The organism is Sorangium aterium (assembly GCF_028368935.1).
GTDB classification, from domain to species: domain Bacteria; phylum Myxococcota_A; class Polyangia; order Polyangiales; family Polyangiaceae; genus Sorangium; species Sorangium atrum.
Window position 1 is genome coordinate 1 of sequence record NZ_JAQNDK010000001.1, and the last position, 115,343, is coordinate 115,343.

The window sequence follows — 115,343 nt, forward strand, 5'->3', positions numbered from 1 at the left end:
GCTCTTGCGGATCTGACGGGCCGGCAGGGAGATGAACTTGTCCTGAGGCACAACGGAGTTATCCCCTCGCACGAGCGCCGCGAGCACGCGCACCGACTCCTTGCCATACATGTACGGATTCTGCACCACGGTGCCGACCACCTCGCCGTCCTGGATCGCGCGCAGCGTCGCGTCCTGCTCGTCGAAGCCGACGACCTTGATCGAGCTCATCTTCCCCGCCTGCTTGACCGCCTCGAGCAGGGCCGGCGTGTGGTACGCGTTCAGGCCGATCAGGCCCACGAGGTCCGGGTGCGCCGACATCATGTCTTCGGCGTTGCTCTTCGCCTTGGCGGCGTCGATCTGGTCGGTCAGGGTCGCGACGATTGTGTATTTCGCCCCCTTGATCTCCTGGTTGAGCGGGTCGCTCCCGGCGCTGCTGTCCGGGCGATCGAGCAGCTCGTCGAGCACTCCTTGGCGGCGCTTGCGGGCGTTGTCCCCCTCGAGCCGCCCGACCAGGATGGCCACCTTGCCGCCGGCGGGGATCGCCTCCTTCACGAGCTGCCCCGCCATCCGGCCAGCGACGTAGTTGTCGATGCCGATGTACACGATGCGCTCGCTCTTCGGAGCATCCGAGTCCTGCGTGATGAGCTTTGTCTTCGCGGCCGCCTTGTTGAGCAGCGGGACCTGGTTCTCCGCGTCGATCGGGCTGATCGCGATGCCGTCGACGCCGCGGATCAGGAGATCCTCGACCCGATGCATCTGGTCGTTCACGTCGCTCGGCATCACGACGCTCACCTCGGCGTCGTACTCCTTCGCGCCGTCGATGACGCCCTTCTCGGCGATGGTCCAGAAGGGGGCGACGCCGTTCGTGATGTAGGCGAGCTTCGGCTTGCCCCCAGCCGCCGACGCGTCCGCCGCCGGCGCGCCGCCGTTGTCGCAGCCCAGGGCCGCGAGCCCCGCCGCCACGCAGACCCCGACGATGAACCGACCGATTCTGTTCGACATGCGCTCTCCCCTCCACCCGACAAGAGCCGCCTCGCGCGGCGGATCTGGGCGCCTCGTGCCGACGCACGGCGCACGACGGAGCAGGCACCCCCAGCCAACTGGCCAGCTCATGATGCGCGATCCGCTCCAGACGTGTCTACACGATTCGACGCGGACATTCCTACCGCGCCTGCCGCGCCCCTAGCGCCGCGTGCTCGGCGCGCTCATGCCGCCCGATCGGCCGACGGCGTAGGCGATCCCGCTCTGCAGCGTCCCGCGGATCACGATGCGCGACATGTCGATGTCGAGCCGGAGGAGCGCCTGCGCGACCTCGCCGCGGATGCCCGTCAGCACCGCCTGGACCCCGAGCAGCCGGAGGGCGTTCGCGGCGTTGAGCAGGGCGTTCGCGACGCGTTGATCGACCCCCTTGATCCCCGTGACGTCGATGATGACGGTGCGGGTGCCGCTCCTCGTCGCGCCGTCGAGCAAGGTCGTGAGCACGTCGTGCGCGCGCTCCTCGTCCAGCGTGCCGATGAGCGGCATGACCATGACGTCGCTCGTGATCGGTACGAGCGGGGTCGACAGCTCGGAGATCTTCGCCCGCTGGAACCGGATCACCTCCTCTTGGAGCTCGGCCCGGGCCGCCTCGGCGCGCTCGCGCTCGCCGAGCTCGTGCAACAGGCGCAGGTTGGCGTCCCGTAGCTCGGCGCTCTGCGCGGAGAGGCGCACGTTGGCCAGAGAGAGCTCCTCCGTCCGCTCCTTCACCTCCTGCTCCAGCCGCTCGTTGGCCTCCCGGAGCTCGGCGCTCACGGCCGTGAGGTCCGCGTAGAGCAGCGCGTTCTCGACCGCCACGGCCGCCTGCGAGGACAGGAGCCGCAAGAGCTCGATGCGATCGGCGGTGAACGCGTGCTCCGCGAGGTGGTTCTCCAGGTACAGGACCCCGCTCAGCCGGCCCTGGTGCAGGAGCGGCAAGCCCAAAATCGATTTCGGCCGGCGCGCGCTCACGTGCGGATCGCCGGCGAGGCGCGGGTCGTCCTCCGCGCGGCCGATCACGAGCGCCTCGCGCGAGCGCGTCACGTAATGCACGACCGAGCGGGCCAGATCGAGCCGCGCCTCCAGGGGCATCGAGAGGCCAAGGCTCACCGTATCGGGGCCGACCGCGATCATCGCCTCGACCGTCAGCACCTCGCCGCGCGCGAGGATGAGGAACCCCCGGCTCGCCCCGGCGCTCTTGATCACGCTGCGCAAGACCTGCTCGATCACCTTGTCGAGCACGATCGCGCTCGAGATGGCCTGCGCGGTGCTGAGGACCGTGGCGAGATCGAAGCTCTCCCCCGCGACGAGGCCCTGGAGCGCGGTGCCGGTCGGCGAGAGCGGCAGAGGCTGGCCCAGGGCCGAGGGGTCGGCCGGCGCGAGCTCCTCGCGCAGCGCCTTGGCCTTCTCGGTCGCCCCCCAGCGCTCGTACAGGTAAACCGCCCTTCGCAGGAAGATGTGCGCGAACTCGACCCTGCCCTGGGCGAGCCAGAACCTGCCATAAAGCTCGTTGCCGAGCGCCTGGTTGTTGATGTAGTCGGCCTGCCGCGCGGCCTCGATGCCCCGCTCGTAGAGGTCCATCGCCTCGGCCCTCCGCCCCTCGACGCGGGCCTGCTCGGCGAGCAGCAGCAGGTGCTTGTGGAGCACGTTGTCCGGCCCGGCGTCGGCCCAGCGCTTCATCCGCCCGAGGAGCCGCAGCAGGTGCTCCTCGTGCTCCCGCCGCTCCGCGCCCTCGGCGCTCTCCCACGCGGCGATCCGCATGAGGCCCGCGTAGAACGTCGCCTCGGGCACCTTGGCGTGCGTCGGCAAGGCGCCCTCGATCACGGCGAGCTTCGGCATCAGATCGGCAAAGCTCGCCCTGTCGCCGAACAGGTAGGCATTCCGGATCTTGGCGTAGTACAGCCACCCCATGTGGTAGGGCGAGCCGCCATGCTTCGCCGCGTAGGCCGCCTCGTCGAACCCGTCGTCGTCGAAGCTGAGCCGGCCCCTCGTCAGCCCTTGCAGGCACCGGAGGGGCTGGATCACGCCCGCGAGGAGGATATCGATGATGTCATGGCTGCGGGCGCGCCGCAGGAACGCGAGGTGCGTCTCGGTGAGCTGCGAGAGCTCCGCGAGGTTCATCCCGTAGGTGAGCCGGTCCGAGCCGCTCTGGCTGATCATGTACCCCATGGCCGTCCAGTCGCCGGCCTGGAGCCCGAGGTCGTAGACCCGGTCGTAATAGGGATCTGCCCTCCGCAGCGGCTGCGTCCAGCTGTGCACGTCCGCGGAGAAGATGTGGTAGGTCTTCGCCCGGAGCACGAGGTTGTCGAGCTGGTCTGCGAGCTCGACGGCCATCTTGCCGAACCGATAGGCCGTCTCGTACTCGCCGAGCAGCGGGCCGACCACCATGCCGTACGCGACGTATCCGAACGCGGACATATCGCTGTTTCCGTGCTGCAGCGAGAGCGTCACCATCTTCACGATGGCGAGGTTCGCGAGCGTCTGGTCGCTCGAGTTGTAGGCCCCGAAGAACAGGTTCACGAGCAGCTCGAGCGTCACGGGGTGCTCGGGGTTCGTCGTCCTCGGGGCGTGGGCGAGCTCCTCGATGCTGCGCGCGCCGAGGAGGACGGGCACCGCCTCGAGCTCCCGCTCGAGGAGCGCGGCGACCTCCTCCCGGGCCTCGGGGATCGGACAGCCGAGGAGCCGGAGGCCGGCCTTCTGGACGAGGGTCGCCTCGTGATTGCGCCACTGGAGCAGGTACTGGTTCGCCTGCACGAGGAGGACGGAGACCTTGTCCATGGCCGTCCGGGCGCGCGCGAGCGCCGCGGCGCAGAGCCGCTCGGCCTCCTCGAAGGCGCCGCACAGCGACTCGACCTCGGCGCGCTCCCTGTGGAGCGCGAGGGCGAGCTCGTGATGGTCGTCGAAGCCGCCGTGGGGCAGAAACCCCATGCCCGCGCGGAGATAGCCGGCCGCCGCCTCGTAGGCGGTGGCGGCCTTGGCCCTCCTGCCGGCGGCGAGGTTGAGCTCGGCGGCCGTGGCCTGCTCCGCGGGCGAGCTCACGATGGGCGCCGCGATGTTGAAGTGGTTGACGATGTCGAAGAGCGCCTCGTCCCGAGCCGCGCCCTCGCAGCTGGCGAGCATGAGCCGCCCGATGCGGAGGTGGACCTCCCGCTTGTGATCCTCGCTGATGAGCGAGTACGCCGCCTGCTGGACGCGATCGTGCAGGAAGCGGTAGTTGACGCGCCAGTCGACGCCGGTCTGCGCCTCGTCGTCGGTCGCGTGCGCGAGGCGGTAGTCGGTGTCCACGGGCGCGATCAGGCCCTCTTGCAGGATCTTCCACAGCGCGGCCACGGTCTCGTGCGCAGGCCGCTCGCTGATGACCGCGAGCGTGCGCAGGTCGAACTCGTGCCCGATGCAGGCCGCGAGGCGGAGGACGCGCACGAGCTCGGGCTCGAGCTCCCCGATCTTGCGCGCCATGAAGTCGACGACGTTGTCGGTGACCGTGCGCCGCCGGATGCCGTCGAGCTCCCATGTCCAGGCGCCCTTCTCGAAGCGGAGCAGGCCCTCCGTGTGGAGCGAGCCCAGGAACTGCCGCACGAAGAACGGGTTGCTCTGGGTCCGATCGAACACGACGCGGGCGAGCGGCTCGACGTCGGCGCGGGCCGCGGAGAGCGCGTCCGAGAGCAGCGCGATCACGTCGGCGAGGGCGAGCGGGCTCAGCTTGAGCTCACGGAGCGGCGCGCCTGCCTTCTCGATCTCGCCGAGCGCGACGCGGAGCGGGTGAGCCGCGTAGACCTCGTTGTCGCGGAAGGCGCCGAGGAGGAGCAGGTGGCCGCGCTCCGGATCGGCGGCCAGGACCTGGAGCAGCTTGAGCGAGGCCGGATCGGCCCATTGCAGATCGTCCAGGAAGAGGACGAGGGGGTGCTCGGCGGTCGCGAAGACGCGGACGAACGCCTTGAAGATCGCGTGAAAGCGGCCCTGCGCCTCCGCCGGCGGGAGCTGCTGGACCGGGGGCTGCTGGCCGACGATCCACTCGAGCTCCGGGATGAGGTCGACGAGGAGCTGGCCGCTGCTCCCGAGCGCGCGGCCGAGCGCCGTGCTCCAGCGCGCGAGCTGCTCCGGTCGCTCGGTGAGGATGTGCCGGAGGAGCTCCCGGAAGGCGCGCGCGAGCGAGGCGTACGGCGCCCCGCGGTTCAGCTGCTCGAACTTGCCCGCGGTGAAGTAGCCGCCTCGCTGGGCGATGGCCCTGTGCATCTCGTTCACAAGGGCCGACTTGCCCATGCCCGCGTACCCCGACACGAGCAGGAGCTCGCCCTCCCCGCCGGCGGCGCGCTCGAAGGCGGCGAGCAGCGCGCGCTCCTCCTCGGCGCGGCCGTAGAGCTTCTGCGGGATGCGCAGCGTATCCGGGATGTCGCGCAGGCCGAGCGCGAAGGGCGCCACGGCGCCGGACGTCGAGAGCTGGCGGAGGCACGCGTCGAGGTCGGCGAAGAGCCCGAAGGCGCTCTGGTACCGGTCCTCCGCGTTCTTCTCGAGGAGCTTCATCACGATCCGGGACACCGCGTCGGGCACGCCCGGGACCTGCTCGGGCGGCGGCACCGGCGTCCGCGCGATGTGGCCATGGATGAGATCCAGCGGGTCGCTGCCGGTGAACGGCAGGACGCCGGTGAGCATCTGATAGAGGGTCACGCCGAACGAGTAGAGGTCGGTGCGGCGGTCGATCACGCGGTTCATCCGGCCGGTCTGCTCCGGCGACATGTACGCGAGCGTCCCCTCGAGCGCCTCGGGGCTTATCGCCTGCTGCGTCTCGTGCGGGAGGAGCGTCGCGATGCCGAAGCCGACGAAGTGGACCTCGAGCGTGTCCGGGTCGACGAGGAGGTTGTGCGGCTTGATGTCCTTGTGAATCACCTTGCGGCGGTGGAACTCGTCGAGGACCCGGGCCGCAGAGCGGGCGATCGTCAACGCCGCCTTGAGCTCCAGCCGGCCGGCGCGCAGGAGGTCGTGGAGCGTCGTCCTGCTCGGCCTCTCGAGCACGAGCGCGAGGCCGTTCCTGTGCTTCTCGAGCCCGTAGGCCTTGACGACGCCCTCGACGTCGAGCGCGCAGAGCACGTTGTACTCGTGCCGGAGCGCCGCGAGCTCACGCGCGCTCGGGAACTCGCTCTTCAGGACCTTGAAGACAGCAGGCTTGCGCTCGTCACCCCAGGTCCCTTCGAACACCTCGATGCTCGAGTCGACATAGATCGGCTGGCTCACGAAACACGTCGCGGAGAGCATCTCACCTCGCCGGGGCGCCGGGCGGGCCCGCCGGCGCTGCTGCTCGCATCGAGCAGGCAGGACGGACGGTGTTCTCGCACAAGCGCACCATGGGCGGATTATGTCTAGATCGCTGCCCCCGAGTCACCACCGAAATCGGAACATTGATTCGTCCACGGTGATATTTTTCAGCATTTGTGCGCTAGATATCCAACTTGGACGGAGTCTGGCGTTCGCGCCCCGTCGCCGAGCGCGGCAGTGCGGCGCTGGCGCGGCGCTCCATGCGATGTGGGCTGGCCCTCGGAGGGCTGGACGGGGGATCGATCACGCGGCGCGCCGGGAGGGCGCGTCACGGGCGCAGGTCACTGCGGCACCTCGACGGTGGGACAGCCGAACTCGACACGGACGCTCTCCGCTCCCATGGACTTCACGTGCTCGCACGTGGCGCCCTTGATCACGAGGGTGGGCGGGGTGGTCGAATCGTCGTAATCCCAGCCGTCGTCGCCCGGCCTCGGCAGCACCTCGTCGTCGATGAAGACGTTCACCTTCGCGCGGTCCGGCGGCTCGGCCTCCAGCGAGAGCTCGCAGGTCCTCACGAGATCCCTCGTGATGCTGGTCAGCGTGTCGCCGAGGCTCGCCGCGTCCACCACCTCGAAATAACGGGGCGAGGTCTCCGACGTGGCCGTGTCGCCCTCGACGGCGAGCTGGTCCAGCACGGCGGCATAGGCCGTCGCGCCGGGGATGCCGACGACGAAGGTCTTGATACCGGCCGCGCGCAGCTCCTTCACCCGCTGCACCGTGCGCGCGTCGTCCAGGCACACGTCCGTCAGGCCCGCGACGCAGCAGTTCGGCACGCCCGAAGGGCAGTCCCCATCCATGTTCGTGGTGCAGGTCGCGGCCTCGCAGGTCATGGCCGGATCCTGGTTGCAGTTGGGACCGCCGTCGGTCGCCAGGAGGACGTACTTGTCACCTTCGAGGGCGCCGCCGGCTCCCACGGTGAGGTACCCGAGGGCGCGCGCGAGGGCGTCCGCGGTCGGCGTCGCGCCGCCGGGGTCGGTGGCATCCAGGAGGGTCTTGATGGCGGGGACCGATGTCTCGCCCGGCGCCACGGCCACGCTCAGGTCCTCGCCCGCCTCCATGCCGCAGTGGTCGTCGGAGGGAAAGAGCTGAAGCCCGACGGACATCCTGTCCTGGATCACGTCGAGCGCGGTGCCGAGGGCGCCCTTCATCATCGTCCAGCGGTCGCTCGCTTCCCACGCTTTGGTCATGCTGTCGGAGCGATCGAGCACGATCACGAGGTGAGCCTGCCGCGGCTGAGCTTCGACCTGCTGGCCGCCGCAGTCGCCGCCGCCCTCCCCCCCGCCCGAGCTGGCGCCCGGCCCGGACGCGATGAAGCCGCCTCCGAGGGAGGGCTCCCCGCCCGTTCCCCCGGAGTCCGTACCGCCGGAGCCGCCGTTTCCGGAGCCGCCGCCGCCCCCACCCGTTCCGCCATCCGATACCGAACATCCCGACGCGAGCGCCCAGCCCAGGCACCAGAGCGATGTCAGGAACAAGGAGCGGGCGTAGATCCCGCGGTTCTTGCCGGTCATATCCATTCTCCTCGACACGAGTGAATCGACGCGAGTCAACGCGCCCGCACGCGGCGTCAGCCCGGAGGAATGCGGCAGATGCCGTTGTAACACTGCACGGTTCCGGCGTTGCAGCAGTCGGACGTCGCGCCGCAGAGCTGCCCGTACTCGGCGCATCGCGGCGGGGTGCCGCCCGCCCCGTCCGAGCCACCGCCGCCGCCGGCGCCGCCGGCTCCGCCGGTCGCGCTCGAGCTCCCGGTCGCGCCCGAGCTCCCGGTCGCGCCTGACGGGGAGTCCGTCGTGCACGTGCCTGAAAGGGAGCCCGGCTCGTACTCGCACGTCGTTCCGACGCAGCAGTCGCCGTTGTTCGTGCAGGGTCCGCCCGCCGTGACACAGCGGGGCGTCGTCCCTCCGGGCGTGTCGTAACACTGGAGCTTGCCAGTTTCGCTATTCCGTACGCAGGGAGCGCCGTCGCAGCAGTCGTCGGCGGAGGCGCAGTCCTCGCCTGCCTGGCGGCAGGCCGTGAGCGCGTTGCACCGAGGCACGCCGAGGGCGTCGAGGCGGCAGTTGCTGGCGTGGCCCAGGTAGCTGCAGCAGTTGTTGGGAGCGCTGGTGGACGTATCCGAGCAATAGCTGTCCTTGAAGTGACAGACGCCGCCCTGGGGCGTGCAGCCGTTCGGGTTGCGGCAGCGGCCGATCTCCCCGTCCGGATCCCCCGACTTGTCGCAGACGACGTTGCCCGCGCCCGGCAGATCGGCCGTGGGATCGCCGCCGCAGCAGTCCTCGTTGCGCCGGCACAGGGCGCCGTTCACGCGGCAGCCGCTCGGCGGCTGGCAGACAGCGATCCCGGTGGGGCCGTACGGCGCGCAGACGCGGCTGCAGCAGAAGCCGCAGCTGTCGCAGACCGCGCCGTCGATGCCGCCGCTGCTGCAGCGGCTCGCCGTCGACGGCTCCGCGCCGCAGTAGCCCGCGGGGTCGGCTGTGTTCCGCTTCACGCACACGCCGGTACAGCAGTCGCTGTCGCCCTTGCAGACGTCGTTGCGCTGCACGCAGAACGAGGAGTAGAGGACACAGCGGTTGTCTCGCCCGCAGAGCTTGGAGCAACACTGGCTGTCCTCGGTGCACGGGTTGCCGCCCGTCTGGCATGCGGTGGCGCCGTTGACGTCGCTGCACGTCCCGCCGACGCACATGCCGCTGCAGCACGCGGCGCCGCCTGCCGTGCAGTCGGATCCATCGGGGAGGCAGGCGGTCGCGCTGCACCTGCCCGAAGCGCAGTTGAGGGTACAGCACTCCGAGGATTCCTCGCAAGCGGCGCCGGTCCCGAGGCAGACGCTGAGCGGCGAGGCGCAGGTGCTCGTCGCGCTGTCGCAGATGCCGGAACAGCAATCTCCGGAGCGCGCGCACGTGGCCCCGTAGGGCTCGCAGGTCGGCACCTCGACCCCCGTGTCAGGACCGCCCGCGCCGCCGACGCCATCCGTGCCGCCGGCGCCCGCGCCGCTGGCGAGCGCACCGCCCGCGCCGCCCGCACCGCCGGCGCCCGCACCACCGACGCCTGTGCCCGCGCCGCCTTCTCCAGAGCCGCCCGCCGCGCCGGCGCCGCCCGTTCCGCTCATCCCGCCGCCGCCAGCGTTGGCCCCTCCGGAGCCGCTGGCGGAGGAGCTGCCCTCGGCTGCGCTGCTGGAGGGCCCTGACGTGTTGGCGACGCCACCTTCGCCTCCCGAGCCCGTGCCTTCGGACGAGCCGCAGGCGCCGGAGAGCCATACGATGCCGACAGCCGCGAAGATTCGAGATACGCGCATACACTTTCCTCGCTTGATCGCTTGCCGCAACCGACGCAGTCGGAGGAGAGATACATTCGCGCAACTCCAGCTTGTCCGTATGGCTTTTGTTTCAGGGCGTGCGCCTCTCCCTCCATTTTTGTCGCAGGTGGTGAGCCTCGTGAGCCCTGCGCGCACAGGCGCGCGCAGGCGCGCGCAGGGCAGAGCTCGCGCTCGCCTGGCCGTGATGAGCTCTGCCCCGAACGGTCAGCTAGACAGCAATCCGCGCTTTGGTGAGGTTCGTCGCAAAGAGCCCTTCCACGAGGGAGCGACGCTGTGCAGGCCTCGAGAAGAAACCGTGCTCCGCGTCGTTCGGCTCGCTGCGGCGTACTTTCGTACGCCTCACTCGCCTGCCCAGCGGCTGAGCCCGTATCCCACGAATCTGCACCCCGCTCTACGCCGATGTCCTCGTCCCCTTCCAGAGCGCGCTCCAGAACCGCCCCGTCTTCACGGCGCCTTCCGGGGCGGACGCTCGGGCGCTCTCCGCGGCGGGCTTCTCCTTGTGGGCCTGGCCCTCGAGGAAGGTGATCAGCCGCTCTCGGAGGGGGTAGTACATCGGGTCCTCCAGCACCTCCTGACGGTCCCGCGGGTGCGGGAACGGGACCTCCAGGATCTCGCCGACCCGCGCCCCCGGGCCGTTCGTCATCATCGCGATGCGGTCCGACAGGAACAGGGCCTCGTCGACGTCGTGCGTGACCATCAGCGCGGTCTTGTGGTCCTCCGCCCACAGGTTCATGAGCACCTCCTGGAGCTCGAACCGGGTGAGCGAGTCGAGCATGCCGAAGGGCTCGTCGAGGAGGAGCATCTTGGGCGACAGGGCGAAGGCGCGCGCCAGCCCGACGCGCTGCTGCATCCCCGACGACAGCTCGCGCGGCTTCTTGTGCATGGACTCCTCGAGCCCCACGAGCTCGAGGTAGTGCGTCGCGATCTCGATGCAATCCTTCTTGCTCTTCTGCCGGTGAACCTGCTCGACCCCGAGCAGGACGTTCTCGAGCGCCGTCATCCAGTGAAGGAGGCAGGGCGACTGGAACACGACCCCGCGGTCCGGGCCCGGACCCTGGATCTGCCTGCCCGCGAGGACGATACCGCCGCTCGTGATCTCGGAGAGGCCCGCGACCATCGACAGCACGGTCGACTTCCCGCACCCGGAGTGGCCGATGAGGGACAGGAACTCTCCCTTCCTCAGGTTCAGGTCGAAGTTCCGGAGGACGACCGAGGGGCCCTTCGGCGTGGGAAAGGTCTTCGTGACATTCCAGATCTCGAGGTACTTCTTCATGCGACCGCCTCCGCGCTCCGCGCTGCATCGGGCGCGCTCTCGCCCGCCCTGGGCCCGGCGCCCGGGCCGAGCAGGTAGCCGATCACCGCGCCGCGGATCTCCTTGAAGCGCGGGTCGTGGTTGAGGGCCTTGCGATCCCGAGGGCGCTCGAGATCGACGGTGATCCCGGGCCCCAGCGTGGCGCGAGGGCCCTTGCTGAGCGGCAGGATCCGGTCGGCGAGGAGGATGCCCTCGTCGACGTCGTTGGTGATGAGGAGCACGGTCTTCCGGGTGGCGCGCCAGATCCGCGCGAGCTCGTCCTGGAGCGTCGCGCGCGTGAGGGCGTCCAGCGCGCCAAACGGCTCGTCCATCAGGAGGACCTCCGGATCCATGGCGAGCGCCCGCGCCACCGAGACCCGCTGGCGCATGCCGCCGGAGAGCTGCGCCGGCTTCTTCTCGCGGGCCTCGGTGAGCTTCACCATGGCGATGTAGCGCTCGGTATGTTCCCGCTTCTTCTCTGTGGACCACGCGCCGAAGATCTGGTCGACGGCCAGGTAGACGTTCTCGTAGACGGTGAGCCAGGGCAGGAGTGAATAGTTCTGGAAGATGACGCCGCGGTCGGGGCCCGGCCCCTCGATCGCCTTCCCGTTCAGCTTGACCTCCCCGGTGTCCGGCCTGAGGAGCCCGGCGATGAGGGACATGAGCGTCGTCTTGCCGGCGCCCGAATAGCCGACCACGGCGACGAACTCGCCCTTCTCGATCTCCAGGTGGATGTCCCTGAGCACCTCGGTGCGGGTGTCCCCGCCGCCATAGCTCTTCCCGACGTTGCAGAGCTCGACCAGCGGCATGGACGTCACGCTCCCGCCAGCTTGAGCCGGCGCTCGACGAGGCTCATCAGGGCGTCCAGGAGGAAGCCGACGACCCCGATGGTGATGATGCACAGGATGATGTGCTCGTAGATGAGGCTGTTGTACTCCTGCCAGAGGAAACCGCCGACCCCGGGCGAGCCGGTCAGCATCTCCACAGCCACGATGACCAGCCAGGCGATTCCGAGGCTGAGCCGGAAGCCCGTGAACATGTAGGGCAGCGCCGCGGGGAGCTGCACCTTGAACAGCGTCTTCATGCGCGACAGCCGGAGCACCCGGGCGACGTTCATGTAGTCCTGCGGGATCGATCGCACCCCGAGCGCGGTGTTCAGGACCGTCGGCCACATCGAGCACATCGCGATGGTGAAGACGCCGGCAGGATCGGGCTTCTGGAAGAGCACGAGGCCGAGCGGGAGCCACGCGAGCGGCGAGACCGGGCGGAGGATCTGGATGATGGGATCGAAGCTCGACCTGAACAGCCTCGACGCGCCAAGGAAGAACCCGATCGGCGTCCCGAGGAGGATCGCCAGCGTGTAGCCCTTGGCGACCCGCTGGAGCGAGTACCAGGTGAAGCGGAGGATGCCCTGATCGAGCTCTCCCCGCTTCTCGAACGGCTCGAAGATATAAGGCCTGCTCACCTCCCATGTCTTGAGCGGAGAGGGCAGCGTCTGGGTCCACAGGCTGCTCGCGGCGGCCCATAGCCCGATCACGCAGGCCACCCCGAAGAGGGGCAGGATCATGTGGTCGACTCGAATCCTCGGAGAGATCGCCTTCGCCTCGCTCATGCAACACTCCTCTTCCGCTTCCGCTTCCGCCGCCGCGCCTCCCGCCGGCGCGGCGATGGCGATGCGGGTTCATCCCTTCAGGGCATGGACCGGGAACGACGTCGCGTACTTCTCCGGGTCCTTCGGATCGAACGTCATGCCGTCGAACAGCGTCTCCGGCGCGTCGCTCCGGCCGCCGTGGGCGACCCCGAGCTCCTTCATCGCCTCCTCGTAGAGATCGGGGCGCATGACCTGCTTGACGACGCCCTCGTAGTCCGGCTTCCCCTCGACCATGCCCCACCGGCGGAACTGGCTGAGCCACCAGAGAGCGTACTTGGGCTGCGGGTAGTTGCAGCCCCGCTCGCTGAAGATCATGTAGTCCTTGTCCTCTCTCTTGCGCCCGTCGCCGTAGTCGTAGTGCCCCTGCAGCCGGCCGAGGATGAGCTCCGGCGGACAGTTGATGTACGTGGGCCTCGACACGATGTCCGCCTGCTCGGGGCGGTTGTCGAGCTTGTCCAGCCAGAGGCTCGCCTCGTGGAGCGCCTTGATCACCGCCTTCACCGTCTTCGGGTTCTTGTCGGCGAACTCCGCGGTGAACGCGCACACCTTCTCGGGGTGGTCCCTCCAGAGCTCCTGCGTTGTGACGGCCGTGTAGCCGATCTGGTCGGAGATCGCCCTGGCGCCCCACGGCTCGCCGACGCAGAAGCCGTCCATCTTGCCCACCTTCATGTTGGCGACCATCTGGGCGGGCGGGATGGTCACGAGCGCGACGTCCTTGTCCGGGTGGACGCCGCCCGCGCCGAGGTAATAGCGGGTCCACATGGCGTGCGTTCCAGGCGGGAACGTCATCGCGAAGGTCATGGGCGCCCCCTTCTCCTTCGCCTCCTCGATGAACGGCTTGAGCGCCTTGGGATCCCCGGCCACCTTGCCCCGGAGGTCGCTCTTCATCGTGATCGCCTGGCCGTTGCGGTTGAGCAGCCACGGGATGACCATGGGCTTCTTCGGCGATCCGAGGAGCCCCATCGTCGAGGCGAGCGGCATGCCGAAGAGCATGTGCGTCGCCTGGAGATCCCCGTTCGTGAGCGAGTCGCGGATCGCCGCCCAGCTCGCGCCCTTCACGATGGTCGCGTTGATGCCGTACTTCTTGAAGAACCCCTTCTCGTGGGCGATCACGAGAGGAGAGCAATCGGTCAGCGCGATGATGCCGAAGCGCAGATCGGACACCTCCGGCCTGGCGGCGTCCGGTACGAGAGGCGCGGCGTTCGCCTCGGGCTTCGCCGACGCTTCGGACCGCGATTCGCACGCGGGGAGGAGGGCGGCTCCCCCGAGCGCGAGCGCACCGCCGAGGAAACGTCGGCGGCCCGGGGGCGCGGCGCTCGGGGCCTCACGCGAAGATTGTCGTCTCTTCATTCCAAAGATCCTTTGCCTGGATGGCCTCAGCCAACCACGGGCCCATGATTTGCCAAGGACGATGCATGGGCCCGTGTTTCTATGAAGTTTCTGTAGGATATTTTCTTCATTCACTTCGCGTTGTTGCGTTCGTCGCGCTCGTCACGCTCGTCACGCTCGTCACGTTGGTTGCGTTCGTCACGTTGGTTGCGTTCGTCACGTCGCCTTCGTCTTCCGTTTCAATGCCTGCGGGGCAGCGGCGCGCCCGTGCGCGCGGTCGGGGAGCGTCGCGAACGGACCGGTTGCTTGCCAGGCCCGGGGTGAGGCTGTAGCGTCCGCGCGGCGCAGGAGGAGCGCCACGCCGCTCCGGCGGGTGCGACGCGGCAGGCAGCAGGTCATGGGAGCGAGGATGACGAGCGGGTCCGCGACGTGGGTGGGAGCGGCGGCATGCCTTCTGGCGTGCGGGTGTACGGCCCTCGCCGGGCTCGATAGGCCCTACCACCTGGAGGCGGACGGGGGCGCCGGTGGTGGAGGTGGGGGTGGCGGGGGCGCCGGCGGGCAAGACTGCGCCGAAGAGGCGAGCGCAGGGTGCGTCTATGACCGGTGCGGCGCCGTCCCCGAGAGCGCCCCGAGCGGCGTCTACGCGCTCGATCCCGACGGGCCCGGCCCACAGGAGCAGATCGAGGTCTACTGCGGTGAGCCGGTGGACGGCGATCGCTGGGCGCTCGTCTACAACAGCGTCGGATCAACGGACGGCGCGACGCTCCCGTTCTGGAAGATCCTGTACGCCGATCGGCTCGCCGCCAAGGGGACGCCGTCGCTCGACGACAACCATTACCAGCCGTCGCTGTACATCGCCGGCCGGGAATACCGCGACGAGATCGAGGACATCGCAGGGACCGTCGCCGAGGTGATGCGCGCGACCGCCGAGGGCATCGACACCGGGGATATGCACCTCCTCACGCCGATACGCGTCGGCGGCGATGATCACCTCTTTTCGTGGCAATTCGCCACCGGATGGTCGTCGCCGGATTTCGACTCAGACACCAAGGACGACGGCAATTGCGCGGGCGCCTATGCGGGCGTCACGCAGCACTACGGGCACTGCTTCGTCTACAACCTCGGCGCGGACGACGATGATCCGATCGAGGACGAGGGCTGGGGCCCGCACGTCAGCACGCCGGACGCGACGTCGTACGGGCTCTCCGACGACGGGAGCGGTTATACACGCGTGCAGCGGATCTCCCGCTGGACGCGCTGGTGATCGCGGCCCGCCGGTTCAGCGCGCCGACGGCGCTCGCGAGCGACATCCGCGTTGAGCACGATTCATGACGCGGCTTCGCCCTTGACGTTCAATCATGGATTCGGCGACCTTTGCGTGACCTACGCCACAGGAGCCTTCATGCGCCATCGCTTTCCCATCCTCGCGACGTTGACCGCTGTTTCCCTCCTGCTCGGCGGGAGCGCCCGCGCCGACGACGGGGAGGACGAGGTCACGCTCAAGAACGGCGGCACGATCCGGGGCACCGTCGTCTCCTCCGAACCCGGGGAGAGCGTGAAGATCATCGAGCTGGGCGCGAAGGAGGTGCGCGTCGTCCCGTGGGCCCAGGTGTCGGACGTGGAGCGCGGGAAGTTCGCGCCGAAGAGCGCCCCGCAGCCCGGGCCTGCGGGGCCGGGCTATGGCGCAGCACCACCCCCGAAGGCGATCCCGGCCCCCGAGCCTGCGCTCGGCGCGCCCGGCGTGGTGAGGCTGCATGTCGAGAGCCCGCAGCCCGTGCGGGTGGTCACGGAAGGCGCCACGACCTACGGCGCTGTTCGAGGCTACGGCTTCGCCATCCAGGAGATCCGGCACGTCTGCGCCTCGCCGTGCGACAAGGTGATCGACGGCAGCGACGGGCGCCGGTTCTCGCTCTCGCCGGAGGATGTGCCGCCGCCGGATCCGTTCACGTTCGCGCAGATGACGGGCGACGTCACCCTTCGCGTGGAGCCCGGCAGCTACGGGCGCCGCACCGCCGGGGCCTGGCTGAACGTGCTGGGCGCCACCGCCGTGGTCACGGGCGGCACCCTGATGCTCTTGAGCGGCCTGAGCTCGGGGGCCGACGACTCCTCGAGCGACGTGGGCGGGAGCTTCATGACCGCGGGCCTCGTCTCGCTCATCGGCGGCGGCGCGGCGCTCGTCGGCGGCATCGTGCTGGTCGCGACGTCGGGCACGTCGGTCACGGTCGAGCAGCGCGGTGAGAAGCCGGCTGGCAAGGCGGCGCAGGTCAAGCCGCGCTACTGGCTGGGCGAGTTCTGATGCGCCGGCGCGGACGCCACGGGCTCCTCGCGCTCTGGCTCGCCGCGGGCTGCAGCCACGGCGCGACGCCCGCCGGCCCGCCGCGCAGCCCCGGAGAGCCCGCGGCGTCGGCGCCACGGAGGGCGTTCACGCTCGGCGATCGCGCCATCGAGGAGGTCGTGCGCGCCGTGAGCGCCGCGCGGCAGCTGTCGCCGCAGAGGCCGGTCGCCGTCGAGCGGCTCGATCACGCGCGCTTCGTGGAGCGCCTGCTGGGCAGCCGAGACGAGGAGCCTTCATCGGAGGGGTCGCTCAGCTCGGAGGCCGCGTTCCTGCTCGGCTTCAACTTCCTGCCGCAGCCCGGGCAGCGCGGCGGGCTCTCCACCGTCGACGAGGTGCTGAAGGAGCAGGTCGTCGGTTTCTACAGCCGCGTGGCCGACAAGGTCTTCATCCCCGACGTGGCGCTCGCGTCCGAAGACGACCTGCTCGAGCAGCGCGCCGTGCTCGCGCACGAGGTGCAGCACGCGCTCCAGGCGCAGCATTTCCCCGACATGCCCGAGCCGAAGAGCTCGGACGAGGCCATCGCGCAGCTCGCGCTCATCGAGGGCGACGCCATGGTGGCGATGGGGGCATGGCTCGGCGCCGAGGCCGGCGCGCCGGTGGGGCGCACGCTGCGGCGGATCGTCGAGGTGACGAGGCGCATCCCGCTCGCGAGCGTCACGCGCGGCGAGGCGAGCACCAAGCTCGACAAGGCGCTCGATCTGACGAAGAAGCGCCTCGAGTTCCCGTACCGCGACGGGATGCTGCTGGTCACCGACGTGTACCGCGCCGGCGGCTTCCCGCTCGTCGACAGGATGTACACGCGCCTCCCGCGCAGCACCGAGCAGGTGCTGCACCCCGAGAAGTACCTGGCAGGCGAGCCCCCGCGGCCATTCGCCGATCCCCGGCCGCCGCCGGGCTACGCGCTGTCTGCCGCCGACACGCTCGGCGAGCTCGACACGCGCATCCTCCTCGAGCGCTGCGTCGCCGCGGAGGTCGCCGAGCGCGCGGCCGCCGGCTGGGCGGGCGATCGCTTCGGCGTGTTCGCCGGGCCGGATCGGCGCCTCGCGACGGCGTGGATCAGCGCGTGGGACACCGAGAAGGACGCGGAGGAGCTCGAGGCGGCGCTCGGCCAGAGCGCGGCCTGCTGGCACGAGAACGCGCTCGGGATCGAGCGAGGCGACTACACGATCGGCGCCAACATCGCCGTCCGCCGTCAGGGCAAGCTCGTCGCGTTCGTGCGCGGCCTCCCCGAGGGCGCCCAAGCTGCGCTCGCGCCGCATCTCTTCACGCTCGCCGGGCCGGAGCCGAAGCCGACGCCGCTCACCGATCGCCCGATCCCGCCGCGCGTCCGCCTCCCCGAGCCGACGCCGGGCCGACTCGAAGGCGACGTGTACCGCAACGGCTGGCTCGACGTCGTCGGCCGCGTGCCGCAGGGCATGCTCGGCCACGTGGGCGGCGACGTCGAGTTCGTGGTCGAGCGGCCCGACGCGCTCGTGCGCGGCGGCATGTCGGTGTCCACGCGCATCACCAGCGACGCCGAGAACGAGAAGACCTTCGGCGAAGTGCAGGCGTCGTTCGTCCGCGATGTCGCCGAGCTCTCGATGCGGGTCGAGGCGCTCGGCGGCGGCCCGGTGACGACGGCGCTCGGCGCGGGCGTCGAGCGGGCGTGGCGGGTCGCCGGCACATCGATGGAGCTCCGGCTCGTGCTCGTCCCGATCTGCGCCGGTACGGGGTCGATCGTGTTCGTTCAGGCGTACGGCGATCCCTATGCGCGCAGCGTGCTCGACGGATGGATGGACAGCTTCCGCTGGACCAACGGGCGCAACCTCACCGCGTGCGATTTTCTCGATCCGAAGTAGCCGCCGCGTGACCGCGGCCTCCGGGGGGCGGCGGGCTCGGCGACCTCACGCTGCCCGACGCCCGCCTGCCGCTCGGCCCCCTGCCCTCTCCGATCCGGGTGATGTTCGAGCCCCACGGTGGCAGACTCCGGCGACGCATGAGCGACCGTTCGACCCTCATCGAAGTGCCGCCTCGCTTTCGCGTGATCACCGATCCGCGTGACGCGGTTGTCGACGAGCGCACCATCGTCCTCGGCCCGAGCCACGCGTTCGGCGACGGCCGGCACGAGAGCACGCGGATGTGCCTCCAGGCGCTCGCGTCGTTCGCGCCACGCAGCGGCTTCCGCCTCTTCGACGTGGGGAGCGGGACGGGGATCCTCTCGATCGGCGCCGCGAAGCTCGGCGGCGAGGCGATCGGGGTCGACATCGACGCCGCCGCGAACGCGATCGCGGCGGACAACGCACGGCGGAGCGCGGTGGAAGCGCGCGTGAGCTTCTCGGCGACGTGGCCGGACGGGACCTTCGACATCGTCGTGGCCAACATCCTCCGCGACGTCCTCACGGCGCTCGCCCCTCGGATCGTGGCTCGCCTGGCTCCCCGCGGGACGTTGATCCTCTCGGGGCTCGTGTCCACCGACGTTCCGGAGATCGTGGCGCGTTATGCGCCGCTCCTCGCCGGGCGTCGACCGGAGATCTTCGAGCGGGGCGCGTGGCGCGCGCTCGTGTGGCTCGGGCGTTGACCCGGGGCGCGAGGGCGCGCGAACATCCGGCGATCCCTTGCCGCCCCTCCCTGCGACACGCCACCTCGCCGCGCTCCTCGCGCTCGCCGCGAGCGCCTGCTCCCGCGGGTCCACACCCGGCACGGACGCGGGGCCTGGCCCAGCCAGCGGCGCGAGCGCCTCGGCCAGCGGCGCGGGCGCTCCGGCCGCTCCCGAGCCACCGTCCACGGCCGCGCCGCTGCGCGCGCCGGTCCGCGAGGGCGGCGCCCTGTCCCGCGCGGCGCGCGAGGACGCGCTCTATGTGGCCGACGAGGACCACGGCGTGGTGCGCGTCGTGCCGCTGCCACTCGATCCTGCGCGGGCCGGCGCAGGCGTCCCCACACCAGGCAGGCCCGCGCAGGTGCTCGCGCTCGGCGGGCGCGGCGAGCACGAAGCGCGCGTCCTCGCCACCGTCCGCGACCCGGGGCTGCTGCTGATCTTCCGGCCGGATCCCGCGGCTGGTCTCGTGGAGGTGGGCCGCGTGCCGCTGCCCGCCGACGCGTGGGGCATCGCAGTCACGCCCGACGAGAAGACCGCGATCGTGACCTCGGCGTGGACCCACAAGGTCTCGGCCGTCGACCTCGAGACCAGGCAGACGCGGTGGACCGTCGACGTGGCGCGCGAGCCGCGGGGCGTGGCGGTGCTGCCCGACGGCAGCGCCGCGTACGTGAGCCACCTCGTCGGCGCCGACCTCACGAGGATCGACGATCTCGGCGGGGCGCCGAAGGTCCGGCGCGTCGCCCTGCCCGCCTCGCCGCTGCGCGCCCCGTCGGGCGAGCGCCTCGCCGCGTCGCTGGGGTATGCGCTCTCGCTCTCCGAGGACGGGCGGCGCCTGTTCGCGGCCCGGCACGCGCTCGGCGCCATGGGCCACGCCGCGTGGTTCGGCGCCGCGACGGTGGACGTGCTGATCACCGGCCGGGACGAGCCGCTCGCCCCGCCGCACCACGGCAACCTGCCGGTGCTCCGGTCGGCGTTCGCGGAGCAGGTGATCACCCCGGAGAGCGTCATCACCCTGCCGGGCGCGGGCGTCACGCCCGTCACGCAGCCGCGCGCCATGGCGTACCGCAAGCGCGCGCGCACGCTGCTCGTCGCGGGCGAGGGCGACGACCTCGTGCTCGAGGTGGACGCGACCGCGGTGGATCCGACGCTCGCGATCGTGAAGAGCTACCCGGTCGGCGGCCGCTACGATCCGCACCTCCGCGTGGCCGGCACGTGCGGCGCGCCGACCGGCCTCGCGCTCTCCGCGGACGAGGCGACCGCGTGGGTCTTCTGCCGCTCGACCGGCGACGTGGCGGCGATCCGGCTGCACGACGCGGCGGCGGGCCCGGACGCGGCGCCCGCTGGAGCGGCGGGCGCGGCGGAAGGCCCGTCGGCGCTCGTGCACCTCGCCGAGGATCCGCTCGGCCCGGAGGTCGCGAAGGGCCGCCGGCTCTTCTACAACGCGCTCGACGCCACGGTGAGCGGCAATCTCGGCTGCGCGGGGTGCCACCCCGACGGGCGCGACGACGGGTACGTCTGGCGCGAGGCCACCTTCAGCACGGCCGACGGCGAGCACGCGAACTTCGTCGGGCGGCCGGAGAACATCCCCGAGGTCGCGAAGAAGCGAGGGTTTCCGCGGCGCACCCCGATGCTCGCCGGCAACGTGGGCGCGGCCGGGCCGTACGGCTGGCACGGCGAGAACGAGGACCTCGTGAGCAGGCTCCAGACGGGCATGGGGCTGCACCGCTGGGGCGGGCTGCCGATCGACCACACGCCGGCCGGCCTCGCGGCACGGGCGACCTATCTCGCGATGTTCCTCCGCCGGGGCCTCGTGACGCCGCCGCGCGCCGAGGGGGCGCCGGACGAGCGCGTGCAGCGCGGCCGGGAGATCTTCCACAGCGACGAGGCGAAGTGCTCCCGCTGCCACGTGCCCTCGAGCGATTACACCGATCGCACGGCGTACCCGATGCCGAAGCGACCGCCGCCGCCGGGCTACGACGAGGATCCGCGCCCCGAGTACAAGACGCCGTCGCTGCGCTTCGTGGGAGGCCGCCCGCCCTACCTTCACGACGGGCGCGCCGGCACGCTGTCGGAGCTCATCGAGCAGAACGCCGACTGGATGGGCAAGACCAGCCACCTGTCGCCCGAGGACAGGGTGGCGCTCGTGGCGTTCCTGGAGACGTTATGAGGCCGCGCTCCGTGCTGCTCGCCTTGATGGGCGCTGGCGTGGCCTCCGTCCTGGCCGCCGCGTCCGGGGCGCCCGGCGCGCTGCCCGGCGGCGCCGCAAAGGCCGCGGCGCCTGCCACGCAGCCCGGCGGCACGTCCAGGGCCGCGGCGGGCGCCGCGACCGACGCCGGCGCGCCCACGGCCGCGGCAGGCGCCGCGAAGACCTCGGCGAGCGCCACGACCGACGCCGGCGCGAAGAACGCCACCGCGAGCGACGCCGGCGCGAAGAACGCCGCCGCGACCGATGCCGGCGCGATCGACGCCGGCGACGAGCTGCCCCTCGACGCCGCGCCCTTCCCGCCCGAGCCGTCCAAGCAGCCCACGGCCGCGGAGTGGAAGGCGGCGCCTCGCGTCCGCCTCTCCCGCGCCGGCCCCGCGGCCGCGGGCTGCCGCGCGTACAGGGCGAGGGAGTGGCTGCGCATCCGCTGCCCGGAGCTCACCGTCTCGGCCATCTCGCTGCTCGGCGGGAAGCCCGATGGCGTGGCCTTCTGGATCGATCCGCCCCGGGGCGGCAGCGAGCTCCCGCGCGGGGGCGAGGTGATGTTCCCCATCCGCCGCGGCGATCGGCGGGTGATCCAGATCCTGACCTTCGGTCCGGGCTACGACGGGCCGTTCACCTTGTTGCCGGCGATCGTCATCCAGGAGCAATGGCTGGAAGACGAGCCGGCGCCGACCGTGACCGCCTCCTGAGACACCATGCGATCCCACACCACGCTCCGCGCCATCTCCTCGCTGTTCCTCCTCGCCGCTGCGAGCGGCGTCCTCGTCGTCGCTTGCGGCGCCGCCCCCGCGGCTCCCGGCGGCCTGCCGGCCGGTCAGGCGCCCGCTGCGCAGCCCACGGCCGCGAGCCCCGCCTCGACAGGGGCGGCGCTCGCCCCGGCGGCCCCGCCCCCGTCCGAGCCGGCGGTGGCCTCGGCTCCGGCGAGCGCCGGGCAGCTCGGCGCCGAGCCGACCGCCGCGCCGGCGGGGGCGGCGAAGCCATCGGACGGCTGCCCCGACGGCATGGCCCGGGTCCCGGGCGGCAGCTTCGTGATGGGCCCGCTCAAGGTGAAGGCCACCGTGGGTGACCTCTGCGTCGACAGGACCGAGGTCACCGCCGAGGCCTTCGCGGCGTGCGTCAAGGATGGCAAGTGCACGGATACATTGGCGAATTGCGCCAAGGAGGCGTCGACCTACGGCGTGGCCGGCAAGGAGAAGCAGCCGATGGTCTGCGTCGACTTCTCGCAGGCCCAGGCCTACTGCGCGGCGCAGGGCAAGCGGTTGCCGCGCGACGACGAGTGGGAGTGGGCGGCCCGCGGCGGCGAGGAGGCGCGGCCGTATCCGTGGGGCGAGGAGGCCCCGAAGGATCAGCTCTGCTGGTCCGGCGGCGGCGCCGCGCGCAAGACCGCGTGCGACGTGGGGAGATTCCCGGCCGGCGCGAGCCCGCAGGGAATCCAGGACCTGGCGGGCAACGTCTTCGAGTGGACAACCAGCGCCAACGACGGTAGCGGCAAGATGCGCATCGCCCGCGGCGGCAGCTGGCGCGACGGCATCGCGCCGCTCGTCAGGACCGCGCGGCCGGGCGGCTTCGAGGCGACGTACCGCTGCGGGTTCCTCGGCATCCGCTGCGTCGTCGAGCCGGCGGCCCAGGCGACCAAGTAAGCCGCGCAGAGGCGTCAATAGCAGTCCGGCGTGGCGTCGCCACCGGGGCAAGCCCCGTCGACCTTCGGCTGAGTGACGCTGCACGCTGCGAGGCCCTCGAATACGTTGTTCGACGTCAGATCGGGGCCCGCTTGGTCCGAGTCCCACCCGCTCACGATGCCGCCTCCCGCCGATTCGACGAAGCTCGAGTTTTCGATGAAAGCGTCGTCGGGACGCCAGCCGGTGAGGATGAGCGCCGCGTCGTTGACGTTCGGGCCGCATCCAAAGCTCGCGATCTGCGAAGGAGCGCCCGCATACTCGATCCGCACGAAGTCGAACACGTTGCCGCCTGCCGGCGCGCCCCCCCAATCGACACCCACCCAATCACCGGCGGCCTTCGTGTCCTTCGCCGAGGTGAAGACGATGGGCTTGGCCGCCGTGCCCTGCGCGACGACGCGCACGGGGCCCGAGGCCGAGCCGAGCGCCAGACGGGAATCGCCTGGGAATGCCACGGTGACCCCCGCTTCGATCGTGAAATCGAGGGCGTTCGCGCCGTCGGGCTCGAGGTGGAAGTCGCCTGAGGAGACATAAGGCACGCCGCGATCCCGGAGCACGACGTCGGCGGGATACCGATCGGCCGCGTCGACAAGGACCGCGTCGCGCGCGTTGTTCACGTAGTCTCCGCGCGGGATCGAGCTCAGCGCAGCCGTCGTCACCGCCAGGGGGTAGAGGGTCTCTTCGCTGCCGACCGGCGTCACGGCGCCGGCACCCTCGATGACGAGACCATCCGAGGCCGCCGAGAATGCCGTGAAGTCCCCCAGATGGACGCCGATCCCGGCCGAGTCCGAGAGGGTGACGTCGACCAGGTGCACGCTGTCGTTCGCTGGCAGGCCGAGCGGGCCGATGGCGACGATGGCGCCGTTCATGGTCCCCGTATTGACGCTGCCGCCTCCGACAATGACGGTATTCTCGAGCTCGAGCGACCCCGTCACGTCGACCCAGAGGCTGCCGAAGTAGGAGCCCTCGCCCTCCGAGGTGAAGGTGGCGGGGCGAAGGGTGCCTGCGTCGACCTCTCCCGTGGCACGCAGCGCAGCGGGCTCGCCGGACGAATCGCCAATCTCGATGGTCTGGTCTTCACCGATCACGACGACCGCGCACGCTTCGACCGTCACCGTCGCTCCGCGGATGGCGATGCTCGAAGGAACGTGATGCGGGCTCCCTTCGGCCGTCCAGGTCTCGTCCGCTTCGATGAGGAACGTGTCGTGGACGGTGCCGGCTCCCGTCGGCTCCGGGCAAGGGGATCCCTGCGTGGAGGGGGAGCCGCCCGTTCCCGCAGAGCCATTCACCGTTCCGCTTGAGCTCGACGTTCCCCCCGCGCCACCCGTGGGCTCTTCGGGAGAGTCGCTCCCGTCGCAGCCGGAGGCGACCGCGCCAGCGGCGAGGGCGAGCGTGACGAAGACCGCGGCGTGTTTCCTGTGACCGAAGAAGCGCTGATGTCTTTTCATGGCGGCGTGGCTCAGCCGGTCGTCGGCGCGCCCGAACGGCTCGAGAATACGGCGCTGGTCGCGCCGGTCAAGCGCGATGACTCGCGAGAGCCATCGCGCGGGTCCCCACCTTGCACGCCTCGAGGATCGGGCCACATACCCCGGCAGACAAGCTCGGAAGCGAGAAGGCAAGCCCACCAAAGCTGTCTTGACAAACACAGCTGGCAACCCCACCGATAAGCCGGCAGTTCGCGGAGATCGTGTTACCGGTGCACACCTGGCGCGCCGAACAAAAATCGTCCCCCTCCTGCACCGTGGAGGGTAAACACGTCCCCGGATCGTGCACACCTGGCGACCGGTCGGGTTGCAACGGCGCTATCGGACCATCCGTCTCTATCGGACCATCCTCTATCGGACCGCCCGCCTGACCCTCCGTATCTATCGGGGGCGAGTCAGCCTCATCGCTCGACTCGCTCGTATCTGTCTCACCCTCCTGTGGAGGGGTGGGATTCGTCTCTTCCTCTGGAGCCGCATCTTCGCCGGACTCGTCATGCCCGCCCACGAGGTCGGCGGCCTCGGTCCCAGGCTGCCCACTACCGATGAAACAGCCGGCGCAAAGACTGAACGCGAGGATCCCAAGGCAGCAAAGAGGCAGGCGCATGGTGGGATCCAGAGAATCCAAGAGCGATCCGAGCGTCAAGCTCGTCGTAGCGGCCGTCTACCGTACAGCCACGCTACACACGTTGGTTAACATAGAACCCCCCTTCCACGATCGACCTTCCTTCTGAAAAAGTGGCGCCGTATCAAAATATTAGCCATGAATCGACGATGAGGCAGCCATGAGCTCAAGGGCTTGAGCGCTCTCTTTGCGCAGCTGGTCGGCTTCGGCTCGGCAGCGGCGGCGCTCGGCGTCGTCAGTGCAGGTCGTTTCGGCGCGGACGTCTCCCTTCGCCGCTCCCGGGCGACATGCCGCGCGTCGCGAGGCGTCGGGCCGCACCTCAACCGAGGTCGCCGGTGAAGCGGATCGGCACGCGGAACGCCGTGAACATGGCCTTCACGTGCCTGGGCGAGAAGAGAGCGCCGAGCGTCGTGTCCTCGACCCCGCGGCTCTTCACCAGCTCGTGGAGCTCGAGCAGCGAGTACGCGCAGAAGAGCTCGAGGCGCTTTCCGATGTGCTTCAGGATCCTGCCGCGATTCCTGGTATACGGCGCGTAGTCGCCCTTGTACCGGAGATCGAGCGCTTCGATGCGGTACCCGTACTGCACGTAGGAGCGCTCCCCGAGCGCGCGATTGCAAAGGAGCTCGGCTTCGACGTACGCGCCGGTGTCGCCCACCTCGACGCCGGGCCCATCCCCGAAGACCCAGAGCCCGTCGAAATGCGGCGCTTCAGCCTCTCGCGGCTCCTCGTGCGTCTTCGGGTGTCCGGGCGACACGGAAAAGCACGCTCGAAACTCGTCGCGGATCTCGGCGCTGCGTGCGAAGAGCGCCTCCATCTGCCGCTCGTTCGGGACCGAGAACAGCTTGGCCGGTTTTCCCATGAGCGGTGTTTATAACATCACGGCCGCCCCGACCGTCAACCGGGGCGATGACCGGGACGCTCGCCGAGCGTCGCACTCTCCAGGGAGCCGCTCTCGTCGAACGCCCCAGCAATTTCGGGCTCGCGGAGGTCGGGGACCTCGCGCGCCCAATCCGTGAGCGCGGCTCGCGCCACGTGGCTCATGAAGGGCGCTTCCGTCGAGGGTCAGGCCGCTCGCGAGCGCGACCGCTGGCGTCGAGCCGTGATCGCGGCTGCGAAGAGCGCGAAGGCGACGGCCGCTTGAGCGGGCGCGCTCGTGCTGGACGCGGAGCGCGCGCCCGCGGCCTCGCAGGAGAAGCCGCCTTGTTCGCCAGGACCGGTGGGTGAGCCGCCGGAGCTCGCGTCCCCACATCCGCCGGTGTCGGAATTCTCCCCTCCCGGAGCCACCTCGGGGATGAATGCGAGAAACGTCGGCCCGTTCAGCCCGCCGCTGCCCGATGCGATGAACGTGTCGACGAAGGCGCCGGTCGCCAACTCGAAATAGCATCGGGCCACGCCAGGCCCCCTTGCGCGAACACACCGAGGAACGTCCCCGTCGCGTCGAACCGAAGGATGCTCGCCGTCGCGCGGTCAGCGATGTACAGGTTGCCGTCAGGACCGAAGCTCAACCCCACCGGCTCGGCGATCCCGCCCATCGCGTTCGAGACGACCACATCGAGGAAGGCGCCCGTCGTACCGTCGAACCGTTGAACGATGTCGGATCCATAACTCGCGACGTGGAGGCGCCCGTCGTCGTCGAAGGCCAGTCCCTCGGGACGGTTCATCCCGTTGCCGCTCGCGAACGTGCCGACGAACACCCCTGTTTCGTCGTAGCGCAGCACGGAGTGGGTCTCTTCGCTGCTGACCAGCAGATCGGCCGCCAGCGCGTGCCGTCCGGTCGTCGCCGTCACCAAGAGGAGCAAGGTCCCGAGGGTTCGACATCCAAACAAACGTCTACGAATAGTCATAATAGTCCTCCGTTCAAGGGGCGTCATGAGCGTCGAGGGGTCGCCATACCCTTGTTCCCACCGGGTAACGGGCGGCCTCCATGTTCGGGCCCGGCGCCCGCTCGCGTCGCCTCGTGAATGGATTACGCCGTGTGGCGGCCGATCTATCGAAGGTACAAAAAAAAAAGAGGCGGAGGTCGCCGACCTCCGCCTCCCTTCGCCGCAGGGTGCGCCGCAGCTTCACGACCTCACGGCTCCCGGGCCTGCCACCACGAACGCCTGCGCCAGGCCGGGGCCCTCGGCCCGGCCCGTCTCGCAGCCGGAGAGGACGACCTGCGCGGGGCTCCGGATCCGGGCCGAGGAGCCGGCCGCCGGCTGGGCGAGCTTCCGGGTGATCGTTCCCCGAAAAAATCCTCCGCGCTCGATAGATCGGTGTTCCTCGGAGCGTAGAGCAGGAGAGGCCGCGGATCGCGCGCGCCGACCCGCGGCTCGCCCCGCTCCCGCAGCAGGACCGGGACCTCGGCGTAACCCATTGAAGGGGCAGGACACGACCGGGCAGAGGGCCCGGCCGTGGAGGATGCCCGCCCACACTCTGAGAAGAAGGAACGACCATGCAACTCCAACTCGGCAAGCGCATGCCTATCAGCAGGAAGGACACGGAGATCGAGCCGGCCCGCGTGGGTAGAGCTCGGTTCTCCGACACGAGAGCTCGCGCGACGATCAATGTTCGGTCAGGGAGGAGCACGATGGCATCGAACCTGTTGCACCGGTACGCAGGGGCTGCAGCGACTTGTTGCATCCTACCGATGGCGAGCGGTTGTGTCGGCGAGAGCGAGGGCAACGAGCCACGCCAGGAGCCTGTGGCCGAAGTGGCCGAGGCGCTCACCATCACCGCCCCGGTCTACCAGAGCACGACGCAGGGCCTCCTTGCCGACACCAACGGGAAGAAGACCGTCGCGTCGTCGAGCGGCCTTCATACGGTCTGGGCCGACGGGGGCACGGTCTACTATTCGAGTTCCACGGATGGCATCACCTGGGCCTCCCCTTCGCCATCGACACTGCAGGTGCCTACAGGCCGGCCATCGCGGCCGCTTCGAACGGCACCATCGGGGTCCGGAACTCCACCACACAAATGCCAATGATCCTAACAACACTTGGCAGAGCGAGCAGATCGTACCGCGGGCCTCGGTCATCGACGTCGCAACGACGATGAAGGGCTGCGATCCGATCCTGCGAATCGTGTATTCTGATTTCTTGCTTGGACCCAACGGCGGCGTCTACGGTCCCACCTACTATCGTACGGGGATCTGGGCAGGCGCCGCGGCGGCCACTCCTACCTGGACGGATGCGGCTCCTGTCCTCCTCGACTCGAACGGCAGCTACGGGACGGCCTTGTTCTGGGAGAGACCCGTCTCCAAGTTCTCATTGCAGAAGCGTGTCTTCTACTCGCTCTTCGAGCGCGAGACGTATCCGGGCGGGAGCCCCAGCTACTCGCTCGTCGACGCGTACGATACGGTGCCGAACGTAAGTGGCCCGGCTTGCGTTGTCGGTAAAACGCTGTGAGGTGAGCGGGTGGGACCTGCCCTGGGTTGCAAGCCACGTTGACGCCGGCACGAGCGCATAGAGCACATCGACATCCTCATTGGTCAGGCCGATGCAGCCGTCGGTGGGCCCCCAAAGCTTCTGAAGACCGGTGGTGTTGGCGAAACGGATCCAGGCGCGCGCGAGGCCGGCGAGGCGGGGGTCGCTGCTGTGGATGCCGCGGCCGTCACCCGCGATCGTCGGCCGCCATGGAGCGCAGGACGCGCTCGGAGGCTTCGGCGTGCTTGAGCAGCAGCGCCGCAAAACCGCGCTGAAGCTCGATCTTGCGGCGCATCCACGCTTCGAAGGCGCCGCGGTCGAAGCGCGCGAGGTCGTGGGGCGCGGCGGGCAAATCGCCCGCAGCCCGCATCGTCTCCGCGGCGCGGCCCGCCGCCTCGCCGATCTCGCGATAGCCGGCGGCCACCCGGCGCATCGCGTCGTGTTCGAGGCGGGCCTCGGGCGTTGCGCTGCCCACCCAGCGCGCGTGGGCTTCCAGGTTGTCGGCCACGTGTCGGAACAGCTCCGCCAGCCGCTCGGGAACCACCGCGTCGTTCGCCAGATCTTGTCCACAGGGCTCGTCCATCGGTACCTCCTGCCCATGCGCCCCAACGCGCGAGGCGTCGGGTCGTGACCGCAGGCCACAGTCCAGGAGCGGGCGGCCGGGCGTGTGTTATCCATGGCGGCAGCAGTCTTGTCGTCCCCCGCGCCCGCCACGATGGCGGGTTGCCCGTCCCGGAGCCCTGCCGATGACCGACGTCCACCACGCCGAAGCCACCGCCTTCTTCGACGACTTCGTCGCCGCGTTCGCGCACTTCGACGGGCCGCTGATCGCCCGCCGCTACCACGTGCCGTACCTCGCGATGCACGCCGCCGGCCTGCACGACCTGCTGACGAGCGCGGAGGCCGTCGGAGCCTACTTCCAGCGCATCGTCGACCAGTACCGCGGCGACGGCTGCACGGCCTGCCGCCACCGCGGGCTCCAGGTGCTCACGATGGGGGGCGAGGCGCTGCTCGCCACCGTGTCGTGGGACCTGCTGGACGCGTCAGGCGGCGTGCTGTCGACCTGGCGCGAGAGCTACAACCTGCTGCGCACGCCGCAGGGGCTGCGCATCTTCGCGTCGACGGACCACTGATTGAGCAGCTCCGCCGTCGCGTGGCGGGGGTGGCATCCATTTGAAATTCAGACTCCTCGTAGCGGCCGCGCGCTCCCGGCGCGGAAGCGCAAGAAAGCGACCGCCTGAGCGCGAGCGGCCAACGAAGCCGAGCGCGCGACGGTCCTCGAGAGGATCGCCGGCGCCGGACCTCGGCCGATCAGATGCTGCACTCCACGAAGCCCTGCGTGTTCGTGGAGACGTTCATCTCCCACCTGGACTGGGCGGCGTCGTACTGGACGACCACGCCGGTGGAGACGCCGCCGCGGAGAATGCCGCCAATCCCCTTGAGCCAGCACGTCTTGCCGGTCACCGCGGGGCCGAGGTCCACCGACCCTGCCTGGATGCCGTGGTAAGCCTCGCCGAGGTAGTCCGTCACCTGTACGCAGCTCGCGTAGCCGGCGACCTTCCCCTGCCCGTGGAGGTACCAGGAGCCGCCGTCTTTCTCCACGCCGATGTAGTCCGACGCGCTGGCGAAATTGTCGCTGCCCTCGTAGTTGATGACCTGCGTCAGGAAGCAGCGTCGGTTGTTGCTGGTGGACGCGAGGTACACCCTGGGGTTGGTCGTGGTGTAGCTGTTGTTGGAGTAACCGACTTGCGTGATCATGGTGCCGGGGTTGGCGAGCCCGCCGTAGGCGCGAACCGACACCCCCGAGTCGGCGTGCGCGAACACGCGCGCCGTTCCGAGCCAGCTGTACATCGCCACGTTGCCACCGTCCCGGAGGTTGCCGGTCACGCCCATGATGTAGGCCGCGTTCCCGCTCCAGGTGCCGAGGTTCTGAAAGGCGTTGCCCGACGTCGCGGTGGCGCTGCTGTACCCGAACGCGGCAAACGTCTGCTCGGCGGTGCCGATCGCCTCGTCCTCGCCCCCGTCGACGTCGCCGTTGCCCTGATCCGGGCTCTCGACCCCGACGTTGCACCCCAGGAGGGCGACGACCGAAGCGACCGACAGCACGCGAAAACAAGCGCGAGCTAGTTGCATGTGCATAGGATGTTCCCCTTTTCGAACGCAGCGGGCCGAGGCGGCGCGCTGCAACGGCGATGCTACGCTGACCCGACCCGGTGACAACGGACACGCGGCTTACGGCTCGCGCGGGGCGGCGTTTTCGAAAAGAGCGTCGAGGGAGGCTGCGCGCGCCACAGGTTCGCGGCAAACGCGCTCGGTCGCGCAGCGCCCACCGACCCGAGGCGCCCCGACAGCCGGCGACTGGGCGGTAGAAGGCGCATTCGACGTCCTAGCCTCCCACTGCGACGACCCGTTGGCGTCGCGCTGGGCCGGATACTCCAATCAACTGCAACTGTGGTACCAGGCTGGACCATGTTCGAATTTTTGAAGCCGGCGCGCTTGGTCGACATCGTGGGCACGGAGTTCATCGTGGGCGTCGGGATCCACGCCTTGCGCGCGCGCGGTCCCGTGCGGGTGGTCGAAGCCGGTGGACGTTTCGACTTGCGGGTCGGCCCCGCGACGCTGGAGACGTTGGACGGCGCCGCGTGGTCGGCGTATCCGTTCGCGCTCACAGCAGGGCTTGGCGGGGACGCGCAGTTCGAGGGACGGACTTTTGCCGTCGAGCCGCGCGAATTCACCGTGCTCGAGTTCCCGGGTGAGGTTTGGTTTGGCTTGGAAGTGCGCTTGACGGAGCAGCGCACCACGAGCGGCCCCTGCCTCGTCAGTTCGCAGACCGTGAGCCTCGGCGTCACGCCAACGCGGCGCTTCGCCAGGCCACTGGAGAAAGCCCAATGGATCGCTGGATCCCCGTGGCGCGCGTCGACCGCGCCGGAGGTATGGCCACCCGAAGTCGTGCATCGCAGTCTGCTCCCCGAGCAGCACACCGCGGTGCACGTCGCGCCCGAGCTCTATGGCGTCTTGCGCGATCGCGAGGAAGGAGACTTGCGCTTCAGCTTTCCTCGCGAGAAATACGATGAAGCCCTCCGGATCTGGCGCAGCGCCGCCATCGCCGTCGAGGACACCGAGATGCGGCAGTCGACGAGCCCGTCGCTGCGCGACCTGACAGGCCCGCAGCTCTCCGCATCCTCGCTCTTGTTGCTACCGTGGCTCGGCCTCGAGCTCACGCGACGCGCCCGCGGAAATCCCATCGTGCAACTCTTCAACGATCAGCTGTGCTGTATCGACGACGAGGACCCGGACTGGCGCGAAGCTCTGGCAGCGGAGGGCACGCGCCTTTCAAGCAGCCCCGACGGTCTTGTTCAGAGCACGCCCTTGACCTTTCGCGACGGCGCGTGGGTGGCCGTTGAGTGATTGCTTTGGGCGCCCCGGCAAAACCCCGCGCCAGCGGCGCAGGGCGCTGCTCCCCGCCCGAGTGGCGTCGCCGTGTGTCGTGCGCCGATTGGTGATCGGCTGTCAACTCGGCGAGGGGTAGGCGCGGTGGGTGCGAGGCGGCGCGCTCAGAACATGGCGCGGGGGTTCGGCGCGTCGGCCGGGATGTCCTGGAGCACGTCCCAGTGCTCGCAGAAGCGCCCGTCGGCGACGCGGAAGATGTCGACCACCGCGACTCCGCGCGGCCGCCGCGGGTTCACGAGCTTGTAGTGCACCACGGCGTACTCGGCGTCGGCGATCATGCGCTGGATCTCGACCTGCGCGCCGTGAAGCGGCGTCTCGCCGTCGCGGAAATAGGCGATGAAGGCCTCGCAGCCGTTCGTCCCGGGCGCGGCGCGCGCGTCGGGGTTGTGGTCGACGAAGTCGGCGGTCAACAGCGCGCGGACGGCGTCCCAGTGCTTGCCGACCACGGCGTCGTACAGCTCGAGCAGCATCCGCTTGTTGCGTTCGGGGTTCATACGGAGGGGGCGTGCCTTTCTGCACCGGGGGGCATGGTCGCTCGCCGGTGCGTGCTCACCCTCGCAGCGGGGCGCGCGGCGGGCTTGAACCTGCGCGCCAATCGTCGGCCGCAGCGCGCGCACCGCGCCGTGGGCGCGTGCTAGCGCGTGCGCGCGACCGCGCGGTACGCGCTCGGCGGCATGCCCGACGCGGCGCGGAACTCGCGCGCCAGGTGGGCCGCGTCGCTGAACCCGTACGCGTGCGCGATCTCGGTGAGCGGCCGAAGCGAGCCGGCGATCGCGACGGTGGCGTCGCGCATGCGCACGCGGCGCGCGAGCGCCGAGGCAGTGGTGCCGTGTGCCGCGAGCCGGCGTTGCAGCGTGCGGACCGACTGGCGCGTGGCGTGCGCGAGGCCCTGCGACGTCCACGGCGCGTGCGGCTCGCGCACGATCGCCGCGAGCGTGGTGGCGACCGGGTCGTCCGCGGCGCTCGGCGGGTGCAACGTCTGGCGCGCGGACGGCGCCGGCGCGGTCCGGCGCGACCACGCGAGGCGGAGCGCGACCGGCGGCTCGGCTAGCGACGCGGGCCCGAGCCAATGGGCGTCGCAGGCGAGCTCGCGCCACGGTCCGCGCGCGGCGCGCGCCGCGACGACGAGCTCGCCGTGGCCCATCCGGCGGAGCAACGCGGCGAGCACCCCGGTGATCATCACGGTCTGGCTCGCGGGGGCGAGCGCGCCGGCGTACGGCTGCGCCGCGAGCTGCAGGGCGCCGGCGCCGTCGGGCGCGAACCGCGTCTGGTGGCGCACGCCCCACGCGCGCTCGAGCGCGCTCCAGCGATGCGCGAGCTGCGCCACGCTCGCGGCGCTCTCGAGCAGGTAGAGCGTCGGCGAGAAGGTCAGCGCGTCGAGCCCGTCGCCCAGCGCGAAGACGGCGCCGAGCCCACCGACGCGTGCGCGCTCCGCGACGAGCGCCCGCAGCGGCGCCGCGGGGCTGAGGGCCTGCAGGGCGGGGTCGGGCGCGCGCGCGACGTGCGCGCGGACGCGCTGCGCGAGGTGGAGCAGCTGCAGGCTGACGTTCTGCGACACGGCGTGTGGGCGCAGCGACAGGCGTGTGGCCGGCCGCGCGCGAGTGTGGCATCTGCGCGCGCGGGCCGCCACGGTCGTGCGCCCGCGAGGGCGAAGGGCGCGCGCGCTAACCTCTCCCTCCTGGGCGATCTCTCGCCGCCCGAGCGCGAGTTCGCCTTCGGCGCGCCCGCAGGCTGTGGAGTGAAGGCTGCCTCATCGTTGGTGCTAGCGAGGTCGACGACACGCACTACCCGCGGCATCGCCTGCGGGGCGCTGACGAGCCCCGAGAGGGTGCGAGCGGCGATCTGCGCGGTCGTGAGGTTGCCCGTCGCGTGGGCGGCGGTGATGGTCTGCGTCAGGGTCGCGACGAGCACCTGGCGCGGACCGCTCGCCGGGAGCGAAAGCTGCCTCGGTCACGGGAAGGTTCGCGGGCCGAACGACTGTGGAGGCGCGCCGGGCACGTCATGTCAGCGATCGCAACCTGCGCCGACCGGCTCGAAGGTGATGTGATCGAACATGGAGACGTAGTCGGGAGACGGCACGCCCGTGTAGGCGATCATGCCGACCTGAAGCGTCGCCGGCAGATCGGCGCGGGTGATGGGCGCGACCGACGTCGGCCACCCCGTGTCGCCGGGGTGGCGGTAGTAAATCGTGAATGTCGCGCCCGTCCGGCAGAGCCGCAGCTCGGCGTCGGCGGTGAAGGCCGTCTCGCCGTACGTGCTCCTGCTGTTGGTGGTGCTCTTGTGCTCGACGGCGAGCTGGTTCATCTCGGCGTAGCCGACCACGCCCAACACGTAGTTCTCGGAGCTCCCGCTCGGGTTCCGGCCCATGAGGCCGCCGACGTCGGCGAACTGGTTCGGCGTCTGGTCGCGGTTCGACGCCCGCCGGGCGTGGACGGTGGCGGTGACCTTGAAGTCGCCGGTCACGAGCTTGTAGACAAGCACGCCCTGGCTCGCCTGGTACCACAGCGCCCCGCGGTGCGGCGTGAGCGAGAGCGCGCCGCCGCTCACCACCACGTCCGCGAGGTCGGGCCGCAGCACGGTCCAGTCCGGCGAGAGCGCGCTGCCTTCGAACTCGTCGCCGACCGGGAACGCGCCGCCCGTGCCACCGGTCGGCGCCGCGCCCGCCGTGCCGGCGCCGCCAGCTCCCGCTGCGCCGCCCGCGCCGCCGTTCCCCGCCCCTCCGGCTGTCTCGCTGATGCCGCCCATCGCAGCCGTGCTGCCTTCGGTTTCAGATCCGCCGGCCGTCCCCGACGCGTCTGCCGCGGGCCCCCCGCCCGTCCCCGGCGCGCCTGCGGTCGCGGAGCCGCCGGTGGCGGACGCGCCTCCCGTCGCGCCCGATCCCGCCGCGCCGCCCGTGCCCGCTGCGTCCCCGCCTGCGCTGCAACCGGCGGCGGCAATGAGCGCCGCCGCCAGCGATCCGAGGAACTCGGCAAGTCGCCGTCCGACTGCGTTCATGGGCCTATCGTCTCCGACGTCTCGGAGAAGGACAACGGCGCCGCGCGCGGGCTTGCCCTCAGCGCGGGCAGCAGAGGGCCCGGTGGGACTTCCTTGAGCTACGGGCCCATGCTCCGGGAGGACTGGAAACAGGGGCGTGCTGGAGCGCACGCGCGGGATGCTCGCGCAGGTGGCAGCGGGCGAGCGATGAGGCTCCCTCTTCAACTCCTGCATTCGGTCGCCAGCGCTCCGCCGGCTGTCGTCGGCGTGCAGACCGAGCAATCGATCTCGCCGATGACGCAGCTACAGCTCGGATCGTTCGCGCACGCTGCAGGCAGCGCCATGCAGGCCAGGGCGCCGTCGCTCCCCTGCCGGCAATACTCGTCCGTCAGGCTGCAGTACCCGGTGCCGCAGGGGAACGCCGCACTCGGTGACGGAGAGATAGGCGCTCTCGCCCGCCGCGGCGGCGGCACAGGCGTTGTCGTAGGAGACGCCGTCGCATCCGCACACGGAGTCCGCGTCGGGGGGGCAGTCGGCGGGGACGGGCGTGCAATCGCCGATCGGGTAACAGTTGATCTTCAGGCAATACTCGTTCGCTGCGCACTCGGAGCTGCTGTGGCACTGGCCCGGGTCGAGGCAGCCGCCGCCGCAACCGTCGGTGCCGCCGGTGCCGCCAGTGCCGGTCGTGGAGCTCGAAGAGCCGCCCGTCCCCGCCGTGGTCGTGGAGGACGACGTATCGCCAGAGGTCTCGACGTCGCCGTCACACGCAATGAAGGCGCCGAGCATCGAGAGGGCGACGAAGCAGGTGGTCTTGTAGAGTGAGCTCATGTCGACCTCTCGAAGAAGTACGTGGTCGACGTCGGAGGCACAATCGAGATCGGCTCATGCACGATGTCGGCGATGCCCGAGGCGTCGGCCAGGCGCTCGGGCGGCGCGCCGGTCACGCGGACGTCGCCCGAGCCTGAGGCCTGATTGCGCAAACGCATTGTGCGTCGAGAAGCCAGCGCAGAATCTGCCCGGAGAGCGGCATTGCCTATCCGCACCAGAGTCCGTTCCGCTCTCTCGATCCGGTCGCGCAGCCAGCAGACCGCCGGGCTCGCGGGCGGCCGCTGCCCCGCCCGGCGCTCGCGCCTTGCCTTCCGGCCCGGCGCAGCGCACCTTCGCGCCCAGCGACCATGCCCAGCGACGATCCCTATGTGATGCCCTCCTACGTCAAGCTCCTCGTCGCCGACGCGGAGCGCTCCGCCTCGTTCTACGAGCTCCTCGGCTTCACCCGCGTCCACCAGGATCCGGTGTTCGTCCACCTGCGCTGGGCGCGCCACGCCGATCTCTTCCTCGTCGCGACGCCGCCGGGGGTCTCGCTCGCCGGGCAGCGCGGCCTGGGCGTCATCGTCTGCTTCAGCGCCGCCGGCGATCGCGGCATCGAGACCATCGCCGCGCGCGCCGCGGCGGCCGGCGCCGCCGTCGATGGGCCGCGCGACCAGCCGTGGCACACGCGGGAGGTCGTCGTCACCGACCCCGACGGCTACCGCGTCTGCTTCGTCGAGCCGAGCACGCCTCTGCAGGGCTGACGGCACGCGCGCAGAGACGAAGACGAACGACGTCAATCGACACGAGCCCGTCGCTCCATCTCCTTCACAGGGGTGGGCCCGGCGCCGGCGCCTCCCAGGGGCGGCGCCGGGCGTGCTCGTGTATCATCCCATCGGCATGTCGCCGGAGCCGTCGCAGCCCAGGCCCATCGGGCGATATCTGCTGTACAGCCCGATCGCGTCCGGCGGGATGGCGTCCGTGCACCTCGGCCGGCTCGTCGGCGACGCGGGCTTCTCGCGCACCGTGGCCATCAAGCGGCTGCACCCCGCGCTCGCCGAGGCGCCCGAGATCGCCGAGAGCCTGCGCGACGAGGCCCGCATCGTCGCGCGCATCCAGCACCCCAACGTCGTCGCCATGGTCGACCTCCTCCTCGCCGAGGACGAGGCGTTCCTGGTCATGGAGTACGTGCGGGGCGAGTCGCTCGCGCGGCTGCTCCGGGCGGCGCGCGCGCGCGGCGCGCCGGCGCCGGTCCCCATCGTCGCGAGCATCGCGTGCGGCGCGCTCCACGGCCTGCACGCGGCCCACGAGGCGTGCAGCGAGTCGGGCGATCCGCTGGGCATCGTGCACCGGGACGTCTCGCCCGAGAACGTGCTCGTCGGCGTCGACGGAACGGCGCGGCTGCTCGACTTCGGCATCGCCAAGGCGCGCGGGCGGCTCAGCACCACCCGCGGCGGGCAGATCAAGGGCAAGCTCGCGTACATGGCGCCCGAGCAGCTCCTCTGCGCCGACGTGACCCGACGGACCGACGTGTTCGCGGCGGGCGCGGTCCTCTGGGAGGCGCTCGCAGGCTGCCGGCTCTTCGACGGCGGCGACGAGGGCGCCCTCATCCGGGCCGTGCTCGAGAAGCCGATCCTGCCCCCGAGCTCGCTCGCGGCGCACGTGCCGCCTGCGCTCGACGCCATCGTCCTCCGTGCGCTCGAGCGGAACGCGGAGGGCCGCTACCCGACCGCCCGCGAGCTCGCGGTCGCCATCGAGGACGCCGTCCCGCTCGCGTCGCCGCGCGCCGTGGGCGAGTGGGTGGAGGAGCTCGCCGGCGACGCGCTCGCGCGGCGGGCGGCCCGCGTCGCCGCGATCGAGAGCGCGTCGGCGGCGATCCCGAGCGCCCCCGCGACGCCGAGCGCGGGCGCGGCCGCGCTCGGGGGGCCGAGCGAGCCCCGCGGCGGGAGCGGACTTGAGTCCATCTCGCAGCGCCATCCGGGGCGCGGACTGGCAGAGACCGCGCCCGCGATCCCGTCGAGGGCCCTCGATCAGGGGATGCTCGCAGCCGAGCCCCCGCCCGGGTCGGTGACGTCCAGCGTGGTCTCGCTGGGACTCCCCGCGACGGACGGCACGCGGCGCGACGGTCCGCCCCCCATGGCGAGGAAGCGCGCGCGTCCGCGGCTCGCGCTGCTCGGCGCGCTGGTCCTCGGCGGCGCGGCTGTGCTCGCGGCGCAGTCGTGGCGCCGCGCCCCTCCCGGCCCGGAGGACGCCGCGCGCGCGGTCCACGCGCCCGCGGCGCAGCCGGCCAGCGCCTCGGCGGCGAGCCCGACGAGCGCCGTCGCGGCGAGCCCGACGAGCGCCGTCGCAGCGAGCCCGACGAGCACCGCCGCGGCTGACCCGGCGAGCGCTGCCGCAGCTGACCCGGCGAGCGCCGCCGCGGCTGACCCGGCGAGCGCTGCCGCGGCTGACCCGGCGAACGCGGTCGCGCCGGCGCCCGCACAGCGCCCTGCGCGACCTGCCGCCGGCACGCGCGCGCCCATACCCGCGGCGCGCGCGACCCGCGCCGACGCCCAGCGCTGCTCCCCGCCCTATACCGTGGACAAGGCCGGCATACGCCGGCTCAAGCCCGAGTGCCTGTGAACCGATGAACCCTCCGTGTCCCGCCCGCGCCCGGCTCGCGCTCTCCTTCGCCACCGCCGCGGCGCTCTCGCTCACCGGCGCCCGCGCGGACGCCGCGCCGGACAAGCAGGCGTGCGCCGCCGCCTACGAGCGCGCGCAGGGCCTCCGCCGCGACGGCCGGCTGATCGAGGCGCGCGACGCGCTCGTCGCCTGCTCGCAGCCGACGTGCCCGGCGGCCGCCGTGGCCGACTGCGGGCCGTGGCTCGCCGAGGTCGAGCAGAGCCTGCCCTCCGTGGTCGTCGTCGCGAGGGACGCGCACGGGCGAGAGCGCCTCGACGTGCGCGTGCTCGTGGACGGGCGCCCCCTCGCCGCGGCGCTCGACGGCAAGGCGCTGCCGGTGGACCCGGGGCCGCACACCTTCCGCTTCGAGCCCGCGACGGGCCCTGCGGTCGAGGAGCGCGTGCTCATCCGCGAAGGCGAGAAGAACCGCCCGCTCACCGTGACCCTGGGCGCGGCTTCGGCCGGCGCGCCCGCCTCGCCTCGCCCGCTCGCCCCGCGCGCCGCCGCGCTGCCGGCGGAGCCCTCGGTCCCGGGGCTCGTGTGGGCCTCCGGCGCCGTCGGCGTCGCGGGGCTCGCCGTCTTCACCGTTGCCGGCGCCCTCTCGCTGAGCGCCGAGGCCGACCTGCGCGCCACGTGCGCCCCGCGCTGCACCGAGGCCGAGGTGCGCGCCATCCGGGTCCAGCACGCGGTCGCCGACATCGGCCTCGGGGTGGGCGTCGTCGCGCTGGGCGCCGCGACGTGGCTCTACATGACCCGGCCGGCCGCGGCGCAGCCCCCGAAGGCCGGCGCGGCGGCGCTCTGGCCGTTCGTCGCCGGCAACGCCGCGGGCGTCGCGGGGGCCTTCTGATGCGCGCGTCGGCCCGCGCCCGCGGCGGCGCCGCCGCCCTGGCGGCCGCCCTCCTCTCGGCGTGCTCGCTCGTGCGCCCGCTGCACGGCCTCACCTGCGAGCCCGGGGCCGGCAACGCCTCGTGCCTGTACGGCCAGCCCTGCGACGCCAGCGCCGACTGCACGACGGCCGCCTGCACCGAGGGCGTCTGCCAGTGCCCCGCCAGCATGGTGACGATCGAGAGCTCGTTCTGCATCGACCAGACCGAGGTGTCGAACGCCGCCTACCGCGCCTTCCTCGCCACGCAGCCGGACGTCGCGGCGCAGGAGCCGTTCTGCTCGTTCAACAGCACCTTCGATTTCGACGACACCGGGCCCGACGCGCCCCCCGTGTGCACGGCGCGCCGCAAGGAGGACGAGCACCCCGCCACCTGCATCGACTGGTGCGACGCCCGCGCCTTCTGCAAGAGCCAGGGCAAGCGCCTCTGCGGCGAGCGCCACGGCGGCCCGCTGCCGTTCCGCGGCGACGTGGCGCAGGGCGAGTGGTTCGACGCGTGCAGCAAGCGCGGCGCGCTCGCATACTCCACCGGTGAGTTCGACGCTCTCCAGTGCAACGGCGACGGCACCGAGACGGTGCCGGTCGGCGACGACACCAGCCTGGCGTGCGAGGGTGGCTATCTCGGCCTGCAGCACATGAGTGGAAACGTCCGCGAGTGGGAAGACGCGTGCTCCGACGACGTCGGCCCCGGCGACCTCTGCAGGACCCGAGGCGGGGCGTTCGACAGCGAGGGAACGCTCGAAGAGCTCCGGTGCGACGCGCGCGACGAGCGCGAGCGCGCCGACACCGATCACACGATCGGCTTCCGCTGCTGCAGCGGGTAGCGCCGCGACGGCGCCGACGGCCGCTCCCCCTCTCCCTTCGAGGCCGAGAGGAGCGCGCGAGCTCGTCGAAGGGCACCCCCGGACGCGGCCGGCCGCGGTCCAGGACGAACCTGCGCTCATCGTCGCTCGACTTCTGGCCGCCAGAGCACCACAGGAGCCCCCGGCTCCCAGCAGTTTCGTCCAGGAACGTGCGGTCACGACCGCGCAGGGTGACGAGCGCACCGGCCCGAGGGGGCGCGGACGCCGTTCGTGCTCGGCGAGGTCGACCATTCGATCGTCAATGGCAGGAGCGATGAGAGAGATATGAACCAGTATCAAAAGCTGTACACACCGCAGGACACCGGCAGCTCGATGAACTCGTGGGACGACCCGGCGTTCCGGAAGGCCATCGAGGCGACGGGGAGAAAGAACCTCCTGATGACGGGGCTCTGGACCGAGGTCTGCGTGACCTGGCCGACCATCGAGCTCCTGGGCGCCGGCTACAACGTCTATGTCGTCGAGGATTGCTGTGGTGCCACCTCTCCCGCGGCCCAGGAAGCGGCCTTGTCTCGCATGGTCCAGGCGGGCGCCGTGCGCCTCACGACGCTCCCCGCGCTGCTGGAGTGGCAGCGCGACTGGGCGCGTCGCGAGCACTACAACAACCTGATGGCCCTGCTCAAGCAGCACGCCGGCGCGTACGGCGTGGGCGTCGAGTACGCCTACACCATGGTCCACCACGCGCCCCAGTCCGCGGCGAAGCCGCAGATCGTGCCGAAGAAACCCGGCCACTAGGCGGCCCGCATATGAGCCAGACGATCCACGTCGCCATCACCCGGCGTGTCCAGAAGGAGCACGCCGAGGCGTTCGAGCGGGACCTGGCCGAGTTCGCGCGCCGGTCCCTGGACGAGCCCGGAGCGCTCGGGGTGCACCTCCTGCGCCCGGCTCCGGGCTCGGGCTCGATGGAGTACGGCATCCTTCGCAGCTTCGCCAGCGAGGCCGATCGAGAGGCGTTCTACAGGACAGACCTCTACAAGGACTGGCTCGCGAAGGTCGAGCCGATGGTGGAAGGAAAGCCCATCTACAGGGAGCTCGGCGGGCTCGAGGCCTGGTTCCCCCACCCGCGCGGGGCGAGCCCGCCACGCTGGAAGATGGCGCTGCTGACGTGGATCGCGGTCTGGCCGGTGAGCATGGCGGTGCCGGCCGCGCTCGTGCCCTTGCTCGGAGAGCGCCTCCCTCGCGCGCTCGCGGCGGCGGTCATCGCGGCCGGCATCGTCGTCACGCTGACATGGGCTGTGATGCCCCTCCTCGTGAAGCTGGCTGCGCCGTGGCTCAACCCGACGAACGGAGACCCATGAAACCTGCCGATCTCATCCTCTCCAACGGACGCATCACCACGCTCGATCCGCGGCGTCCCGAGGCGCGCGAGGTCGTCGTGGCCGGTGGGCGAATCGCCGGGGTCGACAACGCCTCGGAGTTCCACCGCGGGCCGGACACCAAGGTCGTCGACCTCGGCGGGCGCAGGGTCATCCCTGGCCTCAACGACTCGCACCTCCACGTCATCCGCGGCGGCCTGAACTACAACATGGAGCTGCGCTGGGAGGGCGTGCCCTCGCTGTCCATCGCCCTCCGGATGCTCCGCGAGCAGGCGGCGCGCACGCCGGCCCCGCAGTGGGTGCGCGTCGTCGGCGGATTCAGCGAGCTCCAGTTCGCCGAGCGCCGCCTGCCGACGCTGGACGAGATCAACGCCGCGGCGCCGGACACGCCGGTCTTCATCCTGCACCTCTACGGCCAGGCCTTGCTCAACCGCGCGGCCCTGCGGGCCTGCGGCTACACCCGGGAGACGCCCGACCCGCCCGGGGGCGAGATCGCCCGCGACAGGGCGGGCAACCCCACCGGCCTCCTGATCGCCCGGCCGAACGCGACCATCCTCTACGCGACGCTGGCCAAGGGGCCAAAGCTCCCGCCGGAGTACCAAGTCAACTCGACACGCCACTTCATGCGGGAGCTGAACCGCCTGGGCGTCACGAGCGTGTGCGACGCCGGCGGCGGCTTCCAGCGTTATCCCGAGGACTACGAGATCATCCAGCAGCTGCACGAGCGCGGCGAGATGACCTTGCGCATCGCCTACAACCTGTTCACGCAGAAGGCCGGCGCGGAGCTCGAGGACTTCATGCGTTGGTCCACGGTCGTCAAGCCGGGCGAGGGCGATGACCTCCTCCGCTGCAACGGCGCCGGGGAGATGCTCGTCTTCTCCGCGGCGGACTTCGAGGACTTCCTGGAGCCGCGCCCGGATCTCCCGGAGACGATGGAGGCCGAGCTCGAGCGCGTCGTGCGCTTCCTGGCCGAGAACCGCTGGCCCTTCCGGATCCATGCCACATACGACGAGTCCATCGCGCGTTTCCTGGACGTCTTCGAGAAGGTCGACCGGGACGCGCCGCTCGGAGGGCTGCGCTGGTTCTTCGATCACTGCGAGACGATCTCCGACCGCAACATGGAGCGCGTGAGGGCGCTCGGCGGCGGCATTGCCGTCCAGCACCGGATGGCGTTCCAGGGCGAGTATTTCGTGGAGCGGTACGGCGCGCGGGCGGCCGAGCGCACGCCGCCCATCCGGCGCATGCTGGAGCTCGGCATCCCGGTCGGCGCAGGGACCGACGCCACGCGCGTGGCGAGCTACAACCCGTTCGTCGCGCTGTGCTGGATGACCACGGGAAAGACGCTGGGAGGGCTCTCCCTCTATCCCGCAAAATCGCGGCTGACACGGGAAGAGGCGCTCCGGCTGTACACGCAAGGGAGCACGTGGATGTCGCGAGACGAGGGCACCCGCGGCACGATCGCGGTTGGCCAGCTCGCCGATCTGGCGGTCTTGAGCGACGACTACTTCCGTGTCCCTGACGAGGAGATCCAGTCGCTCGAGTCGGTGCTCACGATCCTCGGCGGCAAGCCGGTGTACGCCGCCGGCGACTTCAAGCCGCTCGATCCGGGCGACCTGCCCGTCATGCCCGACTGGTCGCCGCTCCACCATCACCCGGGCGCGTGGCGGCGCTCCTCGGCGGGCCAGGAGCCCGCGGGCCAGGCGCTCTCGCGGGCGCCCGCCCTCCAGCGCAGGGCGGAGCTCCCGCGATGGCTCTCGGAGCTGCGCGGCCTGCTCGACGACGGGTGCGAATGCTTCGCGTTCTGACGCCCGCGAGCGCGCCGGCTCCCGGGCGCGGCGCCCATGCGCGCTCCCCGACGCTCATCGCCTGATGTCGTACTTGTCCAGCTTGTAGAGCAGCGCGCGCCGCGAGATGCCGAGCCGCTTCGCCGCGCGCGTCTGGTTGTTCCCCTCGGCGGCGAGGGCGTCCTCGATGCTCCGCTTCTCCAGCTCGGCGAGGCGCGCCGGCATCGTCCCGCCGTCGGTGGACGGCGGCGGCGCCCCCGCGCTCGACGGGGGCGCGCCCGCGCTGGCGGGGGGCGCGGCGCCCTCGGCGCCCTCCACCACGGAGGCCGGCAGGTGCTCGACCTCGATGACGCCGCCCTCGGCCAGCACGACGGCGTGCTCCACCGCGTTGCGCAGCTCGCGCAGGTTGCCGGGCCACGCGTGCGCCTCGAGCGCCTGCATCGCCGCGGGCGCGAAGCGCGGCGCCCGCTCCCCCATGCGCGCGGCGACCTGCTGCGCGAAGCGGTGTACGAGCAGCGCGATCTCGGCGCGCCGCTCGCGCAGCGGCGGGACGCGGAGGACGAACGTGCTGATGCGGTAGTAGAGATCCTGCCGGAACCTCCCGGCCGCCACCTCGGCCTGGAGGTCCCGGTGCGTGGCGCACACGACGCGCACGTCGAGTTCGATCTCCTGCGTGCCGCCGATCCGGGCCACGCGCCGGCTCTCGAGCACGCGCAGCAGCTTGGCCTGCATGGCGAGGGGCATCTCGCCGATCTCGTCGAGCAGCAGCGTGCCGCCCTGCGCCGCCTCGAAGTAGCCGATCTTGCGGCGATCCGCCCCGGTGAAGGCGGCCTTCTCGTGCCCGAAGAGCTCGCTCTCGAGCAGCGCCTCGGGCAGCGCCGCGCAGCTGAGCCGCACGAACGGGCCGCCTGCGCGCGGGCTGGCGCGGTGGAGCTGCTCGGAGACGACCTCTTTCCCCGCGCCCGTCTCGCCGAGCACGAGCACCGTCGTCTGCGCGCGCGCGAGGCGCTGCACCACCTGGAAGACCTTCACCATCGCCTCGTCCGCGACGACGAAGCCGGCGCCGGGGCCGGAGGGCGGGCCCTCCAGCGCCTCCGGCGCGGCCCCCGGCGGCGCCGCCTCGACGGGCGCCGGCGCCGCGATCGCGACGACGATCTCGGCCGGGCCGATGCGGATCACGTCGCCGCCGGCGAGGGGCCGCACGGCGTCGCGCAAGACGGCGCCGTTCACCGAGGTACCGTTGCGGCTCCCGCAGTCGATGACCTCGATGGCGTCGCCGTGCCGCGCGACGATCGCGTGGTTGCGCGACACGCGGGGGTCGTCGACGTGGACCGCGGACTCCGGCGCGCGGCCGATCGCGACCACGTCGCCTTCGGTCAGGTCAATCACCCGCGCCGCGCCATCACCGGCGCGGATGATCAGGGAGGCCTGACCCTGCGGCGTCCGCTCGCCGGGCGCGCTCTCCGCGGCGTCGAGCTCTGTCGCGACCTCGGCCGCGGCGCGCGGCGGCTCCGCGCTCGGCGGAGAAGCTGCCTGTCGACGAGGGTCTTGCTCCGCCATGCCGTTCGAGGGTTGCGCAAGTGTACGACGCTTGCGCAACCCGCGGCAACGGCAGCGCGCACCGCCGCGCGGAAGACGCGGGGCGCGCGCTGGTCTCTGCCTTGCAATGCTTCTGCGGCGCGCACGGACCGGCGCCGCTGCGGCGCGCGGAGATGCTGCGGGAGCCGCCATCGCCCGGGCCATCGCGGGGACCGGAGCGTCTGGAGACGCGTCGCGCCGACGTGCGCCTGGCTTCACCTACGACCAACACGACAGGAGACGAGCATGACTTATCCCATCCGACCGGCGTCCTCTCTCGCGATCTGCGGCGCCCTGCGCCATGCCCTCGTGAGCCTGGTCGCGACGCTCGCCGCCGCAGGGTGCGGCGCGGATTCGGGCTCCGACGCGGAGATCGCCTCGGCGGCGAGCGGCGACGCGGTCACCGGCGCCCTCACGATGACCTGCTCCAAGCTGACGGTGAGCCGGGGGAGCATCGGCGCCGGGCAGACGGCCGCCGCGCTCGCGACGGCGGATCTCACGGGCCAGCAGGACGTGTGGAGCAAGTACGTCGAGTTCGCGCCCGGCACGAGCGCGACGTGCGAGTACGCGCTCCCCTCGGGCACCTCGGCGGCGCAGCTCGCGTCCCTCGCGCTGGGCGTGAATTATCGCGGCCCCGCGAGGACGGCCATGCGCTGGACCTTCGAGGCGTGGGACGCGGCCGCCCGCGCCTGGGTCCCGGTCGGCGACAACACGTTCGCGCGCGACTGGTCCTGGACGAGCGCGAGCCTGAGCCTGCCGGGGCCGCTCGGGCGATTCGTGGCGGGCGGTACCCTCAAGATCCGGTACGCGACGAGCAGCTCCGCCGACAGCTCGATGCTCGACAAGCTCGTCCTCACGGGCACGACCAGCGGCAGCTCCACCGGCACCGGCGGCTCCGGCGCCGGCGGCTCCACCGGCACCGGCGGCTCCGGCGCCGGCGGCTCCACCGGCACCGGCGGCTCCGGCGCCGGCGGCTCTACCGGCACCGGCGGCACCGGCGGCACCGGCGGCTCCGGCGCCGGCGGCTCCACCGGCACCGGCGGCTCCGGCACCGGCGGCTCCACCGGCACCGGTGGCTCCACCGGCGGCATCTGGGTCCCCGCGCCGGGGACGACGTGGCAATGGCAGCTCACGGGCACCATCGACACCAGCCTCGATGTCGCCATGTACGATATCGACCTCTTCGACGCCCCGCAGGCGAAGATCGACACACTGCGCGCGGCCGGAAAGAAGGTGATCTGCTACTTCAGCGCAGGGAGCAGCGAGGACTGGCGCGACGACGCGTCGAGCTTCCCCGCCGCAGGGCTCGGCAATCCGCTCGACGGCTGGCCGGGCGAGCGGTGGCTCGACACCCGCAACGCCGGCGTGCGCAACGTCATGAAGGCTAGGCTGGATCTGGCGGTGCAGAAGCGCTGCGACGGCGTGGAGCCCGACAACGTCGACGGCTACACCAACAGCCCCGGCTTCCCGCTGACGGCGGCGACGCAGCTCGATTACAACCGCTTCCTGGCCGCCGAGGCGCACGCGCGGGGGCTGTCCATCGGGCTGAAGAACGATCTCGATCAGGTGAAAGATCTGGTGGGGAGCTTCGATTGGGCCCTGAACGAGGAGTGCCACGAATACGGCGAGTGCGAGATGCTCACCCCGTTCATCCGCGCCGGCAAGGCGGTGTTCCACGCGGAGTACGTCGACGCCTCGAAGGCGAACGCCGTCTGCTCCGCCACGAAGCCGCTCGGGCTCTCGACCTTGATCAAGAAGCTCGACCTCGACGCCTGGCGCGTCGCCTGCCCCTGATCCACGCGCCAGCGCCCCGCCGGCGCAGGGGCGCTGGCCGCGCACCCGCGGTCAGCGCCCTCGCCCGGTCAGCCCTTCACTCCCCGCCACCTCGAGGAGCTGCGCTCCGGAGTAGCTCTGCTGTTCCGGCTGGTAGTACGGGTGGACCTCGGCGCCGCCGTCCTCCGCCCTGACAGGCATGGTCGCCTGCAACCGGTAAGCGAAGGCGACCGCGCGGCCCGCAGGGATCTCCTTCACATAGAGGATCAGCTGCTTGCCCGTGATCTCGAACTTCGAGAGCTGGCCCGCGGCGATGTACTCCTGGAGATCCGCGGTCAGGAGCTGGAAGCCGGGCGGCAGCCCGACGGTCACGAGGACCATGCTCTGCACCGAGTCCGTCTTGTTCTGGACGCTCAGCGACGCCGTCACGATGTCGTCCACGTACAGCTGGGTCTTGTCGTACGCCACGCTGACCGCGAGCGGGCCTCCCCCGTCGTTCGGGACCGCGGCCCACGGCAGGTTGTGGCGGCTCACCAGGTTGTAGCTGAGCTTCCCCTCCCCAGAGAACGAGAGCGCGACGTCGTGCGCGCCCGCGGTCGCGAGGTGCGTGAGGTCGACCGTCGTCATGACGTCGGCCTGGTCCTCGCGAAGGGAGACCGTGCCCGCCGCCGCGCCGTCGACCGCGACGGTCACCGTCCCCGTAGCGCCCTCCGTCCCCTTGCTCGCGGCGAGGAGCAGGGTGCGCAGGCTCCAGATCGTCGCCTGGGTGGAGCCGAAGTTGCCGTTCGGGTCCTTCGACTGGGTCAGGAACTTCACGCCGCCGTCGGCGCTCGGCCGGTGGGCGCCCGCGGAGAGCAGCGCGTGGGCCGCGAGCGCGGTGGTCGTGACCTTGGCGTCGTTCCCGGACTCGTAGAACGAGGTCTGCGTGCCGCCGTCATCCCAGTAAACCGCGTCTCCTTCCGCGGTCTTGCGCTCATCCAAGGCGTCGAGCACCTGGTCCGTCAGCGCCGCGGAGGGGTCGGCCACGGCGAGCGCGTTGGCCGCGATCGCCAGCGTGTACAGGTCGTCGGTCGCCGGCTTCAGCGAGCGGCCCAGGTAGGCGAGCCCCGTCCCGATCTCGGGCCCCGTGTACCCCGCGCTCGCGAGCGCCCAGAGCACGAAGGCGCTGTTGCGGAGCGTGCCCGTGTGGAAGCTGAAGAACTCGGTCTGGTCGCCTTCCCACGTGCCGTCCGCCTTCTGCTGCCCGGCGAGCCAGTTGACGGTCCGGGCGAGCATCGCCTCGTCCACGGTGTGGACCTTGATCATGTCGGCGAACTCCATGACGCCGAACGCGGTGACCGACAGGTACGGATGCCCGTCCTGCTCGCCGAACCACGAGAAGCCGCCGCCGGAGTGCTCGAACGTGAGCAATCGCTGGTACCCGGCCGAGATCAGCGACTCGGCCTTCATCTGGATCTCCGGGGTGATCTGGCCTGTCTGCTTCATGTACTGCGTGACGAGCACGTTGGGCCAGGTCGTCGAGGTGGTCTGCTCGAAGCAGCCGTTCGGGACCTGGAGCATGCTGTCCATGCCGCTCACGACCTGCGACAGGAACGCGGGGTAGATCTCGAGATAGAGCTGATTCGAGCCGGGAACCGCGTCCGCAGGGAACGACAGCGCGTGTTCGGCGCTGCCCGGCGCGAGCATGCCAGACTCGCTCTCTGCGAAGGGCTTCCCGTCCGGGACCACGCGCACGGTGCGGGCCACGGCGTCGGCGCCCGCGCTGCCCCGCGCGGTGACCGTGAGCGAGTTGACGCCCACCGTGTTCACCTTCACCGGGAACCGGACGCCGCGCACCTCGCCCGCCGCGAGGGACACCGTCGTCGACGTCGCGCCGAGCGGCGTATACCAGCTCCCCGGCTCGAGGCTGAGATCGACCGTCTGCGGCGTCTCCAGGTAGTTGTAGACGGCGATCGGGAACTCGACCTCATCGCCGCGCGTGAGCGTGGCCGGGAAGCTCACGTCGACGAAGAAGTCCTGGAACACCTTGAAGCCGCTCTGGATGCCGCCGAGCTTGCCGTCGGTCGAGTTCGCCAGCGCCGAGAGCCGCCACTCGGTGATGCTGTCCGCGAGCGGGATGCTCAGGGTGGCCGTGCCGTCGGGGCTCGTGATCACGCTCGGGTTGACGTAGAGGGTCTCCGGGAACTCGCGCCGGACGCGCGGCCCGCCGGCGCCGCCGGGCTCCTCGGTGGGATTCCCGGCCGAGCCGCCGCCCGCTCCGGTCCCCCCGCTGCTCGCGCTCGCGACGCCACCATTGGCCCAGCCGCCGTCCGCGCCGGGGACGCCCCCTTCTGCCCAGTCCTGCGTGGGCACCTGGACCCCGAGATCGCTGAACGCGAACGCGAACGTCGCGTCGTCCTGGCTCTGCGCCACCTCGTCGGGCCCCGACGATTGCAGCGTGAACCCGCTCCAGCTGGAGGCCACCCGGTACGCGTTGCCCCACACGTCGAAGGCGCGCAGGCGCTCGGCGACCCGGCTCCCCAGCAGCTCGACGTACGCGCCCCCGGTGCACTGGAACTGGGTGCCGTCGCAGCCGAGCGCCTTCAGCTCCTGCGCGGCGGCCGCGGTGGCCTCCGCGAGCCAGGGCTTCATCACGCCCTTCTGGCGCTCGTAGAACGGCGCGAGCTCCTCCGGCACCTTCGCCAGCACGGCGGGCCACGTGCGCGCCTGCAGGCCGGTGAGCGACGTGCCGGCGAGCGCGGCGAGCGAGGCCTGGGTCTTCACCTGCGCGGCCTCGGCCTTCTCGGGGTCCTCGCTCGCGGTCGCGTTGAACAACAGGTCCTGGAGGTTCGCGGCCGGGCCGTGGATCTCGTAGCTCGGCTTCGCGAACTCGTCCTCCAGCTCGAAGTAGGTGCGGAGCAGCCCGGGCTGGGCGTCGACGAGCGCGAAGACCGCCTGATCGACCACCTGGACGCCGAGCGCGGCGACCTTCGGGTTCCCCGCGTCGTCCTTGACCGACAGCCGCAGCGTCGCCGTCTCCCCCGGCGCATACAGGGGCTTGTCGGCCTCGACCTCGACGCTCAGCGCGGAGTCGCCGCGCGCGAACACGGTGCGGCCGGAGCGGACCAGATTGCCGTCGTCGTCGACCAGGTAGGCCTCGACCCGGTTGCTGCCGAGCAGGCCGGCGTCGACAGGCATGCTGAAATGGGCGCGCCCGCCATCGAGCTCGAGAGAGCGCATGTCGACGGCCTGGCCGTCGTTGAGCCAGTCGACGTAGACGCTGCCGGCCTCCTCGCTGGACTCGATGGTGACCTCGACCGTCTCGCCGGTCTCGTAGACGGCCCGGTCGGTGCGCACGAGGAGGTGCTCGCCGCCCGTCTGTGTGACGAACGAGAACTTCCGCGTGACCGCCCGCTCCCCCACCGTCGCCCGCACCTCGAACGCGCCGTCCGCCGTCGCGACCGGCGGGGTGAAGCTCACCACGGCCTGGCCGAAGGCGTCGGTGCGCGCGGTGAGCTGCGTGCCGTCCGGCGCCGTGATGACCGCCTCCGTGTCGGGGAGCGGCGCCCCGAGCGGGTCGGTGACGAAGAGAAGAAGGGTGTTGGGGATCCCCGGGACGAGCTCGCGCGCCTCGGGCACGAGCACGATCGAGGCCGCGTCGGCGGCGACCTTGACCGGGATCGCCTTCGTGACCTCCTGCCCCGCCGTGTCCGCGACGGTGACGGTGAGCGTCACGGCCGCGTCGCCCTGCTCCAGCGGCAGGCCCGCGAGGCTCCGCGGAAGCGTCAGGCTGAACCCGTAATGGCCCTCGGCGTCGAGCTCGCCCACGATGCGCTGGAACGTCGTCTGACCTACGTCCAGCGACGCCGCCTCGATGGTCACGCCGCCGCCGGCGACGTTCTTGCCGAAAAAATAGCGCGCGTCGATGGTGCCTGTCAGCGTGTCGCCCGCCGTGTACCACGGCCTGTCGGTCCTCACGGCGACCTCGAACTTGGGCAGCGCGTACTGCCCCACGGTCACGACCTTCTCCGTCGTGGTCTCCCCGCTCACGAGGCGCACCTTGAACTCGCCGGTGTTCACGATGGAGCCGATCCGGAACGTCGTCGCGGCGACGCCATAAGCGTCGGTCACGATGGGCTTCTTGAAGATCTTGTTGCCCTTGCCGTCCTCCACCTCGAACGTGATCGGCTCGCGGACGAGCGGCGCGTTGTTCCCCCGCTCGAGCGCGAGCGCGCGCAGGTGGATCGTCTGGCCGGGCTTGTAGAGCGGCTTGTCGGTGGTGAGGAGCAGCTTCGGGCCGGGGCCCTCGACGGTGACGCTCGCGGTGAGGGCCGCGTTGACGCCGAAGCCGAGCGCCTGCGCGGAGACGGGGTGCGCCCCGAGCGCGCCGGGCTCCACCTCGAACACCGCGGCGCCGAGCGCGTCCGTCGTCCCGCGGAGCGGCCGCGCCCCCTCGCCCACCGCGAGCTCGACATCCACCTTGGGCACCGGCTGGTGGGTGAAGGCGTCGGTCGCGCGCACGCGGTAGCTCGCGGTGCGGCCGCGCACCACGCGCGCCGGCCCCTCGAGCTGCACGTCGTAGGGCGGGATGACGCGGAGGAGGCTGCGCGTGACGAGCAGCCCCTCCTCCGACCCGTCGTCGACGCGGACGAGGTACCGCGCGAGGCCCGGCTGCGCGCTCACGGCCGGCGCCGGAAGGCGCGCCTCCGCGGTCGTCGCCGTCCCGCCCGCGATCTCCAGGTCGACATCGGTCGTGCCTTGTTCCTTGTCCGCGTCGAGATCGACGAGCGTGACGCGCAGGTGGCCGCTCGTCGCGCCGGCGGTCAGGTTGCGCACCGGGATCTGGAGGCGCAGATCGCTCCCGTCGATCACGCCCAGCAGCCTCGCTTCGTCGATCTCGAGCGTGCCGTTCCGGGGTTGATCGGGGCGACCGAGCGTCGTTGGCGGGGCCTCATCGGAGGAGCACCCCGCCGCGAACGCGCTCGCCAGCGCCAGCGCGGCGAGCAGGTGGGGAGAGCTCCAGCGTCGGCGGAGAGCATCGAAGCGTACGCGCATAAGTCCAAATCCTCCCGAGCGGCGCTGGCACATCCCCAGCGGCCGGCGCGTTGATTGCATACGACGTACCAAGATGTTTTACGGCCCACGAGCAGTAAATCCGCGGGAATAGACACAGACCGCGCGCGGGAGATGCGCCACGCTGTGCCAAGGTTCTGGCTCACCGGCGCCTCCCGGCGCGCCGGTGTCCGTTCACATTGGGAACTCGGGGAGATAGCCGAGGTTCTTGTCGGGGTGCGCCGCGCGTGCGGCGTCGATGCTCTCGGCGCAGCAGGTCCCCTCGCCGGTGAGGGCGCCGTCGATGGCGAACTCGACCCGGAGCGGCCCCGCGTCTCCGGGGCGGGAAGGGACGATGTACCCGTCGACGCGCCGGAGCGCGGGCACCTCTCCGGCGGTCACCCGGGACTGACCCGGCAGCACGATCATGTTCTTGCCCGGGTACGCGCTCCGCGCCTCCGCGATGGTATCGGCGCAGCAAAAGCCGCCGGCGGTGGCCACGCCATCGTTGGCGAAGTTGACGTGGAATCGCCCTCCGAGCGAGCCCTCCTGCAGGATGTAGCCGTCGATGCCGATCAGCGACGGGTGCGCCGCGCAGCGGTTCACCTCGCCGCCGCCCCCGCAGCGCGCCGGGAGGGCGCACCCGCTGCAGACGACCTGCCTGGCCTTGCCGCACCGATCGACGGCCTCGAAGCCGCCGCACTCCTGGCCGCGCGCGGTGCAGAGCTCGCCGTCGGTCTCCGGCGTACACACCGGCCCACCCCCGCCTTCGCCGCCGCTGCCGCCTTCGCCGCTGCCGCCGCCCTGGCCAACGCTACTGCCTTCGCCGCTGCTACCGCCTTCGCCGCTGCTGCCGCCTTCGCCGCTGCTGCCGCCTTCGCCGCTGCCGCCGCCTTGGCCGACGCTACCGCTTTCGCCGTTGCTCACGCCTTCACCGCCGCTCGCCCCGGCGCCATGACCGCTGCCGCTGCCGCTGCCGTCACCGCCGCTGCCGCCGTCGCCGCCGCTGCTGCTGCCACCTCCGAAGTCTCGTACTGTCGTCGAACAGCCCTGCGCCGCAGCCAACCACAGAACGGCTGGCCCCATCAGCATTGCGTATCGAGCTCGCATCATCCCCATGATCTCGAGCGATAACACCACTTCAGTCACGGCTCAACGCAAAGCCTATGGCGCCTCGCCGGCGCGCGAGATCGCAAACGACCGCGCCCCGGCGATACATCCGCGCAGGATCGCGGCAACACGGTTTCTCACAGCGTCACGGCATTTCGAGGTCATGGTATCGCGCTGTCACGGCATCACGAGGTCACGGCAATACGGCGTCGCGCGGCCGTCAGCCCTCTCGTGCGCGTCGACGACGCCGCTGCGACTCGACGACTCGATGAGCCGAGGATCGGCGACCACCTGCGTGCGATGGCGAGGCCGCGCGGCGCGCCCGGCCCATGGGATGGGGTCGACCGGTCACGAGGGTCCGCGCCGTGCTCCCCTGGACATCGGGATCCGACCGTCTCAGGTTCTCGCCCGAGCGCGAGGCGCTTCGCCGCCGAGGAGGGACCATGCAGTTCGACTTCGAGATGCCCGTGTTGGCCGACGGAGGCCTCGATGCGGGCGTGCTCGACCGCGTCCTGGTCGACCGGGAGCGGGGCGTGCTGACCCACGTGGTGCTCCGTTCTCCGCTGGCGAGCGAGGAGCTGCTGATCTCGATGGATCTCGTGCAGGGCACGGCGGACGGGCGCCTCCGCTTACGGCCCGGCCGTGACGAGCTCCTGGCGCTGCCTCGGTACTACGAAGGGCGGACGACGGCGCAGCCGCCGGGGCGCGTCGATACCTCGCTCGTGCCGCAGCCGCCCGAGCGGAGGCAGGAGCTGGAGGAGGCGCTCGGGGTCACGGACGATACGGTCGAGCTCGGCCCTGACACGCGGGTGATGACCGCCGACGAGGCCGAGGCGCAGCTCGTGGGCATCGGCGCGAACGATCCCGGCAATGACATCTCGCGGATCCGCGTGCGCGGCCCCGCGGGCGCCGAGGCCGACTTCCCCGCATCCTGGATCGACGTGATGCGCGAGGACGTGGTGGCGCTGAAGGTGACCCGGGACGATGTCTTGCGCTCTCGTCCGGCGCCCAGACGCCGGGACGGAAACGTCGCGAGCCTCGAGGGGCTCTCGGGCATGGGCGGACGCGACGGCGACACGCCCGAGGAGGTGTTCGGAGCGAATTTCGTCGATGAGCTGCGCGGCAAGGGCGGTATGGTCCTCCGCGTGCCCGGCGCCGGCAGCCCCGCCGAGACCGAGGGCAACCGCGTGGCGGCGCCCGCGGTGGACACGGGCCCGGAGCAGCGGTCCTCCTCGCGATGAGCTCGTGAGCCGGGCGCGGCGGCGCTCCGGAGGGCTGGAGTCTCCGCCCCCGGCCCGCTCCCCTCCTCCGCCCCTGCAGGAGCCATGGCTGGGATGGGGCACGTCGCGCGTCCAGCGCGGCGCGATACCGCCCTGCGGGGAACTCCATCCCACGAAGCGCCCGAGTCAACGACCGCGGATCGCGCCGGCGGGAATCGACGGGAATCGACGGAACCTGCGAGGGAATCGACGGAACCTGCGAGGGAATCGACGGAACCTGCGAGAAGGAACGTAAGAGTCGGCAGGGCTGGCAGCGCAGGCAGAGTCGAGAGTGTTGCCCCGCTGGAAACTTGACACCGATGCTCGCGCGTGCTCGTCTCCGCCCCAGGATGGACCCTCACCACATTCCGCCGAGCCCGGGCGCTCGCACGGCCAGCGTCCTCGATCCGACCGCGGTGGCGGAGACGTTCCGCAGCGGGATCCGGGCGGAGCTCGCGGCGCTGCCCGAGCCGCTGGTCCTGGTCGGTGTGCTCGCGGCGGATCACGGGCCGTCGTACACGTACGCGGAGTACACGCGCAAGGCGTGCGAGGACGTGGGGGTCCGCTTCGAGATCCGCCACGCGACGCGGCTCGACGCCGAGGAGGCCATCCGCGCGGCGAACGAGGACGCGCGCGTGCACGGGATGATGGTGTATTACCCGATCTTCGGCACGGAGCAGGACGTGTACTTGCGGGACAGCGTCGATCCCGCGAAGGACATCGAGGGGCTCCACACGTTCTGGGCACGTTGCCTGTACCAGAACCAGCGCTTCCTGGACGAGGCGAAGACCAGGAAGGCGATCCTGCCGTGCACGCCGCTGGCGATCCTCAAGCTGGTCGAGGCGGCCGGCTTCTTCGGCGAGGGGGAGCGGCCGCTCGAGGGCCGGCGCGTGTGCATCTTCAACCGGAGCGAGGTCGTCGGGAGGCCGCTCGCGAGCATGATGGCGCACGACGGAGCCCACGTGACGTCGTTCGACATCGACGGTCCGTTGCTCTTCGTGCCCAGCGCCTCGGGCGACTCGCACGAGGTGCGCGAGACGACGGTGGACCGGGCGACCGCGCTGCGGCAGGCGGACGTCGTTGTGACCGGCGTGCCCTCACGGAGCTTCCCGGTCGTGCAAGGCGCCGAGATCCGCGAGGGCGCCCTCTGCATCAACTTCTCCACCTTCAAGAACTTCAGCGACGATATCCAGAGCAAGGCGAGCGTGTTCGTGCCCCGCGTCGGCCCCATGACGGTGACGATGGCGATCCGAAACAGCCTGCGGCTCTACAAGAACACCCACCCGGGCGGGTGAGCTCGCTCGCGGCGGCGGGCGCGAGCGCACGGGCTCCTCGCTGCGCGGCGGCCGGTCACATGGGGTCGGTGGGAGTGAGCTCGCTCGCGGCGGCGGGCGCGAGCGCATGGGCTCCTCGCTGCGCGGCGGCCGGTCACATGTGATCGGTGGGATCGTCCCGAGGGATCCGGGGCCTCTGGGGCAGCGGCGCCCGTTTTCTGGCGGACGATGACGGCGCCAGCGGCGCGGGCGCGCTGGTCGGCGCCTCGGAGGCCGAAGGCGCGCCCGGGGCGGCCGGCGCGCTGTGGGAGGGCGGCGGCGCAGGCTCCGGTGACGCGGTCGACGGCGCAGCGGCGGGCAGCGCGGACGCGGAGGCAGGCGAGGCGGCCGGGTCGGGCGGCGACGTCGGTTCGCCGCCCGGCGCGGGGGCGCGAAGGACCGCGTAGATGACGAGCCCGAGGGCGAGCGCGCTCGCGCCCAGGGCCAGCGAGATCCAGGCGCGGCGGCTGTCGGCTTTCGTCGGGGCGAGGGTATTTCCAGCCGACGTCAACGTGCTGACGGCCCCCTGGAACGCCGGCGCAACGCCCTCCGAGGCGCCGCCGCGTGGAGAGCCGTGGAGGGGGGGGCCTGCTTGGTTCGGCAGCGTGGGCACGGACGCGCTGGAGGCGGCGCCCATCGTGCCGGGGCTCGGTCCCATCATTCCAGGGCTCGCCGCATCTGGACGCGCCCCTGTCGCATCTGGACGCGCCCCTATCGCATCTGGACGCGCCCCTATCGCATCTGGACGCACCCCTATCGCATCTGGGCTCGCGGCCATCGTGCCGCCACGGACGGCGAGCAGCGGAGACGGGCCCTCCGCAGGAACCGACGGCTGGAGACGTCGGGTCTCCGATCGCGCCGCGGAGGCCGCCGCGCCGAACGCCTCGGCGAGCTCGCTCGCGCCCTGAAACCGATGCGCCGGGTCGCGCGCGAGCGCCCGCGAAAAGAACCCATCCACATCGGGCCCGAGCTCCGGCACGACGCTGGATGCGAGGGGGGCGTCCTCCGTGCAGATCGCCACGAACACCTCGCCGATCTCCTCGCCCGGGAACGGAAGACCGCCAGTGAGGCAGCGATAGGCGATCACGCCGACGGACCAGAGATCGCTGCGCCAGTCGAGGGTCTTGCTGCGGCGCACCTGCTCGGGGCTCATGTAGTAGGGCGAGCCGACGAGCGTGCCTGTCTTCGTCTCGTTGCCGGCCAGCAGCGTGCCGTGGGCCTTGGCGATCCCGAAGTCGAGGACCTTCACGAGTTCGTCCTCGTCCTGCCGCGAGAGAAAGAGGTTCGCCGGCTTGAGGTCGCGGTGGACGATCCCCATCTCGTGCGCGCGACGCAGGGCCTTGCACACCTGCGTGACGATGCCGAGCGTGGCCGCCATGGAGAGGCGCCCCTCCCGCGAGAGCCGCGTCTCGAGATCCTCGCCGTCGAGGAGCTCCATCACGAGGAAAGGCGTGTCGCCCTCGACCCCATAATCGTGCACGTGGACGACGTTCGGTATCTTGAGCTGCGCCGCGGCCCTCGCCTCGCGCTCGAAGCGCGCCCGCGCGGTGGACGAGGCAGCGTACTCGGGCGCCATGAGCTTGACCGCGACCGTGGCGTCGAGCTGGAGGTGCCGGGCCACCCAGATGGCCCCCATCCCGCCCCGCGCGAGCGTGCGCTCGAGGCGGTATCTACCGGCGACGACGCTGCCTTCTGCGAGCGAATTCATGAGCCTCGGCCTCTCGCTGGGAACGCGCGCCCAGGGCTCAGGAATCGAGCAGCCGGGGCGCCTCGCGCCCAACGAAGCAAACGAACGGGCCCACCGCAACAGGATCCGACCCGGACCGCGCGCCGCGTCCTTGCGCCTCGACCGGATCGCCGAGCGCGCGGCCTATTTGCGCCTCGGCCGTGTCGCCGAGCTCGCGGCGTCGCGCGCGGCCTATTTGCGCCTCGGCCGTGTCGCCGAGCTCGCGGCGTCGCGCGGCGCCGTCGCGAGGGCGCCTCGCCCGGCGCCCTGCGGCGCGCGGAGGTCGCTCGCGCGCGCCCGCCGCGCGGGAGGGCTGCCGTGCGACGTCAGCGCCTCCAGGGCGGCGCGCAGCTCGGCGCGCACGTGCGGGCCGAGGAGCTTCTCCGCCATGGCGCTCAGGCGTCCTGCGAACGCGGCCATGATGCAGCCCGCGCGCTGGTCGTCGCGCTCCGGCGCGCCCGAGCGCCGGTAGTGCCGCGCGTAGTCGCCCGTGATCGCCCCGAGATCGCCGCCGACGTGGACCGCCTGCCTCATGAAGAGCCGCGCGGCGCGCTCGTTGGTGATCGACGGCATCTGCGCCAGGGTCATGGCCACCTCGGTCCTGCCCACGGCGAGCAGCATGGAGACCACCCGCTGGCGTGCGAGCTCGACGAGCCTCGGCGCGAGGGCGTGCTCATCGAAGACGTGGACGTTCGCCGGCACGAGCGCTCCGCCTTCCGTGCCGAGCTCGCTCAGGAACGCGTTCAGCACCGGCGAGCGCGTCGGCGCGGCGCGCACGTACTCCCGGGCGCCGCCCGCGTTCGACGGGCCGCCCGGCGGGTGCGGGCCGGCGGCGGGCTTCGCGCGCGGCCCGGGCTGCGCCGACCGCCCCCGCCGTGCCCGCTCGAAGTGCCGCTCCGCCCTCCCCGCGCGCTCGTTCTCCGCGGCAGCGCCCGTCGCGCCGAGCAGCGCGGCCAGCCCCGCCGCGTGGGCGGCGGTGACGTGCGGAGGTGGTTGCTTGCTGGACATTCGAGCAGACTCTCTCGCTTGGAGAGCTCATCGAGCGCTTATCACGCCGCACGAACGGTTGTACAGCGCTGAACGTCGGTTCCCGGGCGGGCGTACGCGGCCATGGGGTCGTGGCGCGGCAGCACGCCGCGCGAGGTCACGGGGTCATGGCGCGGCGCCCCCTTGCGCGCGGCGGGACGCTGCGAGTGCGAGCGTCCAACCGCGTGGGCGGGCGCCCCCTCCGACGGTCCCCGACGGTTGAAGATTGTTCAATGAAAACTTAGTCTTGCCGTCCTTCGGCTGGCAGAACTGCGCGGGAGCGCGGCGGAGGAGGCGTCCTGCAACGAGTGGGTTCCATGACCTCGACCTCGCACAAGTGGCAGTTCTGGATCGATCGCGGAGGCACGTTCACGGACGTCGTGGCCCGGCGGCCGGACGGCTCGCTCACCACGGCCAAGCTCCTGTCGGAGAACCCCGAGCAGTACGCCGACGCGGCGGTCGAGGGGATCCGCCGCCTGCTCGGCCTCGCGCCCGGTCAGGTCATCTCTCCCGCCGACGTCGAGTGCGTGAAGATGGGCACCACGGTCGCCACGAACGCGCTGCTCGAGCGCAAAGGGGACCGCACTGTGCTGGTCACGACGCGCGGCTTCCGCGACGCGCTGCGCATCGGGTACCAGAACCGCCCTCGCCTGTTCGATCGTCACATCGCGCTGCACGACCTGCTGTACGAGCGCGTGATCGAGGCCCGCGAGCGCGTCGGCGCGCGCGGCGAGGTGATCGAGCCGCTCGACGGCGAGGCGCTGCGCGGCCCGCTCTCGGAGGCGTTCGAGGCCGGCATCCGCGCCTGCGCGATCGTCTTCCTGCACGGCTACAGGTTCGCCGCGCACGAGCGGCGGGCGGCCGATATCGCGCGCGAGGTCGGCTTCACCCAGGTCTCCGCGTCGCACGAGGTGAGCCCGCTGATGAAGCTCGTCTCGCGCGGCGACACAACGGTGGTCGACGCGTACCTGTCGCCCATCCTGCGGCGCTACGTCGAGCAGGTGGCCAGCCAGATGCCCGGCGTGCCGCTCTACTTCATGCAGTCGAGCGGCGGTCTGACGCTGGCCGGCCGCTTCCAGGGCAAGGACGCGATCCTGAGCGGCCCGGCGGGCGGCATCGTCGGCATGGTGCGCACCGCGCTCGCTGGCGGGCACGAGAAGGTGATCGGCTTCGACATGGGCGGCACCTCGACCGACGTGTCGCACTACGCCGGTGAGCTCGAGCGCGCCTTCGAGACGCAGGTGGCCGGCGTCCGGATGCGCGCGCCGATGATGAGCATCCACACCGTGGCCGCGGGGGGTGGCTCGCTGCTCGGCTTCGACGGCGCGCGGCTGCGCGTGGGGCCGGAGTCGGCCGGCGCGAACCCGGGGCCGGCGTGCTACCGCCGCGGCGGGCGGCTGGCCGTCACCGACGCGAACGTGATGCTCGGCAAGATCCAGCCGGAGTTCTTCCCGCACGTGTTTGGCCCGGGCGCCGACGCGCCGCTCGACCGCGAGGTCGTCGAGCAGCGCTTCCGGGCCATGGCGGCCGACGTGCAGCGCGACACGTCGCGCCCGATCACGCCGGAGCAGCTGGCCGAAGGCTTCCTGCAGATCGCGGTCGCGAACATGGCCAACGCGGTGAAGAAGATCTCGGTGGCGCGCGGGCACGACGTCACCCAGTACACCCTGCAGTGCTTCGGCGGCGCCGGCGGCCAGCACGCGTGCGCGGTGGCCGACGCGCTCGGCGTGCGCCGCGTCTTCGTCCACCCGCTCGCGGGGGTCCTGTCCGCCTACGGCATGGGCCTCTCGGACCAGAGCGCGATCCGCGAGGCGGCCGTGGAGCGGCGCCTCGACGAGGCGGGGCTCTCCGCGGCGCGCGAGGCGCTCGCGCGCATCGGCCGCGACGCGGAGGCCGAGCTCGTGGGGCAAGGGTTCTCGCCGGAGCGGGTGCGGCTCGTCCGGCGCGTCCACGTGCGCTACGAGGGCACCGACACCGCGCTCATCGTGCCCGATGGCAGCGCGGAGGCGATCCGCGCCGCCTTCGACGCGGCCTACCGCAGGCGATTCGCCTTCCTGATGCCGGACAAGGCGCTCGTCCTGGAGAGCGTCTCCGTCGAGGCGATCGGGCCGGGCGAGGCCGCCGAGGAGCGGCCCGCGGAGGCGCGCCCGCACCGCCCCGAGGCCGACGCGCGGGCGCGGATGTACGCCGAGGGGGCGTTCCACGACGCGGCGCTGTACCGGCGCGAGCGGCTCGGGCGCGGCGCGGTGATCGACGGGCCGGCCATCGTCGCCGAGGCCAACGCGACGACCGTCGTCGAGCCGGGCTGGCGGGCCGAGATCACCGCGCTCGGCCACATGGTGCTCACCCGGGTGGCGCCGCGTCCCGAGCGGCGCGCGGTGGGCACCGAGGTCGACCCGGTGATGCTCGAGGTGTTCAACAACCTGTTCATGAACATCGCCGAGCAGATGGGCCTGCGGCTCCAGAACACCGCCCACTCGGTCAACATCAAGGAGCGGCTCGACTTCTCGTGCGCGCTGTTCGACGCGGAGGGCAGCCTGATCGCGAACGCGCCGCACATGCCGGTGCACCTCGGCTCGATGGGCGAGTCGATCAAGACCGTGATCGCGCGGAACCCAGGGATGAAGCCGGGGGACGTGGTCGCGCTCAACGATCCGTACCGCGGCGGCACCCACCTGCCGGACGTGACGGTGGTGACGCCGGTGTGGGACGAGGCGGGCGAGCGCGTGCTGTTCTACGTGGCGTCGCGCGGCCATCACGCGGACATCGGGGGCGTCACGCCGGGCTCGATGCCGCCGTTCTCCAGGACGATCGAGGAGGAGGGCGTCCTCCTCGACAACGTGAAGCTGGTCGAGGCCGGGCGGCTCCGCGAGGCGGAGATCCTGGCGCTGCTCGGCGGAGGGCCGTACCCGGCGCGCAACCCGCAGCAGAACGTGGCCGATCTGCGCGCGCAGATCGCGGCGAACGAGAAGGGCGCGCAGGAGCTCGCCGCGATGGTGGCGCAGTTCGGCCTCCCGACGGTGCAGGCGTACATGAAGCACGTGCAGGACAACGCCGAGGAGAGCGTGCGCCTCGCGATCGCGCGGCTCGACCCGGCGCTCCTCCACGACGGGCGCTTCTCGCTGCCGCTCGACAACGGCGCGACGATCGAGGTGGCCCTCCGGATCGATCGGGAGCGCCGCGCGGCGGTCGTGGACTTCACCGGCACGTCCGGGCAGATGGAGAACAACTTCAACGCGCCCCGCGCGGTGACGATGGCCGCGGTGCTCTACGTCTTCCGCACGCTCGTCGACGACGACATCCCGCTCAACGCGGGGTGCCTGAAGCCGATCGAGGTCGTCATCCCCGAGGGCTCGATGCTGAGCCCGCGCCCGCCGGCCGCGGTGGTGGCCGGCAACGTCGAGGTGTCGACCTGCGTCACGAACGCGCTGTACGGGGCCCTCGGCGTGCTCGCGAGCAGCCAGCCGACGATGAACAACTTCACGTTCGGCAACGAGCGGCTCCAGTACTACGAGACGATCTCGGGCGGCTCGGGGGCGGGCATCGAGATCGGCGGGAGCGGCGGCGGCGGCACGCGCGCCGATCGCGGCTTCGCGGGGACGAGCGTCGTGCAGACGCACATGACGAACTCGCGCCTGACGGATCCGGAGGTGCTGGAGCACCGATTCCCGGTGCGGCTGGATCGCTACGAGATCCGCGAGGGCTCCGGCGGGGCCGGGCGCTTTCCGGGCGGGAACGGCGGCACGCGCGCCGTGCGCTTCCTGGAGCCGATGACGGCGTCGATCCTGTCGAACGGGCGCTCGACGGCCGCGTTCGGCCTGGCGGGCGGGCGGGCGGGCGCGCCCGGGCGCAACCTGGTGGTGCGCGCGGACGGCTCGGTCGAGGTGCTGGGGCACATCGGATCGGTCGAGATGGGGAGCGGCGATGTGTTCGTGATCGAGACGCCGGGGGGCGGCGGGTACGGGACGCCGGAGGCCGGCTGAGGGGGCGCGTTCCCCCTGATGTCGCGGCGCCCTGCTCCCCTACCCGCTCGCCCGCTCACCCGCTCATCCAGCGGCGGGCGCCTTGGCGGCGGGTCCGGGCGATAGCTTGCACGTGGCCTCCCACAGCCCATTGAGGTACACGAGGCCCAGCGCGCGGTCGTACAGCCCATACCCCGGCTTGCCCGTCTCGCCCCAGATCATGCGGCCATGATCCGGGCGCACATAGCCGTCGAAGCCGACGTCATGGTAGGCCTTCACGATGGCGGCCATGTCGAGCGAGCCCTCGCAGGACAGGTGGGCAGATTCGAAGAAGGTGCCGTCCTCCTGGACCGCCACGTTGCGCAGATGCCCGAAGGGAATGCGGCCCATGCCGCCGAACTCGCGCACCAGCGATACGATGTTGTTGCACAGGTCGGCCCCGAGCGAGCCTGAGCACAGCGTGATGCCGTTGGCCGGAGAGTCGACGGTCTTCACGAGGCGCATCAGGTCGTCCCGGTTCTTGACGATGCGCGGCAGGCCGAAGATCGGCCGGGGCGGGTCGTCCGGGTGCATGGCCATGCGGACCCCGACCTCCTCGGCGACAGGGATGATGCGCCGGAGGAAGTGTTCGAGGTGCGCCCACAGCGCCTCTTCGCCGACGTTCCTGTACTCGTCGAGGACGGCGCGGAGCTGCTCCGGCCTGTAGCTCGAGTCCCAGCCGGGCAGCGAGATGCCTTGTTCCGGGTCGATCTCGGCCACCGCCGCGGCGTCGAAGGCCAGGGTCAGCGAGCCGTCGGGGAGCTCTCTGGCCATCTCGGTGCGGGTCCAGTCGAAGACCGGCATGAAGTTGTAGCAGATCACCTTCACGCCGGCGGCCGCGCAGTTGCGGATGTTCTGGCAGAAATTGTCGATCAGCCGCTCGCGGGTCGGCTTGCCGAGCTTGATGTCCTCGTGCACCGGCACGCTCTCGACCACCTCGAACCGGAGGCCGGCGCCCTCGATGCGCGCCCTGAGCGCCTGCAGCCGCTCGACCGGCCACACCTCGCCCACCGGCACATCGTAAATAGCCGAGACGATGCCGTAGATGCCCGGGATCTGACGGATGTACTCGAGCTTCACGGGGTCGTTCTCGCCGTACCAGCGAAAGGTCATCTTCATCGTTTCGGTCCTTCCAGCGTCACGGATCATCCCGCGCAGAGTTCAGCGTTCGAGGCGCCGCGCGGCCGGCTCAGCGCGGAGGGGCCCATCCGCCGAGCACGATCGCTGGATCGCGCATCATCGCCGCTTGCGCCGCGGAGATCTGCGTCGATCCGGCGATACGCCCGCTGGTGTCGATGAGGCGCCCTTCCGCGTCCCGGCTCTGGTACTCCCAGAAGCGGAGGGAGCGCGGCGCGGCCCCGCCGGTGATCGTCCACCCCGCCCGCGAGACGTGGCTGCCGAGCGTGCAGTTGATGTACGCGACGTGGCTCGCGGGATACTGGCTCACGTCGATCCTCGCCAGCGTGCTCCCCGTGATGCCCGCGTCGCTGGTGATGCGCGAGTCGACGAAGACATAGCCATCGCCAGCGTCGCCGTTGCGCGCCTGCACGACGTAGCCGGATCGACCGACGGTCTTGATCTCGCACCGGTTGAAATACGCCGCGCCCGTGCCCCACACGAAGTCGACGTTGCCGGCGATCGTACAGTTGTCCGCGTAGATACGCCCGGACCAGAGCAGCGTGTCCTGGAGGCTCAGGATGTCGGCGTCGCGCACGACGCACTTGTCGCAGTCCTGGATGCGCAGCGCCTCCGCCTGGGAGCCGCCCTGCGGCGTGAGGTTGTGGATGGTGAGGTTCTCGATGACGAGGCCGCTCACCTTGTCGGCGCCGACGAGCGCGCGCCCCCTGGTGCTCGGGTTCAGGTTGTTGTTGTTCGTGCCCGACAGGACCGTGCCTTTGCGGTCGGCCCCGCGCAGCGTGATGTTGTGTTTGTTTTCGAAGTAGACGACCCCGTGGTGGACGCCGCGCTGAACGGTGATGACGACGCTGTCCCGGTTGTTCGCCGGGATTGCGTCGAGCGCGCCTTGCACGGAGCAGAAGTCGCCGGAGCCGTCGAGCGCCACCTCGAGCGACGAGAGGCTCGATGGGCCTGCATCCGCCGTATCGAAGCGCCACGCCGTCGCGTCCGCGATCGCGAACGAGCCGCCCCCCGGCGGGACGATGGCGCCGGGATCGATCGTGACGTAATAGGACTCGCCGTAGTCGAGCGCGCGCGCCGGCAAGGACACGACGGCATCGTTGCCGTCCACGTACACCGGGCGAGGTACGTTGAATGTCCGGCCGCCGATCGTGGCGCTCACGGTCATCGAGGACATGTCGACCGTCGCGACCGCCGCGCCTGGCCGGGCGGCGTTGAACACGCGAACGGCGCCCGCGCGGCCCAGCGTCGGAGCGCCGGGGAACGTGATGCGGAGCGGCGGATCCGGGCACAGCCCCCGGGCGCCTGGCAAGGGGAACAGCGCGCTCACGCCGGCAGGGAGGTCGACCGGGCCTGCGCCGCCGTCACCCTGGCTCGCGCCGGTGCCCTCGCCGCCGCCGCCGGCCGCGCCGGCGCCGCCCGCTCCCGCGCCACCCACTCCCGCGCTGCTGGTCGACCCGCCGCCGCCCGATGCCGCGCTGCTGGTCGAGCTGCCTCCGGTCGATCCGCCGCTCGTCGAAGCGCCGGCCGTCGAAGCGCCGGCCGTCGAGGCGCCGCTGGACGCCTCGGCGCCTGCGTCGTCCGCTGTCCCAGCGTCCTCGCAGGCGATGGCACACAGACCGAGGAGCCCGAAGAGAAAAAGTCGAGAGCGGTTCATGGCGCCGGCGCAGGGTATCAAGGCGCCGCGCGGCCGGGCAATCTTCGCTCAGGGCACGGAACGTGCCCTGCTCTGTTCGCGGAGACTCCCCCTGCACCCAGCCCGGCCGCGTGGCACGACGGCCATCGTCGTTACGCGCAATGGCCCCTGTGGCGTTCGCCCCATCACCCCTCGAGGAGCTTCATGGCTGACTCCGTACCCACGACCGACCGTGCCCACGATGTCCTCCGTCAGGAGCCTCAGAGCCTCGACCCCATCTTCAGGCCGCGGAACGTCGCGGTCATCGGCGCGACCGAGAACAGCGGCGCCGTCGGCCGCACGCTCCTCTGGAACCTCATCAGCAACCCGTTCGGCGGCACCGTCTTTCCGGTCAACCCGAAGCGGCAGAGCGTCCTCGGCATCAAGGCCTATCCGAGCATCGCGGCCGTGCCGGCGAAGGTGGATCTCGCGGTGCTCGTCACCCCCGCCGCGAGCGTGCCGGGCCTCATCGGCGAGTGCGTGGACGCCGGCGTCCCCGGCGCGATCATCATCTCGGCCGGATTCAAGGAGATGGGGCCCCCGGGCATCCAGCTCGAGCAGCAGATCATGGAGCGCGCCCGCGGGAAGATGCGCATCATCGGCCCGAACTGCCTTGGCGTCATGAACCCGATCGGCGGGCTCAACGCGACGTTCGCGAAGGGGCAGGCGCGGCCGGGCAAGGTCGCGTTCGTCAGCCAGTCCGGCGCGCTCTGCACGGCGGTGCTCGACTGGAGCCTCAAGGAGCAGGTCGGCTTCAGCGCGTTCGTCAGCGTCGGCTCGATGCTCGACGTCGGCTGGGGCGACCTGATCGACCACCTCGGCAACGACCCCAAGACGAGCAGCATCCTCATCTACATGGAGTCGATCGGCGACCCGCGGGACGCGCGATCGTTCCTGTCGGCCGCCCGCGAGGTGGCGCTCACCAAGCCGATCATCGTGATCAAGCCAGGCCGCAGCGAGGCGGCGGCGAAGGCGGCCGCCTCGCACACCGGCTCGCTCACCGGCTCGGACGAGGTGCTCGACGCGGCGTTCCGGCGCGTGGGCGTGCTGCGCGTGAACGACATCGCGGACCTGTTCTCCATGGCCGAGACGCTGGCCAAGCAGCCCCGGCCGCGCGGCAACCGCCTGTGCATCGTCACCAACGCCGGCGGCCCGGGCGTGCTGGCGACGGACGCGCTCGTCGCGAACGGCGGCGAGCTTGCGCCGCTCTCGCCGGAGATCCTGGGCGAGCTGAGCAGCTTCCTCCCCCCCGCGTGGAGCCGCAACAACCCGGTCGACGTGCTCGGCGACGCCGGCGCCGACCGCTACGCGAAGGCCCTGGAGATCTGCGCCAAGGGCCCGAACAACGACGGCGTGCTCGTCATCCTCACGCCCCAGGACATGACCGAGCCGACCCAGACCGCCGAGGCGCTGCGCAAGCACGCGCACGTCGAGGGCAAGCCGGTCCTCGCCAGCTGGATGGGCGGCGTGGAGGTGGAGGCGGGCAAGGCGATCTTGAACCGCGCCGGGGTCCCGACGTTCGAGTACCCCGACACCGCAGCTCGCGCGTTCTGCTCCATGTTCCGCTACGCGTACGCCCTCCGGGCGCTGTACGAGACCCCGAGCACGGACGAGCGGGCGCTGAACGTCGATCGCGAGAGGGCCAGGGAGCTCATCGCCGGCGTCCGCGCGTCGGGCCGGACGCTCCTGGATGAGGTGGAGTCGAAGCAGCTCATGGCGGCGTACGGCCTCCCGACGGTGCCGACGGCCGTCGCGAGGAGCGCGGACGAGGCCGTGGCCACGGCCAGGGAGATGGGGTATCCGGCCGTCCTCAAGCTGTACAGCGCGACGATCACCCACAAGACCGACGTGGGCGGCGTGAAGCTCGACCTGCGCGACGACGACGCCGTGCGCAGGGCGTTCGAGGAGATCCAGGAGAGCGTCTCGCGGCGGGCCGGCGCGCAGCACTTCCAGGGCGTGACGGTCCAGCCGATGATCTCGCTGAAGGATGCTTACGAGATCATCCTCGGCAGCTCGGTCGATCCGCAGTTCGGCCCGGTGCTGCTGTTCGGGGCCGGCGGGCAGCTCGTCGAGATCTTCAAGGACCGCTCGCTCGGCCTGCCACCGCTCAACGCGACGCTTGCCCGGCGCATGATGGAGCAGACAAGGATCTACCGCGCGCTCAAGGGCGTGCGAGGCCGCAAGCCGGTGGACCTCACGGCGCTCGAGCACCTGCTCGTGAGGTTCTCGCAGCTCGTGATCGAGCAGCGATGGATAAGCGAGATCGACATCAACCCGCTCTCCGTGAGCTCGGAGGGCGCCATCGCCCTCGACGCCCGCGTCGTCCTGCACCCGCCGGACACGCCGGAGTCCGCGCTCCCCAGGTCGGCGATCCGCGAGTATCCCACGCAGTATGTGACGGAGCTCAAGAGCAAGGACGGGCAGGCGTTCACGATCCGGCCCATCCGCCCCGAGGACGAGCCGCAGATGGTCGAGTTCCACAAGAAGCTGTCCGAGCGGACCGTGCGGCTCCGGTATTTCTACCCGATGCAGCTCGATCTGCGCACCGCGCACGAGCGGCTGACGCGCGTCTGCTTCGCGGACTACGACCGCGAGATGGCGCTCGTCGTCGAGAAGCCGCCCGCGGGCGGCGCGCAGCGGCAGATCATCGGCGTCGGCCGGCTGAGCAAGCTGCCAGGCACGCGTGACGCGGAGTTCGCCCTGCTGATCAGCGATGAGCACCAGCGTCAGGGGCTCGGTTCCCGGCTGCTCGGCCTCCTCGTCCAGATCGGCCGCGACGAGGGGCTCTCCCGCATCAGCGCCGACATCCTGGCCGAGAACGTGGAGATGCAGCGCGTGGCGCAGAAGCTCGGCTTCCAGGTGACGCGCGAGATCGGGGACTCGACCGCGAGGGCGGAGCTGACGCTGTAGGCGCGCAGCCGCAGCCGACCTGGAACCGCGGGGGCGACGGACGCTCATCGGCGTCGCATCGAGAGCCCAGTTGTCGTGTGCGACAGCCGCGCTGCTGGAGCGCCCGTGGGAACGTGGGGGGCGACGCGGCCGGGCTCGCACGTGGCGCTTCCCGCCGCCTGCGAGACATGCGCATGCTCGGAGCGCAGCCATGGATACCCACCGTCTGAAGACCCTGTTCGAGCGGCTCAGGCAGCAGCACCCCGCGAACGCAGGCGAGATCGATGCGGTCGAGCGATGGCTCCACGACGCGCCGCTCATCCGTCGCTACCGTATCAACCCCCACGTGGTCGCGGCGGACACCGCGCTCGACGCGCACGCGGTCATCCGCGTCCTGCTGCACGGCACCCAGACTGGCCTCTTCGACATGCACTGGGACGTCCACTGCAGCCATTGCAACATGCTGGCCGAGGCCATCGACGACCTCGCCGCGGCGGCCGCCGTCTCGTTCTGCCCGATGTGCGAGTACTCCTTCGACGTCGACATGTCGGCGCGCGTCGAGGTGACGTTCTCGCTCGGCCGGTCCATTGAGGACCTCGGCTTCCCCCCCGTTTGCCCGCCGCCGTCGGCGCTCCATCCCCGCTATGGCATGACCGCCGCGCTCGGCGAGACCGCGGCGGCGACCGAGGTGCTCCCCCCGGGCCGCTACCGCTACTTCTGCCCCTTGACCCGCGCCAAGGGCATCCTTCGCGTCGAGGGTGAGCCCACGGACGAGGTGCAGGCCGTCGCGATCTCGCAGCTGGCGGGACCCCACTATGACGTGACGGAGCTCGCGGTGCGGCCCGGCCCGCTCAAGATCGCGCTCACCAACGTGGGCTGGCCGCAGTGCGGCTTCGTCGTTCATCACGATGTCCTGAAGGACGAGCTCGATCCGGCCAGCCTGCCGCGGCGGCTCAGCGGGCTCGAGCTGCTCCACGTGCCGGAGTACCGGCGCTACTTCGGCGGCATGGTGCTGTCGGCGCGGGAGCGGCTGACGGTCCGATCGGTCCTCGTCGTCTTCACCGATCTGTGCGGCTCCACGCGGCTGTACGAGCGGATCGGCGACGCCCCCGCGTACAACCTGGTGCGCGATCACTTCGACGTCGTGATTGGCGCGGTCGAAGCTCAGGGCGGCGCGGTGGTCAAGACCATCGGCGACGCGGTCATGGCCACTTTCCTGGACGAGCGGTCCGCGGTGACGGCGCTGAGCGCAGCCATGCGCGGCATGCTCGGCCACAACGCCGGCCGGCCCGAGGGCGAGCGCCTCGTGCTCCGGGCGGGCATGCACCGCGGCCCGGCGTTGCTCGTCAACCTGAACCAGCGCCTCGACTACTTCGGCCGCACCGTGAACACGGCGGCGCGCCTGCTCGGCGTCTCAACAGGCGGCGAGCTCACCGTCTCCGCGCCGCTCGCCGCCGATGCCGAGCTCGTCGGTCTGCTGACCGCCGAGGGCTGGACGCCGCCGCGCGCCTCGCACGTCGACCTGAAGGGGATCGAGGGGACCCGCACCGTGCACTCGGCGGGTTTTCCCGGCATGGCTGCGCGCTGACGGCGCGCGGGACGGCATCAGCGTGCGTCGCAAATTTCAGCATTCCGGGGCATGACGGATGCTGCGTGGCTTGATTCTCGCTCCCAATCCTCCATGGGAGATAATCAACATGATGCGATGTACACGTGAGGCAGCGCGGCGGCGACTGCCGGAGCGCTCGCCACTTCAGCGTCGACTGCAGACCTGCGATGTGGTGTTCCAGCAGCATCATGGGACGACGGAAGCCGGCGGCATCGTTGAGAAACGCGTGCATGGCGGGACCTTGGCGTTCAAATTCAGCCAGCTCGCGCCTGGCGTCGTCGAGCGACGGCAAAACTCCGGCCGGGAACGCATTGAAGGCATCCGCCCCGCTCCTCGCCGGCTCGCCTAGGCCGGAAGCGTCTCACGCGCCGGTCGACGTCGATGCGGTCGACCTGCCCGCGTTCGGCCTCGCCGACGATGTGCTGCCGTTCAGCGGCGACGCGCACGCGCACCGCAAGCACCAGCTGCTCTACGCGAGCGCGGGCGTCCTGCACCTCGAGGTCGGCAGCGCCCACTGGATCCTGCCGCCGCAGCGCGCGGCGTTCATCGCGGCCGACGTCATGCACCGCGCGCACGCCGCGGGGCCCGTCGCGCTGCGGACGGTGTACCTGTCGCCGCGGCTCACCCAGGTGCCGCTGCCTTCCGGCGACCCGCAAGGCGAGGAGCGCGTCGACTGCCGCGTCTTCGCGGTGACGCCGCTCGCGCGTGAGATGATCCTCCACGCGATGCGCTGGGGGCCAGACCACGGCGGGCGCGACGCGACCGCCTCGCTCTTCTTCAAGACGCTCGGGGCGCTCTGCCGGGAGTGGGTCGCCGAGCCGCTCCCCTTCAAGCTGCCTGTCGCGCGCTCGCCCGAGCTCGCTCGCGCGATGCGGTTCGCGCGCGAGCACCTCGGCGAGCACCCGACCCTCGACGACGCCGCTCGCGCGGCGCGCACCTCGACGCGCACGCTGTCGCGGCGCTTCGTCGAGGAGGCACAGACGACGTGGACCGAGTACCTGAGCACCGCCCGGATGCTGCGCGCGATGGAGCTGCTGGCCGGAGGCGGCGCCCGCGTCACCGACGTCGCGATCGCGGTCGGGTTCGACAGCCTGGGGGCGTTCACCCGCGCGTTCGCCGCCTTCACGGGCGAGCGGCCGAAGGATTACCGGGCCCGCGCGCAGGCGAACGAGGCGATCACGGGGTGAACCGGCGCGGCGCGCCCGGGCGAAGAGCGCGCCCAGGCAGCCGCGCCGAGGCCCTCACTTGCTCGCGATCGCGTTCGCGAGCCCGTAGACGCCGTACTCGATCATGTAGGCGAGATCGTAGTCAGGGAACTCGGCGCTCGCGAGGGCCGCAATCTTCTTGTGGTGGCTCGGCGCCTCGGCCCCCGAGAGCTCGCTCTTCTTCGCGCCGAGCGAGGCGACGTAGCGCTCCACGACGGACTCCATCGCGGTGAGGTACGCCTTCTGCTCGTCCACCGCGGCGCGCACCGGGGCGGTCTGCCCCCGACCGCCGTAAACGGTGAGCCCGTCGAACTCCAGCAGCTCGTCGAGCGCCGCGCGCCACGAGGCGAGGTCCGGCGACGGCTTGCCGTTGCGGATGCCGCCCTCGAGCCACGCATGCGCCTTGTGGTGCACGAGATCGCCGACGACGAGCGCCCTGGCCGAGGGGACGATCGCGACGGTCTGCGTCGTCGAGACGCCGGCGTGCTCGAGCTCGCGCAGCTCGACCGCGCCGGCCTGCAGCGGGAGCGAGTACGCCCCCTCGAACGTCACGTCGACGACGGCCTTCGGTGGGTACGTCTCCTCGGTGAACATGCCCGCGCCGACCATGTACGCCTTCTTGTAGGCGTGGACCTCGTCGATCGCGCCCGCGGTGGCGCGGCTCGCGACGACCTTCGCGCCGATCTTCTGGAACTCGGACGCGCCGTTGAACTTGTCCGGATTCGGGTGCGTCACCACGACGTACGTGATCGGGCTCTGCGTCTCGCTGCGAATCTGCGCGATGGCGCTTTTGGCGTACGCTCCCGTGAACTGGGCGTCGAACACGACGACCTCGCGCCCGGTGTCGTAGTAGTACGAGCGCGTATCGAACCCGGCGGCGTCGGACGTGAACGCGGCGAGCCGCGCGGCCGGCGCGCCGGTGGAGCCCTCTGCGGGCACGCTCGGGCCCGCGGCCTCCGAGGCGCAGGCGGCGAGGGCGGTGAACGAGGCGACAGCGGCGGCGCGGATGAGCTTCGACATGGGGGGATTCCTCTCTCGATGGCATCGCGGGGCGTCCTGCCCCGGAGACGGGGAGAAGATGCGGAGATCCGCACTGGCGCGCTTCCTCCCACAAGCCAATGTTTTGCTCGTACACGCCAGCGTCGCTCGGGCCGTCATCGTCACCCGGACACATCATCTGGGACGGCGACAATGCAGGGCACCGCGCTGCGACGCCGGTGTCACCGCTTCATGCCACGAACTCGCCTGTCGTCGGCGGTCGTGGTAGCGCTGCTCCTCATGGCGAAGGCCGCACGCGCGACGACGCAGCGCGGGACGCGCTCCCCGCAGGGGCGCCGTCGCGTTCGCGTCTACACGGCATGGCACCCGGTGCTCGTCGCACTCCTCGAGCACGTGCTGCCCGCGGGCTGGTATCAGTGCATCTCCGAGTTTCAGCTCGCGCGCGAGCCGCTCCGCGTCGACCTCGTCATCCTTCGGCGCCGGCGGCGCGGCGCCCCGCCCAGGCCGAGCCTGCTCACCAGCGTCGTGGGCGAGCTGGCAGAGCACACCCTCGTGCACTTCAAGGGGCCGACCGACGAGCTCGAACGCGACGACGCCCGCATGCTCCTCGCTTACGCGCTGCAGTACCTCGTCGTCGCAGAGATTGAGGATCCCGCCTCCGTCGCCCTCCGCGTGCTCGCGCCCCGCCTGACCCCGCGCTTCGTCGAGGCGCTGAGATCGCTCGGCTGCGCGCTCACGCCGACTGGGCCGGGCACGCACGAGGGTCGGCTCTGCGTCTTCCCCCTGCGGGTGGTGGAGACGGTGCCGGCGACGGCTCGCGAGGGCGACCATCTGCTGTACACTGTGACGCCTGGGATGGTCGCCGACCCCGGCGGGATCCCGGCGCTCTCCTCGGCGGAGATCGCGGTGTTCTGGGCGCTCCTGGAGCATGTCGAGCAGCTTCGACGTCCGCTCCCGGGGCAGAGGAAGCGGCACATGAAGGACGAAAAACGGGTGGTCGAGAGCTTCGAGAAGGTGCTCACGCGCCTCGTCGCGCGGGTGCCGCCCAAGCAGCGGCTCGCCGGGCTCGCCCCCGAGCAGCGACTTGAGGGGCTCGCCCCTGAGCAGCGGCTCGCCGGGCTCGCCCCTGAGCAGCGGCTCGCCGGGCTCGCCCCCGAGCAGCGGCTCGCCGGGCTCGCCCCCGAGCAGCGGCTCGCGGGTCTCGCCCCCGAGCAGCGGCTCGCCGGGCTCACCGAGGCGCAGGCGGTCCTCGCCCTGCCGGACGCGATGCTCCGCGCGTTGTCCGCGGAGTACATCGCGACGCTGCCTCGCGAGACGCAGGCGGCGATCCAAAAGCGCCTCGGGGCGGCCTCGCAGAGACGACCGGCGCGTCGGCGAAAGCCGCGCAGCCCTTCGAGATGACGCCTCGAAGCCCGAATCGGCGACGGCCGAGACGAGATTCGTTCTTCCCGACCGGGCTCCAAACGAGCCAATCCTGCTGACGGTTCGTGCAACCGCGCTTCGCGCGGTCGCCACCCGCCACCCGAGATGCCACGCCCGCCAGGAACTGCGAGGTGACGGCTCGACCCTCACTGCTCGAGGTAGAGGGCCACCTCCGCTGTCCGTCCCTTGGCGTGGGCGATCAGCGTGGCGAGTCCGTTGTCGAAGTCCTCGGGCGTCATGAGGTGCGTGTGCCCCTCGATTTCGCCCTCCGGCCCGACGACGTACGGCGCGATCAGGTCGTGCGCCGCCTTGAACCACGCCGCTGAAGCGGCCGCCTCGTACTCCTCGGTGGCGGCCTGCGCCACGTAGCCGCGGTAAACCTCGAGATAGACCGGATCGTCGAGCAGGTAGCGGACGAGCGGCCATTGCTCGGTCACCTCGGCCATCGAGAGGGGCAGCGCCGTCAGCCCGATGGTCACGCCCGCGTCGGCGTCCGAGAACGCGAAGGTGTGATCCCAGGGGATCCACGTGAACTGGCCGCCCTTGTTCGGGTCCGCGTAGAGATAGTAGTTGTGCGGCAGGCGGCCGTACACGTCCCAGTCCTCGATCACCGCGTTCAGCGCGAACCAGTGCAGGAAGCCGTCGACGTCGAGGCGCGCCTCGAGCCCCGCGCGCCAGGCGGCGGCGTCGGTCCGGTCGGCCTGCAGCGCGTCGAACAGCGCCCGCGCGTCCGAGAGATCGGTGTCGTCCTCGTTGTTCTCCTTGACGATGGTGTCGGGGTCCCACGTCGCCCACCGCGCGCCGGTGCCATCGGGCTTGTAGAGGTTGCCCTCGTGGCCGCCGAAATGGGTGTCGAGGAACGACTCGTCCGACGGGAGCTCGATGCCGGTGTACAGCCCGAAATAGACGGGCCCTTCCCCGTGATCGATGAAGACCCGGTAGAACGCGGTCGCGGGCGCAGGGATCCCCGCCTTGGCGAAGATGTCGGTGCCGATCTTCTCGCGCAGGAGCGAGGGATCCAGGTACCCGCTCGCGAACGACATCGAGTCGAACCCGTAGAAGCGCTGATTCTTGGTCTCGGGATACGCATCCTCGAATCGGTCGAAGTTGAGGCGCAGCGGCAGCTTCCAGTTGCCCGCGTTCCAGGGCAGGAGCAGGCTCGAGTTGCCCTTGAAGCGGATGCCGACGTGCTTCCACTGCCGATCCTCGGTGGCGACGTCGCACTCGACGTAGACAGGCGTGCGCGGGAGCAGCTCGACGCTGCTGACGAGCCCCGGATCGCCGCCACCAGGGCCGGGCGGCATGCAGGCCAGCTCGCCCTTGACGTCGGTGCACGTCCCCTCGGTCTCGGTCCCGAAGATGTCGATCGTACAGCCGGCGTCCGCCGCGAGCCCCTCGCACGCGTCGATCCAGTCCTGCGGCGGCGTAAAATCGTCGGGGTCCTGCGGGTTCGGCTGGCAGGTCAGGCCGCCGGGGAGCTCCGTGCACGTCCCCGCGGCGTCGGATCCGAAGAGCGAGATCGTGCAGGCGTCGCCGGCCACGAGACCATCGCAGGCCGTGACCCACTCCGGAGGCGGCGTGAATGGACCGCCCTGCGAGCCGAACTCGCCGGCCATGTCCGTCATGTCGTCGACCATCTGCTGCCACTGGTCGGGCGTGACGGTGATGTCGATACGGGGAACCCGGTCCTGCGGGAACGCGGCGGCGTAATCCGGCGGCTCCGTGGAGACGCCGCCCGCCTCGCCGCCTGCGCCGTCGCCGCCTGTGCCGTCGCCGCCCGCGCCCTGCCCTCCGGTGCTGCTGCTCGCGCCGGCGCCCGTCCCGGTCGCGCCGGGGTCGTCGGACGAGCCGCAGCCCACGAGAGGCGCGGCCGCCAACGTGGCGAAAGGCAACAGGCAACGAAGAATTTTCAAGGTCATCGATCGCTCCTCAGCTCGCGTTTCGGGGCAATCTTATGTCAACTATGCATCGATTGTGTGACGAAACCTCGCGCCAGAAGCGTGCGGCATGCCGTGATCAGCCAGATCGGCCCGAAGTGCAGGGCTGGGGTGCGGTGCAATTTTCCATATCAATCGCAACAAATTTTTCCATTGATGATGCAGTGGAGATTTCCACATGGAAGGAGGGCGGCGCAGGCGCGCCGCGCGCCCTCCCGCGGCGATCGTGCAGGCCCCTCCGCTCCCCGAAAAGAGCAAGGTAGGTCGACATCGACGCGGGAGGACGGCGAGAGCTAACGAGTCGACGCCGCGGGGGGACGAGGCCCATCAGGCCCCCCGCGGCGCGCGCTCACGGGAGCGCGCCGCACTTGCCGGGCGACGCGACCGAGACGCCCGCCGCGTTCGCGAAGCATGCATTGCTGTACGTCTTGCCGTCGCAGCCGCAAACGGGATTGTACTGGTGGGTGCACGCCTTCGGGATGGGCGCGCAGACGCCCGTCTGATCGCCCGCGCCGCACTGCGCCTTGATGTCGTAGTCACAGAAGAGGCCGCGCTCGCACGCGATCCCGGCGAGGCCGCCGCAGACGCCGCCCTGTGCCCCGCCGCCTCCCCTCACCTCACTGGACTCGGAGACGATCGATTCGGGCGCATCGTCGGCCACCTCCAGCTGACAGCCCGCGGCGAGCGGGGCCATGGCGAGCGCGAGCCAGACGACGGATGCAATGCGACTGTCCTTGAACCAAGCCTGAACGTTCATGATGTTTCCTCCAATGTCGCCTCGCCGCTCCCGGCAAAGCGATGTTCGTGCGCGAGCCCCTCCTCTGGAGAGAAAGGGCGCCTTGCGCCGAGCGCGAGCGCGGCGCGTCATCCATGTCATCCCGTGCCGATCGGTCGGCGAGCATGAGAGTCCGCTCGACGCGACCTACGTGCGATGAGACCTCGAACCGACGGTCGCAGCGCCGCGGGGGCACGGTCTCCTTGGACAGTCTCCCTGGCAGGAGTCAGGCCACACGTCGGGCGGGGCGGTTTCCACCGCGTGCACGTCCGGCTGCGGCGTCAGGGGCCGCGCGGATCGGGCCAAAGCTGCGCAACGTGAGCGAGGGCTTGCGCAACCTGCCCCCGCAGCGTGGCCTGCGCGGCCCTCTCACGATCACCGACGGCGAGGTGAGCCACGAGCCAATCCAGTGCTGACGGGGAGCGCGTCCATCGCCGATGCGACCGTCGCGCCGCCGTATGCCAGGCGACCGTGAGCCTCGCGCTCTCCCGGCGAGCGCTCGTCGCTCTGCGGGCCGGCCAGCGGCGCGCGCTCGCGTCGCCCCTCAGCCCAGGAGCCCCCGCTCGCCCAGCCACAGCGTCGCGCCGGCGCGGCTGTAGATGCCGAGCTTGTCATAGGCGTGGGCGATGTGATGCTGCACGGTCTTCTGGGAGATGTGAAGGACGACGGCGATCTCGCGGTTGGTCTTGCCGACCCCGACGAGCCGCAGCACCTCCAGCTCGCGCTCCGTGAGCGCCCTTCGTGACCGGACGGGCCGAGCGCACTCGCCGCTCGGAGGAGCGCTCGGAACGGGATCGGTCGCGAGCAGATAATTGTACGTCGTCCCGCGTCCCCCGGCGAGGCGATGGGTCCAGATCGGGTTGGCGCAATAGAGCTCCAGCATCTCCTTCGTGTACCCGATCACGAAATGCTCGAAATACGGGTGCCAGGCCGGGAGGTCGCGAACTCGAAATTCGACGCCGGCGTCCCGCAGCGCCGCTTCGGAGCGGCTGTCGGTCTCGGAAAAATAACGATGCCAGAGGGTCGGAATGGCCGTGACCAGCGAGGACATCTCCGGATCTCGGACGAAGCGCTTCAGCGGGCCATCGACGAGCGCCCAGCGCGCCGACTCGGCGCCGAGCTCGAAGAGGGCGTCCTTGCGGTCCGGATAGAATCTCCGAACGAGCTCGTCGTGGAACGTGAGGAACTCGGGCAGCGGAACCAGGCTGGTCGCCGTGATCGGCTGCCTGAACCACGGATGGCTCAGCGCCATGTCACGAAAGAGGCCGCGCCACGCTTCCGAGCCGAATCTCCGGCTCACCAAGGTTTTTCGCGTCAGGATTGTGGTTCCGCTGACCTTCATGGGAAGCTCGTTGGCGCCTCCCGCTGGACGACGAAGCCGCTCGGGAGGCAGGCTCCCAAAGTATCACTCGTCACGTCGAACGATCAAGGCGTCGGCCGCCAACGCGCGAGTTCGCGTGTCACGCCGCAGCTACGATCAAGCGGTATTTGCACACCAACAGCAGATTCTTCTGATGGCGCTGCAGGCTGACAGACCGCGCTGTGGATGCGCAGCGTCATTGCATCCCACAGCGGGTCGTATCTCGATGTCAGCGGAGTCGCTCGAACGTGGAGGCGGGTGTGAGCAGGACGGCGACGATCGGGGGACGCCGTGCAGCGGAGTGGAGGGGACGCGCCGCGTCGAGCACGCAGAGCGCGCGTCAGAAAGCGGTTACGGCAGGGTGTGCCGCTTCAGGACCGGCCAGCCGACCGCGGCGTTGCCGTAGTCGTGACCCCCTCCCTGCTTCGTGCAGAGGGCCACTTCGACGCCGCCCTCGCAGTTCGAGAAGGTCGAGCAGCCCTTGCTGTCTTCGGCCGATGGCGAGCCCGTGCACTTGTTGATCTGGCCCCACTTCTCGAGGGTCGATTTCGCCCCGAGGAACGTGATGGGCATGCCGCTCACCACCGCGGAGTATCCACCGGCGTAAGGCACGATCGGATCCCCGGTGCTGCGGAACGAGATCACGGTGATGGGGCGCGACGGCTTGCAGTCGCCGATGTTCTCCTGCAGGAGATCGAAGGCGGCGGGCGCCACGGCGGCGAACGTGTCGGCCGCGTGGCAAGCGAGGTAGTGGGACATCCCGCCTCCCATCGAGAAGCCGACCGCGTAGATGCGCTTGGGGTCGATGCAGGCGGTCTCCTGGATCTCGGCCACCATCGCCTTGACGAAGGCCACGTCGTCGGTGTTCTTCACGCAGCAGGGCCCCACGTTCCAGGCGCCGCCCGACGGGCCGGACAGCCCTGACGGGAAGGCCATGATCACCCCCTCCGGGTCGGTCTGCGCCGGATACGGCGAGCCCGATCGCTCCGACGGGCCAGAGCCGCCGAGGGGGTGGAGGTCCACCACGAGAGGCACCGGCTTGCTGCCGTCGTACGCGGCAGGGACATGCAAGACATAGCTGCGGTTCGAGGAGCCGATCGTGATCGTCTTGTTCGTGTCGCCGGCCCTCAGCGCGGGCGACGGGCAGGTGATGGCCTCGCCGCCACCCGCGCCGCTCGTGCTGGCGCCGCCACCCGCGCCGCTCGTGCTGGCGCCCCCACCTGCGCCGCTCGTGCTGGCGCCCCCACCAGCGCTGCTCGTGCTGGCGTCGCCGCCGGCGCCGCTCCCACCGGCGCCATCGCTGCCGGTGCTGGTGCTGCCGCTGGCCGAGCCCGTCGTGCTTCCCGACACGCTGCCCGAGGTGCTGCTCGTGCTGGCGCCCGCGGTGGGGCCGCCGCCGTCGCCGCCGGCGCTGGTGGTCCCGTCGCTATCGCCGCCGCAGCCCCAAAGGGAGATGCCGAGCGCTCCCAGTACCAGAATCAGCTTCGGTAAACTCGTTCGTCCGTACGTCATTGGTCAGCACCTCTGTCCGGTGGGTTCAAGACCGCCATCCGGTGCTCGGGTCACGTCCTCGAAAGCGTGGGACAGCGCCGCCCTCGTCGTCCCGGCTCGCCGTCCGTCGTCACATGACCCGATGCACGTGGCAGTCATATCCGAGGCCGTTGGCTTGCGGCATGGGCATACCGGCCTATGCCTCGACGCCGCCGCAGCCGCTCGCCGTCCCGGGAGCATCTCCAGGCGTTCCTGGAAGGCGCAGAGCGCGCTGGTCTTCCCGGAAGGGCGCCGGAGGCCCGGGCACGGTCGATGATACGGCGACGTGTTCCGTGGAGATCATGCCCACGGACAGGGGCTGTGCGCGGCGCCTCGCGACGCGCCGACAGCAGGCGGTGCTGGCGTTCATCGTGGCGTGCCTCGCCGCCGTGCTCCTCTCCCCGGTCCACCTGACGCGGCGTCACCCGGGCGCCCTCGTCGTGTCCATCGAGTTCGACGACACGCTGGCGGATCAGCTCTCCGCGCGCTCCATCCTCGCCGAGCACAGGATGCATGCCACGTTCTTCGTGAACAGCGGTGCGCTCGACCGCCCTGGCTACCTGACGGTCGCGCAGCTCCGCGCGCTCGCGTCCGACGGCCATGAGATCGGCGGCCACACCATCAATCACGTGCGGCTGCCCGGGCTCAAGGTCAGCGAGCAGCGCCGGCAGATTTGCGATGATCGCCGCGCCCTCCTCGCGCTGGGCTTCGCCGTGAGCGACTTCGCCTACCCCTGGGGCGCTCACGACAGCGTCAGCGTCGAGCTGGTGCGCTCCTGCGGTTACGACAGCGGAAGGCGCGCGGGCGGGCTCGCGTTCCCCTCGTGCATCGTGTGTCCACGGGCGGAGTCCATCCCTCCGCGCGACCCCACCGCCACCCGCGCGCCCGGCTCCCTCAGCCGCAGCCAGGGCGTCTCCACGATCCAGGCTATCATCCGCAGCGCGCAGCAGGACGGCGGATGGATACAGCTCATCTTTCACCATGTCTGTGACGCCTGCGGCAAGTACAGCATCTCCAGACAGGACTTCTCCACACTCCTGGACTGGCTCGCGGAGGAGCGCGACGCGGGCCGCCTCGTCGTCCTGACGGTGCGGCAGGTGATCCACGGCGAGGTGCCTCGCTAGGCTGCCTGTGGCGTGGACGAGGCGCCCCCGATGCGGATCAGTCGCGGAGCGGAGGAGCCGCGCTCGTCCCGCGAGGGGTCGCGTCCCCTCGGGCGGCGCCTCCGGCGCTGCTCATCGGCCGGCGGAAGAGCGTCGCGTCGTCGTGCGCGCGCAGGGCCAGGACGAGCTCGGCGTGCGCCCACCCGAGGGGCGCCGCCGAGCCGGTCGGCTGGCCGGCGCGGGGCCCGCGATCGAAGACCTGCTCCGGCAGCATCTGGGACGCGGTCGCGAAGCGCCCCATCGCGTCGAGGTAGGGGCGCATCCTCTTGCGCGCCGCCGCCGGCGAGCTGGGCTTCTCGAGCGCCCTCGCGAGCTCGTACTCGGCCCTCTCGCCCGTGAGAATCGGCCATAACATGCCTCCTGTCCGCTCACCGGAGAGCGGGTCGAAGCCATACCCGTCGCCGACATAGCGATAGAATCCCGGGCCGACCCCGGGGACCTCGACGCGCAGCGCGGCGTCGCAGGCCGCGAGCGAATCGGCGATGTTCGCCGCGAGCGCCGGGCGCACCCCGAGGACGACGAGCCTGAGGAAGCCGCAATCGACGATGTCGCGCTCCAGCCAGGAGCGCCCCCGCAAGACGTAGCGTCGCTCGTCGTTCGGGTCCCTCGGTGCGTCCGGGCTGCCGGTCCCGTCGACGCGCACGAAATACCGCCCGTTGGCGGTGCCCCCCTGGGTGGTGAACGTCCAGCCGTCGATCTGCCGGGCCCAGCGCTCGGCCGTCTCTCTGTACCGGGCCTCGCGCTCGGGATCACCCATCGCGCCAGCGATCTCCGCGGCATGGACGAGCGCTGTGCAGACGAAGGCCAGGGTCGACGGCGAGACGCCCGAAACCTCCTCCCATCGATCGAGCGGGGTCCAGGGGCCGAAGGCGACAAGGAAATCGGCGGCGCGGCGCGCGAGATCCCAGCACGCACCGGCCGCGACGAGCCGCTCCTCGACCACGTGATAACAGAGGTCGATCGGCTGCGCGACCTGATCGAGCTCCAGGCCTCGCCAGTACGGCTCTCCGTCGGACCAGGTGTTCTGGTAGAACGAACCCTCCTTCGAGACATGGAGAGAGCCGAAATCCCAGGTGCCGTCCGACGCGGAGAGCTGGATACCTTTCATGAACCGCATCGCGGCCACGGGCGAGCGCGTGTCGCCTGCGGCGAGCAGCGCGAGCGCGATCTGGCTGAGATCACGCGGCCACACGAGGTGGTAACCGCCCGTGATCGTGCTCGACGTCCTCGGCGAGATCGCGCTCGCCCGGTCGAGCCTGACGTCGCCCCAGGGCACGGACGGCGACGCGATGAAGGCCCCAGGGTGCGCCCTGTCCTCGAGGGACTTCATCACCGCCACCGAGCTCCGGTAGAGGCGCGCGAGGTCGGGCGAAGCGCTCCCGAGCGGGCGGAGGGACGCCTGATAGGCGCGCCACTGGGCGCGGTACCTGTCGAGGAGCGCGTCGGGGTCCTCGCCGAGCGACGCCTGGGCGGCGCGGTGGGCCTCGTCGATGTCGCGTCCGAAGCCGAGCGCCAACGTGAGCTCACAGACCCCGGGCGAGAGCGGGAGATCCAGCTCCCCGGTCAGCACGACGTCCCCGTCTTTCGCGTCGCGGTAGTGCGCGGTCAACGTGCGGTGGTTCTGCAGGTCCCGATATCCGTCGCTCTCGGTCCCCGAGAAGCCGGCTGTGGCGTCGCGCCAGCGGATGGAGGTCACGAGGGCCTGGGCGAAGGGGCCTTGCCAGGCGAACAGCCCCGCTCCCGGCACGCCTCCGGTGCTCGCCATCGCGCTGTCACCGAGTGGCGTGTTCCCCGCGCTGGGGTTGTGAAGGACGAAGAACCTGAGCCCTCCGACTTTCCTGGTGATCCTCAGGCGCTGCAGGACCACGTCCCTGTCGGGATCGGCGAAGATGATCTTCTCGATCCTGAACCTGCCGCCCGGATCCTCCGTGATCACCCGGAAAGCCGGCACGCCGCGCTCGATCCAGCGGACGCTCCGCCGCGCGTCTCGCCGCTCCTCGAAGAGGCCTCTGTCGGCCGCCGTGACGAGCAGCTGGCTGTCCCGCGTCTGCGGGGTATCGTTCGTCGGCCAGAACACCTCGGTCAGGATGCCGCTCGCTCCGGTGAACCATACATTGCTGATCGGGGCCGTGTCGGAGCGCGCCGAGTACTTGAGGTCCTCGTCGTAGCTCTCGTACGCGGCGCCGAAGAGATCCTTGGAGCCTTGAGACCAGCTTCCCGCGGACGAGGACCCGGGCGCCACGCCCGAGGGCGTTGCGGCGCGCGCCACGCCAGCGAGCGGGAGCGAGGCGCCAAGGGCTGCGAACAGCAACGTTCTCCCGAGATTTCGCATGGACCGGCTCCGACCTGCGATGAACGCGCCGCGCGTCGGTCTCGAAGCGTGCAACGCCCGGTCCATTGACGCCCAGCCCACCGCCCTCAACGCATGGCCGACGCTCCTCCGCTGGGGTCATCGGCCTAGCGCGGCGCTGTGTGCGTCTCCTGCGCGCGCCGGCGTGAGCACCGAGGTTCCCCTGGGGCAGCGCGCGTTCCGCCATCCCGCCCGCGCGCCGCCGCGAGGCAGGCCGGTCGCCGCTGTCGCACGCGGTGAAGCAGGAAGAGCGCCATGAAGCGGACAGCCGCGCGTCGGGCTCGACCTGGAGCGGCGTACCTGACGTGCTCGCGCGGCAAAGAGGGAGGTTGTGGGGGGAACTCCTGGATCGACAGGAGGCGGCTTGTCCAGGCATGGCAGTAATAGCAATCCAGGTGCCGCGACGCGGAGCGACCGTCTCCCGCCATGGAGGGTGGTCCTGGGGCCGCAGGAGCGCCCTTCTGCTGTTGCGCCAGTGCACGGATTCGAGCAGCCCCTCGCCGCCACTGTTGCTCCAGCAGCAGCTCCTCCGCAGCTTGAGCAGCAAGCTCGTCGCTGACCATCGCTCTCCCCAGAAAAGAGCGTCACCACGCGATGTCCACTTTCGCTCGGCCAGTCCATCCGTTATAGTGGACAAATCGTCCGTTCGATAGTTCGCGACGGACGCCCAACGGAAGGGAGCTTTGCATGAAACAGCTGTTCAAGCTGCTCGCCCTGGTGCTCGCGCCGCTCGTCATCGCGCTGAGCGCCCAGGCTGCAGAAAAACCGAGCGAGATCCGCGTCGCCAACCCGGGCGTGGGCGTCGGCAATCGCCCGGTGGTGGGGGGCTCGGCCTGGTCGCTGCTCAACCTGAACAGCGCGCTCGAGAGTGAATTCAAGAGCGATGGGGTGCCGGTGCGCTGGAACTTCCTGCGCGGCGCCGGACCGGCGGTGAACGAGACGTACGCCAACGGGTTGACGGATTTCTCGCTGCTCGGCGATCTGCCGTCGATCATCGGCCGCGCCGGCGGCCTGAAGACGCGCATCCTCGCGAGCGGGCCGAAGAGCAACCTGTACATCGCCGTGCCCGCGGACTCGCCGATCCAGAGCGTCAAGGATCTCAAGGGCAAGCGCTTTGCGGTGTTCAAGGGCACCTGCCTGCAGCTCTCGGCGGCGCGCATCCTGGAGGCCAACGGGCTCAGCGAGCGCGACACCCGCGCCATCAACATGGACAACGCGACCACCAAGGCGGCCCTGGCGACCAAGGACGTCGACGCCGCCATCGGCGGCCCTGACCTGCTCGCCCAGCGCGATCAAGGCATCGTGCGCATCATCTATTCGACCAAGGGCGACCCCCGCTATACCTGCAACAGCACCATCATCGGCTCGGACGACTTCATCCGAAAGTACCCCGAGATCACCAAGCGCGTGGTGCGGCAGTACGTCCTGGCAGCGAAGTGGCTCGCGGATCAGGAGAAGGACCTGAGCGCGGCATACCGCGTCTGGTCGCGCTCCGGCGTCCCGTTCGCCGCCTTCAAGGAGGACTGGGCCGGCGAGTCGGTGCGCGACAGGGACAGCCCGCTCGTGGACGCGTACGTGATCGCTCGCTACAAGACGAGCATCGCCGACGCCAAGCGCCTGGGCCTCATCCGCACGACGTTCGACTTCGAGCCCTGGGTCGACCGCAGCTTCCTCGATCAAGTCCTGAGAGAGGAGAAGCTCGAAGGTTTCTGGAAGCCCCGCACGCTGCCCTGACGCAGCCAGGAGCTCGAAGCGGAGCTGCCGGGTGAGGCGACCCGAGCTTCTGCCGCGCGCTGTCGTGCGCGGCGCTGGCGGCGCTCGGCGAGCCTGGTACCCTGGCCCCGCGATGAGGGTCGACGAAGAGGTCGTGGTGATCGTGCGCGGGCTGGAGGTGGTCGTGGAGCGCGCCGGCGGGCTGTTCCTCGGCCGGCGCGACACCATCGAGGCGTTCGCCGATCCGCCCGTGTTCCTCGGCAGGTTCGAGGGTCGCGGCTGGTACGCGGCGCGAGCTCGGCCCAGCGTCGAGCTTCCGGCCGAGCTCGCGTTCGCCTCGGTCCGCTCCCTCTTCTCCGAGCTGCCCGAGCCCACGTTGCACATCCTGGGGCGCGCGCTCGCTGGTGTCGAGTTCGCCGAGACGCACCGCTATTGCGGGCGCTGCGGAACCGCCACCCAACAGGACGCCGCGGCCTCGGACGGGCGCGAACTCAGCGTCGGTGAGCAGACGCGGCGCTGCCCGAGCTGTGGGTTGAGCGTGCACCCGCGGATCGCGCCCGCCGTGATCGTGCTGGTGGAGCGCGACGATCGCGTGCTCCTGGCGCGCAGCGCGCGCTTTCCGCCCGGGCGCTTCAGCGCGGTGGCGGGCTTCGTGGAGATCGGCGAGTCGCTCGAGCAAGCGGCTGCGCGCGAAGTCGGCGAGGAGGTCGGCGTTCAGATCCGAGATCTGAAGTACTTCGACAGCCAGCCGTGGCCGTTCGGCCGCTCGCTGATGATCGGCTTCTCGGCCACGTATGCCGGCGGCGCGCTCACGCCGGACGGCCACGAGATCGTCGAAGCCGACTGGTTCTCGCGCGAGCAGCTGCCCGACCTCCCACCCAAGGTCAGCATCGCGCGCCGTTTGATCGACGCCTTCGTCCAGCGCTCCGCGCCGCTGTCTTGAGCAACGGCGCACGCCAGGCCATCCCCTCGGCGACCGACGTCGCCTATTTCGCGGCTTGGTCGTTCGCGTAGGGGTTGAGCTCGTTCGTGTAGACGCGGCTCAGGGCGATCTCCCCCGGCTTGAGCTCGCCGCTCTTGACCATCCAGTCGATCCATACTTGAAAATCGCGCTCCGTGATCAGGCCGCCCTTGCCGGCGACGCCGTAGCTGCGCCAGAACTTGATGGCCGAGTCCTCCTCGTTCCGGCCGCGCTTCTTCATCAGCGCGATGCAGCGCGCCACCACCGTCTCGCGCGGGGTGTCCCGGGCCCACTCGATGGCCTTGGCCGTCGCCTCGACGAAGCGCCGCGCGGTCTTGGGGTTTTCCTTGATGAAGCTCGTCTTCATCACGTAGCTGCCCGCGGTGAACTTGCCGTAGAGCTCGTAGTCCGAGAACAGCGAACGGATGCCGCCGCGCTCGAGCGCGCGATCGCGGTAGATGTCGCCGAGCGTCGCCACGTCGACCTGCTTCTCGCGGAGCAGCTGCTCGCCGTTCACCGGGGGAATGACGAGCAGCGTGACGCGCCGGGCTTCCTCCGGCGTGAGCTGGCCCCGCGACAGAAACTCCTTGACCATGAACTCGCTGTGGGCGCCGAGCGTGTTCATGGAGATCGTCTTGTCCAGCAGATCGCGCGCGGTGCGCAGCGGGCTGTCGTTCAGCACGTAGAAGCCGCTCTGGCGTTGCTCGTCGACACCGTAGTAGCCCGCGACGGCGATGATGGGCGCCTTGGCCGCGATCAGCTTGATGATGGCGCCGTTGAAGGCGCCGCCGAAGTCGGTGTCGCCGGTGACCACGGCCTGCACGCTCTGGGGGCCGCTCACCGTGCTGCCGACGAAATGCAGGCGGATCGGCGCGAGGTAACCGAGATCTTCCGCGAGCTCGATCGGCGACACCGTGCCGTTGTTGCCCTGATAGCGGAGCTCGAGCGTCTCGAACTCGCTCCCCGATCCGGCGGCGGAGGCGCGCGAAGCGTCGTCGCGCGAGCAGCCCGCCGCGCCGCACGACACCAGCAGGGCGAAGAGGTGGACGGCACGCAACGCGGCGCGGAGCAGGCCAGCAGGGATGGGGCGCAGAGGAGCCATATCCGTTATATTAGACGATCATCCGCTACAGTACAAGCCTCTACTCTTGCCGACGAACTCGCGCGTGCGTCGGAACGCGTGGCGCTCGACGCACCTGGCACAGGTTTTCCTTGAACGCTGTCTTGCATCAAACCGCGCGGTTTTGTCGGGATGCTCCCACGCGCGGCCCTGGCACTCTCTGGCACAGGAGCGAATCCAATGACAGACCTTCGACCTGCCCGGCTTCATTTCGGCCCCGTGTTCTCGCTCGCGATCGCCCTTTCTGGCGCGCTCGCGGGCTGCGGACCGATCGGCTGGACGACCTGTGAGTACGACGGCGTCGACTACGGCCCCGGCGACGAATTTCGTGACAAGGACGGGTGCAACAGCTGCTCCTGCACGGAGGACGGGAACGTCGCGTGCACCGATATGGCGTGTACCTCCGAGTGCACGTGGGGAGGGGTCATCCACGCGCCGGGTGCTTCGTTCCCTGCCGGGGACGGGTGCAACAGCTGCTTCTGCATGGAGGACGGGAACGTCGCGTGCACCCTGGTGGACTGCAGCGGCGGCTGCACCTACGACGGGCTCCCGTACATGCCCGGCGACTCGTTCCCGGCGTCCGACGGCTGCAACACCTGCACCTGCGATCCCTCGGGCTCCGGAAGCGTCGGCTGTACCAAGATCGCGTGTCACGGCTGTGAACGAGACGGCATCGGTTACGCGGCGGGGGCGCCGGTCCCACCGGGCGACGGCTGCAACACCTGCACGTGCAACGCGGACGGCGAAATCGTGTGCACGGACGTGGCTTGCCCGGAGGGCTGCACGTATGGAGGCGTGGAGCACATGCCGGGCGACAGCTTCCCTGCCCTCGACGGCTGCAACACCTGCACGTGCGGCGGGGATGGCAGCGTCGCATGCACGGAGAAAGGCTGTACGGAGGCCTGCACCTACGGAGGTGTGAAGTACAAGCAGGGCGACAGCTTCCCCTCCCTCGACGGCTGCAACACCTGCACCTGCACCGCCGGCGGGGGCGTGGCGTGCACCGAGCGCGCTTGCGGCTGCGACGCGTCGAGCGAGTGGTGGCGCCAGTACGTGAGCACCAGCCCGGAGGAGTGCGCGGTCATCGACTTCGCGTGCACCGGAGGCCTGACCTATGTCTCCAACGAGTGCGGGTGCGGCTGCGAGCAGGACCCGAGCTGCCCGCCCTCGTTCAACTGCATGCCACCTCAGGCGTGCGATGTGGACGAGATCGAGAAGCGCTGCCCGTACTCCACGATCGCCTTCTGAGCGGAAACATTGCGCTCGGCCCACGAGGACCCGCGCGCTGCGCGGCGACCGAGCTGTTGGGAGCCGCCTTGAACGAGCCGCGGCGCAGATCACGGCGCCAGGCCGAGCGCGCGGCGGCCGAGATCGTGAGCGCCCTGCGTCGCCGCCAGCGCCTCCGCGCCCGCGAGCTCCGCGAAGGCGCGCGCGTGGAAGCGCTCCTCTGGCAGGATGCGCTCGAACACCGCGCGCACGTCGGGGGGCGCCTCCGGGTCGGCGGCGATGACCTCGATGCGCTCGAGGCGCATGCGCTCGGAGTGCGCGCCCACCGCGCACCCGGTCTCGAGATTGCGGACGATATCGAGGGTCTCCTTCCAGTAACGCTCGCGCTTTGCACCGATCTTCGGCTCGATCCCGCGGGCGGTGAGCAGGTCGCCCACCCAGACGGCGTGGCGGCGCTCCTGCCCGGCGATGACGCCGAGGATCCGGTGCGCGCGCGTTCCGGGCTCGGCGAACGCGTCGCGCAGCATCTCGATGCGGCCGGCCGCGGTGGCCTCGCCGCGGTATTGATCCAGGAGCCAGGCGACGAGCGCCTCCGGATCCTTCTTCACTGCCTCCCACCAGGCGTGGCTGTCTCGGAGAACGACGGGATTCGAAGCGTTCATGGCGGCCTCCTTCGACGTTCGATCTGGGGGACCGGACCATCGGCGTCGACTAGAATGATCGGATATGCCATCGGCTGGACCGATACTCGACGGCGACCTCCTCCGCGCGTTCGTGGCCTTCGCCGACACCCTCAATTTCACGCACGCCGCGCGGCGCGTGGGGCTCTCGCAGCCGGCGCTCTTCGAGCGGGTGCGCCGGCTCGGCGACGAGCTCGGGGCGCCGCTCTACGAGCGCACCGGCAAGCAGATCCGCCTCACCGATCGCGGCCTGCGCGTGGCCGCGCACGCCCGCGACGCGGTCGCGCGGGCCGAGGCGTTCGCGCGGGATCTCCGCGGCGAGCCGCAGCGCGAGTCGGTCACGCTCGCCGCCGGCGAGGGCGCCTTCCTCTACCTGCTCGGCCCGGCCCTGGCGCGCTTCGCCGCCGAGGAGGCGAGCCTCCGCCTGCTCACGCTGGGCGCGCCGTCGGCCTGCGCGGCCGTGCGCGCGGGCGACGCGCACCTCGCGGTCGGCGTGCTCGATCTCGTGCCGCCCGAGCTCGTTGCGCGCGACGTGCTGCGCACGCCGCTCTGCGTGGCCATGCCGCGCCGCCACCGCCTCGCGCGCCGCCGCTCGCTGCGCCTCATGGATCTCGCGGGCGAGCGCCTCGTGCTGCCCCCCGCGGGCCGATCGCACCGCGATCTGATCGGCCGCGCCATCGCGCGCCTCGGCCACGAGGTCGATCCGCCCATCGAGGCCGACGGCTGGCCGCTCATGCTCCAGTTCGCGGCGCTCGGCCTCGGCGTCGCCGTGGTGAACGGCATCTGCGCGCCGCCGCGCGGGGTGATCCTGCGGCCCGTGCCCGAGCTGGGGACCGTGTGTTATCGGCTCGTCACCCGCCGCGGCGCCGAGCTGCCTCCGGCGGCCGAACGGCTGGCGGCGCGGATCGTGGAGATCGGCAAGGGCGCCGCGCGGGCGGGGTGATGGCCCGTCGGGGCGCGGAGCGGGCTAAGAACGCTCCACGGCGCTTCGCAGGAGCGCCACGGCGGCCTCTCGCAGGACCGGCCCGTCCACGCGCACGGCGGGCGAGGCGTTCGCAAGCACCTCGTGGCAGCGCACCGGCAGCGCCCGCCCGCCGAGCGCCGCGATGATGTCCTGCGTGCTGGCTGCGTAGACGATGCGGCTCACCCCCGCCCAGAACAACGCCCCCGAGCACATGGCGCAAGGCTCCCCGCTGGCGTACACGGTGCCACCCTCGAGCGCTTCCGGGCCGTGCGCCGCGGTCGCTTCACGGATCAACACCACCTCGGCGTGTGCGGTGCAGTCTCCCTGCCCAGCGTTGGCCGTGCGCCGCTGGTTGCTGCTCACCTGGAGCACCTGACCGCCTTGCACGAGCACCGCGCCGAACGGCATGTTGCCGGCGCGCAGGGCGTCGCTCGCGGCGTCCACGGCGAGCTGCATGAAGCCAACGTCCAGGGGGTCGCCTACTTGATGGGTCATGGTAAACCGACCTCACCGTTCACTGCACTCGAGCGCTGGATCACGCCTGCGGGCGCGCAGCGCGCAGGCGTCAGACGGATACGGAGCTGACCGACCGGGCGTGCCATGCCGCCCATCATGAGGTCGAGCCATGCGCGCGGCCGGCGAAGCACCTCGATCCGGAAGTCGCGCAGGAGCACGGTGAGCGCGATCCCCAGCATCGTATAGGCGAGCGTCCGGCCAGGACAGACGTGATGGCCGAGCCCGAACGCGCCAAACCGCCGATCCTTGACCGCGGGGCTCTGGAAGGCGTCCGTCTTCATGTCGCAATACCGCTCGGGCTCGTAGCGAGCCGGATCGTGGTAGAAGGACGAGTCGCCGTTGACGAGCCCCATCGACATCCCGATGAGGCTGCCGGCCGGGATCACGTGGCCGCCCAGCTCCACCGGCCTCCGCGAGAGCCGCCAGAGGCCGCCGTTGCCATGGAGACGCAGCGACTCGTTGATCGAGCGGAGCAACACCGGCATGCGGCAGAGCGCGCCGAGATCGAGGGCTTGCCCATCCTGGAGGACGCGAGATTGCTCCTCGAGCACCGCCGCGAGCGCCCGCGGGTGCTCCAGCAGCTCCGACAGGCTCGCGGCGAGGCTCATGGCCGTGTTCGTGTGCGCGCCGAGCACCGCGCCCATCACGGCGAGCGCGGCATTGCGGAGCTGCTCGGCCGTCGCGGCCGTGGGCTCGTCCCCGAGGGAGCTCTTGATGACCGCGTGGAGGTAACCTTCCGGATCGGCGCCGCCCTCGGCCGCCACGCGCCGCACCTCGCTCGTGAAGATCGAGATGATGCGCTCCCGCGCCTGCTTGCGGCGCCTCGCCGAGGGCGTCTCGATGGGCAGAAAGAAGCCCGTGAGGTTCAGCTCGCTCTCGAGGATGTGGAACTGGCGCGCGAGCTCGTCGCACAGCGCCTCGGAGATGGCGTCGCCGCACACGAACCGGCAAGCCATGTGCAGCACGAGGTCGTTGGCGAGCGCGAGCGCGTCGATCTCGCCGACGCGGGCGAGCCGCCCGCGCAGGAACCGCGCCGTGAAATCCGCGAGAGGGCCGCTCTGGCGACGCACGGACGCGCCGGAGAGCGCGCGGAGCACGTGGGGCTGGACCTCGACGAAGAGGTCTTCGCCGAGGATCCTGCCGGCGAGCCGCCGGTACGCGTCCACGAGGTTCAGCTCTTCACCCGCGTCGATGAAGCGCTCTGCGGCGTCCTTGCCGCCGACGAACGTGAGAGGCAGCCCGAACAGCGATAGGGTAAATACATCACCAAGCGCCTCGTGGCCTGCGCGCTGGAGCTCGGTCGGGTCGGCCAGCAGCGCGATCGCCGTTCCGATGCCCGGCACGATCACCCCCAGCCGCGGCGGCCCCGCCCCGTTGGACCGGGGCTCGGCGCGGACGAGCGCACGCACGATCTTCCGCCGGGTGCGGCCGGTGAGAGGCTGGGGAGCGCTGCTGTCCACCTGCGGTCGAGATGTATTTTGCATGCAATGGTGACTCCAACGCTCGCATAGGAGCGAGAGTTACGACCGCTGTTAAGGAAGAGCCGAATGCCACGCTCGCCCATGGGCGTCATCCGTCTGCTGCCCCTTGGTGGTCCTCCCCCCACCCCCATCGTGCCGCGCGCCCCCTCACGGCACCGCGTCTGTCTTCGTCCGATTTATCCGCCGTCAACGATTGAACAGGGCGAGACGACGAGGCAGCGACTGGGCTTGTGCGATGCCTTCACGGTCGCTGCGTCATCTCATCCTCCCGCACCGCCCATGCGGTGTCAACGGCAGAGGTCGGTCGCCCGCGGCGTCCTGCGGGGTAGCTCCCCGACCGGGCCCGACGCCGGTGTCGATCCGCGAACTCCCACGGCAAGGCTCAGGGCGCTGCCATTGCCCAGGCGGCCCGCGATCGGCGCCAGCGAGCCAGCCCCGGGTGAACGTCGCCGGCGAGAGATCCGGGGGCAAGCACCTCTACGTTCAACACCGCATTGCCGGACACGCGCTGCGCGGGCCCTGGGCTCGTGATCTTCGGAATGCCCGGAAGGCCCTCCCCGCTCCCTTCGCCCCCATGGCGTGAGCGGGTGCCGGGAGGCGCGCGGCAGCGGCATTCGACCGGACGCTCGTTCCCGCACGCCTGGCGAGTCCGCTCGGCGGGGCTGACCCGAGAGCGCGCTCGACGTTGCCGAAGACATGCCGGCGCGGCGCGCGCGGATGGCCTTCGGGATCCGGGTCCTCGCTCACGTGGTCGACGCCACCGGTTGCCCAGACCGGCCCAGCCTGCTTGCAAGCTCTCGACTGTCGGAGCGTTCGTGCTACTACGGCGCCCCCGATGAACGCCTCGGACGCGATCAAGGAGCGGGTGGACCGCTTCGTCAAGGACATCCTGAGCCTGGTCGAACGGGTTCAGGACGAGCACCGCGCCGCAGCGCACCGGACGGTGACGACGATGCTGGCCGATCTGGAACGGCCAGCGACGAACGCCTCCTCGGAGCGCCGTCCGAAGCCCCGGAAGGCGCCCGCGCGCGCCAAAAGGAGCGTGGCGAGGCCTACGAGGAGCGGGAAGCAGGGCGCGCTCTCGGGAGCGTCAAGCTCCTCGACGACGGCACCGTCCGCGGGGAGGACCTCGGCACCGTCCGCGGGGAGGACCTCGGCACCGTCCGCGGGGAGGACCTCGGCACCGTCCGCGAGGAGGACCTCGGCACCGGCATCCGGCGCGGACCGAGCCACGGCTGGCACGATGACCGCGACGGGAGCCTCGACGAGCGATCGGGAGGCCGTGGTGCTCGAAACTGTGCGGTCCCTCGTGCGAGGGACGGCGACGGAGATCGCCACGCGCAGCGGGCTACCGAACGGGAGCGTGTACGTCGCGCTTCGCGCGCTCGTGGCTCGCGGCCGCGTGGCGAGAGCCGGGACAGCGAGGGGCGCCGAGTACAGCCTCGTCTCGTCGGGCGGGATCCGGCCCTTCAAGCGCGTGAAAGCTGCGGAGCCCACCAGCCCTGCGGAGATGGAACGGACCCCCGACGCCGAACTCGCGGAGTAGAAGATTCCACTCAGGCACGAGATCGTCGCGGCGCGTTGAAATCAGGCTGAGAGCCGGAGAGAATCAATACGAAGGCGGGAAAGCAGGAAGAGAAGCCCACGAATTCTTCCTGACCTCCTCATGCCCTTTGGTTCGGGGGCACACCGCGTTTCCGCTCGGCGCCCGTCGCCCACACGGTTGACCGGGGCAGCGCGGTCCGGTTGCAAGGGGTGCAGGAAAGGACGCTAGAGCTCCTCGAGCCAGGGACCGACCGCCGCCACGTACACGCGCGCTCGGCGGCCGACGGGATCCAGCGGGATTCGGAACGTTGGGGCAGCCGGCGGAGCGGCCTTCGCTGCCTGAGAGCGCGGGACCGACATGACGCGCTGGCCGACCCTAAACCACTTCACGTCGTGGTCGACGCTCGCACCGGGCACCGAGAACTCGGGCGGCAAGGTGCTCAGCTTTCGCACGCGCCCATCGGCGAGTCGTGCAGCGGCCCTGCTGCGCCTCGCCGCGGTATCGGTGAATCGAATTTGCACCTCCCCATCGCGCAGGCGCGTGCGGTGCTCGGACCACGCATGCCCCTCGACGCGAAATCCACGTTCAACGCGCATTGATGGAGAAGATCGGATAGAAGCCGACGTCGCCTTCGGAGAACCGCCGGGCGAGCTCGGGGACCTCGTCGAAGCCGTAGATTCGCTCGTCGACCTCGGGCATCCAGCCCTCGGCCTCTGCGTACGCGACCGCCTCCACGCCCTGGGGGTAGCGCGCGTAGTGCGTGTTGACGTGCTGGTGCCGCGCAATGCACTCCGACGCGCGAAGCAAGGAGAGGACCATCCCCTCCTTCCACCCAGCGCTGGTGATCACCCCCTGGCGCCCGAGCGCCTTCAGCGTCGCACGGAAGACCGGCGTGCCGATGTAGTCGATGAAGATCTGCACCTTCGTCCCGGCCGTGCGCCGCTCCACCTCCTCCAGGAACCTGCCCTCGGCCTCGAGGTACGATCGGCGGTAGGCCGCGTCGGTGACGAACCGGCGCTCATCGTAGCTGAGCTCCCCGAACTGCCGGCGATCGAGGGCCGTCACGCCCGTCTTCCGGATGAGCTCGAGACGCCTGTCGTTGCCGGAGAGCATCACGGTGGTGCACCCGTGCCGCCGCGCGAGATCCAGCTCCGCGAGCGTCGTGCCCCCGCCCCAGCCCCAGACGTGCGGCGACGGGAGCTCTTCGCGCGGGACCTGGAGACGGAACGAGCCATGGGCCTGCAGCCAGTTCGACCACGCCGTCACGTAGCGCCCCGAGAACGCCGCCCACTGAGGCAGCGAATGACGGGTGTCGTCCGGGAGGCGGATGATCTCGTGCGGCCGCAGGATCATCCTCGTCGCGAGGCAGCCCATGGTGCCCGGCGCGTCGTACGCCATCGCCTTCTCGGGGTAGCCCCACGCGTCGACCACCGAGGCACAGAAGATGATGCCGACATCACCAGGCTTGAGCCCCTCGACGCCCGAGCCGACCTCGAGCACGCGGACCACGCCGGTGTTTCCGATGATCACCCGGGGCTCGCCGCGCTGCTTGCAGATGTCGACGGGCTTGCGAGAGAGCGCATGCTGCATGTTGCCCTCCCAGCACCCGAACAGCGGCTCTGCCAGGACCTCGGCGCTGGAAATGTCGCGGAGATCGAAATCCTCCTGGACCAGCTCCGCGAGCTCTCCGATGTCCGTCCCCGTACCCGGATAAAGGAACCAAGCTTTCACGCTGTGCGGCAAGGGAACCTCCGTCGGACCTCCATCGAACTCCGTCGAAAAGAGGGGCCGCGCTCTGAATGGACACGATTTGCCAAGACCTCTCCTGTGCGATGCGCCCCAGCCCGCGCCCGCTACGCCAGGACGCCGAGCTCGCGCTCGAGGTAACGGGCCATCGCGGCGACGGTCGGGTGATCCATCGCCATCGTCACCGGCAGCGTCATGCCGAACGCCTGACTGAGCCCCTGCACCACCTCGATCGCGAGCATCGAGTCCATCCCGAGCTCGTCCAGGCGCTGATTGGGGTTCAACGACAAGCCTTGATCGAGCCCCATGATGCCCTGCGCGACGGCGGTGATCTCGTGAATCAACATGCCCATGCGCTCGTCCGGGGAGCTCCGGAGGATACGCCGCGCGAGGTCGTCCTCCCCGCGCGGGCTCTCGGCCTCGGGCAGCTCCGCAGGGGCGGCGATGCCGGCGAAGAGGACGGGCAGGGCCGCTTCGGCGGCGCGCTTCGAGAGCCGCACGGGATCCAGGTCCATCGCGATGAGGTGGGCGCGATTCGATCGCAGCATGTGCTCGAAGAGGGTGAGCGCCTCGTCGGGCGCAAGGCCCGAGAGACCCCAGCGCCTGCCGAGCGCATCGAGGACGTCCCGCGCCATGCCGGCGCCCGCGAGCGGCCCCCAGGCGATGCTGAGCGCCGGGGCGCCCTGCGCGCGAAGATAAGCCGCGAAGGCGTCCTGAAAGGCGTTCGCGGCGGCATAGGCGGCCTGCCCGGGGTTGCCGAGCAAGGCCGACACCGACGAGAAAAAGACGAAGAAGTCGAGCTCGCGGCCGCGCGCCTCCGCCCAGAGGTTCTCGCTGCCACGCACCTTGGGCGCGAGGACACGGTCGAACGACGCCGCGTCGGTGTTGGTCAGGACCGCGTCCTCGTTCACGCCCGCCGCGTGGACGATGCCGGCGAGCGGCGGCATCGCATCGATGCGCCGGAAGAGGGCCGCCACGTCGTCCCGCTGCGCGACGTCCGCCTGCACCACGTGGACGCGCGCGCCGCTTGCGCGCAGCCCCGAGAGCGCAGCCTGCGCCTCGGGGCTCGGCGAACGCCGGCTCACGAGGACGATGTGACGGGCGCCGCGGCACACCATCCACCCCGCCCAGACAAGCCCGAGCGCGCCCAGGCCGCCGGTGATCAGGTAGGTCGCTCCGGCGCGCAACGCGGTGGGCTCGCCCGCGCCGGCGAGGCCTGGGCAGCGGGCCACGCGCGGCAGGTAACGGGCCCCGCCGCGGAAGGCGATCTCCGGCTCGACGTCTGCCCCGAGCAGGTGATCGGCGAGCATCGAGGCCTCCGCGGGCGGCCTCGCCGGATCGAGGTCGATGAGCCCACCCGAGAGGTCGGGGTGCTCGGCGGCGAGCACACGGCCAAGCCCCCAGAGCGGGGCCCCTGCGAAGCCGCGCGCGGCTTCCACATGGGTCGGTGATCGGCGTTCGCCGTCCCCTTCCGCGTGGGTCGGGGATCCGCGTTCGCCGTCCCCTTCCACATGGGTCGGGGATCGGCGTTCGCCGTCCCCTTCCACCTGCACCGCCTGCGCACCCCGGGTCGCGAGCCACAGCCGCGGCGGCGCGCCGGTCCCGGTGCGGCCCTTCCGGTTCGCGAGAGAGCGCGCGAGCCGCAGCACGCTGTCGCAAAGGCGCGGATCGGCGTGGTCGCCGGACGCGCGCTGCCCGCCCAGGGGAGCGTCGTCCGCCGCTCGAAGATCGACGATGCCGGCCACCGGCACGCCAGAAGGTCCGTCATCCACTTCGAGCAGGCGAAGAACCTCGGCGAGAGGGGCGTCGCGATCGCCGCCGGCCTCGGCTCGCACGAGGATCGGCGCTCCGCCCTGCTGCTCGAGACGCGCCGCAAGGCCCCGCCCGAGCTCGGAGCCGCCCGCGAGGAGGATCCAGCGAGCAGGAGCCCGCACGGATCGGTCCGACTCCTGCGGCATCGGGCGCCACGAGAGCTCGTACAGGAGCTCGGCCTGGCGCGCGGTGAGCTGACCCAGGAGGTCCGATCGCGAGCGCCAGCCGATCGCGAGCCCCACCGCGTCGGCGACGGCTCGGCCAGCGCTGTCGCGCAGCGTCCACGCGACGGTGAACGGATCACCCGGGGCGCCCGGAACCGCGCGCGCAGCGCACGTCCATGGGCCCTCTCCTCGGCGTGCTCCCGCATAGCGAAGCCGGGAGAGCGAAAGAGGCACGGGCAGCGCGCCCTCGGGGGCGGAATGCGCCAGTGCCGCCGCCAGGACGACCTCCATGGAGGCGTGCAGGAGAGCGACGGAGAGCGGGACGGCCACCCCCTCCTTGCCGTCAGGGATCGCTATCTCCGCCCTCACGCCGTCAGGTCCCAGGGCGGCACGCTCCACCCAGCGGGCTGCCCCGAGGGGTCGATGGCCGCTCGCTTCGAGGCGGGCATAGAAGCCGTCTCGGTCCACGACCGCCGCGGCACCCCCGCCGATCGCCCCCGGCCTCATCGCGGCCGGAGCCGGTCCCGCCTCGACGTCGCGGAGCTTCCCCGTCGCGTGCGTCGTCCAGCGGGCGCGATCGGGCGGGCTGTCGCCGGGGATGCTGGCGATCGACACGGAGAAGAACGCCCCGGTTGGCTCCGGTACGAGGGTGAGATGGCTGATGCGCTCCTCGTCACGCCGGCGCAGGAGCATCGGCTCCGGGAACGCGAGGTCCTCGAGCAGGACCTCCTCGCACCCGAGCGCCTGCGTCGACGCCGCCAGGAGCCGCCCGAGGTGGAGCGCCACGGGGACGAGCATGGGCTCCTCGTGCAGCGGATGCGTCGACGTGGGATGGGACGCCGTGGGTTCCTTCGAACCCGGGCGCGACTCCATCCTCAGCCAGGGCATCGAGGAAGCGGCCACGCGGGCCTCGAACTGGAGCGCGGACATCGGCGAGGCGACGCGCTCGCCGAGGAGCGGATCCCCCGCTTCTGCGCCCGCTCGCGGCAGGAGCCGCCGCGCATCTCCCCCGGAGGGCCGGCGCACCGGCAGCCACAAGGACTCGCGCTGGAACGGGTACGTGGGCAGGCCGATGCGCCGGCCAGGGCGGCGCTCGTGGAGCTTCGCCCAGTCCACCTGGACGCCCCGTACGCTGAGCGCCGCAAGGCCGTGCAGCAAGGGCACCACCTCGTCCCCAGAGGCCACGACCGTGGGGATCCAGACCGCGGGGGCGGCCGGAGGCAGGCCGCTTGCCGGCCCGAGCGCCACGAAGATCCCGCACCCCTCGGCGTGAAGCGCCTTCACGCCGACCTCGAGCTCCGCGGCGCCGCGCTGGATGCGAGCCCATGTGGCGCGATCCGACACCTCGTCGGGCCTCATCAGCCGGCCGAGCGAGCACGACACGATCCCGATGCGCGCCGGTGGACGCGCGTCGATCCGCGGCTCGCGCGTCTCGCGGCCAGCCGCGAGCGCGGCGGCCTGATCGAGCGACAGCGCTCCGGCCACATACGCCGCCGTGAGCTCGCCGACGCCGCACCCCATCACGAGGTCCGGCTCGACGCCAAAGGCGCGCCACAGCGCGCAGAGGGCCACCTCGAGCGCGAATACCGCAGGGCGCTCGTACCTGCCCGCCGGAAACGCCGACGGGGCGCCCGCAGGAGGGAGCAAGGCGCGGAGCACCGAGCCGTCGAGCAACGGCCGGAAGAGCTGGTCGCAGCGGTCGAGCGCGTCGCGGAACGCCGGCTCCGTGTCGTAGAGGTGCCGACCGAAGCCGGCCCGGTCACCGGCGCGGCCGGAGAGCACGAACGCCACCTTGGGGCGCGCGGTCGCCTCGCCAGAAAGGACGCCCGCCTGCCGATCCCCCCGGGAGAACGCTGCCAGGAGCGGCGCGGCCTCCGCCGTCGAGCCGGCGACGATCGCGGCGCGGAACGCGTGCCGCGCCCGGCCGAGGTTCGCCGTGAAGGCCACGTCCGAGAGCTCGATCGAGGCGTCGGCCGAGAGCGCCGCCGCGTAGCGGGCCGCGAGCTCCCCGAGCGCGGCCTCCGTCTTCGCCGACAGCGTGACGACCTGGTGGCCTTGGCGCTGGCCCTCGGGCCTTCGCTCGGGCTCGGGCGCCTCGGCCAGGACGACGTGCGCGTTCGTGCCGCTGATGCCGAACGAGCTGACCCCCGCGATGCGCTCCGCGCCGCCGCGCGGCCAGGACCGCGCCTCGACCGGGATGACGAGCGGCGTGCCCTCCAGCGAGATGCGCGGGTTGAGCTGCGTCCAGTGCAGGTGGGCCGGGATGACGCCGTGCCGGAGCGCGAGGACCGACTTGATGACGCCCGCGACGCCCGCGGCGGCCTCGATGTGACCGATGTTCGTCTTGACGGAGCCGACCGCGCAGACCGATCCATCCGGGCGCGGATCTCCGAAGATGTCCTTGAGCACCTCCATCTCGATCGGATCGCCGAGCGGGGTGCCCGTGCCGTGCGCCTCGATGTACCCGACATCGGGCGGTGAAACGCCGGCGGCCTCGAGCGCCGCGCGGATCACGCCGCGCTGGGCGAGGCTGCTCGGCGCGCTCAGGCCCGCGCTTCGGCCGTCGTGGTTGACCGCCGAGCCGCGGATGACGGCCCAGATGCGATCCCCCGCGCGCTGCGCGTCAGAGAGGCGTTTGAGGACGAGCACCCCGACCCCCTCGCCGCGCGCGAACCCGCTCGCGCGGACGTCGAACGTCCGGCAGCGGCCGTCGGGCGAGAGCGCCCGCATCTTCGAGAGCTTCACGAAGCCGTCGGGCGCAAGGATGAGGCTCGCGCCGCCCGCGAGCGCGAGGTTGCACCTGTCGCCCCGCAGGCTCTCGCACGCGAGGTGGATCGCGACGAGCGAGGAGGAGCACGCCGTGTCCACCATCATGCTGGGGCCCTCGAGCCCGAGCGTGTACGAGACGCGGCCCGCGAGGACGCTCGCGAGATCGCCCGTCAGCGTGTGGGGGTCGACCTGGGCGAGGCCCCCGCCCCGCGTGTGCAAGAGCTCGTAGTCGCGCCAGCTGCCGCCGACGAAGACGCCCGTCCGGCTCCTGCGCAGCCCGTCCGGAGGCTGCCCTGCGTCTTCCAGCGCCTCCCACGCGACCTCGAGCAAGAGCCGCTGCTGCGGGTCCATGCGCGCGGCCTCGCGCGGCGTGATCTCGAAGAACCGGGGGTCGAACCCGTCGACGCGGTCGAGGAACGCGCCGTAGCGCGTGTACATCTTCCCGGGAGCGTCCGGATCGGGGTCGTAGAAGGCATCGACGTCCCAGCGATCAGCCGGGATCTCGCGGACCGCATCGCCCCGCTCCGCGAGCAGGCGCCAGAACGACGCCGGGTCGCCCGCGCCCCCGGGGAGACGGCAGCCGATGCCCACGATGGCGATCGGCTCCGGCCGAGGTGCGAGCAGCGACGAGAGCACCGCGCGCTCGTCGGGCGAGAGCTCCGCGACGAGCTCGGAAACCGCCTGCATGGCTTCGGACAATTCTTCTTTCATGCGCTGCCTACCGGTCCGTTCCGCCCTCTTCCGAAGGGCCTCGGCGGCTCGCCGAGAGCTTCTTGAGCGCGCGCAGCACCTTCGCGATCTTCTGCGCGCCGTCGTCGGTCAACGCGGCCGCCGCCGGGGACGCCTCGGGGACGGGCGGGAGCGCGGGCTCGGCGGCGGCGCCGAGCGGGATGTCCATCGCGGAGGCGAGGTACTCCGAGAGGTCGGCCACCGTCGGGTGCCGCCAGATCAGCGTGGCGGTCAGCGAGACGCCGAGGCTCGCTTCGAGCCGGTTCCTGAGCTCCATCGCCGTGAGCGAGTCGAGCCCGGCCTGCTGGAGCGGGGTGCCCGCGCCCACGCGCGACGGCTCGCAGCGCAGCACCCGGGCGATCTGATCCCTGAGGTGCGCCTCCAGCGCGGCCCGGCGCTCTCCCGGAGGCGCGGAGACGATCTGCGATCGGATGGATCCCGCGGCGCCCCGCGGGTCCGCCTGACCGGCCGGGTCGCCCGCGAGCTCCGCGAGGAAGGGCGAGCGCGCCGCGGCGAGGTGGAACTCCTGCCAGCGGCGCGGGTGAAAGCGCATGGCCGCGCGCTGGGCGGCGCCCTGCGAGAGGATGCGCGCGAAGGTCTCGACGCCCTCGTCGGGCGCGAGCCCATCGAGGCCGCGCGAGGCGAGCCGCTCGCCCCGGTTCTCCTGGGCCGCGGCGAGCCCGACCTCCCTCCAGGTGCCCCAGTTGATCGCCGTCGCCGGCAGCCCGAGCGCGCGCCGGTGGTGCGCGAGCGCGTCGAGGAACGCGTTGGCCGCGGTGTAGCTCGCCTGCCCCGGCGAGCCGAGCAGCGCGGTGGCCGAAGAGCAGAGCACGAAGAGATCCAGCGGCCGCGTCCGCGTGAGCTCGTGCAGGTTCCACGCGCCGAGGACCTTCGGCGCCATCACGCGCTCCGCGCGCTCGTAGCGGAGCCGAGCGATCGCGCCGTCGTCGAGGAGCCCTGCGGCGTGGATGACGCCCCGGAGCCGTGGCATCGAGCGATCGATGTCGTCGAGCACCGCGTCGAGCTCGGCCCGAACGGCGACGTCGGCGCGGGCGACGCGCACCTCGGCCCCCGCCGCGCGGAGCGGGGCGATCGCCTCCTCGGCCCGCTCCGAGGCAGAGCTCCGCCCGAGGAGGACGAGGTGGCGAGCCCCCCTCGCCACGAGCCACGCCGCGAGGCGCAGGCCGATGCCTCCGAGGCCGCCCGTGATGAGGTACGTGGCGTCTCCCATGATGCGCTGCTCCTCGCTGCGGGCAGGGGCGATCGGCGCGTCCTTTGCGCCGTCGAGCGAGAAGATGACCTTGCCGATGTGCTCGGCGCGCGCCATGAGCGCGAAGGCCTGGCTCGCGTCCGCGATCGGCAGGACGCGGCGCGGGAGCGGCTTGAGCTCGCCGGCCTCGAAGAGCGCCATGACCTCCTCGAAGAGCGCGCGCGTGTGGTCAGGCCGCTCGACGATCATCCCGCGGAGGTCGACGAGCGCGAAGGTCAGCTTGCGCAGGAAGGGCCGGAGCCCGATCCGCCGATCGGCCTCGTAGTCGCGCATGCCGAGCTCGATGAAGCGCCCGTAGTCCCGGAGGAGATCGAGGCTCCTCGGGATGAAGTCGCCGGCCAGCGAGTTCAGGACGACGTCCACGCCCTGCCCCCCGGTGCGCTCCTCGATCTCGTCGGCGAAGGAGAGATCGCGGGAGCTCAGGACGTGCTGGACGCCCATCGCGGAGAGGGCGCTCCGCTTCTCCGCCGAGCCGGCCGTGGCGAAGATCTCCGCCCCGGCGCGCGCCGCGATCTGCACGGCCGCCATCCCCACGCCGCCCGCCGCGGCGTGGATGAGCACGCGCTCGCCTCGCCGCAGCCGCGCGACGTGGTGCAGGGCGTGAAAGGCGGTCAGAAACGCGAGCGGGATCGAGGCGGCGTCCTCGGCGCTCATCGAGGGAGGCCTGGGGAGCACGAGCCGGCGCGGGGTGACGGCGTGCGTGCCGAAGCAGCGGGATGCGAGCGCGATCACCTCGTCCCCCACGCGCAGGTCCTCGACCCCGGCGCCGACCGCGACGACGCGACCGGCGCACTCCCGGCCAAGCGGCGGCCCCGAGGCGTCCGTGCCCGGGTCCGGGAGCGCCCCCAGCGCGAGCAGGACATCGCGGAAGTTGAGGCCTGCCGCGGCGACCTCGATCTCGACCTCGTCCACGCTCGGCGCGCGGCGCGGGCGCGCCCGCAGCACGAGCCCGTCGAGCACGCCCTGCCGATCGGCCTCCAGGCGGAACGCACGGTCGCCCGCGCGCGCGCGCGGCGGCGCCTCCGCGCGTCGATCATCCGCGCGCGCGAGCCGCGCGACATGGCGACTTCCGTTCCGGAAGGCTACCTGGTCGTCCGCGCCGTCGGCCCTGAGCTCGCGCGCCAGCGCGTCGAGGTCGCCGCCCTCCTCGAGCGGATCGAGATCGACGAGCGAGCAGCGCAGCTCGGGGTGCTCGTGCATGAGCGTCCGCCCGAAGCCCCAGAGCGGCGCCTGCGCCACCGCGCACGCCGCCCCCTCCCCTTCCACGGGCTGTGCGCCGCGCGTGACCAGCCAGAGGCGGGGGGCGTCGCGGTAACCGGCCTGCGCGATCGCCTGCGCGAGCCCGAGGGCGCTGCCGCACGTGAGCGCGCATGCGGCGCTCAGCGCGTCGGCCGTGGCCGCCTCGGCCGGGACCGCGTCGAGCGAGGCGAGGTGGACGATGGCGTCCGGCGCAGGCCGCCCCAGCTCGGCGGCGGCCTCCCGGAGCATCGTCGCGAGCCCGTCTGCGTCCTCCAGCCCGACCTCGAGCTCGCGGGCCGCGATCCTGCGGTAGCGCGGCCCCCGCCGAACCAGCACGCAGGCGGCGCCGGCGTCCGTGAGGCGCCCGAGGAGCGCCTCGCCGACGCCCCCCCGATCCGCGAGGACGAGGACGGCGGAGGGCCGCTCGGCGGGCGCTCGCTCGGCGGCGTCCGCGTGCGCGAGCCTCCACGCGACCTCGTAGTACCAGGCGCTCGCGGGCTCGATTTGCCCGAGCTCCACGCGCTGGAACGACAGGCCGAGCACCTCCGCGACCTCGCGGCCGCCGGCGTCGATCAGCCGGACGTCTGCGATCGCGCGGTCCGCCACGGCGCCGGCGTCACGATCGCGCACGACGATGTGGCATGCGAGGTCGGTCTCGATCTGCTCGCCCACGCGGAGCCGCTCCACGCCGACGGGCAGCATGCAGGCGGAGCCGCCCTGGCCAGAGGTCGCGACGGAGAGCGCAGCCTGGAAGCATGCGTCGAGGAGGGCCGGATGAACCACATGTCCCGCCGTCGCGAGCCGATCGGGCAGGCGCACCCGGGCCAGGCCCTCGCCCAGGCCGCAGCGGACCTCGACGACGCCCTGGAAGCGGGGGCCGTAGCGCAGGCTCATCGCCTCCATGTGGGCGTAGTGCTGCTCCCGCGAGAGGACACGGGTGCAGCGCGCCTCGACGGCGGTCCGGTCGATCGGCGGCCGCTCCCCCGCGCCGGCGGCCGCGCGCACGGCGCCTCGAGCGTGCCGCGTCCAGGGCGACCCGGCGTCGCGCCGATCCGCGCCGGCGGCAGCCCCGGACCTGCTGAAGATCTCGAAGGTCGCACGGTCGGCGTGGTCGACGCGCAGCACCGTCTGCACGACCTGTCCGAGCCGCTCCCCCGCGTCTGGCAGCGCCAGCACGCGCTCCAGGACCATCGCCTCCAGGGCGTGCGGACCGGGGCCGAGGACCGCGCGCGCAGCGGCGAGCGCCATCTCCGCATAGGCGGTGGCCGGCAGGACGACCGCCGAGTCGACGCGGTGATCGGCCAGGTACGGCACGTGCGCGGCCGAGAGCTCGACCTCCCAGGTGTGCACCGCCGGATCCGCGGAGAGATCGCGGCGCTCACCGAGCAGGGCGGCGCCGCGGGCGCGCGATCGCGAGGGCCCGCCGGGCGGCGCGTCGAGCCAGAAGCGCTCGCGCTGCCACGGGTACGAAGGCAGCGCGACCGGCGGCTGATCCCCAGGGTAGAGCTGCTTCCACGCGACGCCCGAGCCGAGCACATAGAGCGCGGCGAGCGAGGTCCGGAGGACGCGTTGCTCGTCCTCGTCGCGCCTCGACGAGGGCAGACAAGCGCCCCGGCGCGACCACGCCGAGAGCCCGTCCTCGATCGACGGCAGCAGCACGGGGTGCGGGCTCGCCTCGAGGAACGCCGTGGCCCCCTCCGCGCTCAGCGCCTCCACGCCCGCGGCGAACCGCACGGGCTCCCGCAGGTTTCGCGCCCAGTAACGCGCGTCGAGCTCGGGTCCCTCGACGTACCGCCCCGTCACGGTCGAGAGCATCGGCACGCGCGCTCGCTGCGGCCGGATCCCCGCGAGCTCCCCCACGAGCTCGTCGAGCAACCCCTCCACCTCCGGGCTGTGCGACGCGACGTCGACCTTGACGCGCCGGCAGAAGACCCCGCGCCCCTCGAGCCGCGCGAGCACCTCGTCGAGCGCCTGCGCGTCGCCCGACAGCACCGTCGACCGGGGACCGTTGCTCGCCGCGATCGAGAGCCGCTGCTCGTGCCCGGCGAGCGCGCGCTCGGCCTCGGCCATCGTGAGCTCGACCAGCGCCATGGCGCCGCGCCCGCTCACGCGGCGCATGAGGCGGCTGCGCCGGCAGATGATCCGGGCCGCGTCCTCGAGGCTCAGGATGCCGGCGACGTGCGCCGCGGCCACCTCACCCATGCTGTGCCCGAGCACGGCGTCGGGCTCGACGTCCCAGGACCTCCACAGCGCCGCGAGGGCCACCTCGATGGCCCAGAGCACAGGCTGCACGACGTCGATCTCGCCGAGCCGCGAAGCCGCCCCGTCCGCGCCGATCTGGGCCGTCAGCGACCAATCGACGTGCGGGCGCATCGCCTGCTCGCAGGCCTCGATCGCCGCGCTGAACGCAGGCTCGGCCTGGAGCAGCGCGCGCCCCATGCCCACCCACTGCGAGCCCTGCCCCGGAAAGACGAGCACGAGCCGGGGCGGCCTCTCCTCGACGACGCCCGACGCTACGCCGGGGCGCCCCGTCAGGAAGGCGTCGAGCTGCTCGACGAGCTCCTCGCGCGTGGCGAAGACCGCCGCGAGCCGGTGAGGCTCGTGGCTGCGGCGGACGCCCGCCGTCCTGCACACGGCGGCCATGGGCGGCGCGTCTCCGGAGGACAGCAGGTCCTTGTAGGCACGGGCGAGCGCCGCGAGCGCCCCGGCGCTGCGGGCCGAGACGGGGAGCACGAGCGGGCCGGAGGCCGCTGCCTCGGGAGGCGGCTGCGCCTCCTGTGCCTCCGCGAGCACGACGTGCGCGTTGGTGCCGCTGATGCCGAACGAGCTGACCCCGGCGACGCGCCGCCGGGCGCCGCGCCTCCACGGGAGCGGCCGCCGCGGGATCACGAGCGGCGTGCCGTCGAGCGACAACCGCGAGCTCAGCTGCTCGAAGTGGGCCTGCCCGGGCACCGTCTCGTGCCGCATCGAGAGCACGACCTTGATGAGCCCCGCGACGCCCGCGGCCGACTCGAGGTGACCGATGTTCGCCTTGACCGAGCCGAGGACGCACGGCGACCCGTCCGGCCGCGGCGCGCCGAAGACCTCCTTGATCGCCTCCACCTCGATGGGGTCGCCGAGCGGCGTGCCCGTCCCGTGCGCCTCGATGTAGTCGACCTGCTCCGCCCGGATGCCCGCGCTCGCGAGCGCCTTGCGCAGCATGCCCTGCTGCGCGAGCCCGTTCGGCGCGGTGAGCCCGTTGCTCCGGCCGTCCTGGTTGACCGCCGAGCCCAGGATGAGCGCCCAGATCTCGTCGCCGTCTCGACGGGCATCCGCGAGCCGCTTCAGCACCAGCACGCCGCAACCCTCGCCGCGGCCGTAGCCGTCCGCGCGCGCGTCGAACGTCTTGCAACGGCCGTCCGGCGACAGAGCGCGCATCTGCGAGAGCTCGATGTGCCCCTCGGGCGAGAGGATGAGGTTGACCCCGGCCGCCAGCGCCATCTCGCTCTCCTCCGAGCGCAGGCTCTGGCAGGCGAGGTGCACCGCCACGAGCGACGACGAACAGGCGGTGTCCACCACCATGCTCGGCCCGTGCAGCCCGAGCGCGTACGCGACGCGCCCGGGACCCACGCTCAGCAGATCCCCCGTCCCGCTGTACGTCGTGATGCCGTCCGTTCCCAGCCGGGCCTGCCTCACCCAGCCGTAGTCGTGGCGGTACACGCCGGCGAACACGCCGACCGACCGACCTTGCAGCCGATCAGGAGGCTGCCCTGCCCGCTCGAGCGCCTCCCAGCACAGCTCCAGGAGCACGCGCTGCTGTGGATCCATCTCCTCGGCCTCGCGCGGTGAGATCCCGAAGAAGCCCGCGTCGAACCGATCGACGTCACGCAGGAACGCGCCGCACCGCGTGGACATCCTGCCGGGTACGTCCGGGTCCGGGTCGTAGAAGGCCTCGACGTCCCAGCGGCCCGCAGGGATCTCGGTCACCGCGTCCCGCCCCTCGAGGAGGAGCTCCCAGAACGTCCCCGGATCGTCCGCTCCGCCGGGGAACCGGCACGCGAGCCCGACGATGGCGATCGGCTCCTCGGCATGCCCGAGCGGCGCGGCCGCGCCCGTGGGCTGCGAGAGCGGCGCGGGGCTCGAGGCCTCGGCGTCGCCGCGCCGATCGAGGTCCTCCTGGAGCGCCGTGTCGAGGTAGCCAGCGAGCGCCTGGATCGACGGATAGCTGAAGAGCAGCGTGTCCGAGCTCGTGAGGCCCGATCGCTCATCGAGCAGGCCGCGCAGCTCGACCGCGCCGAGCGAGTCGAGCCCGAGATCATGCAGCGGCCGCGTGGGATCCAGCGCGCCAGGCGCCGGGACCAGGCGCGCGACGCACGCGGCGACCTCGTCGAGCAACGCGCGGCGGCGCTCGCTCGCCGCCGTCCCGCGCAGCAGCGCTCGAAGCGCGGGCTCCCGCGTCGCGCCCCCGGTCGGCTCCGGGCCTCGCTCGGCGAGGGCCCCGCCCGCCGCGCCGCGCTGGATGAGCGGGTACCGCTTCCGCGCGAGCGCCTGCGACGGGCCGCGCTCTGCCGGCCCGGCGGAGAGCGGCGCGCCCGCCGTCGAGATCGCCGCGCGCGCCGGGGGAGGCCCCTCCTCGACGACGACGTGCACGTTGGTCCCGCTCATCCCGAAGGCGCTCACGCCCGCGATGCGCCGCTGCCCGCCGCGCGGCCACGGCCGCCGCGACGTCGGCACGTCGATCCTCCCGCCTTCCAGCGAGAGGCTCGGGTTGAGCTGCCTGAGGTGCAAGTGCGGGGGGATCTCCTCGTGGGCGAGCGAGAGCACGACCTTGATCAGGCCCGCCATCCCGGCGGCGGCCTCGAGGTGCCCGAGGTTGGTCTTCACCGATCCGACCGCGCACCGGACGCCCGGCCCGTCGCCCAGCGCGCGCCCGATCGCCCGCGCCTCCGCGCGATCGCCCGCTCTCGTGCCCGTCCCGTGCGCCTCGATGTAGCCGATCTGCTCCGGGGTCACGCCCGCGCGCGCCCACGCCGCCCGCAGCATCGCCTCCTGCGCCTCGGGGCTCGGCGCGAGCAGCCCCTCCGTACGGCCGTCGTGGGTCGACGCCCCGCCCCGGATCAGCGCCCAGATGCGGTCCCCGTCGCGCTGCGCGTCCGACAGCCGCTTCAGCACGAGCGCGCCGCCGCCCTCGCCCCGCACGAACCCGTTCGCCCCGACGTCGAACGTGCGGCAGCGCGCGTCGGGCGAGAGCACCCCCATCTTCCAGAGCTTCACGCTCCCGAGCGGGCTCAAGATCCAGTGCGCCCCGCACGCGAGCGCCACGTCGCACTCGCGCCTCCGCAGGCCCTCGCTCGCGAGGTGCACGGCCATGAGCGACGACGAGAACGCCGTGTCCACGACCAGGCTCGGCCCACGCCACCCGAGCACGTGCGAGACGCGGCCGGCGAGCAGGCTCGCGCTCTCGCCCGTCAGCCGGAAGGCGTCGATCGCCGCGCCGTGCTGCGCCTTCAGCTGCGCGTACTCCCCGCCGCACGCCCCGACGAACACGCCGCCCGCGCGCCCGGCCGACTCGAGCGGCGCCTGCCCGGCGTGCGCCAGCGCCTCCCAGCAGAGGTCCAGCACCAGCCGCTGCAGCGGGTCGAGCTGCTCCGCCTCGGCGTCGGAGATGCCGAACCGCTGCGCGTCGAACTGCTCGATCCCGTCCACGAATCCGCCGCGACGGACCGCCGCTTCCCAGGGCTCTCCGGGGCGGAGGCCAGCAAAGGCCCAGGGCCCCCAGCGCCCCTCCGGCACCTCGCGGATCGCGTCCACCCCGTCCCGCAAGAGTCGCCAGTAAGCCTCGGGATCGCCCGCACCCCCGGGGAACCGGCACGAGAGCCCGACGATCGCGATCGGCTCGTCGGCCGCCGCAGCCTGTGGCGCGCTCGGTCGGAGCGCTGCGCTCGGCGCTCCGGACAGCGATCGCGCGATCGCGCGGAGCAGCCGCGTCGCGCCGGTCTGGAAGAAGAGGTGGGGCCCGGGCAAGACCAGGAGCTCGAAGGCGCCGTCGGTGTGGCGCGCCCAGCCGAGGAGATCGTCGCGGGGGATGTCGACGTCCTCGCTCCCGCCGAACACCGAGACAGGAACCGTCAGCGGCGGCTCCTCCCGGTGCTCGTAGCCAAGGATCACCTCGGCGTCGGCGCGCAGCGCCTGCAGCGCGATCCGGAGCACGTCGGGATCGAGCAGCGCCTCGGGCACGAGCCCGAAGCGGCGCAGCGCGTCGATCGCCGAGGCATCCTCGGCCCGCAGCGAGGCGACCATGTCCGCCCTCGCGCGGAGCGGGTTCGGCAGGTGGGGCGCGGGGTACGCCGCGACGAGCAGGTGCTCCGGCGCGGGGGCGCCGCGGCGGCGCAGCTCGCGCGCGAGCTCGAAGGCGACGAGCGCCCCCTTGCTCGCGCCGAAGAGGGCGTAGGGGACGTCCAGGTACGGCTCGATCGCCGCGGCCACCGCCTCGACGAGCGGCCCGATCTGCGTGATGGGCGGCTCCGCGAGCCGCTCCTGGCGCCCGGGCAGCTGGACGGCGCACACCTCGATGTCCGGCGGAAGGCTCCGCGGCCAGGCGCTGTAGGCCGACGCGCTGCCGCCGCCGTGCGGGAAGCAGAAGAGGCGAAGCCGCGGCTTTCCTGCGGCGCCGGTCGCAAAGCGGCGGATCCATCGATCGCCGCGATCGGGCGCCGGCGCGCGATGCACGGCGGCGGGAGCGGGCGGAGGCGCTGCCGCCGAGATCACTGGCGGGGAAGACGACGCGCCCCCGGGCCCCGCGGACGGCGCCGGCGCGACGGACGAGGGCGGGCGCTCGGCGCCGAGCTCCTTCACGAGCCACGCGGTGAGCTGCGTGAGGGTCGCCCCCTGCGAGAGGTCGGCGAGCGGCAACGCCACCCCGAGATCGGCCTGCACGCCGTTCCGGAGCTCGACGGCCATCAGCGAGTCCAGCCCGAGATCGCGCGGCGAGTCGAGCGAGGAGACGGCGGACACCGGGACGGAGAGGACGTCGGCCACTTGCCCGCGCAGGTAGTCGTCTAGCCGGCGAGGCATCTCGCCCGGGCCCTGGGCGCGGAGCTCGTCCAGCGACACCGCGCCTCGCCGAGCGCGGCGGGCGCTGCGCTCGATCGCCTGCTTGAGCTGCGTCCGCCCGATTCGACGGAGGCGCATGCCCTCGACCCTGGCCAGGACCTCTCCGCCCTCAGCGAGGAGGTACACGTCCCCGCAGAGATCCTCGCCTTCGGACGGGCGCAGGACGCCGTGGGCATAGGCGGCGTTGTGCGAGGCGGAAGCGTAGTCCTGGCAGCGATCCACGCGCTGCCCGATGAACGTCTGCCCGGACTCGAGCAAGAGCGCCTCGTAGCCGGGAACCGCGGCGATCAGCACCTGGCCGTAGACTTCGTCCATGCACATGGTCATCACGGCGTCGCGATCGACCTCGACGCCGTGCGGGCGCACGACGTCCTCCGGAGGGAGCGCGAGCCGCGCGACGACCTCGCCGTCCCTGCGCCAGATCCGCTCGATGACCTGGAAGCTCGCGCCGACGTAGTGCTCGTCCCAGCGCCACAGGCGCGCGTAATAATCGGCGCCGTCCTGCTCCTCGCTGCAGCGCGCCTTGAGCGCCTCGATCGAGCGGGCCGCCGGGCGGGGCGGAGCCGTGCCCGAGACGCGCACGCGGCCGGTGGTGTGAAGCGTCCAGCGGTCCGCGCCGGAGGCCTCCGGCGCAAGGCTGACGAGCTGGAAGGACGCGACGCCTGGCTCGCTGGGCGTGAGGATCGTCTGGACCGTACGGGCGCCGGACTCGGGCAGGATGAGCGGCTGCGAGAACGAGATATCCTCGTACTCGATGCCGACCGTGGGACCGAACGCAGCGACGGCGGCAGCAGCGACCAGCGAAAGGTGGACGACGCCCGACACGACCACGCGGCCGTAGATGCGGTGATCGCGCAGCACCGAGAGCGTCTCGGAGGCGAGCTGCGATTCGAAGATCACGTCCCGGATCGCAGGCGACACGAGGCGCTGCCCGAGCAGCGTCGCAGGCGCCCCCACGGGCGATGGACCGACCGCCGCCGCCTCTCCCCGTCGCTGCGCCGGCCCGGCCTCTACCCAGTGCCGCTCGCGCTGGAAGGGATAGGTCGGGAGCACGATCTTCCGGCCCGCTCGGTCGCGGTCGAGGCCCGCGAAGTCCACCTTCGCGCCTCGCACGTACAGCGCCCCAAGGCTCTCCAGCATCTGCGCGCAATCCGAGCGCTTCGGCCGCAACGACGGCAGCCACACCCCCGACCCCTCCGCCACGCACCGCCGCCCCATCGCCGAGAGCACAGGGGCCGGCCCCACCTCCACGAACGCCTCCGCCCCCGCCTCCTGCAGCGCACGTATCCCCGCCATGAACCGCACCGGCGCCCGCACATGGCTCGACCAGTACGACGCCTGCGTCACCTCCTCCCGCGCCGCTCTCCCCGTCACGTTCGCGATCAGCTTCCGCTGCGGCGCCGTCATCTTCACCTTCGACGCCGCCCGCTCGAACGCCTCCACCATCGGCGCCATCAGCGGCGAGTGGAACGCGTGCGACACGTTCAGCCACCGGCCCTTGACCCCGCGCGCTCCCAGCGCCTCCACCACCGCCGTCACCGCGCCCCGCGCCCCGGACACCACCGTCTCCGACGGCCCGTTCACCGCTGCGACCGACACCTCCGCCGCGTACGGCCTCACCGCCTCCGCCACCGTCGCCTCGTCCGCGAACAGCGCCGCCATCGCTCCCTGCTTCGGCAGCCCCTGCATCAGACGCCCTCGCGTCGCGATGAGCTCGAGCCCCTGCTCCAGCCCCATCACCCCCGCAACACACGCCGCCACGTACTCGCCCACGCTGTGCCCAAGCACCGCAATCGGCTCTATTCCCCACGCCTTCCACTGCGCGCTCAGCGCATACTCCACCGCGAACAGCGCGGGCTGCGTGTACTCCGTCTCGTCCAGCGGGCTCGCCTGCCCCTCCGACGGATACAGCACCTCGATCAGCGGCCTCTCCAGGTGTGGCCTCAGCAGCGCATCGCACTCCTCGATCGCCCGCCGGAACACGGGCTCGGTCGCGAACAGCTCTCGCCCCATCCCCACGTACTGCGACCCCTGCCCCGTGAACAGGAATGCCACCTGCGGCGCCTCCTTTCGCTCCACGCGGCCCTGCTCCGCCTGCTCCGCTCGCTCGCCCCGCGCGAACGCGCCGAGCCGCGCGGAAAGCTGCTCGCGCGACGACGCGACCACCGAGAGCCGATGCGCGAAGTGCGCTCGCCCCGCGCGCGCCGTGAAGCACACGTCCGCCAGCCGCTCCTCCGGGTGGGATCCGAGGTGGCGCTCGTAACGGTCGGCGAGCACGCGCAGCGCCTCTTCGCTCCGCGCCGAGACGCAGAGGATCTCGGCGGGTCGCTCGGGCGCCGAGGCGGCAGCCGCCTGCGGCGCGGGCGCACCGCCGAGGACGACGTGGGCGTTCGTGCCGCTCGCCCCGAACGAGCTCACCCCCGCGATGCGACGGCCGTCGACCGACGGCCACGGGATCCTCGTCGTCGCCACGCGCGCCGGCAGCCGGTCCCACTCGATGTACGGGTTCGGCGTCTTGAAATGCAGGTGCGGCGGGATCTCCCCGTGATGAAGCGAGAGGGCCACCTTGATGAGCCCCGCGATCCCCGCGCCAGCCTCGAGGTGGCCGATGTTGGTCTTCACCGAGCCGAGGAGGATCGGGCGCTCGGGCTCGCGCCCGGCCCCGAGGGCAGCCGCGAGCGCGCGCACCTCGATCGGATCGCCGAGGGGCGTCGCCGTGCCGTGCGCCTCGACATAGTCGACGTGGTGCGGCTCCACGCCGGCGTTCGCGAGCGCCTCGCGGACGAGCATCTGCTGCGCCGACCCGTTCGGGACCGTGAGGCCGCTGCTCGGGCCGTCCTGGTTCACCGCTGAGCCGCGGATGACGGCGAGGATGCGATCACCCGCCGCGATCGCGTCGGACAGGCGGCGGAGCACGACGACGCCGCAGCCCTCGCCCCGCGCGTAGCCGTCTGCCGAGGCGTCGAAGGTCTTGCAGCGGCCCTCGGGGGAGAGCACCCGCGTCTTGCACAGCACGATGTGCGCGGCAGGCGTCAGGATGAGGCTCACGCCGGCCGCGAGAGCGAGGTCGGTCTCCCGGCTGCGCAGGCTCTGGCAGGCCAGGTGGACAGCGACCAGCGAGGAGGAGCACGCGGTGTCCACGGCGACGCTGGGCCCCTGGAGCCCGAGGAGATAGGAGAGCCTGCCCGGCGCGAAGTTGAGCGCCGTGCCGGGGCCGAAGTAGGCGTCGAGACCGGAGAGCGTCGCGCTCGCCCCGACGACATGGGCGTAGTCGCTCGAGGAGATCCCGACGAAGACGCCCGTGCGGCTGTGCGCGAGGCGATCCGGAGCGACAGCGGCGTCCTCGAGCGCCTCCCAGCTCACCTCGAGGAGCAGGCGGTGCTGCGGATCGAGGCTCTGCGCCTCGCGCGGCGACACGCCGAAGAAGCGCGCATCGAAGCCGTCGACCTGATCGAGGAAGCCGCCGCGGCTCGTGTACATCTTGCCCGGCGCGTCGGGGTCCGGGTCGTAGAACGCGGCCGCGTCCCATCGATCCGCAGGCACCTCCCGGGTCGCGTCCACGCCGTCGCGGACGAGCTGCCAGAGGGCCTCCTTCGTGTCGGCGCCGCCGGGGAACCGGCAGCCGATGCCGACGATGGCGATCGGCTCGCTGCGGGCCGACTCCGCGGCGGCGAGCCGCGCGCGGAGGTCGCGCAGCTCCAGCAGGGCCCGCTTGAGGACGGGCGAACGGTCAGCGTCGGCGCTCACGATGCGGCGTCCTGCGGCGCGCCGCCGAGCTCCGCGGCCAAGAGCGCCTCCAGCTCGTCCTCGGAGAGCCGGTCGAGCGACGCGTCCTCGGTGCGCGCCCGCGCCCCGGCAGGCGGCGGAGCGTGCACGAGCGGCTCGGCCTGCGCAGCGATGGCGAGGACCTCGCGCGCGAGGAAGCCGGTCATGGCGTCCACCGTCGGATGCTCGAACGCAAGCGTGGGCGGCAGCGAGCTGCCGAGGCTTACCTCCAGCCGGTTACGCAATCGAACGCTCATCATCGAATCCATGCCCATCTGAAAAAATCCCTGGTCCGTATCGAGCGCGAGCGGGTCTTCCATGCCGAGGATCGACGCCACCGCTTCGCGGACGTGCGCCGTCAGGAGCTTTCGCCGATTGGCCGGCTCGGCCTCGTCGAGGCGCCTGCGAAACGCGCCCTTCGCCTCGCCGTTCCCCGCGCTCGGCTCCGCGGGGATCTCGATCCGATCGAGCAGCGTCCGGCGCCGCCGGGCCTCGAAGATCGCCTTGAAGATGCGCCAGTCGACCGGCGCGACCGCGCGCTGCGCCGGGCCCCCCTGGATCACCGCGTCGAGCGCCTCGAGCGCCTGCGCCGTCGGCATGACGCCGAAGCCCATCTGCGCCGCGAAGCGCTGCACGTCGGCGGTGATCATGCCGCCGCCGCCCAGGCCGCCCCAGTTGACGCTTTGCCCCGGCAGACCGAGCGCGCTGCGGTAGTGCGCGAAGATGTCCATGAAATGGTTGGCCGCGGCGTACGCGCCGAGCCTCGCCGCGCCCCAGACCGCGGCAGGCGAGGAGAAGCAGACGAAGAAATCGAGCGGTTGTTGATCGCGCGTCAGCTCGTGCAGGATCCACGTGCCAGCGACCTTGGCGTGGAGCACGGACCGGAGGATCTCGACGTCCGTCTCCAGGAGCGACGTGTTCGACGTCACCCCCGCGGCGTGGAGGACGCCGCGCAGCGGCAGACCGGCGGCGCGCACCGAACGGAGAGCCTCGGCCATGTCGGCTGGATCGCCCGCGTCCGCGGACAGGGCGCGCATGGTCGCGCCGCGCGCCTCGAGCGATCGCACGAGCTCCACCTTCTGCCGCGCGTCGCTGCCGGGCGCGAGCGTGTCCCAGAGCTCGCGCGGCGGGAGCCCCCGCCGGCCCAGGACGACGACGTGGCGCGCGCCCCGGTCCACGAGCCATCGGGCCACCTGGAGGCCTGCCCCGCCGAGGCCCCCGGTGACGAGATAAGCGGCGTCGGCCCGGAGCGCGAGCGGCTGCGCGGGCATCCTGGGCCCGTCGCTCCGGACCAGGCGGGCCACGTAGCGCTCGCCGCCGCGGAGGGCCACGAAGTCCTCGCTGTCGCGGGCGTCGATCGCGCCGAGCAGGCCCCGTGCCTCATCGCTGCTCGCCCTGGGGTCGAGATCGATCGCGCGGCCCCACAGCTCAGGGTGCTCGAGGGCGATCACCTTCCCGAGCCCCCACAGCGGCGCCTGCGCGAGCGCGAGATCCTCGGAGCCGCGCGGCACCGGCTGCGCGTTGCGCGTCACGAGCCACAGGGGCGACGCCTGGTTCGAGCGCGCGAGGGCCTGCACGAGGTGGAGCACCGCCGTAGTCCCCCTCGCCTCGTCCGCCGCGAGGGACGCGACGCTCATTTGCGCAGGCGGGGTCGCGTCGAGGCTCCACAGGTGGACGACACCGCGCAGAGGGCCTGAAAGCCGCGCCTCCGCGAGCAGGCGATCGAACGCCTCCGGCTCCTCGGGCGGGACGGTCCATGGGCCCTCCGGCGGCGCCGCGAAGCGCGGAGCAGGGCGCACCAGGAGGGCGCCTTCGCCGCGCCGCGCGAGCAGGCGCGCCAGATCCTCGCCAAGCCCGCCGGCGTCCGTGAGGATCAGCCAGCGGCCGGCTGGAGCGGGCGCTGGGGCCGCCGTCGCCGCCAGCGGAGCCGCCTCCCATGCGAGCTCGTAGAGCCACCGATCGAGGCGCGCCCCGACGATGCGCCGCGCCGCCTGACGATCGGGGACTTCCAGGCGCAGGCCTCGGACCTCGGCCAGGAGCCTGCCCTCGGCGTCGAGCAGGCGGAGATCGCCGGAGAAGCCCGCGCCCGAAGGCGGCGGGTGGACCGTGGCGTGGCACCACGAGGCTGCGCCGGACGACGGCCCGGCCGCATGGATGACGAGCCGCTCGAGCCCCGTCGGCAGGAGCGCCTCGCCCTCGATCGGCGGCGTCTCCGGATCGTGCGCGAGGGACGCGAGCAGCTCGAACGCCGCATCCAGCAGCGCTGGATGCAGCCTGCAGGCTCCCGGGTCCGCGGTCGCCGCGTCCGGGAGGCGAAGCCGGCCGAGCGCCTCGCCCTCCCCGCGCCACACGTGCTCGATGGCCCGCATCGCCGGGCCGACATCGAGCCCTCGCCCCTGGATCTGGGCGTAACACGCCGCGCCGTCGCAGGTCGTCCCGGCGCGCGCCTTCAAGGCGTCGAGCGAAGGCCCGTCGCCCGTGGGGTCGCTGTCGGCCTCCGCGGCCCGAACGCGGCCCGACGCGCGGAGGATCCCGCCGCTCGGCTCGCTCCCGGGCCGCGCGGCGCGGCTCCAGATCTCGAACGACGCCGCGCCCGCCGGCTCGGGCGTCAGGATCAGCTGCAACGTCACGTCCTCGTCCCCCTCGAGGAGAAGCGCGTCGCGGAGGACGAGATCCTCGAACACCCGCCCGCCGGGGGGGAGGAGCTCCGCCGCGGCGCCGAGCACCATGTCCACGAAGATCGCGGACGGCACGAGCGCGA

71 protein-coding genes and 1 pseudogene (1 of these 72 running past the window's edge) are annotated in these 115,343 nt (G+C 71.6%); 31 read left to right on the plus strand and 41 right to left on the minus strand.

The window, feature by feature from the left end; genetic code table 11:
• The 8 genes from POL72_RS00005 to POL72_RS00040 form a co-directional block, all read right to left on the minus strand.
• A partial coding sequence (locus POL72_RS00005; RefSeq protein WP_272092810.1) for a sugar-binding protein occupies positions 1 to 984 on the minus strand: 984 nt, incomplete at its 3' end.
• Positions 985 to 1,164: 180 nt separating this feature from the next.
• Positions 1,165 to 6,225, minus strand: a complete 5,061-nt coding sequence (locus tag POL72_RS00010) for an AAA family ATPase (RefSeq protein ID WP_272092811.1) — start codon at positions 6,223 to 6,225, stop codon at positions 1,165 to 1,167.
• 362 nt (positions 6,226 to 6,587) lie between these two features.
• Positions 6,588 to 7,814, minus strand: a complete 1,227-nt coding sequence (locus POL72_RS00015) for a vWA domain-containing protein (protein WP_272092812.1) — start codon at positions 7,812 to 7,814, stop codon at positions 6,588 to 6,590.
• 56 nt (positions 7,815 to 7,870) lie between these two features.
• A complete protein-coding gene (locus POL72_RS00020) occupies positions 7,871 to 9,592 on the minus strand; it encodes a hypothetical protein (protein ID WP_272092813.1) in 1,722 nt (573 codons plus the stop codon).
• Between the two features lie 412 nt (positions 9,593 to 10,004).
• Positions 10,005 to 10,886 carry an ABC transporter ATP-binding protein gene (locus POL72_RS00025; protein ID WP_272092814.1) on the minus strand — a complete coding sequence of 294 codons (882 nt, stop codon included), beginning with the start codon at positions 10,884 to 10,886 and terminating at the stop codon, positions 10,005 to 10,007.
• Complete coding sequence (locus POL72_RS00030) at positions 10,883 to 11,713, minus strand: ABC transporter ATP-binding protein (RefSeq protein ID WP_272095890.1); 831 nt, start codon at positions 11,711 to 11,713, stop codon at positions 10,883 to 10,885. The genes POL72_RS00025 and POL72_RS00030 overlap by 4 nt, the downstream gene beginning before the upstream one ends.
• Before the next feature lie 5 nt (positions 11,714 to 11,718).
• Positions 11,719 to 12,516 carry a nitrate ABC transporter permease gene (ntrB, locus tag POL72_RS00035; protein ID WP_272092815.1) on the minus strand — a complete coding sequence of 266 codons (798 nt, stop codon included), beginning with the start codon at positions 12,514 to 12,516 and terminating at the stop codon, positions 11,719 to 11,721.
• Positions 12,517 to 12,585: 69 nt separating this feature from the next.
• Complete coding sequence (locus tag POL72_RS00040) at positions 12,586 to 13,905, minus strand: CmpA/NrtA family ABC transporter substrate-binding protein (protein ID WP_272092816.1); 1,320 nt, start codon at positions 13,903 to 13,905, stop codon at positions 12,586 to 12,588.
• Between the two features lie 388 nt (positions 13,906 to 14,293).
• Between POL72_RS00040 and POL72_RS00045 the strand changes: the two genes are divergently transcribed.
• From POL72_RS00045 to POL72_RS00075, 7 genes are all read left to right on the plus strand, one after another.
• The gene (locus POL72_RS00045; protein WP_272092817.1) at positions 14,294 to 15,148 is read left to right on the plus strand and encodes a hypothetical protein; all 855 of its coding nucleotides are present in this window, start codon (positions 14,294 to 14,296) and stop codon (positions 15,146 to 15,148) included.
• 138 nt (positions 15,149 to 15,286) lie between these two features.
• Complete coding sequence (locus tag POL72_RS00050; protein WP_272092818.1) at positions 15,287 to 16,180, plus strand: hypothetical protein; 894 nt, start codon at positions 15,287 to 15,289, stop codon at positions 16,178 to 16,180.
• Positions 16,180 to 18,057, plus strand: coding sequence for a hypothetical protein (locus POL72_RS00055; RefSeq protein ID WP_272092819.1), 1,878 nt, complete (start codon positions 16,180 to 16,182; stop codon positions 18,055 to 18,057). Before POL72_RS00050 ends, POL72_RS00055 begins: the two co-directional genes overlap by 1 nt.
• Positions 18,058 to 18,194: 137 nt before the next feature.
• Positions 18,195 to 18,776: a 50S ribosomal protein L11 methyltransferase gene (locus POL72_RS00060; protein WP_272092820.1), complete on the plus strand. Its 582-nt coding sequence runs from the start codon at positions 18,195 to 18,197 to the stop codon at positions 18,774 to 18,776.
• A gap of 37 nt (positions 18,777 to 18,813) precedes the next feature.
• Positions 18,814 to 20,961 carry a hypothetical protein gene (locus tag POL72_RS00065; protein ID WP_272092821.1) on the plus strand — a complete coding sequence of 716 codons (2,148 nt, stop codon included), beginning with the start codon at positions 18,814 to 18,816 and terminating at the stop codon, positions 20,959 to 20,961.
• The gene (locus POL72_RS00070) at positions 20,958 to 21,689 is read left to right on the plus strand and encodes a hypothetical protein (RefSeq protein WP_272092822.1); all 732 of its coding nucleotides are present in this window, start codon (positions 20,958 to 20,960) and stop codon (positions 21,687 to 21,689) included. The genes POL72_RS00065 and POL72_RS00070 overlap by 4 nt, the downstream gene beginning before the upstream one ends.
• Before the next feature lie 6 nt (positions 21,690 to 21,695).
• On the plus strand, positions 21,696 to 22,640 hold the full coding sequence (locus POL72_RS00075) for a formylglycine-generating enzyme family protein (protein ID WP_272092823.1): 945 nt from the start codon (positions 21,696 to 21,698) through the stop codon (positions 22,638 to 22,640).
• A 14-nt stretch (positions 22,641 to 22,654) separates the two neighbouring features.
• On the opposite strand, the gene POL72_RS00080 is transcribed toward POL72_RS00075, so the two are convergent.
• The 3 genes from POL72_RS00080 to POL72_RS00090 form a co-directional block, all read right to left on the minus strand.
• A complete protein-coding gene (locus tag POL72_RS00080; RefSeq protein WP_272092824.1) occupies positions 22,655 to 24,124 on the minus strand; it encodes a beta-helix domain-containing protein in 1,470 nt (489 codons plus the stop codon).
• Between the two features lie 977 nt (positions 24,125 to 25,101).
• Positions 25,102 to 25,641 carry a hypothetical protein gene (locus POL72_RS00085; RefSeq protein ID WP_272092825.1) on the minus strand — a complete coding sequence of 180 codons (540 nt, stop codon included), beginning with the start codon at positions 25,639 to 25,641 and terminating at the stop codon, positions 25,102 to 25,104.
• Between the two features lie 457 nt (positions 25,642 to 26,098).
• Complete coding sequence (locus POL72_RS00090; RefSeq protein ID WP_272092826.1) at positions 26,099 to 26,572, minus strand: NHL repeat-containing protein; 474 nt, start codon at positions 26,570 to 26,572, stop codon at positions 26,099 to 26,101.
• 1,272 nt (positions 26,573 to 27,844) lie between these two features.
• Between POL72_RS00090 and POL72_RS00095 the strand changes: the two genes are divergently transcribed.
• Positions 27,845 to 28,168, plus strand: a complete 324-nt coding sequence (locus POL72_RS00095; RefSeq protein ID WP_272092827.1) for a hypothetical protein — start codon at positions 27,845 to 27,847, stop codon at positions 28,166 to 28,168.
• Between the two features lie 96 nt (positions 28,169 to 28,264).
• Here POL72_RS00095 and POL72_RS00100 read toward each other — a convergent pair.
• Positions 28,265 to 28,864, minus strand: a pseudogene (locus tag POL72_RS00100) (hypothetical protein); the annotation flags it as partial.
• A gap of 68 nt (positions 28,865 to 28,932) precedes the next feature.
• Here POL72_RS00100 and POL72_RS00105 point away from each other — a divergent pair.
• Complete coding sequence (locus POL72_RS00105; protein ID WP_272092829.1) at positions 28,933 to 29,319, plus strand: DUF6841 family protein; 387 nt, start codon at positions 28,933 to 28,935, stop codon at positions 29,317 to 29,319.
• A 178-nt stretch (positions 29,320 to 29,497) separates the two neighbouring features.
• On the opposite strand, the gene POL72_RS00110 is transcribed toward POL72_RS00105, so the two are convergent.
• A complete protein-coding gene (locus tag POL72_RS00110; protein WP_272092830.1) occupies positions 29,498 to 30,319 on the minus strand; it encodes a hypothetical protein in 822 nt (273 codons plus the stop codon).
• Positions 30,320 to 30,655: 336 nt separating this feature from the next.
• On the opposite strand from POL72_RS00110, the gene POL72_RS00115 reads away from it, so the two are divergent.
• Entirely contained in the window at positions 30,656 to 31,594 is a 939-nt protein-coding gene (locus tag POL72_RS00115) for a hypothetical protein (RefSeq protein ID WP_272092831.1), read from the plus strand.
• 146 nt (positions 31,595 to 31,740) lie between these two features.
• Here the strand turns inward: POL72_RS00115 and POL72_RS00120 are convergent, their stop codons facing one another.
• The 5 genes from POL72_RS00120 to POL72_RS00140 all read right to left on the minus strand — a co-directional run bounded on the left by POL72_RS00120 (position 31,741) and on the right by POL72_RS00140 (position 35,595).
• Entirely contained in the window at positions 31,741 to 32,130 is a 390-nt protein-coding gene (locus tag POL72_RS00120) for a nuclear transport factor 2 family protein (protein ID WP_272092832.1), read from the minus strand.
• A gap of 140 nt (positions 32,131 to 32,270) precedes the next feature.
• Complete coding sequence (locus tag POL72_RS51105) at positions 32,271 to 33,194, minus strand: helix-turn-helix transcriptional regulator (protein ID WP_272092833.1); 924 nt, start codon at positions 33,192 to 33,194, stop codon at positions 32,271 to 32,273.
• 446 nt (positions 33,195 to 33,640) lie between these two features.
• Positions 33,641 to 34,630 carry a DUF1349 domain-containing protein gene (locus tag POL72_RS00130; protein WP_272092834.1) on the minus strand — a complete coding sequence of 330 codons (990 nt, stop codon included), beginning with the start codon at positions 34,628 to 34,630 and terminating at the stop codon, positions 33,641 to 33,643.
• A gap of 282 nt (positions 34,631 to 34,912) precedes the next feature.
• Entirely contained in the window at positions 34,913 to 35,437 is a 525-nt protein-coding gene (locus tag POL72_RS00135; RefSeq protein ID WP_272092835.1) for a hypothetical protein, read from the minus strand.
• Complete coding sequence (locus POL72_RS00140; protein ID WP_272092836.1) at positions 35,434 to 35,595, minus strand: hypothetical protein; 162 nt, start codon at positions 35,593 to 35,595, stop codon at positions 35,434 to 35,436. The genes POL72_RS00135 and POL72_RS00140 overlap by 4 nt, the downstream gene beginning before the upstream one ends.
• A 189-nt stretch (positions 35,596 to 35,784) precedes the next feature.
• Here POL72_RS00140 and POL72_RS00145 point away from each other — a divergent pair, with 189 nt between their 5' ends.
• The 7 genes from POL72_RS00145 (at position 35,785) to POL72_RS00175 (ending at position 42,941) form a co-directional block, all read left to right on the plus strand.
• Positions 35,785 to 36,180 (plus strand): VOC family protein, encoded by a 396-nt coding sequence (locus tag POL72_RS00145; protein ID WP_272092837.1) that lies wholly within the window; start codon positions 35,785 to 35,787, stop codon positions 36,178 to 36,180.
• A gap of 112 nt (positions 36,181 to 36,292) precedes the next feature.
• Complete coding sequence (locus POL72_RS00150; RefSeq protein WP_272092838.1) at positions 36,293 to 38,038, plus strand: serine/threonine-protein kinase; 1,746 nt, start codon at positions 36,293 to 36,295, stop codon at positions 38,036 to 38,038.
• A 4-nt stretch (positions 38,039 to 38,042) separates the two neighbouring features.
• The gene (locus POL72_RS00155; protein ID WP_272092839.1) at positions 38,043 to 38,924 is read left to right on the plus strand and encodes a hypothetical protein; all 882 of its coding nucleotides are present in this window, start codon (positions 38,043 to 38,045) and stop codon (positions 38,922 to 38,924) included.
• A complete protein-coding gene (locus tag POL72_RS00160; RefSeq protein ID WP_272092840.1) occupies positions 38,924 to 39,784 on the plus strand; it encodes a formylglycine-generating enzyme family protein in 861 nt (286 codons plus the stop codon). The genes POL72_RS00155 and POL72_RS00160 overlap by 1 nt, the downstream gene beginning before the upstream one ends.
• Before the next feature lie 303 nt (positions 39,785 to 40,087).
• On the plus strand, positions 40,088 to 40,555 hold the full coding sequence (locus POL72_RS00165) for an isochorismatase family protein (RefSeq protein WP_272092841.1): 468 nt from the start codon (positions 40,088 to 40,090) through the stop codon (positions 40,553 to 40,555).
• 11 nt (positions 40,556 to 40,566) lie between these two features.
• Positions 40,567 to 41,118: an antibiotic biosynthesis monooxygenase gene (locus POL72_RS00170; protein WP_272092842.1), complete on the plus strand. Its 552-nt coding sequence runs from the start codon at positions 40,567 to 40,569 to the stop codon at positions 41,116 to 41,118.
• Positions 41,115 to 42,941, plus strand: coding sequence for an amidohydrolase (locus POL72_RS00175; RefSeq protein ID WP_272092843.1), 1,827 nt, complete (start codon positions 41,115 to 41,117; stop codon positions 42,939 to 42,941). The genes POL72_RS00170 and POL72_RS00175 overlap by 4 nt, the downstream gene beginning before the upstream one ends.
• Positions 42,942 to 42,995: 54 nt before the next feature.
• On the opposite strand, the gene POL72_RS00180 is transcribed toward POL72_RS00175, so the two are convergent.
• Positions 42,996 to 44,480, minus strand: coding sequence for a sigma 54-interacting transcriptional regulator (locus POL72_RS00180; protein WP_272092844.1), 1,485 nt, complete (start codon positions 44,478 to 44,480; stop codon positions 42,996 to 42,998).
• Positions 44,481 to 44,744: 264 nt separating this feature from the next.
• On the opposite strand from POL72_RS00180, the gene POL72_RS00185 reads away from it, so the two are divergent.
• Complete coding sequence (locus POL72_RS00185; protein ID WP_272092845.1) at positions 44,745 to 46,292, plus strand: endo alpha-1,4 polygalactosaminidase; 1,548 nt, start codon at positions 44,745 to 44,747, stop codon at positions 46,290 to 46,292.
• A 51-nt stretch (positions 46,293 to 46,343) separates the two neighbouring features.
• Here the strand turns inward: POL72_RS00185 and POL72_RS00190 are convergent, their stop codons facing one another.
• Together POL72_RS00190 and POL72_RS00195 are read right to left on the minus strand one after the other, a co-directional pair.
• Positions 46,344 to 51,305, minus strand: a complete 4,962-nt coding sequence (locus POL72_RS00190) for an MG2 domain-containing protein (RefSeq protein WP_272092846.1) — start codon at positions 51,303 to 51,305, stop codon at positions 46,344 to 46,346.
• Between the two features lie 192 nt (positions 51,306 to 51,497).
• Positions 51,498 to 52,388 (minus strand): hypothetical protein, encoded by an 891-nt coding sequence (locus tag POL72_RS00195; RefSeq protein ID WP_272092847.1) that lies wholly within the window; start codon positions 52,386 to 52,388, stop codon positions 51,498 to 51,500.
• Between the two features lie 467 nt (positions 52,389 to 52,855).
• Between POL72_RS00195 and POL72_RS00200 the strand changes: the two genes are divergently transcribed.
• Both POL72_RS00200 and POL72_RS00205 read left to right on the plus strand, forming a co-directional pair.
• Positions 52,856 to 53,653 carry a hypothetical protein gene (locus POL72_RS00200; protein WP_272092848.1) on the plus strand — a complete coding sequence of 266 codons (798 nt, stop codon included), beginning with the start codon at positions 52,856 to 52,858 and terminating at the stop codon, positions 53,651 to 53,653.
• Between the two features lie 368 nt (positions 53,654 to 54,021).
• Positions 54,022 to 54,966 carry a bifunctional methylenetetrahydrofolate dehydrogenase/methenyltetrahydrofolate cyclohydrolase gene (locus POL72_RS00205; RefSeq protein ID WP_272092849.1) on the plus strand — a complete coding sequence of 315 codons (945 nt, stop codon included), beginning with the start codon at positions 54,022 to 54,024 and terminating at the stop codon, positions 54,964 to 54,966.
• Positions 54,967 to 55,099: 133 nt separating this feature from the next.
• Here the strand turns inward: POL72_RS00205 and POL72_RS00210 are convergent, their stop codons facing one another.
• Both POL72_RS00210 and POL72_RS00215 read right to left on the minus strand, forming a co-directional pair.
• Positions 55,100 to 56,692, minus strand: a complete 1,593-nt coding sequence (locus POL72_RS00210) for a serine/threonine-protein kinase (RefSeq protein WP_272092850.1) — start codon at positions 56,690 to 56,692, stop codon at positions 55,100 to 55,102.
• 210 nt (positions 56,693 to 56,902) lie between these two features.
• Positions 56,903 to 57,718 (minus strand): hypothetical protein, encoded by an 816-nt coding sequence (locus POL72_RS00215; RefSeq protein WP_272092851.1) that lies wholly within the window; start codon positions 57,716 to 57,718, stop codon positions 56,903 to 56,905.
• 335 nt (positions 57,719 to 58,053) lie between these two features.
• Between POL72_RS00215 and POL72_RS00220 the strand changes: the two genes are divergently transcribed.
• Positions 58,054 to 61,719: a hydantoinase B/oxoprolinase family protein gene (locus tag POL72_RS00220; RefSeq protein ID WP_272092852.1), complete on the plus strand. Its 3,666-nt coding sequence runs from the start codon at positions 58,054 to 58,056 to the stop codon at positions 61,717 to 61,719.
• A gap of 63 nt (positions 61,720 to 61,782) precedes the next feature.
• Here POL72_RS00220 and uxuA read toward each other — a convergent pair whose 3' ends face one another.
• Together uxuA and POL72_RS00230 are read right to left on the minus strand one after the other, a co-directional pair.
• Positions 61,783 to 62,856: a mannonate dehydratase gene (uxuA, locus tag POL72_RS00225; protein WP_272092853.1), complete on the minus strand. Its 1,074-nt coding sequence runs from the start codon at positions 62,854 to 62,856 to the stop codon at positions 61,783 to 61,785.
• A 70-nt stretch (positions 62,857 to 62,926) separates the two neighbouring features.
• Positions 62,927 to 64,531: a pectinesterase family protein gene (locus POL72_RS00230; protein ID WP_272092854.1), complete on the minus strand. Its 1,605-nt coding sequence runs from the start codon at positions 64,529 to 64,531 to the stop codon at positions 62,927 to 62,929.
• Between the two features lie 183 nt (positions 64,532 to 64,714).
• On the opposite strand from POL72_RS00230, the gene POL72_RS00235 reads away from it, so the two are divergent.
• The 3 genes from POL72_RS00235 to POL72_RS00245 all read left to right on the plus strand — a co-directional run bounded on the left by POL72_RS00235 (position 64,715) and on the right by POL72_RS00245 (position 70,234).
• On the plus strand, positions 64,715 to 67,459 hold the full coding sequence (locus POL72_RS00235; protein WP_272092855.1) for a bifunctional acetate--CoA ligase family protein/GNAT family N-acetyltransferase: 2,745 nt from the start codon (positions 64,715 to 64,717) through the stop codon (positions 67,457 to 67,459).
• A 190-nt stretch (positions 67,460 to 67,649) separates the two neighbouring features.
• Positions 67,650 to 69,026: an adenylate/guanylate cyclase domain-containing protein gene (locus tag POL72_RS00240; protein ID WP_272092856.1), complete on the plus strand. Its 1,377-nt coding sequence runs from the start codon at positions 67,650 to 67,652 to the stop codon at positions 69,024 to 69,026.
• 332 nt (positions 69,027 to 69,358) lie between these two features.
• Positions 69,359 to 70,234: an AraC family transcriptional regulator gene (locus tag POL72_RS00245; RefSeq protein WP_272092857.1), complete on the plus strand. Its 876-nt coding sequence runs from the start codon at positions 69,359 to 69,361 to the stop codon at positions 70,232 to 70,234.
• Between the two features lie 54 nt (positions 70,235 to 70,288).
• Here the strand turns inward: POL72_RS00245 and POL72_RS00250 are convergent, their stop codons facing one another.
• A complete protein-coding gene (locus tag POL72_RS00250; protein ID WP_272092858.1) occupies positions 70,289 to 71,272 on the minus strand; it encodes an MBL fold metallo-hydrolase in 984 nt (327 codons plus the stop codon).
• A gap of 210 nt (positions 71,273 to 71,482) precedes the next feature.
• On the opposite strand from POL72_RS00250, the gene POL72_RS00255 reads away from it, so the two are divergent.
• The gene (locus POL72_RS00255) at positions 71,483 to 72,652 is read left to right on the plus strand and encodes a hypothetical protein (protein ID WP_272092859.1); all 1,170 of its coding nucleotides are present in this window, start codon (positions 71,483 to 71,485) and stop codon (positions 72,650 to 72,652) included.
• A 167-nt stretch (positions 72,653 to 72,819) separates the two neighbouring features.
• Here POL72_RS00255 and POL72_RS00260 read toward each other — a convergent pair whose 3' ends face one another.
• From POL72_RS00260 to POL72_RS00275, 4 genes are all read right to left on the minus strand, one after another.
• Positions 72,820 to 74,592: a CotH kinase family protein gene (locus tag POL72_RS00260; RefSeq protein WP_272092860.1), complete on the minus strand. Its 1,773-nt coding sequence runs from the start codon at positions 74,590 to 74,592 to the stop codon at positions 72,820 to 72,822.
• A 367-nt stretch (positions 74,593 to 74,959) separates the two neighbouring features.
• The gene (locus POL72_RS00265) at positions 74,960 to 75,367 is read right to left on the minus strand and encodes a Kazal-type serine protease inhibitor family protein (RefSeq protein ID WP_272092861.1); all 408 of its coding nucleotides are present in this window, start codon (positions 75,365 to 75,367) and stop codon (positions 74,960 to 74,962) included.
• Between the two features lie 562 nt (positions 75,368 to 75,929).
• Entirely contained in the window at positions 75,930 to 76,685 is a 756-nt protein-coding gene (locus tag POL72_RS50900) for a response regulator transcription factor (RefSeq protein WP_272092862.1), read from the minus strand.
• Positions 76,686 to 77,096: 411 nt separating this feature from the next.
• Complete coding sequence (locus tag POL72_RS00275) at positions 77,097 to 78,257, minus strand: CE1 family esterase (protein WP_272092863.1); 1,161 nt, start codon at positions 78,255 to 78,257, stop codon at positions 77,097 to 77,099.
• Between the two features lie 320 nt (positions 78,258 to 78,577).
• Between POL72_RS00275 and POL72_RS00280 the strand changes: the two genes are divergently transcribed.
• Complete coding sequence (locus tag POL72_RS00280; RefSeq protein ID WP_272092864.1) at positions 78,578 to 79,399, plus strand: polysaccharide deacetylase family protein; 822 nt, start codon at positions 78,578 to 78,580, stop codon at positions 79,397 to 79,399.
• A 37-nt stretch (positions 79,400 to 79,436) separates the two neighbouring features.
• Here POL72_RS00280 and POL72_RS00285 read toward each other — a convergent pair whose 3' ends face one another.
• Complete coding sequence (locus POL72_RS00285) at positions 79,437 to 81,770, minus strand: glycoside hydrolase family 15 protein (RefSeq protein WP_272092865.1); 2,334 nt, start codon at positions 81,768 to 81,770, stop codon at positions 79,437 to 79,439.
• Between the two features lie 705 nt (positions 81,771 to 82,475).
• Here POL72_RS00285 and POL72_RS00290 point away from each other — a divergent pair.
• Both POL72_RS00290 and nudC read left to right on the plus strand, forming a co-directional pair.
• The gene (locus POL72_RS00290; RefSeq protein ID WP_272092866.1) at positions 82,476 to 83,522 is read left to right on the plus strand and encodes an ABC transporter substrate-binding protein; all 1,047 of its coding nucleotides are present in this window, start codon (positions 82,476 to 82,478) and stop codon (positions 83,520 to 83,522) included.
• A gap of 112 nt (positions 83,523 to 83,634) precedes the next feature.
• Positions 83,635 to 84,444, plus strand: coding sequence for an NAD(+) diphosphatase (gene nudC, locus POL72_RS00295; RefSeq protein WP_272092867.1), 810 nt, complete (start codon positions 83,635 to 83,637; stop codon positions 84,442 to 84,444).
• Between the two features lie 43 nt (positions 84,445 to 84,487).
• Here the strand turns inward: nudC and POL72_RS00300 are convergent, their stop codons facing one another.
• On the minus strand, positions 84,488 to 85,564 hold the full coding sequence (locus POL72_RS00300) for an ABC transporter substrate-binding protein (RefSeq protein WP_272092868.1): 1,077 nt from the start codon (positions 85,562 to 85,564) through the stop codon (positions 84,488 to 84,490).
• A 198-nt stretch (positions 85,565 to 85,762) separates the two neighbouring features.
• Here POL72_RS00300 and POL72_RS00305 point away from each other — a divergent pair, with 198 nt between their 5' ends.
• Positions 85,763 to 86,830: a hypothetical protein gene (locus POL72_RS00305; RefSeq protein WP_272092869.1), complete on the plus strand. Its 1,068-nt coding sequence runs from the start codon at positions 85,763 to 85,765 to the stop codon at positions 86,828 to 86,830.
• A gap of 89 nt (positions 86,831 to 86,919) precedes the next feature.
• Here POL72_RS00305 and POL72_RS00310 read toward each other — a convergent pair whose 3' ends face one another.
• Positions 86,920 to 87,471, minus strand: coding sequence for a ferritin-like domain-containing protein (locus tag POL72_RS00310; RefSeq protein ID WP_272092870.1), 552 nt, complete (start codon positions 87,469 to 87,471; stop codon positions 86,920 to 86,922).
• Positions 87,472 to 87,535: 64 nt separating this feature from the next.
• Between POL72_RS00310 and POL72_RS00315 the strand changes: the two genes are divergently transcribed.
• Complete coding sequence (locus POL72_RS00315) at positions 87,536 to 88,432, plus strand: LysR family transcriptional regulator (protein WP_272092871.1); 897 nt, start codon at positions 87,536 to 87,538, stop codon at positions 88,430 to 88,432.
• A 24-nt stretch (positions 88,433 to 88,456) separates the two neighbouring features.
• Here POL72_RS00315 and POL72_RS00320 read toward each other — a convergent pair whose 3' ends face one another.
• The 3 genes from POL72_RS00320 to POL72_RS00330 form a co-directional block, all read right to left on the minus strand.
• A complete protein-coding gene (locus POL72_RS00320; RefSeq protein WP_272092872.1) occupies positions 88,457 to 88,948 on the minus strand; it encodes a nucleoside deaminase in 492 nt (163 codons plus the stop codon).
• Positions 88,945 to 90,453: a cytochrome P450 gene (locus POL72_RS00325; protein WP_272092873.1), complete on the minus strand. Its 1,509-nt coding sequence runs from the start codon at positions 90,451 to 90,453 to the stop codon at positions 88,945 to 88,947. Before POL72_RS00325 ends, POL72_RS00320 begins: the two co-directional genes overlap by 4 nt.
• 906 nt (positions 90,454 to 91,359) lie before the next feature.
• On the minus strand, positions 91,360 to 91,683 hold the full coding sequence (locus POL72_RS00330) for a hypothetical protein (protein ID WP_272092874.1): 324 nt from the start codon (positions 91,681 to 91,683) through the stop codon (positions 91,360 to 91,362).
• A gap of 10 nt (positions 91,684 to 91,693) precedes the next feature.
• On the opposite strand from POL72_RS00330, the gene POL72_RS00335 reads away from it, so the two are divergent.
• Positions 91,694 to 91,996, plus strand: coding sequence for a helix-turn-helix domain-containing protein (locus tag POL72_RS00335; protein ID WP_272092875.1), 303 nt, complete (start codon positions 91,694 to 91,696; stop codon positions 91,994 to 91,996).
• Positions 91,997 to 92,220: 224 nt separating this feature from the next.
• Here the strand turns inward: POL72_RS00335 and POL72_RS52200 are convergent, their stop codons facing one another.
• From POL72_RS52200 to POL72_RS00360, 5 genes are all read right to left on the minus strand, one after another.
• Positions 92,221 to 92,448 carry a hypothetical protein gene (locus POL72_RS52200; RefSeq protein ID WP_272092876.1) on the minus strand — a complete coding sequence of 76 codons (228 nt, stop codon included), beginning with the start codon at positions 92,446 to 92,448 and terminating at the stop codon, positions 92,221 to 92,223.
• Positions 92,449 to 92,581: 133 nt separating this feature from the next.
• Positions 92,582 to 93,727 carry a hypothetical protein gene (locus POL72_RS00345; protein WP_272092877.1) on the minus strand — a complete coding sequence of 382 codons (1,146 nt, stop codon included), beginning with the start codon at positions 93,725 to 93,727 and terminating at the stop codon, positions 92,582 to 92,584.
• 122 nt (positions 93,728 to 93,849) lie between these two features.
• On the minus strand, positions 93,850 to 99,174 hold the full coding sequence (locus POL72_RS00350) for a type I polyketide synthase (RefSeq protein WP_272092878.1): 5,325 nt from the start codon (positions 99,172 to 99,174) through the stop codon (positions 93,850 to 93,852).
• Positions 99,175 to 99,205: 31 nt separating this feature from the next.
• Positions 99,206 to 112,564, minus strand: coding sequence for a type I polyketide synthase (locus POL72_RS00355; RefSeq protein WP_272092879.1), 13,359 nt, complete (start codon positions 112,562 to 112,564; stop codon positions 99,206 to 99,208).
• Positions 112,561 to 115,343, minus strand: the 3' end of a protein-coding gene (locus POL72_RS00360; RefSeq protein ID WP_272092880.1) for a type I polyketide synthase. The gene runs 2,989 nt beyond the window's last position; only the last 2,783 of its 5,772 coding nucleotides appear in the window; its start codon lies beyond the right edge, outside the window; its stop codon occupies positions 112,561 to 112,563. Before POL72_RS00360 ends, POL72_RS00355 begins: the two co-directional genes overlap by 4 nt.

Excerpts from the sequence above, each read along its gene's own strand:
- POL72_RS00015 (WP_272092812.1), bottom strand. The coding sequence starts at position 7,814 with ATGACCGGCAAGAACCGCGGGATCTACGCCCGCTCCTTGTTCCTGACA.
- POL72_RS00020 (WP_272092813.1), bottom strand. The coding sequence starts at position 9,592 with ATGCGCGTATCTCGAATCTTCGCGGCTGTCGGCATCGTATGGCTCTCC.
- POL72_RS00025 (WP_272092814.1), bottom strand. The coding sequence starts at position 10,886 with ATGAAGAAGTACCTCGAGATCTGGAATGTCACGAAGACCTTTCCCACG.
- POL72_RS00030 (WP_272095890.1), bottom strand. The coding sequence starts at position 11,713 with ATGCCGCTGGTCGAGCTCTGCAACGTCGGGAAGAGCTATGGCGGCGGG.
- ntrB (WP_272092815.1), bottom strand. The coding sequence starts at position 12,516 with ATGAGCGAGGCGAAGGCGATCTCTCCGAGGATTCGAGTCGACCACATG.
- POL72_RS00040 (WP_272092816.1), bottom strand. The coding sequence starts at position 13,905 with ATGAAGAGACGACAATCTTCGCGTGAGGCCCCGAGCGCCGCGCCCCCG.
- POL72_RS00045 (WP_272092817.1), top strand. The coding sequence starts at position 14,294 with ATGACGAGCGGGTCCGCGACGTGGGTGGGAGCGGCGGCATGCCTTCTG.
- POL72_RS00050 (WP_272092818.1), top strand. The coding sequence starts at position 15,287 with ATGCGCCATCGCTTTCCCATCCTCGCGACGTTGACCGCTGTTTCCCTC.
- POL72_RS00055 (WP_272092819.1), top strand. The coding sequence starts at position 16,180 with ATGCGCCGGCGCGGACGCCACGGGCTCCTCGCGCTCTGGCTCGCCGCG.
- POL72_RS00060 (WP_272092820.1), top strand. The coding sequence starts at position 18,195 with ATGAGCGACCGTTCGACCCTCATCGAAGTGCCGCCTCGCTTTCGCGTG.
- POL72_RS00070 (WP_272092822.1), top strand. The coding sequence starts at position 20,958 with ATGAGGCCGCGCTCCGTGCTGCTCGCCTTGATGGGCGCTGGCGTGGCC.
- POL72_RS00075 (WP_272092823.1), top strand. The coding sequence starts at position 21,696 with ATGCGATCCCACACCACGCTCCGCGCCATCTCCTCGCTGTTCCTCCTC.
- POL72_RS00080 (WP_272092824.1), bottom strand. The coding sequence starts at position 24,124 with ATGAAAAGACATCAGCGCTTCTTCGGTCACAGGAAACACGCCGCGGTC.
- POL72_RS00085 (WP_272092825.1), bottom strand. The coding sequence starts at position 25,641 with ATGGGAAAACCGGCCAAGCTGTTCTCGGTCCCGAACGAGCGGCAGATG.
- POL72_RS00105 (WP_272092829.1), top strand. The coding sequence starts at position 28,933 with ATGACCGACGTCCACCACGCCGAAGCCACCGCCTTCTTCGACGACTTC.
- POL72_RS00110 (WP_272092830.1), bottom strand. The coding sequence starts at position 30,319 with ATGCAACTAGCTCGCGCTTGTTTTCGCGTGCTGTCGGTCGCTTCGGTC.
- POL72_RS00115 (WP_272092831.1), top strand. The coding sequence starts at position 30,656 with ATGTTCGAATTTTTGAAGCCGGCGCGCTTGGTCGACATCGTGGGCACG.
- POL72_RS00120 (WP_272092832.1), bottom strand. The coding sequence starts at position 32,130 with ATGAACCCCGAACGCAACAAGCGGATGCTGCTCGAGCTGTACGACGCC.
- POL72_RS00130 (WP_272092834.1), bottom strand. The coding sequence starts at position 34,630 with ATGAACGCAGTCGGACGGCGACTTGCCGAGTTCCTCGGATCGCTGGCG.
- POL72_RS00135 (WP_272092835.1), bottom strand. The coding sequence starts at position 35,437 with ATGAGCTCACTCTACAAGACCACCTGCTTCGTCGCCCTCTCGATGCTC.
- POL72_RS00140 (WP_272092836.1), bottom strand. The coding sequence starts at position 35,595 with ATGCGTTTGCGCAATCAGGCCTCAGGCTCGGGCGACGTCCGCGTGACC.
- POL72_RS00145 (WP_272092837.1), top strand. The coding sequence starts at position 35,785 with ATGCCCAGCGACGATCCCTATGTGATGCCCTCCTACGTCAAGCTCCTC.
- POL72_RS00155 (WP_272092839.1), top strand. The coding sequence starts at position 38,043 with ATGAACCCTCCGTGTCCCGCCCGCGCCCGGCTCGCGCTCTCCTTCGCC.
- POL72_RS00160 (WP_272092840.1), top strand. The coding sequence starts at position 38,924 with ATGCGCGCGTCGGCCCGCGCCCGCGGCGGCGCCGCCGCCCTGGCGGCC.
- POL72_RS00165 (WP_272092841.1), top strand. The coding sequence starts at position 40,088 with ATGAACCAGTATCAAAAGCTGTACACACCGCAGGACACCGGCAGCTCG.
- POL72_RS00170 (WP_272092842.1), top strand. The coding sequence starts at position 40,567 with ATGAGCCAGACGATCCACGTCGCCATCACCCGGCGTGTCCAGAAGGAG.
- POL72_RS00175 (WP_272092843.1), top strand. The coding sequence starts at position 41,115 with ATGAAACCTGCCGATCTCATCCTCTCCAACGGACGCATCACCACGCTC.
- POL72_RS00180 (WP_272092844.1), bottom strand. The coding sequence starts at position 44,480 with ATGGCGGAGCAAGACCCTCGTCGACAGGCAGCTTCTCCGCCGAGCGCG.
- POL72_RS00185 (WP_272092845.1), top strand. The coding sequence starts at position 44,745 with ATGACTTATCCCATCCGACCGGCGTCCTCTCTCGCGATCTGCGGCGCC.
- POL72_RS00190 (WP_272092846.1), bottom strand. The coding sequence starts at position 51,305 with ATGCGCGTACGCTTCGATGCTCTCCGCCGACGCTGGAGCTCTCCCCAC.
- POL72_RS00195 (WP_272092847.1), bottom strand. The coding sequence starts at position 52,388 with ATGGGGCCAGCCGTTCTGTGGTTGGCTGCGGCGCAGGGCTGTTCGACG.
- POL72_RS00200 (WP_272092848.1), top strand. The coding sequence starts at position 52,856 with ATGCAGTTCGACTTCGAGATGCCCGTGTTGGCCGACGGAGGCCTCGAT.
- POL72_RS00205 (WP_272092849.1), top strand. The coding sequence starts at position 54,022 with ATGGACCCTCACCACATTCCGCCGAGCCCGGGCGCTCGCACGGCCAGC.
- POL72_RS00210 (WP_272092850.1), bottom strand. The coding sequence starts at position 56,692 with ATGAATTCGCTCGCAGAAGGCAGCGTCGTCGCCGGTAGATACCGCCTC.
- POL72_RS00215 (WP_272092851.1), bottom strand. The coding sequence starts at position 57,718 with ATGTCCAGCAAGCAACCACCTCCGCACGTCACCGCCGCCCACGCGGCG.
- POL72_RS00220 (WP_272092852.1), top strand. The coding sequence starts at position 58,054 with ATGACCTCGACCTCGCACAAGTGGCAGTTCTGGATCGATCGCGGAGGC.
- uxuA (WP_272092853.1), bottom strand. The coding sequence starts at position 62,856 with ATGAAGATGACCTTTCGCTGGTACGGCGAGAACGACCCCGTGAAGCTC.
- POL72_RS00230 (WP_272092854.1), bottom strand. The coding sequence starts at position 64,531 with ATGAACCGCTCTCGACTTTTTCTCTTCGGGCTCCTCGGTCTGTGTGCC.
- POL72_RS00235 (WP_272092855.1), top strand. The coding sequence starts at position 64,715 with ATGGCTGACTCCGTACCCACGACCGACCGTGCCCACGATGTCCTCCGT.
- POL72_RS00240 (WP_272092856.1), top strand. The coding sequence starts at position 67,650 with ATGGATACCCACCGTCTGAAGACCCTGTTCGAGCGGCTCAGGCAGCAG.
- POL72_RS00250 (WP_272092858.1), bottom strand. The coding sequence starts at position 71,272 with ATGTCGAAGCTCATCCGCGCCGCCGCTGTCGCCTCGTTCACCGCCCTC.
- POL72_RS00255 (WP_272092859.1), top strand. The coding sequence starts at position 71,483 with ATGCCACGAACTCGCCTGTCGTCGGCGGTCGTGGTAGCGCTGCTCCTC.
- POL72_RS00260 (WP_272092860.1), bottom strand. The coding sequence starts at position 74,592 with ATGACCTTGAAAATTCTTCGTTGCCTGTTGCCTTTCGCCACGTTGGCG.
- POL72_RS00265 (WP_272092861.1), bottom strand. The coding sequence starts at position 75,367 with ATGAACGTTCAGGCTTGGTTCAAGGACAGTCGCATTGCATCCGTCGTC.
- POL72_RS00275 (WP_272092863.1), bottom strand. The coding sequence starts at position 78,257 with ATGACGTACGGACGAACGAGTTTACCGAAGCTGATTCTGGTACTGGGA.
- POL72_RS00280 (WP_272092864.1), top strand. The coding sequence starts at position 78,578 with ATGCCCACGGACAGGGGCTGTGCGCGGCGCCTCGCGACGCGCCGACAG.
- POL72_RS00285 (WP_272092865.1), bottom strand. The coding sequence starts at position 81,770 with ATGCGAAATCTCGGGAGAACGTTGCTGTTCGCAGCCCTTGGCGCCTCG.
- POL72_RS00290 (WP_272092866.1), top strand. The coding sequence starts at position 82,476 with ATGAAACAGCTGTTCAAGCTGCTCGCCCTGGTGCTCGCGCCGCTCGTC.
- nudC (WP_272092867.1), top strand. The coding sequence starts at position 83,635 with ATGAGGGTCGACGAAGAGGTCGTGGTGATCGTGCGCGGGCTGGAGGTG.
- POL72_RS00300 (WP_272092868.1), bottom strand. The coding sequence starts at position 85,564 with ATGGCTCCTCTGCGCCCCATCCCTGCTGGCCTGCTCCGCGCCGCGTTG.
- POL72_RS00305 (WP_272092869.1), top strand. The coding sequence starts at position 85,763 with ATGACAGACCTTCGACCTGCCCGGCTTCATTTCGGCCCCGTGTTCTCG.
- POL72_RS00310 (WP_272092870.1), bottom strand. The coding sequence starts at position 87,471 with ATGAACGCTTCGAATCCCGTCGTTCTCCGAGACAGCCACGCCTGGTGG.
- POL72_RS00315 (WP_272092871.1), top strand. The coding sequence starts at position 87,536 with ATGCCATCGGCTGGACCGATACTCGACGGCGACCTCCTCCGCGCGTTC.
- POL72_RS00320 (WP_272092872.1), bottom strand. The coding sequence starts at position 88,948 with ATGACCCATCAAGTAGGCGACCCCCTGGACGTTGGCTTCATGCAGCTC.
- POL72_RS00325 (WP_272092873.1), bottom strand. The coding sequence starts at position 90,453 with ATGCAAAATACATCTCGACCGCAGGTGGACAGCAGCGCTCCCCAGCCT.
- POL72_RS00335 (WP_272092875.1), top strand. The coding sequence starts at position 91,694 with ATGACCGCGACGGGAGCCTCGACGAGCGATCGGGAGGCCGTGGTGCTC.
- POL72_RS00350 (WP_272092878.1), bottom strand. The coding sequence starts at position 99,174 with ATGCAGGCGGTTTCCGAGCTCGTCGCGGAGCTCTCGCCCGACGAGCGC.